We start from the raw sequence: 112926 nt of genomic DNA on the forward strand, positions 1-112926 counted from the left end.
AACAGGCAGCACAAGAGCAACGATCGCGGCTGCCCGGATTCCAAGCGTCACGAAAAGCACGAGCACCACGAGACCGACCCCGATCGCCATGTTCAGTCCGACATCGGACAAGCGGTCAAGCGTGTAGACACTCTGGTCGAACAGCAGGGTTTCCTCGATCCCGAGCGGAATCTCGTCTCGCCCTGCCGCGAGTTCGTCGCGGACGAACGACATCCAGCGGTCGATCTGAACGCCGTCCTGCGCAAGAACGCCCAGCAGGATCGCGGGTTTGCCATTGGCGATGGCCAGTTCGGCGGCCGGATCACGCGGCCCACGATCGATCCGGGCGATGTCGCCCAGCGTGACCGTACTGCCAAGCGTGTTTTCACGCAGCACGACCTGGCGCAAGCGATCCAGGCTCCGGATCTCGCCGGTCACGGTGATCGACAGATCGACACCGCCTTGCAGGCGACCCGATTGCACCTTTCCGTCCGCTTGCGTGATCCGGTCCGAAATCTCTGCCGCCGTCAGGCCAAGGGCGGCGGCACGCACCGGATCGACGCTGACCAACACTTCTTCCTCGGGCGTGCCGAAGAAATCGACCGCGCGGGTCGACGGGATCGAACGCAGCCGGTCGCCCAGGGCCTCGGCATGTCGCGACAGGATCGTCAGCGGCATCTCGGCCTGCGTGGACGTGATCGCGATCACCGCCGAATAGGCTGAAATGCCCTCGGCATCGAAATTCGGCGCCAGCACCCCGGCAGGAAAGCTGCGCCGGGCGTCTTCGACGGCGTCACGCGCTTCGGACCAGACCTGCTCGATGGTGGCTTCGTCCAGCGTTTCCTGCAACTCCACCGATACCACGGACACGCCCGTTCGAGACACCGAAGACACGGTGTCGATCTCGGCGATGCTGCGCAATTCCTCCTCGATCTCGGCGGTGACCAGCGCTTCGACGCGTTCGGGGTCGGCGCCCGGGAACTGGGTGGTGATGGTGGCGAAAAGATTGGTGATCGTGGGATCTTCTTGCCGTCCCAGCGACAACAGGGAAGACAACCCCGCCGAGACCATCACCAGGATGATCAGGGCGACAAGGCGCGGTTGGCGGAACGTCAGAGTTTCCATGTCCCCTCTCCCTTCAACGCGCGTCGCCGAGGGTGACCCGCTGGCCGACCGTGACCCGCTGAGGGCCGTCTTTCACCAGCACGGTTCCTTCCGGCAGGGCGGCACGGACGAAGACACGGTCGCTTTCGGCATGCAGCACCTCGACCGGGGCGGCGCGCACGATCTGACCGGCATCGACGGTAAGGATCGTCCATTGCCCGCGCACGCCTTCCTTGAGGCTGGTCGTCGGCAGCCACAACCCGCGCGCCTCGACGGTTTCCGTTACCAGCACCCGCGCCGTCCGACCGAATGTCGGCGCCGCGTCGGTATCGATCTCGAAGACCGCGGTGCGGGTGCGTGTGACTGGGTCTATATCGGGGCGCAGCGCGACCAGCGTTGCGGTGTATTCAGTGCCGTCGATGTCGATCTCAGACTTTGCAAGTGCGGCTTCGGTCAGATCCAGGGGCACGCCCACCCGGACCTGGGGGCGGGTCATTTCGACCAGGCCGAAGACGCGCTGCCCGGCGCTCAGGGTCTCTCCGCCATCGGCCAGCCGTTCGGTCACCCGGCCGTCAAAGGGCGCCAGGATCCGGGACTTGGATACCCGGATGTCCACGTCGCGCAACGCGGCGTCCAGTTCGGCGATGCGGGCGCGCAATTCGTCCTGGCGCGAGAGCGCTTCATCCAGACCGGCCTGGCTGGCAAAGCCGCGCTGGCTGAGCGCCGCGTTGCGTTCCACCGTCTGTTCGGCAAAGCGCAGCTGCGCGCGGGCGGCCTCGCGCGATGCTTCTAGGCGGGATCGCTCGGCATGCAGCAACGCAAGGTCCTGGCTGGCCAGAACCGTGCCCTTACGCACCCGGTCGCCTTCGCCGGCATGGATCGCCGCCAGACGCCCGGGCAATTCGAACGACAACGCGACCGTCTTCTGCGGCTCGACCTGGCCGACGAAGGCGCGTTGCACTGCGTATTCTTCCAGGAAAACCGCAGGTGCGGTCGAGACCGGGATCAGAGGCGCGGGATCCGGTGCCGGCGCCGCATCAGCGCGGCGGCCCAGTTCGGATGCACCGAATTGCACGGCGAAAACCGCACCCGCAACGACGGCGAGTGTGGCCACGCCGCGCGAAATCACACGAAAACCCCGTCTGGCGCGGGCTCGGAAACTCGGTTTCGGCATGGCCTGCTGATCGTCTTGCATCGGCGAATCCTCGCAAAGTTAGTCCGTCTAACATAAGTTAGAATGTCTTACTTTGACAAGGGGTACGTGATCTGAAAGAAACTGGATCAAGAAAAAGGCGAAGACCGATGGCGGATGAGTTCGAGGCTGCACGCGCAGAAAAACTGCAGAAAACCGGGTATCACCACGGTGATCTGCGGGCCGGACTGATAGAGGCGACGCGCAGGCTGGTCGAGGAAAAGGGCCCCGACGGTTTTTCGGTGACCGATGCCTGTCGGCTGGCCGGCGTGTCGACCGCGGCCCCCTACAAACACTTCAAGAACAAGACCGAGATGCTGGTGGCGATGGTCATGCAGGGCATGGAACGCCACCGCGACAACATGCTTGCCGCGCTCGAGGGCATTCCGGTCGGGTCGCCGCTGCGCATCAAGGCGCTTGGCAAGGAATATGTCGGATTCGCCCTGCGCGAACCGGGGGTGTTCCGGCTCAAGTTCGGCGGCTTCACCGACCGCCTCGACGACGATCGGCTGAAAGCCGCCGGCGAACAGACCTTTGAAATCGTGCTCAAGGAAGTCGCGCTTTGCATGGGCGAGGACGCCATCACCGACGAGGTGCGCAAGCGCGGCTTCATGCTGTGGAGCTTCGTGCACGGGCTGTCTTTCATCCTGTTCGACAAGGACTTGACCCAGATGGGCGGCGCCGTCGACCTGGACGACCTGCTCGCGGAAATCGCCGAACGCGTCCTGTCGGATTGACCGGCCGCAACCGACCGGGCGGCGATCCGGCGGTCGAACCGGGGCACAATCCCGTTCCGGAAAACCGCGATCTGTGCTACCTTAAGTTGTGATTTTAGATGCAGATGCGCACGAATTGGCGCAGGTGGTGGGCCTTGCTTGATTGGATTCGCAGACAGATCGTTCGCCACCGTGCCTTTGCCGGCGCCCTGCCGCTTGGCTTGATCGCCGGGCTGGTCATCGCCGTCTTTCCGGCCTCGCAAACCGCGGCCGATCCCCTTGAACGGATAAGCGTTTCGGCCTTCGGAGAAGAGGCCGACGGCCCAAGCGCACATGCGGTGGTATCCGACAATGGTCGCTACGTGGTGTTTGCCTCTGCCGCCACCAACCTGGTCGAGGGCGACGTCAACGGCTTTCCCGACGTGTTTCTCAAGGACCGCCTGACCGGCGAGGTCGAATTGATCAGCGTCGCCGATGACGGCACCCAGGGCAACGACTGGAGCGGCGCGTCGTTTTCTTTCGAGACCGAATTCAAACGCATGGATGTCAGCCCCGACGGGCGGTTCGTGGTATTCACCGCAGCAGCCGACAACCTCGTGGTCGGCGAAGTGCTGGTCGGATTGGACCACGTCTATTTGCGCGACCGCCAAGCCGGCACGACCGAAGTCGTCAATTTCGACGCCAACGGCGTACCATCGGGGTCTTTCGTCGGCGACTACATGGCGGTCAGCGATGACGGCAATCGCGTAGTCTACATGTCTCCGGATGAAACCCACGATACCGGAGACGACGTTATTTTCGTGGATGTCTTCGTCTATGACCGGACGACCCAGACGACGGAACTGGTCACCGTCAATTCGGACGGCGAACAGGCCGCCCCCGGTGGCGAGAACAATGACAACAACGCCTCGCATGCCGATATCAGCGGCGACGGGCGTTTCGTGGTGTTCCAGACCCGCGCGCCGAACCTGGTGCCGGACGACACCAATGACTTGAGAGACGTGTTCATCCGGGATCTCGACGCCGGGACGACCGAACGGGTCAGCGTCGCCCTGGGCGGCGGCGATGCCAACGGGATCAGCGAACTGGGCGCGCTGGAACCCGACGGGCGCTTTGTCGCCTTCACCTCGACGGCCGACAACATCGTCGCGGGCACACCGATGGAGACCATCGGCATCTACCTGCGTGATCTTCAGGCCGGCACGACGGAACGCGTCAACGACATGCTCAACTTCTGGGAAGAAGGTCAGCCGGGCCGCCAGATCCTGTTCCATGGCAAGGGCCTGTCCGATGACGCCCGGTTCCTGGTCTTCCGCTCCGGGCTGGAAGGACTGACCGGAAACGACACCAACGGATTGACCGACGTCTTCCGGCTGGAACGGAATACGGGCGAAATCACTTTGCTGAGCGAGAACACCGCCGGCGTCGCCCCCGATACCGAAACGCGCCGCGTGTCGATCAGCGAGGACAGCCGTGTCAGCGTGTTTTCCAGCGAAGCGGCCGACCTGGTCGAAGGCGACACCAACCGCGTTTCCGACGTCTTTGCGACGGGCGACATTCTGCCCCCGGCCCATCCCTACGAATACGCCACGAAAGTGGTTTGCGGCGTGCAGGACGACCCGGCCGACCTGCGGCTGGCGCCCGGCACCTATGCGACCGCCATCAACGTCCACAGCCCCAAGGATCCGGTCGCGACCTTCTCGAAAAAGCTTGCCCTGTCGGTGCCGCCGGGGGGCCAGTCGCCGGGCGAGATCCTTCCAATCGCGGTTCACGAAATCGGCTATGACGAGGTGATCGTCATCGACTGCATGGACCTGCGCAACCGGCTGTTTCCCGACGGCTTTCCCAGCCCAGACGACAGCACCGGCGCCTATATCGAAGGATACCTTGTAATCGAAAGCAGCGCCCCGCTGGATGTCACCGCGGTCTACACGACGGCCACGGTCGCCGGGGACAGCGGCGAACTGCACAGCAGCATAGACGTCGAACAGGTGCCCGAACGCAAACGCGAGTCGGACCTGAGCGTGACCAAAAGCGCGCTGGTGATCCCCTTCGGCCGGTTCAGCGACACGACCCAGCTTTGGGGCGCGATCTACAACATCAGCGTCAACAATGCCGGGCCCGACACCGCACCGGGGGTGCTGTTGCGCGACGATCTGACCGCCGACGTCACCGGCGGGATCGCCGCAATCCTCATCGACTTTCCGGGGATCGTCGTGCCCCCGGGCGCGGTCGTCACGGACGCCCAGTTCATCAACATCCTGCATTCGACCTTTTCGGTCGACCTGGGCGATCTCGGACCGGGCGAGACTGCCAACGTCATCTTCGGCGCCTTCGTCATCAGCGTGAGTTTCCCGGGCGTCGATCCGACACTGACCATCACCGACCGGGCGGCCGTGTCGAGCCTGGGGATCGATCCGTCACCCGCCGACAATGTCGATATCGTGGAAACGGTGCTGCTGCCATGACACGCCCAAGCGAACGCGGAGGACCGAAAATGCACAGCCTGATCCGGGCGCTTGCGACCGTCATCGTGGTTCTTGTCGCACAACCCGCCCTGCCCCAGGCCGCCGACGCCAACCGGCAAGTCACCCGGCCGCCCGACAAGGCGCCGAACTGCGAGACGACACGGCGCGACGTGATGGTCGCCCTGCGCCGGGCGACCGAGGGTCGCGAGCCAAGCCCGGACGATCCCAAACGGCTCGGGGAAATCTCGGAACAGGTCGCGAAAAGCGCGGCATTCCGGGCGTTCGTCGCCTGCTACGCTCAGCGATGATCGCGCGCAGTTCCGGGCCCGTCGCGCAACGGGCCCGGAAGACGAGGGTCAGGCGATGGGCCGGGGCTTCAGCGACATCTCCAGGAAATTGTTCTTGTAGGCGCTTTCGCCGATCTTGCGCAGCACGCCTCGGCCCAGCTTGTAGCGGTAGTTGCCGCTGACCGGGTCCGGGACCGCGTGGCAGACCGAATTGGCCATCGAGCCGGGATAGTTGAACGCCGCCTTGGCGACACCGGGCCGGATTTCGTCCGACACGATGGCGACCGCAACGAACTGGCCGGTGGTGGTCTTGATATGGCCGTTCTCCATAAGCTTGGCGAAGCTGAGATCGCCATCCTTGACGCCGATCGGTTCGCCCTGCTGGACATAGACCGTGTCGTTGAAGCCTTCGACCAGGTCGCCCGACTCGATGCCCTGCGGCGCGGCGTCGTCGGGATGGATCACGATATGCGGCCAGGGCCAGCGTTTGGCCAGGTAGGGTTTGCGCAAATCGTCGAAGCCCGATTGCCAGGTTTCGTTGACGCGGCCATTGGTGATCCAGATCTCGCCCTTGTCTGGGCGCGGCTTGATCGCCTCGTAGAAGTCCGACCAGCTGTCGTTGTTCCACGGCGTCTTGAGCATGTTGGCCTTGCCGGTGTGGGTGCCGAAGGCATAGAGCCATTTCTGGTCATAGGTGTCGCCCTCGACCTCGCCCCACTCGTTTTCCGGATCATGCAGGCGCTTGGTGCCGATCATCTCGCCGTTGACCAGGCGCACCGGCGTGGTGATCCCGGTGGTCCCCAGCTCACGCAGTTTTTCGTGGCCCTTCTTGCCTTCCTTCTGGGCCTGCTTGACCAGCACGTTGTAGCTGAGCACACCCCCGCGGGAGAACCGCGCGGCTTCCTCGAAGATCTCGTTGCTGTCCTTCCAGTCGAACCCTTCAAACCCCATCTTCTGGCCGAACAGACCGATGGCGTACCAGTCGGGCTTGGCTTCGGCCGGGGCATCGTTGAACTTGGCGTAAAGACGCAGACGGCGTTCGGCGTTGCAGCGGGTGAAATCCACCTCGCCCCAGCCCGCCGCGGGCAGCACGATGTCGGCATATTGGGTGTTGAGCGGTTCCACCGGGTAGATGTCGCTGTCCACCAGAACCATCCCGCCCGAGTCGACCCGCGCCTTGAACACCTCGACAAGATGGTCCTTGTCGACGCTGCGCGGCTGGTTGGGGTTGCGCATGGTCAGGTCGGCGACCCGGCTGGCCAGTTCCTGGCTGGCCAGCATCGCCGGGAACCAGGTGCAGCCGATGGTCCACATGAAGCGGACATGCCCGTCCATCACCCAGCGATCCACGTTCAGCGATTTCTTGCGCCGTCCGGGGTGCTTTTCGGGTGACAGCCAGCCCTTGCCGCCGGAAATGCCCATGCCGCCGCGCTGGTGTCCGCCGCCGCGGCTGATGACCTGGCCCGGGCGGTTGCCCGCACCACAGATCAGCCCCAGCGAGGCCAGCGACGCGGTGTTCATGTAGTTGTTGGACCAGTAATTGCCCTTTTCGATCATGAACGACGTCTTGGGGCGGCTGCCATCCTCGCGCGGTTTGGCCAGCATCTCGGCGCAGCGCTGGATATCCTCGGCCGGCAGGCCGGTGATCGCGGCCGCGGTTTCCAGCACCGCCGCCGGTTCGTCGGCGATGAACTTCTGGAAATCCTCCCAGTCGGATTGCCAGCGGCCCCAGGTGGTGCGCCATTGCCAGCGGGTGTTGCGGGTGCCGCGGCCATAGCCCGACTCGATCTCCCACTTGTTGTTCACCCAGGTGTCGATGAAGTCCTGGTCCTGCCAGCCGTTGTCGATGATGATCTTGGCCAGCGCCAGATGCAGCACCGTGTCGGTGCCCGGGATGATCGGCAGCCAAAGACCGCCGTTCTTGAGCCCCCATTCCACGCCCATCGTCTTGTGCGGTGTGACGAAGATCATCGTCTTGTTGGGGTTCTCGCCATACATCATCCATTCGGTGAACAGCACCGTCTTGGTCTCGTAGGGGTCGACACCCGACATGAAGGCCACATCGCACTTGCCCCAATCCTCGTAGGTGGCCGAGAACGAGTTGATGCCGGAATCGTCGAGACCCGCGGCATCCTCGGCCGCCTGCGGCTTGTCATGCGGCGCATAGACCGGCGTTCCGACGCCGCGGCGCACCAGTTTCGAGATCGCGTAGGTGTTCTCGAAATACTCGTAGGAATAGGTCTTCATGCCCCAGGCATGTTCGCCGTAATTCTTCAGCACATGCTTGGACACCTCGGCCATGACGTCGGTCGCCAGGTCCCAGCTGACCGGCGTCAGCACGCCGCCGATGCGGATCATCGGGTATTTCAGGCGGTCGCGGGTGGGTGTGTCGGGATTGAATATCTTTTGTGCCAGAGTGCCGCCGCGGACCGAATAGTTGCCGTTGCGGTTGACCACGTCGGCATCGACATCGGGCGTGACCACGAAGTGATGCGGTCTGCCTTCGTGCATGCCGATATTGTGCTGCGACCGCGCGATCCAGGGCGCGCCGCCGACCGGAAAATCGACGCCAAAGGCGTTCTGGTCGGCCTGGGCGCCGCCTTCGGTTCCCACCGGCCAGCGATAGACCTTGTAGGAACAGGCGACGATGCAATAGCTGCACGCGGTCGTCAGAACCTCGGCATCCGGCGGAGGCAGAGGCACGTGCTCGCGGTTCGGGGTGATGGATTCAGCCATCGGGAAACTCCTCTCTCAAGCGCCGCTGGGGTTCTGGCTGTAGCCGAAGAACAGCCCCATCACGCCGGTAGCGACGATGTCGTCGCCGTCGATTTCAAGAACGATCTGCGGCAGGCTTTCGACCGCATGACCCGACACGATCATCCCGTGCTTGGTCAGATCGAAGGTCGACAGATGCAGCGGGCACGGACCCAGCACCGAGTGTTCCGCACGGAACTCGGCTTCGCCCATGTAGCCGCCCATATGCGGGCAGATCGTGTTGAAGGCCACGATGTTGCGCCCGTCGCCCACGCCGCCGCCGGCCTCTTCGTTCAGCATCACCAGCAGGTTCTCGATGTCGTCGGTGGGATAATTGAACGACACCGCCGTGCCGGGCGTCAGCGCGGACAGCTTGCCGATGACCTTTCGGGTATAGGAAGACGAGACCAGTTCCTGCGCCTCGGACCCGGTGCCGAAACTGGCGAGGACCGAGACGGACGCGCCGCCCAGGATCAGGAAATTCCGCCGCGTGACGGAAGAACAGGCGTGATTTCGGCCCACGCCCTCGGCCTTGATTGCTTGGGTCATTTGGCAAACTCCGCCCAGGTTGCGGTTTCGGGAAGTTCCGGCTGTTCGAGGATCAGCGGCGCGTCCATCGACAGCGCTTCGAGAAAGGCCAAGAGATCGGTCTTTTCGTCTTCGGTCAGGCCCAGGGGTTGCAGACCCGCGGTCTGCCCCTCACCGCCGCCCGCGTCGTAGAAATCCACGACCTCGGCCAGCGTGTCGAAATAGCCGTTGTGCATGTAGGGCTCGGTCCAGCGCAGCTCGCGCAGCGAAGGCGTGCGGAACTTGTGCTTGTCGTCCGGGCGCTTGGTCTTGTGGTACAGGCCCAGATCGTCGGCCCCGGCGCGGTAGACCTCTTCGGGCACGCCTTTCTGGTAGAGCTCCCATCGCAAGGTGATCTGATACAGCGGGTCCTCGTTGAATTCGGGTGCCGCGGGCACGCCGATATTGTAGAACTTCTGGTCCGAGACCAGCGCGCCGTTGTGGCAGGAAATGCAACCCGCCTTGCCTTCGAACAACGCCTGGCCGCGCTGCGCCGCTTCAGACATCGCCGCGCCGTCACCGGCCAGGAACCGGTCGAACGGTACCCTGGCGGCATCGGTGACGATGGTCCGCTCGTAGGCGGCGATCGCATCCCAGGCCTGGCTGATATGCGGCCAGTCGGTGCCGAAGACCTGCTTGAACGCCGCCACGTATTCCGGGACGAAGCGCAGCCGCATCTCCATCATCGAACCGTCGCCATTGCCAGCGACAGCACCGCCCGCAGCGGCGGGGGCCTGGCTTTCCAGCGACGTGGCGCTGCCTTCCCAGAACCCCTTGTTGTAATAGGCGCTGTTCAGGATGGTCTGGCTGTTGCGCCAGTGCTGGGTGCCGGGATAGCCAAAGCTGATCGCGCCGCCCGTGCCCCAGCCGAGATCCGGCAGGTGACAGGCCGAACAGGGCATCGCCCCGTTGCCGGACAGCCGGCCATCCCAGTAGAGCTTTTCTCCCAGGGCGATCTTTTCCGGGGTCATCGGGTTGTCCGCCGGAACCGGCGGCGGCGGCAAGGTGGCCAGCGCCGGAACATGCCCTCCGGCCATGACCCCGGTCGCCAGGACGATGGAAGCCACGGAGGCGCCAAGGACGGTGTGTGCAAGTCGTTTCATCGTGCGTCCTCCTCAGTTCTGGCCGACTGCGCGCATGGCGTAGTCGGGCAATTCGGGTGCCGCGGCGGTCGGAGCGTCGCCGGTCAGGCTTTCCAGGAACAGCACGAGGTTCGCTTTCTCGTTGTCGTTCAGGCCCAGTGGCTGCAGCCCCGCAGTCTGACCTTCGCCGCCACCGGCATCGTAGAACTCGACCACCTCGGCCAGCGTGGCGAAGGCGCCGGAATGCATGTAGGGGCCGGTCTGGCCGACATCCCACAGCGACGGGGTGACGAACTTGCCCCAATCGGCCTTGTCCTTGGTGACGACATAATGGCCGACATCCTCGCGCAGGTTCATGTAGTTGGGCGTGCCCATCGTCGCGTAGTGGCGCAGCAGCGTGATCTGCCGGTCCGCACTGGTCTGAAGATCGGGATGGTCCGGCGCGCCCGTGGCGTGCAGACCGCCATCCGACAGCATCGCACCGGAATGGCAACCGATGCAGCCGGCCTTGCCCGCGAACAGGTCCTTGCCCTTTTCAGCGCCGGTCGACAGCGCGTCGGCATTGCCACGCAGATAGGCGTCGAAGGGCGCGTTGGTGGTGCGGATCGTCTTGATGTACTCCGCGATGGCGCCGTAGATGCGGCCGCCATAGGGCTCGGCGCCATAGGCGTCCTGGAACATCGCCATGTATTCGGGCACCTGCTTGAGCCGTTCCTGGGCCAGACGGCTGTCCATGTGCATCGTGTGCGACTCGGTCAGCATGTCGCGCACCAGCGTGCCCAGGTCGGCGCCATCCAGCCGGCCATCCCACATCAGGTAATTCCGGTTGGCCACGTTGAACAACGCGGGCGCGTTGCGGAAATAGGCCAGGTCGCCATAGGCATCCGACATCGCCTCGCCGCTGCTCCAGCCGTTGGCCGGGTCGTGGCAACTGGCGCAGGACAGGTCGGTGTCGCCCGACAGGCGGTTGTCGAAAAACAGCATGCCGCCCAGCGTGGCGCGGGCCTCATTGATTTCGCCGGGATCCGGCAGCGGCGCGAAACCCTGGGCATCTTGCGACGTGGCGGCGCCGGCGGCGCCTATCACAATCGCCACCGAGCAAAGCGCGGCGCGAACCGGTCGCGCGAATAAAGATCGCTTGTCCGTCATCGAAACTCCTTTCTGCGCATGGATTGCGGTTTGATTTCCTCGTGATCCGGATTTGAGGGAAGCTGCGCGCGACCGCGGTCCGCGGCGCGGGGCCGAATGAAGGCCGAAAGCCGGAAACGGGCCATCCTCTGTTTCACTGCGGATTCCCCCAAGGACGCGCCGGCGCGAAAGAACATCGCGCGACAGGCGGTCGTTGACGCAAGGTTAACAATCCGCTGACGGCAGCGTGTGACGGGCCGCCTTGCGAGTTGTGATGATTTGTGACGGTTCTTGACGACGCGCGCGTCAGCTCCGGTCCAGGTGCTGGCGCAGGATGCGGGCGAGCTCCAGCGGATCGACCGGCTTGGACACGACCATCGGTTCGGGACCGTCGATGCGATCCAGATGCGGCGCGAACCCGGTCAGGAACAGGATCGGCAGCGATGGCCGGACAACACGCAGCCGGGCGGCCAGTTCGGCGCCGTTCATGTCGGGCATCACGACATCGGTGATCGCCGCATCGAAGCGATCCGGCGCACTCTCGAAACTCTGCAGCGCGACCGGCGCCGACGAAAACGCCTCGACGCGATAGCCATAGCGCGTGAGGCTGCGGCGCAGCGTAGCGGCGATTTCGGGTTCGTCATCGACGACCAGCAGGCGTTCGGTGCCATAGGGCATCGCCTCGGCGGTGCCGTCGGCCTTCTGATCCGGCGGGTGGCACAGGGGCAGGCGGACGCGGAACTCGGCGCCCTGGCCCGGCTGGCTGTCGACCTCGATCGTGCCGCCGATATCCGAAACCAATCCGTGCACGACCGCCAGGCCCAGCCCGGTGCCCTTGCCCATCGGCTTGGTGGTGAAGAAGGCATCAAAGACGCGGCGGCGCACGTCCTCGGTCATGCCGGGCCCGTCATCCCGCACGGTCAGGCACATCCCTGCGCCTGCATCGTCCGGGTTGTGATCGGTGTCGATCCACACCCGCACCGTACCGCCCTTGCCGCCGATCGCTTCGGCGGCGTTTCCGCACAGGTTCATGACGATCTGGTGCAGATGGGTCGGGTCCGCCGCCACCCAGACCGGTTCCTCGGCGTCGGAGACGACAAACCGCGTTGTCGGCGCTGTCGAGGCGCGCGCGAGCCGCATCACCTGGCGCACCACCTCGCGCATGTCGGTCGGCACCGGGTTGCCGGCCTTGCGCCGGGCAAATCCCAGCAGCTGCTGCACCAGCAATTGCGCCCGCCGTGCCGCGATCTCGATCTGCTCGACCTCGCGCGCCAGGTCACTGCCTTGAGGCGCATCCAGGGCGGCCAGATGCGCCGATCCCAGGATCGACGTCAGCACGCTGTTGAAGTCATGCGCGATGCCTCCGGCCAGCAGGCCGACCGCCTCGATCTTCTGCGCACGGGCCATCTGTTCGCGGGCCCGCAGCCGTTCGGTGATGTCCTCGCCGATGCCCAGATAGCTGTGGGTGGTGCCATCGGCTTCGCGCAGCGGCAGGATCGTGCTTTCGATCCAATAGCTGCCGCCATCCTTCCTGAGATTGTGCAGGATGCCGCGCCAGGACTTTCCATCGCGCAGCAGTTCCTGCATCCGCGCATATTCCGCGGCTTCGGTATCGCCCGATTGCAGGAATTTCGGGGTCTCGCCGATGACCTCGTCGCGCGACCACCCCGACAGCTCCTCGAAATGGCGGTTGACGTATTTCAGCCGCCCGTCGGTGTCGGTGATCATCACCGAAGCCGGGCTTTGTTCGACCGCCTGTGCAAGCCGTTGTTCGCTGCGTTCCAGCCGGTGGCGCAGGTCCAGTTCATCGGACAACTGGTCGAGCGTGCCCTGCATGTCGGCGAGGATCGACCGGAAGGCCAGCGCCAGTGACAACGACGCCAGCACCAACAACGCCATCGAGACGAAGCCGATGCCGATCAACCCGCGCCCCCGTTCGACCGAAGCGAACAGGCGTTCGGTCTGCTGGGTGCGGGCGGCCTGCCACAGCCGTTCGAGCGTTGCCAGCGCCGCCAGCGCATCGGTGTCGTCGACCCGCACCAGCGCGTCGGTCCGTTCGGCCGACCATCTCTCGGCCGCGGCGGCTTCGGCGATCGACAACTTGTCGCGATAGATGGCGATTGTGCGTATCACGGTCTCGACCGCTTCGCGTTCCTCGACCGAGATGGGCAGCGCGAGGTATTCCGCCGTGACCGCATCGAATTCCCCCAGTTTTCCGACAAGCCGCTGGCGGTATTGATCGTCCTGGCGCAGCACGTAGTTCTTGAACGTGTGGATGATTCCGCCGTACCCCAATTGTCCGCGGATCGCGCTGATCAGTGCGCCCTTTCGGTCGGCTTCGCTGGAATAGCCGGTCCAGCTTTCGGAAATCTCGAGGAATTGCCTGCGCGTCTGAACGCCCAGATACAGTCCGGTCACGACCGTCGCCACCAACAGGACGGCCGCCGCGATTACCGTCTTGCGCGTCTTTATCCGTGGCCGCATCGGTCATCCGCCTTGCACCGCCCTTGCGGGCCATCGCCAATCCCCGCATTATCCGACGGTCTGGCGTTATCAGGAAGTGTCACATGGCGCATCGCGTGCTGGTCGTCGATGACGATCATCAAGTGACGGATTTTCTTCAACGGTTCCTGGTCAAACAGGGATTCCACGTGGTGTCGTCGGGGTCGGCCACCCAGATGGGCCTGGCGATGGAACACGACAGCTTCGATATTATCATCCTCGATGTCGGCCTTCCCGATGCCGACGGGTTCCAGATCTTGCGGGACTTGCGCCGGGATTCGAGCATACCGATCATCCTGCTGACCGTGCGCGACGATGTCTACGACAAGGTCGTGGGGCTGGAGATCGGCGCCGACGACTATGTCCCCAAACCGTTCGAACCGCGCGAATTGCTGGCCCGCATGCGGTCGGTTCTGCGCCGCACCGTATCACCCGAGCCCAAGAAGCACGGCACGCGGGCCGGAGACGCGGTGTTTTCCGGCTTTCGCCTGCAGTCGGAAAAACGCCGCGTGACCGCCCCGGACGGCGCCGAGATGTCGCTGACGTCTACGGAATACACGCTGTTGGTGCACCTGGTGCAGCATGCCGGCGAAACCGTTTCGCGCGACAGTCTGATGAACGCGCTCTACGGCTATTCGATCCAGGTCACAGACCGCGCCATCGACGCCCATGTCTCGCGCCTGCGTCGCAAGTTGGATGCAGCGGGCGGGCATGGCGGGCTGATCAAGACAGTGCATGGCCGCGGCTATTGCCTGGCCGACCGGATCGAGACGCCCGCCGGGCGGTGATCGGCATCCAACACCCGCCATGCGGTTTGCGTCGCCCTGCGCCCCGGTGCATATCTGGCGACAGGGAGGCCGATGCATGGTTCATGACACCAACGATTACCTGGACATCCGCGAGGGTGTCCGCGCGCTTTGTGCGCAGTTTCCCGACGCCTATCACCGCAAGATCGATGCCGAACGCGCCTATCCCGAAGCCTTCGTCGAGGCACTGACCCGCGAAGGCTGGATGAGCGCCCTGATCCCCGAAGAATACGGCGGCTCGGGCCTGGGGCTGACCGAGGCATCGGTCATCATGGAGGAAATCAACCGCGCGGGCGGCAATTCCGGCGCTTGCCACGGCCAGATGTACAACATGAACACGCTGGTGCATCACGGTTCGGACGAACAGAAGCGGCTATACCTGCCGCGCATCGCCAGCGGCGAATTGCGTCTGCAAAGCATGGGCGTGACCGAACCGACGACCGGCTCCGACACGACGAAGCTCAAGACGACGGCGGTGCGCCGGGGCGATCGCTATGTCATCAATGGCCAGAAGGTCTGGATCAGCCGCGTGCAGCATTCCGACCTGATGATCCTGCTGGCGCGCACCACGCCGCTGGCCGAGGTGCGCAAGAAATCCGAAGGGCTGTCGATCTTCCTCGTCGATGTGGCCGAGGCGATGCGCAGCGGCATGACCGTCCGGCCGATCGCCAACATGGTCAACCACGAAACCAACGAGCTGTTTTTCGACAATCTCGAGATCCCGGTGGAAAACCTGATCGGAGAGGAAGGTCAGGGCTTCAAGTATATCCTGACCGGCCTGAACGCCGAACGCGCACTGATCGCGGCGGAATGCATCGGCGACGGCTACTGGTTCACCGATCGGGCCACCGCCTATGCCAGGGATCGCCGCGTTTTCGATCGCCCCATCGGGCAGAACCAGGGCGTGCAATTCCCCATTGCCGAGGCGTTCATCGAGGTTCGGGCGGCCGACCTGATGCGCTACCGCGCCTGCGCGTTGTTCGATGCCGGCCAGCCCTGCGGAGCCGAGGCGAACATGGCCAAGTACCTGGCCGCCAAGGCAAGCTGGGAGGCCGCCAATGCCTGCCTGCAAACATATGGCGGGTTCGGTTTTGCCTGCGAATACGACATCGAACGCAAGTTCCGGGAAACCCGGCTGTATCAGGTGGCGCCGATCTCGACCAACCTGATCCTGTCCTACGTGGCCGAGCATGTCCTGGGCCTGCCGAGGTCGTTCTGATGACACGCCTGCCCCTGGACGGACTGCGCGTCGTGGCCGTGGAACAGGCGGTGGCGGCGCCCTTCTGCACCGCGCGGCTGGCCGATGCGGGCGCCGAGGTTGTCAAGATCGAGCGCCCGGGCGGCGATTTCGCCCGCGGCTACGACAAGGCGGCGGCCGGGCAATCCAGCTATTTCGTCTGGTTGAATCGCGGCAAGCAGAGCCGGGTGCTGGACCTGGGCGCGGACAAGGGCCGCGCCGCGCTGGAGACACTGATCGCCCAGGCGGACGTGCTGGTGCAGAACCTCAAACCCGGCGCGATGGACAAGCTGGGCTTCGACTCTGCCCGGCTGGCGACAGGTTATCCGCGCCTGATCAACTGCGTCATCAGCGGCTATGGCGACAGCGGGCCGATGGCGCAGCGCAAGGCCTATGATTTGCTGATTCAGGCCGATGCGGGGCTGTGTTCGATCACCGGCGGCCCCGCGGAACCCGCCCGTGTCGGCATCTCGGTTGTCGACATCGCCACCGGGGCCACTGCCCATGCCGCCATCCTGGAGGCGCTGATCGCCCGTGGCATCACGGGTCGCGGCGCCCATATCGCGGTTTCGATGTTCGATGTCATCGCCGAATGGCTGACCGTGCCGCTGCTGAACCACGAAGCGGGGCACAGCCCGCGGCGCCAGGGCATGGTGCATCCGTCCATCGCGCCTTACGGGGTGTTCGCCGCCTCGGACGGCACACCGATCCTGCTATCGGTGCAAAGCGACCGGGAATGGCGGGTATTGTGCGACCGGTTCCTTGGCGAACCCGGCTTGGGCACCGATCCGCTTTTCGCCACCAACGTGGCGCGAGTGGCGAACCGCGCACAGACCGATGCCGCCGTCGCCGCAGGAGTTGGCACGCGGACCGGCGCGCAGGCCATCGACGAACTTGTGGCTATCGGGCTGGCCGTGGCCTCGGTCAACGACATGGCCGGACTGGCCGCGCATCCGCATCTGCGCCGGGTCACCGTGGATACGCCGAACGGGCCGGTTTCGCTGCCTGCGCCGGCGCCGATCGTGGATGGTCGGACGCGCCAGACGGGCGCGGTTCCCGCCTTGCCCGACCCCGACGCCGGGTGACAATTCACGACCGGCATGTTTGAAACCCGCAACGCCACACAGGCAGAACCGGACCGACCGAATGACCGACATTGAGCGCATCCGTGCGACCTGGGCCAGGGCCGCCGCCGATCCCGGGGCCACCGCCGCGGGCTTTTACACCAATCTTTTCAAGATCGCGCCCCAGACCCGGGCGTTGTTCGGCACCGACCTGACGGTGCAGGGCGCCAAGCTGATGCAAACCATCGGGTTCATCGTCGATCATCTCGACGACGGTGACGCCTGGCAGGGCGCGGCGCGCGAGCTGGCGATCCGGCATGTGGCCTACGGTGTCAAACCGCAGGATTACGGCCCGGTCGGCGAGGCGCTGGTCATGACGCTGTCGGAAACCCTGGGCGAGGATTTCGACCAGGCCGACCGGGAGGTGTGGAGCAGGACCTACGCGGCGTTGTCGAACCTGATGACAAAGGCCGCGTTCTGATCGATCAGGTGTTGAACAGAAAGTGCATCACGTCGCCATCCTTGACGACATAGCTCTTGCCTTCGGCGCGCATCTTTCCGGCATCCTTGGCCGGCTGTTCACCCCCAAGCGCCACGTAATCGTCATAGGCGATGGTTTCGGCACGGATGAAGCCCCTTTCGAAATCGCCGTGGATCACGCCCGCGGCCTGCGGCGCCAGCGTGCCCTGCCTGATGGTCCAGGCGCGCGCCTCTTTCGGGCCGACGGTGAAATAGGTCTGCAGGTGCAAAAGCTCGTATCCGGCGGTGATCAACCGGTCCAGACCCGCCTCTTCCAACCCCATCTCCGCCAGGAACATCGCGGCCTCGTCGGCATCGAGCTGGCTGATTTCTTCCTCGATCCGCGCCGAGATCACCACGTGGCTGTTGCCTTGCGCAGCGGCCATTTCGGCCACCTTGGCCGAAAGCGCGTTGCCGGTCGCGGCATCGGCCTCGTCGACGTTGCAGACGTAGAGCACCGGCTTGGTGGTCAGAAGTTGCAGCATCCGCCAGGCCTTGGCGTCCTCGGCATCGACCTTGACGACGCGCGCGGGCTGGCCCTGTTCAAGCACCTCCAGCGCGGCCTTCATCAGACGTTCCTGCTGCACCGCTTCCTTGTCGCCGCCGCGCACCTTGCGGACGATGTTCTGAAGCCGCTTTTCCAGGCTTTCCATGTCGGCGATGATCAGTTCGGTCTCGATCGTCTCGGCATCGGCGACGGGATCGACACGGCCTTCGACATGGGTGACATCGTCATCCTCGAAACAGCGCAACACATGGGCGATGGCATCGACCTCGCGGATATTGGCCAGGAACTGGTTGCCCAATCCCTCGCCCTTGGACGCCCCCTTCACCAGCCCCGCGATGTCGACGAAGGTCATGCGCGTGGGAACGATCTGCGCCGACTTGGCAATGGCCGCAAGCTTGTCCAGACGGGCATCGGGCACGGCCACGTCACCGACATTGGGTTCGATCGTGCAGAACGGAAAATTCGCCGCCTGCGCCGCGGCTGTCCGCGTCAGCGCGTTGAACAGGGTCGACTTGCCCACGTTGGGCAGACCCACGATCCCCATGCGAAACCCCATCTGGCACTCCTGTCTCTGGCCGGCCCGTCGCGGCTGCCCGATCTGGCCAGCCGGTCGCGTCGCGCCGTCTCTAGTGGGCGATCCGGCCGGGTGCAAGCCCGCGCTGGCCGGTCAGTTCGGGCAGCTTGATGCGCCAGAACCGCCAGGCCAGCAGCACCGCAGCGACGCCAAGACCGGAAACCAGCCCGCTCCAGATGCCGCCGGCACCGAAATCCAGCACGAAGCCGAAGACGTAGGCGCATGGCAGACCGACACCCCAATAGGCGAGGCTGGCGATGACCATGGGCACGCTTGTGTCCTGCAGACCGCGCAGAAGTCCCAGATTGACCACCTGCATCGCGTCTACCAACTGGAACAGCGCGGCGAAGATCAGCAGCAGCGTGCCCAGCGCGATGATCGCATCGCGCGCCGGGTCGGTCGGGTCGACGAAGGCGCCCAGCAACAGGTCCGGCAGCGTCACGAACAACACCGTCGCCAGCGCGACCATGCCCAGCGACAGCATGACCGCCACCTGCGCTCCGCGCGCCAGGTGCTGAGCGTCCCTCCGGCCATATGCCGTGCTGGCCCGCACCGTGGCCGCGTTGGCCAGGCCCAGATGCACCATGAAGGTCGCGGTGGCGATCTGCAGCGCGATGCCATGGGCGGCCAGGGGTATCGTGCCCAGCCAGCCCATCATCACCGCCGACATCGCGAACAGCGCCACCTCGGCCAGCGTGGTCAGTCCGATCGGGATGCCCAGACGCGCGACGGACGCGAACATCTCCCAGTCCGGGCGCCACAGCCGCTGGAATAGCGCGTGTTCCGGCAAGCGGCGCAGGGCGTAGGCGATGACCAGCACCAGCGACACCGAATGCGACACGACAGAAGCCCAGGCAGCGCCGCGCAACCCCATTTCCGGGGCACCCCAATTGCCGAAGATCAGGGCGTAATTGGCCAACGCGTTGGCAATCGCGGCCGCAACGGTGATCCAGAACACGATGCGCGTGTGTTCCAGCCCCGCCAGGTAGTTGCGCAGCACCATCACGCCCAGCGCCGGCAGCATGCCCCATCCGGCTATGCGCAGGTAGGTCTGGGCGTCCAGCGCCACCTGCTCTTCCTGTCCGATGGCGCGCAGGATCGGTGCCGAGGCCCACATCAGCGGCATCACCGCGAAGAAGAAGATCGCCGACAGCCACAACCCCATGCGGGTAGCGCGGCGAATCTGCTGGTCGTCACCCGTCGTGGCAAAGCCCGCGACCATCGGCATGACAGCCCAACCGAACCCGGCACCGAACAGCAGAAAGACGTGGTAAAGTGACGTCGCCAGCGTCATCGCCGCCAGCTCGGGAACGCCGTACCAACCCATCATCACGGTGTCCGTCAGCCCGATGGCGAACTGCGCGAGGTGCCCGCCGATCAAGGGCAGGCCCAAGGCGAGGATGGCGCGCGCATGCGCGGCCCGGGTCATCGGAGCAGTGGACATGGGTGCAATTAGTCCGGTTGGCCGACACTGCGCAACCGCCGACAGCAACAGGCTGCCCCGAACTGGGGTCTGGCCGTGGCTGCATCGTCGTCGATTTTGCCGTAATCGTGTTCAATCCCTGCGCGACTGTGGTATTGTCAACGCATTGTTGACGCGCTTTGACACGAAAGATTGTATCCATGCCCGATCCCGTGGCCGTGCAGGACCTTGTCGCAAACGCCCGGCGATTTCTGACCGAATTGGCGGCCAACAACACCCGCGAATGGTTTCAGGGCGAAAAGCATCGCTACGATTCCGAGTTGAAGCGCCCGGCGGAACGGCTGCTTGGTGATCTCGCCCCGCATCTCGAAGCGCTGGCCGGGGCGCCCGTGCGCCAGAAACTGTTTCGACCGCATCGCGATATCCGCTTCAGCACCGACAAGACGCCGTATCATACGCACTTGCATCTGGCTTGGTCGATCCAGGACGGGCGGGGCTGGTATTTCGGACTGTCGCCCAGCTATGCAACCGCGGGGGCCGGCATCATGGCCTTCGACAAGGTCCAGATCGACCGTTGGCGCGATGCCGTCGCCGGGCCGCGCGGCACGGCACTGACCGGTATTCTGGACCAGATCGGGGGGCGCATCGATCCGCCCGAGCTCAAGCGGGTACCGCCGCCGTTTCCCGGCGACCATCCGCATCATGCACTGCTGCGCCGCAAGGGATTGACGGTGTGGGTTGACGATCTGGCGCCGGTCATCGCGGCAGACCCTTTCGGCGGCCTGTCCGGCGCCTTTGAACGGCTGTCGCCCGTCATGACCTGGTTGGGCGACACGCTCTGACGTTCGGCATCACTCCTTGACCCGGCGGTTGTCGGGATGGAGCGCCTTGCCGAGGATGTGATCGGACCGGTGGATGACATGCCCCGCGCCGCCGACGATCATCGGATCCGGCGCCTTCGCGATCTTGCGATCCTTGCCCGGGTATGCCAGCGAGTTCAGGAAATGGCGCATGCAGTTCAACCGCGCGCGTTTCTTGTCGTCCGACTTGACCACCGTCCAGGGCGCGTCGGCGGTATCGGTGTAAAAGAACATCGCCTCTTTCGCCTCGGTGTAGTCATCCCACTTGTTCAGGCTGGCCATGTCGATCGGGCTGAGTTTCCACTGTTTGAGCGGATCGGTCTCGCGGCTTTCGAAGCGGCGTTTCTGTTCCGGCCGGGTGACCGAGAACCAGTACTTGTAGAGCTGGATGCCCGAACGCACCAGCATCCGTTCGAGCTCCGGGGTCTGACGCATGAATTCAAGGTATTCGCTGGGTTCGCAAAAGCCCATGACGCGTTCCACGCCGGCGCGGTTGTACCATGACCGGTCGAACAGGACGATCTCGCCCTCGGTCGGCAGGTGCTGGATATAGCGTTGGAAATACCATTGCCCGCGTTCCAGTTCGGTGGGCTTGTTCAGCGCCACGACCCGCGCGGTGCGCGGGTTCAGATGTTCTGTGAACCGCTTGATCGTGCCGCCCTTGCCGGCGGCGTCGCGACCTTCGAACAACAGCACGAACTTCTGTCCGGTCTCCTGTGCCCACAACTGCACTTTCAGCAACTCGGCCTGTAGCTGTGCCTTTTCGCGCTCGTAACTGCGGCGGGACAGCTTGGTGGCATAGGGGTATTCGCCGGTTTCGAATGCACGCCGGATATCCGCAGCGCTTGGCATGTTGCGACGCACCGGTTTGGGTTGCACCGGCGTCTGTTCCTGGGTTTCGGGCGCAGTCGTCTCTTGGGCCGGGTTGCCGTCCATTGCAAATCCTCGCTGTGTTTTCTGGCCTCATTCTAGCGCTTGCCAAGGCAGTCCGCCTTGAGCCGTGTCAAAAAGAAGTGGCCGACGCTCAGCTTTCTTGGCAGGGCGGATTTCCGGGCAGGCCCGACGCGGAACCACCCCCATTGCTTTTCCTTGCCGCATCCGGCAACAGAACCCGAACGAAAGAGGGAGACCACCATGACCCGGATCGAGACATGTTTTGCCGCGTTGGCCCGCGACGGCAAGAAAGCCTTCGTTTCGTACATCATGGCGGGCGATCCCGATTATGACACCGCGCTCGAGGTGATGATGGGATTGCCGGCGGCTGGCGTCGATGTGATCGAACTGGGCCTGCCCTTCACCGATCCGATGGCCGATGGGCCGACGATCCAACTGGCCGGACAACGCGCGCTGGATGCCGGCATGACCCTGCCCCGGACACTCGATATGGTGCGGGCCTTCCGTGCGACCGACGATACAACCCCGATCGTGTTGATGGGCTACTACAACCCGATCTATTCCCGCGGTGTCGACCGCTTTCTGGTCGAGGCCAAGGAGGCCGGGATCGACGGGCTGATCGTGGTCGACCTGCCGCCCGAAGAGGACGAGGAGTTGTGCATTCCGGCGCAGGCGGCCGGGCTGAACTTCATCCGGCTGGCGACCCCCACGACCGATGACAAGCGCCTGCCCAAGGTGCTGCAGAACACCTCGGGTTTCGTCTATTACGTGTCGATCACCGGGATCACCGGCGCTGCCGCGGCGCAAGCCACCGATGTCGCGCCGGAAGTGGCGCGGATCAAGGCCAAGACCGACCTGCCGGTGATCGTTGGCTTTGGCATCCGCACGCCCGAAACATCCCGCGCGATCGCCTCGGTCGCTGATGGCTGTGTCGTCGGCAGCGCGATCGTCGGCGAATTGGCGACAGGCAAGAGCCCAAGCGAAGTGCTGGCCTTCGTCAAGTCGCTGGCCGACGGCGCCCACGCCGCCTGACACCGCGGCGTCAGCCGCGCGCTTCGTCCAGCCGGCGCCGCAACCTGCCCAGGGCGTCGATCAGGAACCCGATCTCGTCCTCGGACAAGACATCGGTGATCGGCGCCATGTCCGGGCCGATGGCCTTGATCGCCTCGTCGCGAAACCGGCGCCCGGTTTCCGTCAGCCAGACCTGCTTCGACCTCGCGTCGTCGGGGTTGCGGCGCAACTCGACGAATTTGTGCTTTTCCAGACCGGCCAGAGTATGCGTCATCGTCGTCTTCGGAACCTGGAAAGACCGGGCCAGTTCCAGCGGCGTGCGCCCGTCCTTGACCCGGATCAGGTGGTTGACGACGCTGAAATGCGGCAGCAGCATGCCATCCGGCAGCCGCGCCTCGAGAAAGGCGCGGCTGAGCTGGGCGATGATGCCCACTTCGTTGAACAGTTGAAAGGTGCGCCCCGGAGCATCCGGGGTCGTATCAGGCATCGCGCATCCGTGTCTCCAATGCCCATCGCGGTGTGCGGGGCGTCGTCGGAGCGTATCCCAACAGCCCGAGCATTTGAACCGTGCCGCCCGGCGGGGCATAGGCGGTGTGGATCGCTTGGTATAGCGGCGCCATTTCGGCATATTCCTGCAACACCTGGCTGACCGGCCGCACCGCCAACCCGGCCCCGGTCGCGGCAAGGTTCAGCCGCAACCAGCGCGCACCGACCTCGATCTGGTCGAAACGGCTGTTGCCCGGCGTGGTCTGCAAGACGAAGGCCGGCGTGCCCAGAATGGCATCCCGGGTGCCTTCGATGGCGGTCCGCGATCCCGGATTCTCGGGGTCGGATGCCGCTTCTCGGGTGAACAGACCAAGCCTTGCCAGCACTTCGAGCTGGACCCCCCCGGCATCGATCCCGTCCGGCCGGGCATTGATTTCGGCCTTGCCGATCCGCAGCAGGTCGATGCTTTCCTGCCAGGCCGGTTGGGTCGACGCTTCGACCAGCCAGGCCTCGACGGCCAGGCTTCGCAAGGTGTCGGCATCGTCACCGCCGGTAAAGACCTCGGCATAGGCAGCAAGCGGTGCAGCGGCCGCGGGGGTCACCGGTTGCGGATCGAAGGCATCCTTGTGACTGCGCCGCGCCATCGCGTGGGCGAAAAGCGGATCGGGCTGCGCCCTGTCCGGAACGAAGCGGCACAGCGCGACCGGTCCGCTCTCGCCTTCCGGGAACAGGGTTTGTTCGATGCCGATGCGATCCTGTGCAGCCGCCATCCGCATCAGGTCAAGGAAACAGCCCATCCCGATGGTCAACTGGCGTGCGAAAGGGTCAGTGACGGGCAGGTTCCGCGACGGATCGCGCCAGATAGCAACCATGTCATCGCCGCGCAACTCGGCTTGCCATGGCTGCCGATTGTGCGGGTTGGGCGCAAGCAGCGCATAGGACAGAGCGTTCATCCGCGGGTCGCCATATCCGCCCGCCATGTCCCAGGGTGCCAGCGCCCGGGCCGGGGTCCGGCTTGCGGCGAAAGCGCCGAGTCCGGCAGTGGCGGCAAGAACGGTTCCGCCGCCGATCAGGCCAAGTGTCTTTCTCCGAGAATAGGTCATCGGTTTCTCCATTGGTTCGATATCGTACTATATAGTGCGATATCGAACCAGGCAAACGCGTGTAGACTTTTTTGCCGCATTGCCCGAACCGGCCGCTATTGGTAAGCAAACATAACCAATACCCACCAAAGGTCGCCTGCCATGCCCGTCATCACCGAAATCGAGGACCTCAAGCGCATCTACCGTCGCCGCGTGCCAAAGATGTTCTACGATTATTGCGAATCCGGCAGCTGGTCCGAACAGACCTTTCGCGAGAACAGCTCGGATTTCGACAAGCTGTATCTGCGTCAACGCGTGGCCGTCGACATGGCGGGCCGCAATCTGAAGACCCAGATGATCGGACAGGACGTGTCGATGCCGGTGGCGCTGGCGCCGGTCGGTCTGACCGGGATGCAGCATTTCGACGGCGAGATCAAAGCCGCGCGGGCGGCCGAGAAATTCGGTGTTCCGTTCTGCCTGTCGACCATGTCGATCTGTTCGATCGAGGATGTCGCGTCGCATACCGAAAAACCGTTCTGGATGCAGGTCTACACGCTCAAGGACGACGATTTCATGCAACGGCTGTTCGACCGGGCGAAGGACGCCAAATGCTCGGCCGCGGTGATCACCGTCGACCTGCAATTGCTGGGCCAGCGTCACAAGGACCTCAAGAACGGCCTGTCGGCCCCGCCGAAACTGACCCCCGCCTCGGTCGCCAACATGATGACCAAGGTTCAGTGGGGCATCGGCATGCTGTCGACCAAGCGGCGGTTCTTCGGCAATATCGTCGGCCATGCCAAGGGCGTGACCGACCCTTCGTCACTCAGCACCTGGACCGCCGAGGCGTTCGACCAGTCGCTGAACTGGGACCGCATCCGCGAATTCCGCAAGATGTGGGACGGCCCGCTGATCATCAAGGGCATCATGGATCCGCGCGACGCGCTCGAGGCCTGCAACGTGGGCGCGGATGCGATCATCGTGTCGAACCACGGCGGGCGTCAGCTGGACGGCGCGCTCAGTTCCATCCGCGCCCTGCCGGCGATCGTCGATGCCGTGGGTGACAAGATCGAGGTGCATCTCGACAGCGGCATCCGGTCGGGTCAAGACGTGCTCAAGGCGGTCGCCATGGGCGCCAAGGCGGCGTGGATCGGGCGCGCCTGGGTCTACGGGCTGGGCGCGATGGGGCAACAGGGCGTGACCCGCGCACTGGAAGTCATCCACAAGGAACTGGACATGTCGATGGCACTGTGCGGCCGCACCGACATCGCCAAGGTCGATCGCGATATCCTGATGGTGCCCCAGGGTTTCGACGACGGCTGGCAGTAAAACCGCCGCCGCTGTCGCGGATCACTGCCGCGACAGCAACCGCGCCCAGACCGGCAGCAGACCGGCGGCGACGGCGAACATGATCGCGGCGATGACGTAGAAAGACATCCGAAGCCCGAAACCCTCGGACACGAACCCCATGATGACCGGGCCCAGGAAAAACGCCGCATAGCCAAGCGCTGCGGCCTGGCTGATCGCGGTCAGGCGAAACCGCGGGGGCACCGCCTGTCCGACCAGCCCCAGTGCCAGCGGACCCACAACCGACGATCCCAGCCCGCCCAACAGAAAGCCCAGATAGGCGACGGGTATGCTGGGCGCCATGCCCGCCAGCGCCAGCCCGCCACCGGCCAGGCAGGACGCGATCACCATGACCCGGAACGGCGGCCAGCCGGCGCCAATAAGATGCGCCCCCAGCCGTCCCACGGCCATGCCGGTCGCCAGCAGGGCCGGGCCGTTGGCCCCCTGCCCCGGCGACCCGTTCAAAGTGCGTTCGATATGCAGGGCCGACCACCCCTCGGACGCCGCTTCGCTCAGAAACGCCGCCAGAACGACCAGGCCGCCGACCCAGACGATGGCCCGGGAAACGCGTTCGGTCGCGCCGTCCGCCGGATCGCCGGATTGCAGGGCGCGATCCGGCAAGCGCATCCACGGCACCAGCATCGCCACGGCAACGGCCAATCCGGCAAAGATGACCGGCGGTTCAAGCCCGGCATCGCGCGCGACCCCGACGCCGACCGCCGCCAGCGCGTAGGCCAGCGAAAACAGGCCGTGGTTGAGGTTCATCAGGCTGCGCCTGCTTGCGCTCTCGGCTTCGCTGACCTCGTTGTTGGCCAGGACGTCGGCCACACCCGATCCGCCTGCCGCCAGGAACAGCGCGACACCCATCATCGCAGGGGTCGTGGCGAACCCGGCAAGCAAGAAGCCCGACACCATCGCGGCCGCGCCCGCCATCATCGCCCATGCGCCGACAAGGCGATAGACCAGCGGGGCAAGCCACATTGCCATCAGCGCGCCGGTCGACCCGATCAGGATCAGCGTTCCCCAGAACCCGTCGCCGGCACCGACCTGTGCCTTGAGCACCGGCATCTGAGCCGAAAACGCCGCCCAGCCGAAACCGACGACGATGAAACCGGTCAAGGCGCGCCGGGAGGCGACAAGATCGTTCAGCAACCGCATGAGCCCGGCTCTGGCATGGGGATTGCACCAAGACCAGACCCAAAACGACAGGCCTGGGTTTTCCAGCTTGCCAAACGGACCGATCCGGTCTATCGCGCGGGCTTCATGCGGGGTGACAGCCTTGGAGGCACCCCGCCCCTACCAGATGGAGAGAAACATGGCTGGCGAGATTCCCGATCTCAACGCCCAGGAACGGACGGGGACAGGCAAGGGCGCCGCTCGTCAGGCGCGCCGCGCCGGTATGGTCCCGGGTATCGTTTTTGGCGGCGAAAAAGATCCTCTGCCGATTCAGGTGCCCTTCAACGACCTGTTCAAGCGGTTGAAGGCCGGTCGCTTCAAGGCGACGCTGTTCAACCTGAAGGTCGACGGGCACGAGGATGTCCGCGTGATCTGCCGCGACGTGCAGCGCGACGTGGTCAAGGACCTGCCGACGCATGTCGATTTCATGCGCCTGCGCCGCACCTCGAAGGTGGCGCTGTATATCCCGGTCGAGTTCACCAACGAAGCCGCATCGCCCGGCATCAAGAAGGGCGGCGTCCTGACGGTCGTCCGCCCCGAGGTGGAACTGGTCGTCACTGCCAGCGACATCCCCGAAAAGATCGTGGTCGACCTGACCGGCCTCGAAGTGGGCGATGTCGTGACGATTTCCGACGTCACGCTGCCCGCCGGCACCAAGCCGACGATCGACCGCGACTTCACGATCTGCAACATCTCGGCCCCGTCGAGCCTGCGTTCGGCCGGTGATGAGGACGAGGACGAAGCGGCGGACGTCGAAGCCACCGAAGTTGAGACCGAAGAAGCCGAAGGCACCGAAGAATAACCAGGCGGACCGATCGGCCCGCTTGACGCCCCGGCCCGATGGCCGGGGCGTTTTCGTTTCCGCCCTGCCCCGCTTCCGTTGTGCGGCCTGACGCGGTATGTCCGAACCATCGCCAGAACGCGGAGGACGCTATGAAGCTGTTCGTCGGCCTGGGCAATCCCGGCAGCCAATACGCCAAGAACCGTCACAATATCGGCTTTATGGCCGTCGACCGGATTGCCGCCGATCACGGCTTTGCCCCCTGGCGCGCAAAGTTCCAGGGCCAGTTGACCGAAGGGCGATTGGGTCGTGAAAAGGTTCTGATGCTCAAACCCGAAACGTTCATGAACCGCTCGGGTCAGGCGGTGGGCGAAGCGGTACGCTTCTACAAGCTCGAACCCGCCGATGTCGTCGTTTTCCACGACGAGCTGGACCTGGCGCCGGGCAAATGCCGTGTCAAGCTGGGCGGCGGACATGCCGGGCACAACGGGTTGCGTTCCATCCACGGCCATATCGGCGAGGATTACGGCCGCGTCCGGCTCGGGATCGGCCATCCCGGACGCAAGGACCTTGTCTCGCACTACGTGCTGCACGATTTTCCCAAGGCCGATGCGGAGTGGCTGGACGACTTGCTGCGGGGGTTGTCCGAAGGCGCGCCGGCTCTTGCCGAGGACGACACAGCGCGATTTCTGAATGCCGTCGCCCTGCGTGTCGCGCCGCCACGGTCATCCAAAGCTGCCGAAAAGCCGGAAACCACCGATCGACAAACCCCGAATCCCGGACCCGAGCCCGAGCCCTTGGACAAGCGCAGCCCGTTGCAAAAGCTGGTGGACCGCTTTCGATGATCGATCTCGAAACCGCCTTTCGCCACCAGGCGACGTCCTGCGCGGCTCTCGGTTCGCCATTCATGGGGCGGCTTTGCACGATGTTGGCCGACAACCAGCCGCTGACCGGCGCGATAGCGGCGCGCTGCGCCGCTTTCGGCGGCGATATCGGACCCGCCGGGCACAGCTTGCCCTTGCGGATCGCCAGTGGCCTTCACGCCCTCGTCCTGTCGGGGGAGGCGCCGGCGCTGGCCGCCGTCTATCCGCCCAATGCGCCCGACGACGCGGCGTTGCGCGACGCCGTGCTTGCCGCGCTGGCCCAGTTCGACCCGTATCTCTCCGACTGGATCGCCTCGCCGCCGCAGACAAACGAAATCCGCCGATCCGCCGCCCTGATCGCCGGGGCGCAGGTGGCCGCCGAGCGGTTTGCCTTGCCCGTCGTGTTGTCCGAATTGGGCGCTTCTGCCGGTCTGAACCTGAACTGGGACCGCTATGCGCTGGACTTGCCGGGCGCACGGATCGGCCCGGACGATGCGCCGGTCGTGCTGCGCCCCAACTGGACCGGTCCCTTGCCGCCCGATGCTGCGCCACAGGTGATCGAACGGCGCGGTGTCGACCTGATGCCGATCGATGCCGCGACCGACCGGGGCCGTCTGCGTTTGTTGTCCTACCTCTGGCCGGACCAGCCGCACCGCCTGGAAATGACCAACGCCGCGCTGGACCTGCCCATTCCCGGGATCGACCGGGGCGACGCGGTGGACTGGCTTGCCGACCGGCTGGACAGCGCCCCAGACGGCGCGCTGCACCTGGTGCAGAACACCGTGGCCTGGCAGTATTTCCCCGCCGACCGGCAGGCGCGCGGCGAGGCGTTGATGCAGCAGGCGGGTCGCGACGCCACGCCGACCCGGCCGCTGGCCTGGCTGCAGATGGAAACCGATGGCGACACCACCGGCGGGCGCGGTGCCGCGTTGACGTTGCGGCTTTGGCCGGGCGACGTGACGCTGATGCTGGGTCGCGGCGATTTTCACGGCCGCTGGATCGACTGGCAGGGCGCCTGACCGAACGTCGTCATTGATCGGCGCTGCCGGCCCGCTAATCTGACATCCACGGAGGATCGTCATGCGACGCTGGATTGCCACGGGTCTCAAGGCCGGCTTGGTCGGCGCCGTTCTGCTGGGCGCGGCGGCGGTCTGGAAGGCCGAGGAACTGAGCCGCCTCGGCGCCGTCATGACGCTTTTCGACGAAGACCGGATCGTCGCCAATTTCAGCAATATGGACATGTTGTTCGAAACCCGGCCAATCCCCGCGACCCGCGAAGCCACGCCGTTTGTCAAGGGTGCGACGCTGACCATGCCGGCGGATTGGGCGGATTTCCTGGTCCGGCGCTCGGTCACCTCTGCGCTGGTTCTGCGGGACGGCGCCGTGGTGCACGAAAGCTATCATTTGGGCACCGGTGTGGATGATCTGCGCATCTCCTGGTCGGTGGCAAAATCCTACTTGTCGGCGCTGTTCGGCATCCTGCTGGCCGAGGGCGAAATCGACAGCCTCGACGACCCGGTGACGAAATACGCCCCCGACCTGGTCGGCGGCGCCTATGACGGCGCCACGATCCGCAACGTTCTGCAAATGTCCTCGGGCGTCGAGTTCGACGAAGACTACCTGGATTTCTGGAGCGACATCAACAAGATGGGCCGTGTCCTGGCGCTCGGCACCTCGATGGACGGCTTTGCCGCCGGGCTGGATGACCGCATCGGCCCGCCGGGGGAGCGCTGGCAATATGTCTCGATCGACACCCATGTGCTGTCGATGGTGCTGCGCGGCGCCACGGGGCGCAGCATTCCCGAATTGATGGCGGAAAAGCTGTTCGAGCCGCTGGGTGTCGCCCGCCAGCCCTACTACGTGACCGACGGCTACGGCACGGCCTTCGTGCTGGGCGGGTTGAACCTGACCACCCGCGACTATGCCCGGATGGGCCTGATGTTCCTGCAGGACGGCGCGCTTGAGGGCCGGCAGATCGTGCCGCGCGACTGGGTGCGCGAAAGCACGCAGGCCTCGGCCCCCACCCGGCGGGACCAGACCGGGTATGGCTACCAATGGTGGATCCCGCGCGATGCGACCGAAGGCGAATTCTTTGCCCGCGGGATCTATGGGCAATACGTCTATGTCAACCGGCCCGCGGGTGTGGTCATCGCGCTCACCGGTGCGGATCGGCAATTTCGCGAAACCGGCGCCTTCGACGACGCGCTGGAGATGTTCCGCCGCCTGACCGATATCGCCGGAAAGGAAGCCAGCTGATGGAAAAGGACCCCGAGATCAACGTTCTGGGTAGCGCATTGGAACCCTGTTCGACCGATCCGCTGACCGGGTTTTTCCGCGACGGACACTGCAACACCTGCGCCGCCGACCAGGGCAGTCACACCGTCTGCGCCGTGATGACGGCCGAGTTCCTGGCGTTCTCCAAGTATGTCGGCAATGACTTGTCCACACCGCGGCCCGAATTCCGCTTCCCCGGACTGAAACCCGGTGATCGCTGGTGCCTGTGTGCCGGCCGGTTCCTGCAAGCCCATGACGAAGGCTGCGCCCCCAGGGTCCACCTGGAAGCCACCCACGAACGCGCGCTGGAAATCGTACCGCTGGACATCCTGCGCCGGAACGCCGAACCCGCGAGCTAGGCGCTGCGGCGGGCAGGGACGTGCGCGGCATCCATCAGATCGTCGATGAACAGGCTGAGCAATTGCGGCCGGCCCGACACGCCGGCCTTGCGGTAGATCGCGTTGGTCTGGGCCTTGACTGTACCTTCCGATGTGCTCCGCAGCGCGGCGATCTCGGCGATCGACAGCCCCTTGACGGCAAACAGCGCGACATCGCGTTCGGCCGGGGTCAGCCCCCAATCGTCGAACCGTTCTTCCAGCACATCGAGAAAGGCGCCCGACGCCGCACGCAAGCTCTGTTCGGCGCGGTCACGCGCACGCAATGACCGGCGCAACATCATCGACGTGGTGACAACTCCAAGGACCAACCCGGCGGCGGCACCAAGTTCCACCAGTTCGTACAGCGCCCAGGACAGCGGCTGCGTCCGCAATCCAAGGACAGAGAACGCGATGTCGTAGACGAAGAAGAACGCGCAAGCCAGTTGCACGGCCAAAAGGGCAGAGAACAGGATCTTGTCGCGCACGCGCCAGCGCCTCCTCAGGCGGGTCGGTTCGATACCGGATCAATCGTCGTCGTCGTCGTCATCATCATCGTCATCGTCGCCGCCACCAGAGCCGCTGTTGTCGTCATCGTCGTCATCATCATCGTCATCATCATCGTCTTCGTCGTCGTCCTCATCGTCGCCGCCGCCCGGACCACTGTTGTCCTCATCGTCGTCATCGTCGTCGTCGTCATCATCATCGTCGTCATCATCATCATCGTCTTCGTCGTCGCTGCGGCCCTTGCCGCTGTTGGCGCGGCGCGGATCGTCATCATCCCTGTGACGCTTGAGGTAGTCGCGCAGGATGACACCGCTGGACGGGTTGAGCACGATTTCCCGTTCGCCGCCCGCGCCGGTCGCCAGAATGCGGACGCGGCCCAGCAAGGTGCGGGCGACACGGATATTCGAATAGCCTTGCTGTCGCAGTTGGCGGATCACCTGTTCCTCGGCGGTCTGCGCCGCGGCGGGGGCCCCGGCCAGACCGACGCTTCCCAAGGCGATCAGAAAGTCACGGCGTTTCATCACGGTTTCCTCTGCCGGCCGCGCCTGCCACGTCGGGGCACGCCCGTCTGTGCTGCAGCATAGACCGGCGCAACATTCGCCGCCACACCGGTCCGGTCGCCGTCCGGGATGGTTGTTCGCCAGGCCGCAGGCGCTCCGGCGCATGGCGGAATGCGGTCGGCATCATGCGGACTTGCCCCGCTTGATTGCGCGGAAGGTCGCGTTGAAGGCAATCGTGACGCGCTCTTCCTCGGCTTCGTTGGGATAGACCCAATGCACCAGGTAGGACGGAAACAGGATCATGTCGCCGGGCGCGGGGCGTATCTTGGTCTTCATCCGGAATGCCGGCGCCTTGAGCAACCGCCAATTCGGAAGATCCGATCTCGGGTCGACGAATTCGATCATCCCGGAATTGCCTTCGTCGATTTCCGGCTGGGCGACGTAGTAGACCCCCGACCAATGCGCGCCGGGATGTGTATGCGGTGCGTTGAAGCCCTGTTTCGGATTCGCGTTCATCCAGGCGAACAGTTTCAGCTTCAGCGCTTCGCGCGGTGTCTTGGCGCCAATCCGGTCGTTTGCAAGGAACACCGCCTCGGTGGCCAGTCGGGCAAGCTGCCGGATACAGCCGGCCTGTTCGTCGAACAGGTTGCCCGACGAATGCCAGCCGCCGCGGTTGGATTTCTGCGCTCCCTCCGAGGCGGCGCGCAGGCGTGCGCCCTCTTCCAGAAGTGCGGCGTTGAACGCGTCGGCATCGGGCACGCGGTAGTGCAGAAGCGGCGTCGAAAACAGTTTTTGGTATCTGGTTTGTTCCAGAATCGGTTCAGCCGTCATCATGTGACCCTTTTCACAAGAACCGCCCCCGGACACGGCAACGCTGTCCGGAGGCGGCGAGGCGCGGCAGTTCAGTCTGCCTCGGGGCGCCTGGCGTCAGTCGTCTTCGTCGTCTTCGCCATCGTCATCGTCATCTTCGTCGGAGTCGTCCTCGTCGTCGTCGCCTTCGTCGTCATCATCGTCTTCGTCATCGTCGTCGTCTTCGTCATCGCGCTCGTCGCTCTCATCGTCGTCGCGCTCGTCGTTTTCGTCGTTTTCGTCGTCGTCGCTCTCGTCGTCGTCGCGCTCGTCATCATCCTCGTCGTCGTCGTCGTCGGCATCGATGAAATTCTTGTCGCGGGTCGCGATCTCGATGCCCGGCGCGGTATCGTCATCGGCATCGACCCGCTCGACTTCCTGCTTGATGATACTGCCCGTCGAACGATCCCAGATCACTTCGAGCTTCTGTGTGCCGCGGATCGCTTCGGCCTTGACCTGGCCGGGTGCGTTCTTGATCTCGATGCGTTCGAAACCCTGCGACTGGAGGTCGGCGATGATCTGGTCGGTCAACTGATCGGCCATCGCCGTCGTGCCAAGCAGCAGCGCGGCTGCGGTAAGCGTCGTTGTCTTTTTCATTTCTGGTCCCTTTCGGTCTGGCGCGGCATCCCGCGGTCTGTGTCAACGCTCCGACCTTGCGATGCTTTGGGCGTCCCGGATATTGGCACGGGGTTTAGGGGCAACGCGATAAACGACCGGCCGACGGGCATAAACCTGAGTTTAGTCAAGGTTCGAGGGCCGCAAAAAAGAACCCCCCGGCTGCAAGGCCGGAGGGCACCAGGAACAGCGACCGCCGCAGGGCGATCAAGCCATGTCAAAGCCCAGATGCTTGGCGACCGTGAAGATGTCCTTGTCACCGCGGCCGCACATATTCATGCAGATGATGTGATCGGCCGGAAGATCGGGCGCGATCTTGGCGACATGGGCCAGCGCGTGACTCGGTTCCAGCGCGGGGATGATGCCTTCGGTCTCGCAGCACAGCTGGAAGGCGGTCAATGCCTCGGCATCGGTGATCGAGACGTATTCGGCCCGGCCCACATCCTTGAGCCACGCGTGTTCGGGCCCGATGCCGGGATAATCCAGACCCGCCGAGATCGAGAAGCCTTCCAGGATCTGGCCGTCCTCGTCCTGCAAAAGGTAGGTGCGATTGCCGTGCAGCACGCCCGGCCGCCCGCCCGTCAGGCTGGCGCAATGCTCCATCTTCTCGTCGACGCCCTTGCCGCCCGCTTCGACACCGATGATGTTCACCCCCTTGTCGTCGAGGAAGGGAAAGAACAACCCCATCGCGTTCGAGCCGCCGCCGATGGCGGCGATGATCGTGTCGGGCAGACGGCCTTCGGCCTCCATCATCTGTTCGCGGGTTTCCTTGCCGATGATCGACTGGAAGTCGCGCACCATGGCCGGATAGGGATGCGGCCCCGCCACCGTGCCGATGCAGTAGAAGGTGTCGCGCACATTGGTCACCCAGTCGCGCAGCGCGTCGTTCATCGCGTCCTTGAGCGTGCCGCGCCCGGATGTCACCGGAACCACCTCGGCGCCCAGCAATTTCATGCGAAAGACATTGGGCGCCTGGCGTTCGACGTCATGCGCGCCCATGTAGACCACGCATTTCAGCCCGAACTTGGCGCAGACCGTGGCGGTGGCCACGCCGTGCTGACCGGCGCCGGTTTCGGCGATGATCCGGGTCTTGCCCATGCGACGCGCCAGGATGATCTGGCCCAGCACGTTGTTGATCTTGTGCGCGCCGGTATGGTTCAACTCGTCGCGCTTCATGTAGACCTTGGCGCCGCCCAGCCGTTCGGTCAGCCGTTCGGCGAAATAGAGCGGCGACGGGCGGCCCACATAATGCTTCCAGAGAAAGTCCATCTCGTCCCAGAAGGACGTGTCGGTCTTGGCGCGCTCGTACTGCTCTTCCAGTTCCAGGATCAGCGGCATCAGCGTCTCGGACACGAAACGCCCGCCATAGATGCCGAAGCGGCCCTTTTCGTCGGGTCCGGTCATGAAGCTGTTGGCCAGATCGTTCATCGCGCGGCACTCTCCCTGCAAAGCCTTCGCCGCCTAATTAGGCCGCGCAGGCGGGATTTGCCACGCAAAACTTGCCGTCCCGGCCGGTATCAGGCCGCCATCATGTATTGCGCGCCCGACCACATCTCGGCCAGTTGTTCCTGCGTCGGTTTGGTCTGACACACGAAGGCGTGGGTCGCCGGTGCGCAGCCGCGCGTCTGCAGGGCCTGCTGAATGGCTTTGTATTCCGCGGAATGCTGATGGAACTTGGCGTCGAACTTGGAATTCCAGACCGCGTAGACGAAAACCCGGCCATTCTTGCCGAAAGCGCCCGAGCGGTGGCAGCCGTGCGACGACCGCGCCAGTCGGGCCAGCTTCAGACCCTGGAACAAGACGGTGAGGTGAGAGGCCCAGCCGCGGGGTTCGGCCGCCAGAATCGTGACATGGAACATTGCGCCATCCTTTCAACGCAAAGCCCCAACCCGGTCAGGAAGCTACCGCATTTCGGACAAATTCTCAAAATGCTTACACCATTTCGCCCTGTTTCGGCCCTGTTTGGTACGGATTGCCGAAACGATCCCGGCAGGTCGCCGGCATCGTCTTGCCAGCCCGAACAATGGCGGGACGGTCGGGTGATTCCCCCGCCGCCTATTGCGGCTGCGCCGCCGCGCGCTCCAGCGCCGGGTAACGCAGGGCCAGTGTCAGGCCGCGTGCGGCAAACGAGATGTGCATCGCCAGCCACAGCCCGTGGTTCTGCAACGGGTCCAGCAGCAGCCACATCGCGGCGAAATAGATCGCCGTCGAGACCGCCATCATGTTGCGCATGTCGGCCGAACGGGTCGCCCCGATGAAGATACCGTCGAACATCACCAGCGCCAGCAGCATCACCGGCGCGGCGATCATCCAGGGCAGATAGGTCCGCGCGGCCTGCTGCACCTCGGGGTCCTTGGCCATGACATCGATCAGCGCCGGCCCGGCCAGCCAGAACGCCACGGTCATGCCAAGCGCAAACACCAGGCCCCAGAAACTGGTCAGCACCGCGCCCCGCCGCAATTGCGCCATGCGCCCGGCGCCGAAGGCGCGCCCCACCAGAGCCTCGGCGGCAAAGGCGAACCCGTCCAGCGCATAGCCGGTGATATGCACGAATTGCAGCAGCACCTGGTTGGCCGCCAGCGTGACATCGCCGAAGCGCCCGCCGGTCAGCAGGAAGGACACGAAGATCGTCTGCAAAAGCAGCGACCGGATCAGGATGTCGGTATTGACCACCGCCATGCGTCGCAACCGCGCCTTGTCGAAAACCCGGGGCCAGTCGCGCCAGCCCGATGCGCGCAACGCATCACGGCACTGCCACAGCCCGATGGCCAGCCCGGTCACCTCGGCGATCAGCGTGGCCAGCGCCACGCCTTGCACGCCCCAGCCGAAGCCCAGCACGAACACCAGGTCCAACGCCACGTTCACGCCGTTCATCCAGAGCTGGAGACCGAGCACCCCGCGCGTGCGTTCCTGCCCGATCAGCCAGCCGGTGATGCCGTAGATCGCCACAGCCGCCGGCGCCGACCAGATGCGGATCGCCATGTAATCGCGGGCCAGTGCCTCGACCTCGGCGCTGGCGGGCGAGACGGCGAAAGCACCCCAGAACAGCAACGGGCGCAACAGGATCAGCAGCAGGCCGCCGCTCAATCCGATCATCAACGCGCGGGTCAGCAAAGCCGCCACTTCGGCGGCGTTGTCCGCACCCGCCGCCTGCGCGGTCAAGCCGGTCGTGCCCATGCGCAGAAAGCCGAAGATCCAGTAGATCGCCGACAGGATGACCGCGCCCACACCGACCGCGGCGATGGGTTCGGGACGCGGGATCTGGCCCACCACGGCGGTGTCGACCGCGCCGAGGATCGGCACGGTGACATTGGCCAGCAGGATCGGGATGGCGATTTTCAGGACCCGTGCATGGGTGATCGGCTGTCCCGCCGACGCGTCAGCCATCGCGGCGCGGCATCAGGAAATGCGCGGTGGCCTGGGCAAAGGGACGCTCGCGGTTGTCCTGCCACGCCTCGACCTGAACACTGGAATAACGCCGCCCCGACCGGGTGACGCGGGCGCGGGCATAGGCATCGCGCGGCAGACCGGACCGCAGGTAATCGACCGTGAAATCGATGGTCTTGGGCAGGCGCGGCAAGCGGCCCTGCTCCAGCGTCGCCACTTCCAGCGCACCGCTTTCCAGGTCGTCCCACAGATAGGTCCAGCTCAGCGTGATGATCGCGGTGACCTCGAGAAACGCCGCCGTGACCCCTCCATGGATCGCCGGCAGAAACGGATTGCCGATCAGCTTGTCGGCAAAGGGCAGCACGCCGGTCAATTCGTCGCCGCGGCGGTCGAAATGAATGCCCAGGAACTGGATATAGGGCACCCCGCCCGCCAGCGCCCGCAACGCGGCGTCGCGGCGTTGCTTGACCACCTGCACGGGTTCGGGCGGCTTGCGCGCGGTCATGATCCCTCCACCGTGAAGGCGCCGCTGGCGGTGGCGACCGGGCGGTCGCGGTCATCGTCGAAGGCCTGGGCGCGCACAAAGGCGACAGATCGCGTTATATGATAACATTCTGCGCGCGCGGTGATCGCCTGCCCCGGTGTCGCTCCACGCATGTAGTCGATTCGCAAATCGATGGTGGCCGTGCCCGCGGGACTTTGCGGATGGCTCATCACCGCAGCCCCGCCGCAGGTATCCATCAAGGCCGAAACCGCCCCGCCGTGGATCACCCGCGTTTCCGGATCGCCGATGAATCGTTCGTCATAGGGCATCGTGATCTCGGCCACCCCGTCGCCGATCTCGGTGATCTGCATGCCAAGGGCGCGGGAATGCGGGATGGTTTCGATGAATTGCCGCGCGATGCGGGCCTTGTCGGCATTCATGGGCGGACTCCTTTGGCGGTTTTATGCGGCGCCGCCGGGATGCGTGCAAGCCTCAGGCGGCGGCATCCCGCATCGCGGCGACGACCTCTTGCAACGACCGGACCGCACCGGATTGCAGGTATTCCATCGCGCGCAAGCTCGCCTCGTGGGCATCGATGTCGGACCCGGCGACGCAGTCTTCGATCACGCGGACGAAGTAATCGTGCTGGTGGGCATCCACGAATGTGTAATGCACGCAGACATCGGTCAGCCCGCCGACCAGGATCAGGGTCTGGACGCGCAGCCCTTTCAGCAAGATTTCCAGATCGGTTCCGAAAAACGCCGAATAGCGGCGCTTGCGGATCAGGTAATCGTCGGATCGGAACCCCATCTGTTCGACGGCGATGTCGGTGCGCGGATTGTCCTCGAGGCAATGAACATCCTCGGCCCCATCGAGTTCACGCCCGAAATCCACCAGATCGGGTCGGTGTACCTCCTGGATGAAGATCACCGGTATCCCGGCCTCGCGCGCGGCATCGATTGCCTTGCGCGCCTCAAGCATCCGGTCGCGGTAACCCGGCATGTTGTCGATGGCGCGCACGGCGCTGTCGTCGATGAACGTGCTGGCCTGGATGTCGATCACGATGAGCGCGGCGCGGCCTTCGATCAGATCGCGCGCGCGCAAATTCGCATTGGCCATGATACTTGCCCCTTCCTTGCCGGTCTGCACAATAGCCGCATCCTCGCGTCCGAATTCGACCGGCACAACCGCAAAGGAAACGCGCATGGCATGGACGATTCTTATGGCGGCAGGAGTGCTGGAAGTCGTCTGGGCGTTCGCGATGAAGCAATCCGACGGCTTCACCCGGTTCTGGCCGTCGGTGCTGTGCGCCTTGTCGATGCTGGCTTCGGTCGGCTTGCTTGCACTTGCCATGCGCTCACTGCCCCTGGGCACCGCCTACGCGGTCTGGACCGGGATCGGAGCGGCGGGCGCCTTTGTCGTCGGGCTGGTCTTTCTGGGCGAGGCCGCGACGCCGCTGCGCCTGTTGGCCGCGGCGTTGATCGTCAGCGGGATCGCCTTGATGAAAGCGGCACAATAAGTGCATGTTGCCCTGATGCGTGGCTCCTCCTATTTTGCCGCGAGGGGAGAGACGAATGACCGAAGCCAGGCTCAGCTTCAAGGAGATGTGCGAGCGGTTCGACGTGACGCCGCGCACCTTGCGCTATTACGAATACATCGAGTTGCTGGCGCCCGACCGCGAAGGCCGCGCCCGCTATTACGGTCCGCGCGAAGTGGCGCGGATGACGCTGATCCTGCGCGGTCGGAAATGGGGCTTTCCGCTCGAGGAAATCCGCCAGTGGCTGCTGATCTACGAACACGAAGGGTCGAAGGCGCAGATGCAGGCCTGGCTCAAGCTGGCCGATCGCCAGCTGGGTGAACTAGCCGAACAGCGCGAACAACTCGACACCGCCATGCGCGAACTTCAGGCCATGCGTGACGACACCACGGCCGAGCTCAAGAAACTGTGATCGCGGCGAATCCAAGGCTTCGGATGGCAGCGCCACGCGGGTGAAAATGGGCAGGGTCAGGTTTTCCTGACCCAACCTAAGCCCCTCAAACCGCTTTGAGACTCAGAATGTTGCGCGGGCCTTGCGTTGACGCGAATTGATCTTACGTCAAGCGCGAAGTGACGTGGCGTTTGAGTTACGTCAACGAAAATTCCCATTGTATGAAGGGTCGCAAATCCGCACTTCGGGGGTGCTTCCCCGAGGTAAGGAGAGAAAGATGAGTGACGACCGCATGATGACGATCCGCGAAATGTGCGATGCCTACGAGGTGACCCCTCGCACGCTGCGCTTCTACGAGCAGAAGGAATTGCTGTTCCCGGTTCGCGAAGGACAAAAGCGCCTGTTCACCAAGCGTGACCGGGCCCGGCTGAAACTGATCCTGCGCGGCAAGCGTTTCGGTTTCAGTCTCGAGGAGATCCGCCAGCTTCTCGATCTCTATCACATGGGCGACCAGCAGCAGACGCAGCTGAGCCGCACCTACGAGATCGCGCAAGACCGGCTGTCGGACATGATCAAGCAGCGCGACGAGCTGAACATCGCCATCGCCGAGCTGCAGGAACAGATGAAATGGGGCGAAAAGATGATCGCCTCGATGAACCAGAAGCGCGCGGCCGAATAAGCCCGGACGCGACACCCAAGGGAGAGAGACATGCCCAGCTACAAGGCGCCTGTGACCGACCAGATGTTCGTTCTGCACGATGTGCTGAAGATCGCCGAAACCGATATCCCCGGCTACGAGGATCTCGACCGCGACACCACGGCGGCGATTCTCGACGAAGCCGCGAAACTGGCCGAAAACGTTCTGGCGCCGCTGAACCCGGTGGGCGACACCGAGGGCTGCAAGCTGGAAAACGGCGTCGTGCGCACGCCCAAGGGCTTTCTCGAAGCGTTCGACCAGATGCGCGAAGGCGGCTGGACCGCGCTGGATTGCGATCCCGAATATGGCGGCCAGGGCCTGCCCTATGTCGTCGCGACCGCGGTGGGCGAACAGTTCTCGGCCGCCAACATGGCCTTCAACATGTATCCCGGCCTGACCCACGGTGCCTATTCGGCGATCCACGCGCATGGTTCGGACGAACAGAAGGCCACCTTCCTGCCCAAGATGGTCACCTGCGAATGGACCGGCACCATGAACCTGACCGAGCCGCATTGCGGCACCGATCTGGGGCTGATGCGCACCAAGGCCGTGCCGCAGGATGACGGCAGCTACAAGATCACCGGTCAGAAGATCTTCATTTCGGCCGGCGATCACGACATGTCGGAAAACGTGATCCACCTGGTTCTGGCCAAGATCCCCGGCGGACCCGAGGGCATCAAGGGCGTGTCGCTTTTCATCGTGCCGAAATTCCTGGTCAATGCCGACGGTTCGCTGGGCGCGCGCAACGCCGTCTCGGTCGGCAAGATCGAGGAAAAGATGGGCATCCACGGCAACTCGACCTGCGTCATGAACTATGACGAAGCGACGGGCTATCTGATCGGCGAGGCCCACAAGGGCATGCGCGCGATGTTCACGATGATGAACGAAGCCCGTCTGGGCGTGGGTCTCCAGGGTTATGCCCAGGCCGATGTCGCCTTCCAGAACGCGCTGGAATACGCCAAGGACCGCTTGCAGGGTCGCGACGTGACCGGCACCAAGAACCCCGACGGCCCCGCCGATCCGCTGATCGTGCATCCCGACATCCGCCGCAACCTGATGGATCAGAAATCCTTTGTCGAAGGCGCGCGGGCCTTCGTCTACTGGGGCGCCCAGATGATCGACCGCGCCCACAAGAAGAACGATGCCGACGCCGACGGCCTGATCTCGCTGCTGACCCCGGTCATCAAGGGCTTCCTGACCGACCGCGGCTTCGAATGCGCCACCAATGCCCAGCAGGTCTATGGCGGGCACGGATATATCGAGGAATGGGGCATGTCGCAATTCGCCCGCGACGCCCGTATCGCGATGATCTACGAAGGTGCCAACGGCGTTCAGGCGCTCGACCTCGTCGGCCGCAAGCTGGCCCAGGACGGCGGCAAGCACGTGATGGCCTTCTTCGACATGGTGAAAACCTTCATCGCCGAGAACAAGGGCCAGGATGACGAGTTCGACGCGGCCTTCCTGGAACCGCTCAAGGCGGCGTCCAAGGATCTGCAGACCGCGGGCATGTATTTCATGGCCGAGGGCATGAAGAACCCCAACAACGCGCTGTCGGGGTCCTACGATTTCATGCACCTGTTCGGCCATGTCTGCCTGGGTCTGATGTGGTCCAGGATGGCTCTGGCGGCCAAGGCCAAGCTGGCCGAGGGCGGCGGCGACACCGCCTTCTACGAGACCAAGATCGCCACGGGGCGCTACTACATGGCCCGTTCGCTGCCGATGACCGCGACCCACCTGTCGCGCATCCAGTCGGGGGCCGATACGGTCATGGCACTGGACGCCGCGAACTTCTGACGGCACGGTGCGCCGGCAAGGCGCACCGCACGCCCGGAGTAGAGCATGCCGAAAAGATTCCGCCTGACCCGCCGTTTCAACGTCGCCATGACCGAGGACGGATACCGGTCGCTCAGGCGGTTCGCGGCAGAGGCCGGGCTGGATGAGGGAGAGGCGCTGTCCTTTCTCTTCGAACATTTCGACAGCGTCACCGACACCGAGACGCTGTCGATCAAGCTCCGGCAGTTCAACGCCGAACTGGAGGAGCGCAAGCGCTAGGGAGGGGTCATGCCACGCGACTGGATGACCGACGAGCACCAGATGCTCGCCGAAATGACCGCGAAATTCATCGAGACCGAATGGGTTCCGCTGTATGACAAGTGGCGCAAGCAGGGTCAGATGGACCGGGAAACCTGGGCGCAGGCCGGGGAACTGGGCCTGCTCTGCCCCTCGGTGCCCGAGGAATACGGCGGCGCCGGCGGCGATTTCGGCCACGAGGCCGTGATCCTGATGGAAGCCTCGCGCGCCAACCTCGCCAGTTGGGGGCACGGGATCCATTCCGGGATCGTGGCGCATTACATCCTGGCCTACGGCACCGAGGAACAAAAGGCGCGCTGGCTGCCCAAGATGGTCACGGGCGAGCTGGTCGGCGCGCTGGCGATGACCGAACCGTCGGGCGGATCGGACGTGCAGGCGCTGAAGACCCGCGCGATCCGCGATGGCAATGTCTATCGCCTTTCGGGCCAGAAAACCTTCATCACCAACGGACAGCACGCCAACCTGATCGTGGTGGCGGCCAAGACCGACCCGTCGGAAGGATCGAAAGGCATGTCGCTCATGGTGGTGGAAACCGACGGCGCCGAAGGCTTCCAGCGCGGCCGCAACCTCGAAAAGATCGGCTGCCACGCCGCCGACACGTCGGAACTGTTCTTCGACAACGTCCCCGTCCCGCCGGAAAACCTGCTGGGCGGCGAAGAGGGCCGGGGCTTTTACCAGATGATGCAACAGCTGCCGCAGGAACGTCTGATCATCGGCTGCGGCGCGGTGGGCGCAATGGAGGGCGCGGTCGCCCGCACCATCGCCTATTGCAAGGAACGCGAGGCCTTTGGCGGCAATCTCCTGCAGTTCCAGAACACCCGGTTCAAGCTGGCCGAATGCCAGACCAAGACGGTGATCGCGCGCAGCTTTCTTGATGACTGCATCGGCGAGCTGATCGCCGGCACGCTCAGCGTCGAAAAGGCGGCGATGGCGAAATACTGGCTGTCGGACACCCAGGGAGAGGTGCTGGACGAGTGCGTGCAGCTGCATGGCGGCTACGGCTACATGCAGGAATACGCGGTGGCCGAGATGTGGACCGATGCCCGCGTCCAGCGCATCTACGGCGGCACCAACGAGATCATGAAAGAACTGATCGCGAGGGCGCTCTGATGGCCCGGACGGCACGCTTTCTGGCTGCCTGCGGGAGCCTCCGGCGGGAGTTTATCCGGCAAGATGAAGATGGATCGCGTATCGAGCCCCAGACGGCAGCATGGGCGGCAATCGATCCACTCCGGCACCCGGCCCGACCGCTTGGCGGAACGCAGGCGGGGCACCGGAGCTTCACCTTGCACGCGGCTCAACTCTCCAGTCTGCCGCGCACCACAAAGATGCACCGATCGGCGTTAACCAACTGTGAAGATCGCCCCGCTCTTCATCTTGCCAAGTAAACTCCGGGGGTGTGGGGGCTGGCCCCCACTCCTCAAAGCGACGCAAGCACGGACGGAAGGACCGCGTGATGACCATTCAACTCTACTGCTTCGGCGAGTCCGGCAATGCCTACAAGGCGGCGCTGGCGCTGGAACTCGGCGGGCTCGACTGGGAGCCGGTCAAGGTCGATTTCTTCGCCGGTGCCACGCGCTCCCCGGAATACCGCCGCGACATCAACGAGATGGGCGAGGTTCCCGTGCTGGTGGACGGCGACGTCCGCCTGTCCCAGTCGGGCGTCATCCAGATGTATGTCAGCGAGAAATCCGGCCGCTTCGGCGGCGCGACGCCGGACGAGGCGCGCGAGGTCATGCGGTGGGTGTTCTGGGACAACCACAAACTCAGCTCGCAGGCCGGCATGACCCGGTTCCTGATGAATTTCCTGCCCGAAGACAAGCGCCCGGCCGAGGTGATCGGCTTCATGCAGGGCCGGCTCAAGGCCGCCTACCAGGTACTGGACGCCCATCTGGCGGGGCGCGACTGGATCGTCAGCGACGGCATCACCAATGCCGACATCTCGTGCTGCGGCTACCTGTTCTACCCCGAACCCTTCGGTTTCGACCGGCGGGACTGGCCCGAAATCGACCGCTGGCTTTCGAACATCGAAGCGCTGGACGGCTGGAAACACCCCTATGACCTGATGCCCGGCTCCCCCGCGGACCGGGCCTGAAACGGAGAAGACCATGACCGATGCCTTCATCTACGACGCCGTGCGCACGCCGCGCGGCAAGGGCCGCAAGGACGGCGCGCTGCACGAAGTGACCTCGCTGCGCCTCAGCGCGCAGGTGCTGAACGCGCTCAAGGACCGCAACGGCCTCGACGGCCACGCCGTCGAGGACGTGATCTGGGGCAACGTCACCCAGGTCGGCGAACAGGGCGGCTGCCTGGCGCGTTCGGCGGTGCTGGCCTCGGATCTCGACCAATCGATCCCGGGTCTTGCCATCAACCGCTTCTGCGCCTCGGGTCTCGAAGCGGTGAACCTGGCCGCGAACCAGGTCAAGGGCGGTGCGGGCGACGGCTATATCGCCGGCGGGGTCGAGATGATGGGCCGCGTGGCGATGGGCAGCGACGGCGCCGCGATCGCCGTCGATCCCAGCCTGGCGATGGACAGCTATTTCGTGCCGCAGGGTATTTCGGCCGACATCATCGCCACGGAATACGGTTTCTCGCGCGATGACGCCGACGGCCTGGCAGTCGAAAGCCAGCGCCGTGCCAAGGCCGCCTGGGACGACCGGCGCTTCGACAAGTCGATCATCACCGTGCGCGACGTGAACGGCCTGCCGATCCTGGACCATGACGAATACATGCGCCCCGGCACCGACATGCAGAGCCTCGGATCGCTCAAGCCGTCCTTCAAGGACATGGGCGAGGTGATGCCAGGCTTCGATGCCATCGCGCTGATGAAATACCCGCATCTCGAGCGGATCAACCACATCCACCATGCCGGCAACAGCTCGGGCATCGTCGACGGCTCGGCCGGTATCCTGATCGGCAACGCGGAATTCGGCAAGAAATACGGCCTGAAGCCCCGCGCCCGCATCAAGGCCACCGCCAAGATCGGCACCGACCCAACGATCATGCTGACCGGCCCGGTTCCGGTGACGGAAAAGATCCTGGCCGAAACCGGGATGAGCATTTCCGATATCGACCTGTTCGAGGTCAACGAGGCCTTCGCAAGCGTGGTGCTGCGGTTCCTGCAGGCCTTCGACGTCGACGACGCCAAGGTGAACGTCAACGGCGGCTCGATCGCCATGGGCCACCCGCTGGGCGCCACCGGCGCGATCATCATCGGCACGTTGCTGGACGAGCTCGAGCGCACCGGCAAGGGCACCGGCCTGGCCACGCTGTGCATCGCGTCGGGCATGGGGGCCGCAACGATCATCGAGCGGGTCTGAGCCGGACATGCACCAGTCGACCACCTCGGAAGCACGGCGGATCGCCGAGCACCTGCTTGTCGAGACGGGCGCCGCCCTGCAGGCCGGTGATCTCGCGGCTTTTGCCCGCTGTTTCCGTCTGCCGCAGACCGTGGCCAGTTTCGCCGGGCAACGGCGGCTGGAAACCCTGGAAGACGTGGGCGAGGTGTTCGACAAGGTGCGGTCCAGTTTCATAAATGACGGCGTCGCGCGGGTGGTGCGTTACGTGGAAGAGGCGGATTTCGACGGCGACGACCGGATCGTCTCGAACCATGTGACCACGATCCATCTGCGCGACGGCTCGATGCGCGAACCCTATCCGACGCTGTCGGTGCTGCACCGCACCGCAGAAGGCTGGAAGGTCGGGGATTCGCAATACGCGTTGACCGAGGATACCGAACATGCGCTGGCCTTCGCGACCGAACATCGCTCGCGCGGCGAGGCGGGCGACATCGCCATCTTCCAGGCGGTTCTCGACGAAATCACCGCGGCCTTCCTGACCAACGATGTCGACCGCCTGCACAAAAGCGTGCGGCTTCCGGTGCTGTTTCACACCCAGCGCGGCGCCCAGGTCATGAAGACCGAGGACGAACTTCGCCGCGACCTGGCGCTCTACCAGGCCGAATTCGAACTGCATCGCGTCACCGACATCGTGCGCCGGACGATCGCGGTGCATCCGCTGGGCCAAAGCCGCTTGGTCGGGCAGTACAACACGCACATCCTCAGCGGCACTACGCAGGTCGTGCCATCCTTCGAAAGCACGATGCACCTGGAACTTGGCGACGACGGCGCCTGGCGCGCATCCAGCGTGCTCAACGCGATGGGCCACCTGAACTGGTCCGATCAGGCCCCGGGGCGCGACGCCGCAGCACAACCCTTCATTTTCGTAACCGAACGCCGCCCGCAAGCGGGCCACACCACCACAACAGGAGACAACCATGTCTGACTTCACGATGGAAAAGGGCGCCGATGGCGTCGCCGTCATCACCTGGGACGTGCCGGGAAAATCCATGAACGTCATGACCCGCGAGTCCATGGTCGTTCTGAACGGCCTGGTCGACGACGCACTGGCCGACGAGGCGGTCAAGGGCATCATCATCACCAGCGGCAAGGACAGCTTTGCCGGGGGGATGGACCTGAACACGCTGGGATCGATCCGCGCCGAGGCAGGCGATGAACCCGCGCAGGCGCTGTTCGACTTCACGATGAACGGCCATCACATGCTGCGCAAGATCGAACGCGCGGGCATGGACCCCAAGACGCTGAAGGGCGGCAAGCCGATCGCCGCCGTGCTGCCCGGCACCGCGCTCGGCATCGGGCTGGAAGTGCCGCTGGCCTGCCACCGCATCTTTGCCGCCGACAACCCCAAGGCCAAGATCGGCCTGCCGGAAATCCTCGTGGGCATCTTTCCGGGTGCTGGCGGCACCACGCGGCTGGTGCGCAAGATGGGCGCGATGGCGGCCTCGCCCTTCCTGCTGGAAGGCAAGCTGAGCGACCCGCACAAGGCCAAGGCCGCCGGTCTCATCGACGAGGTGTCCGATGATCCGATGGCCGCCGCGCGCGACTGGGTGCTGAACGCCAAGGATGCCGACCTGGTGAAACCCTGGGATCAGAAGGGTTACAAGATGCCGGGCGGCGCGCCCTATCATCCGGCGGGCTTCATGACCTTCGTCGGCGCCAGCGCGATGGTCAACGGCAAGACCAAGGGCGTCTATCCGGCCGCCAAGGCGCTGCTGAGCGCGGTCTACGAAGGCGCGATGGTGCCCTTCGACACCGCCCTGCAGATCGAGGCACGCTGGTTCACCAACGTGCTGATGAACCCGTCCTCGTCGGCGATGATCCGGTCGCTCTTCATCAACAAGGAGGCGCTGGAAAAAGGCGCGGTGCGCCCCGACGGCGTGGCCGACCAAAAGGTGCAGAAGGTCGGCGTCCTGGGCGCGGGCATGATGGGCGCGGGCATCGCGCTGGTCTCGGCGCAGGCCGGCATCGACGTGGTGCTGCTGGACCGCGACCAGGCCGCCGCCGACAAGGGCAAGGCCTATTCCGAGGCGCATTTCGCCAAGGGCGTCAGCCGCAAGAAGATCACCGAGGAGCAGGCCGCCCAGATGCTGGGCCGGATCGAGGCCACCACCGATTACGCCGCGCTCAAGGGCTGCGACCTGATCATCGAGGCGGTTTTCGAGGACCCCAAGATCAAGGCCGAAGTGACCAAGGCCGTCGATGCGGTGACCGATGATACCTGCATCTTCGCCACCAACACATCGACCCTGCCCATCACCGAGCTGGCCAAGGCATCCAAGGATGCCGACCGCTTCATCGGCATCCACTTCTTTTCCCCGGTGGAAAAGATGCTGCTGGTCGAGATCATCAAGGGCAAGGAAACCGGCGACCGCGCCGTGGCCAAGGCGCTGGACTATGTCCGCCAGATCAGGAAGACCCCGATCGTGGTGAACGATGCGCGCTTCTTCTACGCCAACCGCTGCATCATCCCCTATATCAACGAAGGCATCCGCATGGTCGCCGAGGGCGTGTCGCCGGCGTTGATCGAGAACGCCGCCAAGATGGTCGGCATGCCGCTGGGCCCGCTGCAACTGGTCGACGAAACCTCGGTCGACCTGGGTGCCAAGATCGCCCGCGCCACCAAGGCCGCGATGGGCGACGCCTATCCCGACGGCGCGGTGGACGAGGTGATCTTCTGGATGGAGGCGCAAGGCCGGCTGGGCCGCAAGACCAAGGCGGGCTTTTACGACTACGATGACAAGGGCAAGCGCCAGGGCCTGTCGGACGCGGTCAAGGCGCAGTACCCGGCGGCCGAGGATCAGCCCGACCTGCACGAGGTGCAAAACCGGCTGCTGTTCGCGCAGGTTCTGGAAGCGGTGCGCGCGCTGGAAGAAGGCGTGCTGATGGACATCCGCGAAGGCGATGTCGGCGCGATCCTGGGCTGGGGGTTCGCGCCCTGGTCGGGCGGCCCGCTGAGCTGGCTCGACATGGTCGGCGCGGCCTGGGCGGCGGAACAATGCGACGCGCTGGAAGCCAAGTTCGGCGCCCGCTTCGCCTGCCCCAAGCTGCTGCGCGAAATGGCCCAGAAGGATCAGACCTTCTACGGTCGCTTTGCACCCCAGGCCACCGCGGCCTGAGCGTGACAGGGATTGCGCCGCGCTGATGCGCGTCGCCCGGGGGCGGGCCGGTCCTGACGGACCGGCCCGCCTTGTCGTTTTGGGACGCGGAAACGCTCGTCCCGGCGGACCCTCTTGTCGACGGGCAAGCAGCGCGCCATGCGCGGAATCAAGCCCCGGACTTGCTCCGGGGCGCCGCGCATCGGTCATGCTGAAAGCATGCCTCCGGCATGACCCGCCCCCACGGCACGGCGATTTGTCACCACCAGCACTTTGCTCTGAACCAAGATGAACATGGCTGGGATTAATCGCCGCCGTTCCAGCCGCGTTCGCCGCACCGCGGCCCGTCAATGCGCTTCGTCTGCGCTCGGGCAATCATGTCAGCCGTGATCGGGCTTCGGCTTGCTGAGCTGCAAGTCACTGCCACCCTCGCCGCTCACCCCAACCGCCGCGCCGCTTGCGCGTCAAGCGCCGCGCCGAGGGCCGCGTCGTCCCAGCCTTCGTCCAGCGCCTGCACCATCAGCGCGGCCTGGCTTTGCGGCGCCATGCCGCCCAGAGGCGGGTCGTTGTCCAGATTGGTGGGAAAGGCGTAACCTTCGGCACAGGCGGCGATCGCCGCGGCCCGCTCGGCCCCAGACAAACCGCCCGCCGCCAGCACCGGGAACAGCGCCTTGCACATGGCCACGCGGTCCACGCTTTCCATCGCCCGGCCAAAGGCCGAAGACACCTGCAACAGGTTGGCCATGCGCTGGATATCCGCACTGCGGTTTTCGCCCGCGGCGTGGAACAGCGCCGGGTTGAAGAACAGCGCATCGCCCTTGGCCAGCGGCACCTGAACGCAATGCGCGTCGAAAAACGCCGCGAAATCGGCGCGGCGATAGGCCAGGTAGCCCGGCGGATAGGCTTGCGAGAACGGCAACAGCCTGGTCGGCCCGCTGTCCAGCGGCATGTCGCAATGGGCAACCGCCCCCTGCAGGGTCAGCGCCGCCGACAGCAGGTGCGCATGGGCGGGAAAGGTCCGTGCAACGGCGTCGGACTGGAAGCCCAGGTGATAATCCCGATGCGCCGATTGGGCCGCGCCGCCGGGCCGCACCAGGTTGACCTGCGCTGTCATCTGATAGCCCGGGCCCAGCCAGGCCTCGCAGACCGCCGCGATGGCGTCATTGCCGAAATAGCGCGCAAAGACGGCCGGGTCGGCCTGACACAGCTTTTGCAGCGCATTCCAGATGCGGTCATTGGCGCCGGCCTTGGCGAAATGATCGCCCTTGCCGCCGCTTTCGGCCCGCTCGCGCGCGATGATCGCCTCGTAGATCGCGCTGGCCGCATCGATCGGCGCAGTGTCGGCATAGGCCCGGCGCAGCAGCAGAACGCCCGGCCCCTGCCCCAGCACCCAGGCCCATTCCGATTTCAGCGCGTGGCGCGCCCCGGGATCGGCCAAAGCCGCGCCCAGCCCCGCCACATCGTAGGCCGGGATGTCGCTGACGATCTCGGCCGCATGCGACACATCCTTCGGGTCCAGCCGCTGCGCGACCAGCGCCTTGAATTCCCCAAGGTCGCAATCGGCGTCACCGAAGAACGCGGGCAAGCCGGTTTGTTGTCGATCCTTCATGCGCACCCCCAGGCCGGTGGCATCAGGCTAAGGCGCAAATGCCCCGCAACGCCAATGCTTTCTCAGCCCGCCACGACGATCTCGGTGCCCCAATCCGCGCAGGCGGCTGCCAGCCCGGCTGGCAGGGCGCGGTCGGTGAACACCGTGTCGATCTGCGACAGCGACGCGATGCGCGCAGGCGCCGTGCGGCTCAGCTTGGAATGATCCGCCACCAGGAATCGCTGCCGCGCCTGCCGCAGGATCGCCTGCGACACACCGACCTCGGCGATGTCGAAATCCAGCATGTCGCCATCGCGATCCAGCGCCGAGCAACCGATGATCGCGACATCGGTCTTGAACTGCCGGATGGTTTCCGCCGCCAGCGCCCCCACCAGCCCGCCATCGCTGCGCCGCAGGCTGCCACCGGTGACCACGACTTCGCAGGTCGGGTTGGCGATCAGGATGTTGGCGACGTTGATGTTGTTGGTCACCACCAGCAGGTTGCGGTGATGCAGCAGGGCGCGTGCCACCGCCTCGGTGCTGGTGCCGATGTTCAGGAACACCGCCGCGTCTTCGGGCACCCGGTCGGCACAGGCGCGGGCCATCGCCGCCTTGGCCTCGGCGTTCAGCGCGCGGCGTTCCTCGTAACCGATATTCACCGTGCCCGACGGCAAGACCGCGCCGCCATGCACCCGCTCGAGCCGCCCGGCCTCGGCCAGTTCGGCCAGGTCGCGGCGGATGGTCTGCAACGTCACGCCGAAATGCGCCGCCAGCGCGTCGACCGTGACCTTGCCGTCGCGGCGCGCGATATCGAGGATCTCGGGGTGTCGCAGGGTCTGGTTCATCTGCGTCTCGTTTTCGCGAATGTTCGTATGGCAATCCTGTCTCGGCAATAGCACCGAAAGTATCGGAAAGCGAACATAAACGAAGATCAAACGTTTTCTTTTTTCCGCGAATCTGGCATATCCGCTTCATCCGCCCTGCAGGAGCAGCAAGCCATGTCCGACACCCCTTTCGATCTGTTCATCATCGGCGGCGGCATCAATGGCTGCGGCATCGCCCGCGATGCGTCGGGGCGCGGGCTGCGCGTGGCACTGGCCGAGATGAACGATTTCGCCTCGGCCACCTCCTCGGCCTCGACCAAGCTGTTCCATGGCGGGCTGCGCTACCTTGAGTATTTCGAGGTGCGGCTGGTGCGCGAGGCGCTGATCGAACGCGAGGTGCTGCTGAGCGCGATGCCGCATATCTCGTGGCCGATGCGGTTCGTACTGCCCTATCACAAGGACATGCGGTTCGACGGCACCACGCCGACATCGAAACTGCTGACGCTGTTCATGCCGTGGATGAAGGGCCGCCGCCCGGCCTGGCTGATCCGGCTGGGCCTGTTCCTCTACGACCACCTGGGCGGGCGCAAGATCCTGCCCGGCACGACCACGCTGGACCTGCGCGGCACGCGCGAAGGCGCGCCGCTGGACGACCGGTTCAAACGGGCCTTCGAATATTCCGATTGCTGGGTCGAGGATTCGCGTCTGGTGGTGCTGAACGCCCGCGACGCCGAGGCACGCGGCGCGCAGCTGATGCCGCGCACCAAGGTGCTGTCGGCCCGCCGCGACGGCGATCTTTGGCGGATCGAGACGGAAAACACCGCCACTGGCGCCCGCGAAACTCACACCGCCAGGATGCTGGTGAACGCCGCCGGTCCCTGGGTCGGCGACGTGCTGCGCGGCACGATCGGGCTCAACACCCAGCAGGGCGTGCGGCTGGTGCGCGGCAGCCATATCGTGACCAAACGCCTGTTCGACCACGACAAGTGCTATTTCTTCCAAGGCACCGACGGGCGGATCATCTTCGCCATCCCCTACGAGACGGATTTCACCCTGATCGGCACCACCGACCAGGACCACGACGATGCCGATGCCGAACCGGTCTGCACCGATGCCGAACGCGACTACCTGCTGAATTTCGCGTCGCAGTATTTCAAGCGTCCGGTCACTGCCGATGACGTGGTCTGGCGCTATTCCGGGGTGCGGCCGCTGTATGATGACGGCGCGAGCAGCGCCACGGCGGCGACCCGCGACTATGTGCTGACGGTGGACAAGACCGGCGGTGCGCCGGTGCTCAACGTCTTCGGCGGCAAGATCACCACCTATCGCCGCCTGGCCGAAAGCGCGCTGGACAAGATCGCGCCGTTTTTCCCCGGCCTGCCCGCCAAATGGACCGCCCGCGTGCCGCTGCCCGGTGGCGATTTCCCGGTCGACGGGGTCGCTTCGCAGATCGCCGGGCTGCGCGCCGACTATCCGTTCCTGTCCGACCGCTGGGCGCAGCGGCTGGTGCGCGCCTATGGCACCGAGGCGCGGCAGCTGCTGGGCGATGCTCGATCGGCCGACGACCTGGGCCGCGATTTCGGCGCCACCCTGACCGAGGCCGAAGTCACCTGGCTGATGCGTCACGAATACGCGCTGCGGGCCGACGACGTGGTCTGGCGCCGCTCGAAACTGGGGCTGCGGCTGGATGCCGGCCAGATCGCCGCGCTGGATGCCTGGATGCAGGACCACGCCGCGCCGCAGGGCCAGGCGGCGCAATAGCCGCTTGCGCAGGCGCCGCGTTCGGCCCTGAATACAGCGACAAGACCAAAACGGGGAAGACAGGGACATGGGTTACATCCTGGCCATCGACCAAGGCACCACATCCAGCCGCGCGATCCTGTTCGACGGCGATCTGAAAATCGCCGCCGTCGCGCAAGAGGAATTCACCCAGCATTACCCGGCCAGCGGCTGGGTCGAACACGACGCGGGCGATCTGTGGTCGACCACCGCCGCCACCTGTCGCGCCGCGATGGAAAAGGCCGGCATCCGTGCCGCCGACATCGCCGGGATCGGCATCACCAACCAGCGCGAAACCACCGTGATCTGGGACCGCAAGACCGGCAAGCCCATCCACAACGCCATCGTCTGGCAGGATCGCCGCACGTCGGCCTTTTGCCAGAAACTCAAGGCCGACGGGTTCGAGGCCACCGCGAAGGACCGCACCGGGCTGTTGCTCGACCCGTATTTCTCGGGCACCAAGGTTGCCTGGATCCTCGACAATGTCGACGGCGCGCGCGCCCGGGCCGAGGCCGGAGAGCTGGCCTTCGGAACCGTCGACAGCTGGCTGATCTGGAACCTGACCGGCGGCAAACAGCACGTCACCGACGCGACCAACGCGGCGCGCACGCTGATGTACGACATCCGCAAGGGCCGCTGGTCGCAGACCATGTGCGACATGCTGGGCGTGCCGATGTCCATGCTGCCGCAGGTCCGCGACTGCGCCGCCGATTTCGGCATGACGCGCGCGAATCTGTTCGGGGCTGAACTGCCGATCCTGGGCGTCGCGGGCGACCAGCAGGCCGCCACGATCGGCCAGGCCTGTTTCCGTCCGGGGATGCTGAAATCGACCTACGGCACCGGCTGTTTCGCGCTGCTCAATACCGGCGACAAGGCGGTGACCTCGGAAAATCGCCTGCTGACCACTATCGCCTATCAGCTGGACGGCACGCCCACCTACGCGCTGGAAGGGTCGATCTTCATCGCCGGGGCCGTGGTGCAATGGCTGCGCGACGGGCTCAGGATCATCCGCGAGGCCGCCGAAACCCAGCCGCTGGCGGAAAAGGCCGATGATGGCCAGACCGTGGTTCTGGTGCCGGCCTTCACCGGTCTTGGCGCGCCCTACTGGAACGCAGACTGCCGCGGCGCGATCTTTGGCATCACGCGCAATACCGGCCCGGCCGAATTCGCCCGCGCGGCGCTGGAATCCGTGGGTTACCAGACCCGCGACCTGCTCGAGGCGATGCAGGCAGACTGGGGTGCCAGCGGCGACACCGCGCTGCGCGACACCGGCATTGCGACCCTGCGGGTCGACGGCGGCATGAGCGCCTCGGACTGGGCGATGCAGTTCCTGTCCGACATCCTGGGCGCGCAGGTGGATCGCCCGCAGGTGCTGGAAACCACCGCGATGGGCGCGGCCTGGCTGGCCGGCCAGCGCGCCGGGCTTTACCCCGACATGGACGGGTTTTCCAGGACCTGGGCGCTGGAACGCAGCTTTGCCCCGGCCATGGCCGCCGACACGCGCGAGGGCAAATACGCCGCCTGGAAACGCGCCGTCGCCGCCGCGCAGGCGTTCTGAGCCGTCAGGTCACCGCCTTGCGGGCGTGGAAGGCGGGCCGGTCCCAACGGCCCGTCGCCAGGATATCGGCCAGGATATCGACCGCCCGGTCGATATCGCCCGCATCCAGGTAAAGCGGTGTGAACCCGAAGCGCATGATGTCGGGCTGGCGGAAATCGCCGATCACGCCCTCGGCGATCAGCGCCTGCATCACCGCATAGCCCTGCGGATGGCGGAACGACACTTGCGAGCCGCGCAGCGTCGCATCGCGCGGGCTGGCCAGCGTCACGCCCGCGCAGCGCGCCTCGACCCCCGCGATGAACCGCTCGGACAGGGCGACCGAGGCCGCGCGCAACGCGCCCATGTCGACCTCGTCCCAGATGTCCAAAGCCACTTCCAGCGCCGCCAGCGCCAGAACCGGCGGGGTGCCCACGCGCATCCGGCCCACGCCCGGTGCCGGCGCGTAATCGGGCGCGAAGGCAAAGGGTTCGGCATGACCCAGCCAGCCCGACAACGTCGCCTCGACCGCGTCGACAAGGCGCGGCGCGACATAGATGAAGGCCGGCGCGCCCGGCCCGCCATTGAGATACTTGTAGGTGCAGCCCACCGCGAAATCCGCATCCACCGCCGCCAGGTCCACCGGCACCGCGCCGGCCGAATGCGCCAGGTCCCAGATCGTCAGCGCGCCATGGGCATGGGCCTTGGCGGTCAACCGCGCCATCTCGTGCCGCCGCCCGGTGCGGTAATCGACCTCGGTCAGCATCAGCACCGCCACCTCGTCGGTGATCGCCGCCTCGACATCCTGCGGATCCGGCGTGCGGATCTCGTGACCCTGCCCCAGCAGTCCGGCCAGCCCCTGCGCCATGTAGAGGTCGGACGGAAAATTGCCGCTGTCCGACAGGATCACCCGCCGGTCGGGCCGCATCGGCAGCGCCGCGGCCAGCGCCTGGTGCACCTTGACCGACAGCGTGTCGCCCATCACCACGCTGCCCGGCGCGGCGCCGATCAGCCGCCCCACCCGGTCGCCCAGGCGGGCGGGCATGTCCATCCAGCCGCAGGCATTCCAGCCGCGGATCAGCTGCGCCGCCCATTCCTCGCGCAACAGCGCCTCGACCCGCTCCGGCACGCCGCGCGGCATCGCGCCCAGCGAATTGCCATCCAGATAGATCACCCCCTCGGGCAGATCGAACAGCGCCTTGGTCCGGCTGAAATCCATGTGCAGGCCTCCCTGCACCGTCCTATCCAACCGCGCGACGGAAACACAAGCGGGGGCTGGACCTTGGCCCGGTTTTCGCCTTTCCTGCACGCCGAGCACAACACCGGAGCCATCCATGACCTGCGTCTTCGTGCAAATCCGCTGCCGCCCGGCCACCGCCTACAAGGTCGCCGACGCCATCGCGCTGCGGGAAATCCATTCCGAGCTGTATTCGACCAGCGGCGACTACGACCTGCTGATGAAGCTCTACGTGCCCGAGGGCCAGGATGTCGGCCACTACATCAACGAAAACGTCGCCGATATCGACGGCATCGAACGCACCTTGACGACCCTGACCTTCAAAGCATTCTGACCACCGACAAACGCCGCGGACCAACCGCCGGCATCCAATGGGAGAGGACATGATGAATTTCACCAAACGCGCGCTGGCCGCGCTGGCGCTGGCCGGCACGGTCGCAAGCCCCGCCATCGCCGAAGGCGTCAAGGTCGGCATGATCACCACGCTGTCGGGCGGCGGCGCGGGCCTGGGCATCGACGTGCGCGACGGCTTCATGCTGGCCGTGGAACAATCGGGCCGCAGCGATATCGAGGTGGTGATCGAGGACGATCAGCGCAAGCCGGATATCGCCGTGCAACTGGCCGACAAGATGATCCAGTCCGAAAAGGTCGACGTGCTGACCGGCATCATCTGGTCGAACCTCGCGATGGCGGTGGTGCCCTCGGCGACCGCGCAGGGCAAGTTCTACCTGTCGCCCAATGCCGGGCCCTCGGCGCTGGCCGGCGCGGGCTGCCACCAGAATTATTTCAACGTCGCCTGGCAGAACGACAACCTGCACGAGGCCGCGGGCGCCTATGCCAACAGCGCGGGCTACGCCAACAGCTTCATCCTGGCGCCCAACTACCCGGCGGGGCAGGACGCGCTGACCGGCTACAAGCGGTTCTATACCGGCGCGCTGGCGGGCGAGCTTTACACCACGCTCGGCCAGACCGATTACGCCGCCGAGATCGCGCAAATCCGCGCCAGCGGGGCGGACTCGGTGTTCTTCTTCCTGCCCGGCGGTATGGGGATTTCGTTCCTCAAGCAATATGCCGACAGCGGCGTCGGCCTGCCGGTGGTCGGCCCGGCCTTCAGCTTTGACCAGGGCATCCTGCAGGCGGTGGGCGATGCGGCGCTTGGCGTGCGCAACACCTCGCAATGGTCCAAGGATATCGACAACCCGACCAATGCCGCCTTCGTCGCTTCGTTCCAGGAAAAATACGGCCGCCTGCCCTCGCTTTATGCCAGCCAGGGCTTCGACACCGCCAACCTGCTGATCTCGGCGCTGGACAAGGCCGCCGTCACGGATGCCGACGCCTTCCGCGCCGCGCTCAAGGCCGCCGATTTCGCCAGCACGCGCGGCGATTTCGCCTTTGGCCCGAACCACCACCCGATCCAGGACATCTATGTCCGCGAAGTGGTGCGCGAGGGCGACGTGCTGACCAACAAGATCGTCGGCATCGCGCTGGAAAACCATGCCGACGCCTACGCGGCCGAGTGCAAGATGTAAGCCAGACCGGGCCGTCCGGTCACCGGGCGGCCCCACCCCATTTCCCATGTCCACGATCCTCATCATCGAACAGGTCCTCAACGGCCTGCAATTCGGCGTCATGCTGTTTCTCATGGCGGCGGGCCTGACGCTGATCTTCGGCGTGATGGGGCTGATCAACCTCGCCCACGGTTCGCTCTATATGACCGGCGCCTTCGCCGCGGCTGTCACCGCGGCAGCGACGGGGTCGTTCCTGATGGGCCTCGCCGCGGCACTGGCGGCGGCGGCGCTGGCGGGGGCGCTGGTGGAATTGCTGGTGATCCGCAGGCTTCACGACAAGGACCATCTCGACCAGGTGCTGGCCACCTTCGCGCTGATCCTGATCTTTTCCGAAGGCACGCGCTGGCTCTACGGCTCGTTCCCGCTCTATCTCGACATCCCCGCGGCGTTGTCCGGCCCCGTCACCCTGCCCGGCGGCATCCAGTATCCGCTCTATCGTCTGACCCTGATCGGCATCGGCATCGGCGTGGCGCTGGCGCTGTGGGGTCTGATCGCCCGCACCAGGCTCGGCATCCGGATCCGAGCCGGCGAAAACGACCGCGAGATGATCGCGGCGCTTGGCGTCGACATCTCGCGGCTCTACACGCTGGTCTTCGCCCTCGGCGCGGCGCTGGCGGGGCTGGCGGGCGCGCTGGTGGGCGCGATCCAGTCGGTGCAGGTCGGCATGGGCGAACCGGTTCTGATCCTGGCCTTCGTCGTCATCGTCATCGGCGGCATCGGATCGATCAAGGGCGCCTTTGTCGGCGCGCTGCTGGTGGGGCTGACCGACACGCTGGGCGGCATCTTTCTGCCCGAGCTGTTCAAGCTGGTGATGGAGCCCGCCCGCGCCACGTCGCTGGGTGCCTCGCTGGCGTCGATGGCGATCTACGTGCTGATGGCGGCGGTGCTGATCTGGCGGCCCACCGGCCTTTACGGGGCCCGCGTATGACCCGCGAGACCGCCGTCAACGCCCTGCTGCTGGCCGGGCTGGTCGCGGTGCCGGGCTGGGCGCTCTGGGCCGACGAGCCGTTCACCATCACGCTGGCCACCCGCGCGGTGATCTTCGCGCTGGCGGCCGTGGGGCTGAACCTGGCGCTCGGCCTCGGCGGGCTGGTCAGCCTGGGCCACGCGGTGTTCTTCGGCATCGGCGGCTATGCGATGGGGATCCTGGCGCATCACGCCCAGACCTACACGCCGCTGATGGACGGCTGGATGACCATCGGCGGCACGAAATCCATGCCGGTGATCTGGCTGGTCGCGGTCCTGACCTCGGCCCTGGCCGCGCTGGTGATCGGCGTGCTGTCGCTGCGCACCTCGGGCGTCTATTTCATCATGATCACCCTGGCCTTCGGGCAGATGTTCTTTTTCTTCGCCATCAGCTGGAGCGCCTATGGCGGCGAGGACGGGCTGTCGATCTACGTCCGCAACGGCTTTCCCGGCCTGAACACGCTGGTGCCGATCCAGTTCTACGGCCTGTGCCTGGCCATCCTGCTGGCGGTGCTGTGGGCCAGCGCGCGGCTGGCGCGGTCGCCCTTCGGCCTTGCGCTGAACGCCGCCCGGCAGGCGCCGGGCCGCGTGCAGGCGGTGGGGCTCGACCCCACGCGGCTGCGGCTGGCGGCCTTCGTGCTGTCGGGCGCGATCACCGGGCTGGCAGGCGCGCTTTTCGCCGATCTCAACCGCTTTGTCAGCCCCGCGATGTTCAGCTGGCAAACCAGCGGCGAGATCATGATCTTCGTCATCCTGGGCGGCGTCGCGCGGCTCTGGGGGCCGGTGATGGGGGCGGTCGTCTTCGTGGCGCTGGAGCACCTGCTGGGCGGGATCAGCGAATACTGGCACGTCGCGCTCGGCCTGCTGCTGCTGGTCATCGTGCTGTTCAGCCGCGGCGGGTTGCTGGGCCTCATGGCGGGCGAGGCGCGCGGCCATGACTGAACCGGTCCTGCAAACAAGCGGCCTGACCAAATCCTTCGGCGCCCTGCCGGTCACCCAAGATGTCACGCTCGACCTGCGCCCGGGCGAGATCCACGCGGTGATCGGCCCCAATGGCGCCGGCAAATCGACCCTGATCGCCCAGATCTCGGGCACGCTGGCCCCCGATGCGGGATCGGTGTCGCTGATGGGTCGCGACGTGACCGTCCTGCCGCCGCATGCGCGCGCCCATGCCGGTCTGGGCCGCACCTTCCAGATCTCGGCGCTGGCGATGGAGGATACCGTCCTGCAGAACGCCCTGCTGGGCGCGCTTGGCGCCAGCGGCCGGCCCTGGCGGTTCTGGCGCCCGGCGCTGCGCGATGCCGAGCTGCGCGGCCGGGCCGAGGCGGCGCTGGAACGCGTGGGCCTCGCCGATCTGGCGGCGAAACGCACCGCCGATCTCAGCCACGGCCAGCGCCGCCAGCTCGAGGTCGCCGTGGCGCTGACCCTGCAACCGCGCGCCTTCGTCATGGACGAACCGATGGCCGGGCTTGGCCCCGACGGGTCGAAACGCATGACAGGGTTCCTGGATGGGCTGCGCGCCGAGGCGCCGATCCTGCTGGTGGAACACGACATGGACGCGGTCTTTGCCCTGGCCGACCGGATCAGCGTGCTGGTCTACGGCCGGATCATCGCCAGCGGCAGCGTCGATGCCATCCGCGCCGATCCGGCGGTGCGCGAAGCCTATCTGGGGGACGCCGCATGACCCTGCTGCGTCTGGACAACGTCACCGCCGCCTACGGTTCCAGCCAGGCGCTGTTCGGCGTCGACCTCGGCGTTGCCCCGGGCGAGGTTGTCGCGCTGATGGGCCGCAACGGCATGGGCAAGACCACCACCGTGCGCGCCATCTGCCGGATGCTGCCGGCGCGCGGGTCGCTGCGTTTCGACGGCCAGGACCTGAGCCGCCTGCCCAGTTTCCGCGCCGCGCGGCTGGGCATCGGGCTGGTGCCCGAGGGGCGGCGCTGCTTCGCCGGTCTGACCGTGGCCGAGAACCTGACCGCCGCCGCGCGCCCCGGTCCCTGGGACATGGCCGCCGTCACGGCGCTGTTTCCGCGGCTCGGCGAACGCCGCGACCAGCGCGCCGCGTCGCTGTCGGGCGGCGAACAGCAGATGCTGGCGATCGGGCGGGCGCTGATGACCAATCCGCGCCTGCTGATCCTCGACGAGGCGACCGAAGGGCTGGCCCCCGTCGTGCGGCAGGAAATCTGGGCCGCCATCGCGCGGCTCAAGGCGCAGACGGGCATGGCGATCCTGGTGATCGACAAATCCCTGCGCGAATTGCGCGGCATCGCCGACAGCGCGGTCATCCTCGACCGCGGGCGCAGCGTCTGGGCCGGGCCGATGCCCGACCTGTCCCACGACCTGACCGAACGCTACCTGGGCGTCTGACCGGCGGTGTCCCGCACCACCTCGGCCACCCCCATCAGCTGTGGCGCCAGCGGGCTGCTCTGCCGCCAGACCATGCCGATGGTGCGGCGCGGCTGCGGCTCGCGAAACCGTGCGACCGCCACCGGGGCGGATCGCGTCTCGACCCCCAGCGCCATTTCGGGGATCAGCGTCACACCCATCCCCGCCCCCACCATCTGCACCAGCGTCGACAGCGACGAGCCGTCCAGCCCCTCGCGCGGGACGGCGGTGGGCATGTTGCAGAACGACAGCGCCTGGTCGCGGAAACAATGCCCCTCCTCCAGCAGCAGCAGCCGCATCCGCGCCAGCGCCTCGCCATCCGGCACCGGTTTGTCCGCATCGGCCCGGGCGCGCACCAGCACGAAGGCCTCGTCGAACAGTGCCACCTCGGCCAGGCCCGGTTCGGAGACGGGCAGCGCCACGATGGCGGTGTCCAGCCGGCCGTCCGACAATTCGTCGATCAGCCGCGGCGTGATCGTCTCGCGCACATGCACGTCGAGGCCCGCATGGCTTCGCGCCAGCGCGCCGATGATCGACGGCAGAAGATAGGGCGCCACGGTGGGAATCACCCCGATCCGCAGCCGCCCGACCAGCCTTTCGGCGGCGGCGCGCGCAAGATCTTCCAGGTCGTCGACCCGCGCCAGGATATCGCGCACCCGGGTGGCGAACCCCTGCCCGAACCCGGTCAGCCGCACGTCGCGCGCGCCACGATCGAACAGCGTCGCGCCGATCGTGTCTTCCAACTCCTTGATCTGCATCGACAAGGCCGGCTGCGAGATCGCGCAGGCCGCCGCCGCATGGCCGAAATGCCGGTGGCGGGCCAGCGCCTCGAAATAGCGCAGCTGTTTCAGGGTGATGTTTTTCATAATCTCACCTTATCACCACTATCAGAATATCCGACTTAAACTAATCGCCAGCAAGGGCTAGACTGCGGCCAAGCGTGGGGGAGTCGGACCGGACGGGCCGGCCATCCGCCTTGCGCAGATCAAACTGAAATCCAGCACAGGAGGTCCAGACATGATGGACGGCAACGACATTCCCGAGGGCAAATGCCCGGTCCTGCACGGTGCGGCCAAGTTTTCCACCCGCTCGAACCGCGACTGGTGGCCGAACCAGCTCAATCTCAAGATCCTGCACCAGAACGCTCCGCAATCGAACCCGATGGGTGCGGATTTCAGCTATGCCGAGGCCTTCAAGAAACTCGATCTCGACGCGCTCAAGGCCGACCTGCGCGCGCTGATGACCGACAGCCAGGATTGGTGGCCCGCCGATTACGGCCATTACGGCGGCCTGTTCATCCGCATGGCCTGGCACAGTGCCGGCACCTACCGCACGGCCGATGGCCGCGGCGGCGCGGGCTCCGGTCAGCAGCGTTTCGCGCCGCTGAATTCCTGGCCCGACAACGGCAATCTCGACAAGGCCCGCCGCCTGCTCTGGCCGATCAAGCAGAAATACGGCAACGCCATTTCCTGGGCCGACCTGATGATCCTTGCCGGTAACGTCGCCATCGAATCGATGGGCGGCCCGGTCTTCGGTTTCGGCGGCGGTCGCGCCGATGTCTGGGAACCCGAGGAAGACGTCTATTGGGGCGCCGAAACCGAATGGCTGGCGACGTCCGACAAGGAAAACAGCCGCTATTCCGGCGAACGCGAGCTGGAAAACCCGCTGGCCGCCGTGCAGATGGGCCTGATCTACGTCAATCCCGAAGGCCCCGACGGCAATCCCGATCCGCTGGCCTCGGCCCGCGACATCCGCGAGACATTCGCGCGCATGGCGATGAACGACGAGGAAACCGTGGCGCTGACCGCGGGCGGCCACACGTTCGGCAAGGCGCATGGCGCCGGGGATGCCGCGCTGGTCGGCGTCGAACCCGAAGGCGGCCCGATCGAGGCACAGGGCTTTGGCTGGCTCAGCACCCACGGCACGGGCCGCGGCGCCGATGCCATCACATCCGGCATCGAAGGCGCCTGGACCCCGAACCCGACCGCCTGGGACAACGGCTATTTCGACGTGCTGTTCGGTTATGAATGGGAGCTGACCAAAAGCCCCGCGGGCGCCTGGCAGTGGGAACCCAAGGACCTGCGCCCCGAGGATCACGCCCCCGACCCGGTCACCGGCGAAAAGACCCGCAAGATCATGATGACCACCGCCGACATGGCGATGCGGATGGACCCGGATTACGCCAAGATTTCCAAGCGCTTCCACGAGAACCCGGCCGAGTTCGCCGATGCCTTCGCCCGCGCCTGGTTCAAGCTGTGCCACCGCGACATGGGCCCCAAGATCCGCTACCTCGGCAAGGATGTCCCGTCCGAAGACCTGATCTGGCAGGACCCGATCCCGCCGGTCGACCATCCGCTGGTGGACGCCGCGGACATCGCGGCGCTCAAGGCCAAGCTGCTGGACAGCGGCCTGTCGGTGTCCGAACTGGTCTCGACCGCCTGGGCCTCGGCCGCGACCTTCCGCGGCTCTGACAAGCGCGGCGGCGCCAATGGCGCGCGTATCCGCCTGGCGCCGCAGAAGGATTGGGAAGTCAACCAGCCCGACCAGCTGGCCCGCGTGCTGGGCGTGCTCGAAGGCATCAAGGCCGATTTCGACGCGCAGGCCGGCGGCGGCAAGAAGATCTCGCTGGCCGACCTGATCGTGCTGGGCGGCTGTGCGGCGATCGAAAAGGCCGCCAAGGCGGCGGGCATGGATGTCACCGTGCCCTTCACCCCGGGCCGCACCGATGCCAGCGCGGAACAGACCGATGCCGAAAGCTTCGACGTGCTGGAACCGGTGGCGGACGGTTTCCGCAACTACCTCAAGGCCGAATTCACGCTGTCGGCCGAGGAATTGCTGGTCGACCGCGCGCAGCTTCTGACGCTGAGCGCGCCCGAGATGACCGTTCTGGTTGGCGGGTTGCGGGTGCTGGGCGCCAACACGGCCCAGTCGCAGAACGGCGTCTTCACCCGGCGTCCGGGCCAGTTGACCAACGATTTCTTCGTCAACCTGCTGGACATGGGCGTCGAGTGGAAGCCGGTCGGCCCGTCCGACCAGCTGTTCGAGGCACATGACCGCAAGACCGGCGACGTGCGCTGGACCGGCACCCGCGCCGACCTGGTCTTCGGCTCGAACTCGCAGTTGCGGGCGCTGGCCGAGGTCTATGCCCAGGCCGACAACGGCGGCAAGTTCGTCGCCGATTTCATCGCCGCCTGGACCAAGGTGATGGAGCTCGACCGCTTCGATCTGCACGCCTGATCGGGTCGCCACGGCACTTGCAAACGCCCCGCCCCAGCGCGGGGCGTTTCGCGTCAAAAAGGGGGCTCTTTCGCGTTGCACCGGAAGTGTCGGCGCAAAGCTGTCCGCGTCCCTCTGACCGGCAACCGAAAGCGCGCCAGAGAACGCCGGTTTCGAGGTCATGCTGTTGCCCGGGTTCGGAGAATATTCCAGACTTCGAAAGTGAATCGGGGTCCATTCAGTGGGCTTCTGAAACTAAACGACAAGCGCGCGCGGATTGCCGAAATGCGAACACTGCTGGCTGTTCTGGTGTCCCTATCATTTGCCCTGGGCTTTCCAAGCCCAGTGGTCGCTCAGGACTATGCGTCCCTGTTGCGGGATTTTCGCGCCGATGCACTCACGACACAGGACAAACGCTTCCTTCAAGCCGCGCTCGCCTTCGAAGGGCATTACAACGGCCTGCTGGATGGGGATTGGGGGGCCATGAGCCAGCGGGCTCTCACCGCCTATTCCCGAAGCGAATTCGGCAGCGCGGCGCAGGACTGGCACATGGCGATACTGGCCTTCACCCTCTTTCAACGGGTCGAGTCCGATGGTTGGCAGATCGAGTATTTCGAACCGCTCGGCATGTCCTTCTTGTTCCCGACCAAGACCGCTGTTTCCGACCCCGCTACGGAGCAGTTCGTGAACTGGCGGCACAGCGGCAGTTCGCTGTCCTACTCCGTTGCTGTCGCAGACGTGGCGCGAACGAACAGGTTTCACGACTACACGCTTTCCAAACACGACCGTACCGCCGCCCCGTATACGGTCAGGAAGCCCGGTTTCGCGGTTACGAGCGCGCAAGGACGCGATGGAACCATCCTTTATACAAGGTCGAACTTCGTGAACGGCAGTTGGTCGACTGTCATGATCTCGGCGAAATCCTGGGACAAAGCGACGTTGAACGCCGTGGCGGCAAGCATATCCGTCGGGATGGGCGCGCCGATCCACTTCACGGAAAGCGGCCGCCTTTGGGATGCCGTCGTGAATGTTCTTGCGGTAATCGAAAAGCAAGACGGCCCGAACGACCCAGAACGAACCTCCGCCGTTGCGCCCGGAAACACGCGTTCGCCGAGCACGGGTTCCGGTTTCTTCGTTTCAAACGATGGACATGTGCTTACGAATGCGCATGTCGTTTGGGGTTGCGAGCAGGTCTCCGTAAACGGAAACCCGGCAACCATTCTCGGGATATCACAAGACTTCGATCTGGCGGTTCTCAAGACGGCCCGCGATGCCGAAAAGGCGGTCGCCGCTTTCTCGCCGGCTCCCGCACGGCTCAACGCCGATGTCACGGTTGCCGGTTATCCGTATGCCGGTCTGCTTGGCGGGCTGAACATCACACGAGGGGCGATATCCTCGGTCACCGGACTGCAGGGCGAAGGAACGACCATGCAGATCACGGCCCCGGTTCAGTCAGGAAATTCCGGTGGGCCTGTTATTGCCGGTAATGGCGCGGTCATTGGCGTCGTCGTGTCAAAGCTCGATGCAATCGAGATCGCCGAGATTGTTGGCGACGTGCCGCAAAACGTGAACTTTTCGGTTCGCGGAGAAATCGCAAAGCTTTTCCTCTTCCAGAACGGGGTCGAGCCTTTGTTGAGCAGCAGCGATGATGTCCTGACGCCCGAGGATCTGGCCGAAAAAGCCGATGAATTCACCGTGTTCATAGAGTGCCGGTGAAACCATCAAGCGCCGCCCGCGCCAGACGTCACAGCCGGGCTTGGCCAACCTGAACAGGTGATGCGTTCAAGGAATAACTGGCTGGGGTGGTAGGATTCGAACCTACGGTACGCGGTACCAAAAACCGTTGCCTTACCACTTGGCTACACCCCAACCGTGCCGCGCTACTTACGACGCGGATTTCAGGGGATCAAGCCCCCAGACAGCAAATTTCCACCGCTTTTCCAACCGTGCTTCCATCCCGGTCACGAGGCATCGGCCAGCGGCGTCATACCCGGCTCGTAGAAGCAGAAGCGCCCGCGCCCGGCGCGTTTGGCGGCATAGAGCGCGGCGTCCGCCTCGGCCAGGATACCGGCCGGTTCGCGGCCAGGATCGGTGACGACGACGATGCCGATACTGGCCGACACGGTGCAGGACCGGCCGCCGAACGGAACGGGTTTCTCGATCCCGTCGATCAGGCGCCGGGCGATCGACGACACCGCGCCCCGGTCGCTCAGCCCGGACAGCAGGATCACGAATTCGTCGCCGCCGACGCGCGCCGCCATGTCGCCCTTGCGGATCAGGTCTGTCATCACCTGCGCGGCCTGGCGCAGCATACGGTCGCCCGCGGCGTGGCCCAGCGTGTCGTTGACGTCCTTGAAGAAATCCAGATCGACATGCAGCACCGCGAAGGCGCCGTCCGACGCCGCCGCCTGGGCCAGCACGTGATCGGCCGCGCGGCGGTTGCGCAATCCGGTCAGCGTATCGGTATAGGCGCGTTCCTCGGCGGCGATCTTGGCACCCTGCAGGCGCAGGTTCAGCGTGCGCGATGCCTCCATCGCCGCGGACTTGGCCTCGACTAGGTACAGCATTTCGACCGTCAGGTCGGTGGCTTCGAAATCGCGGCTGGTCAGCGCAAAGTCGCGCACCGCGTCCACCACGCCCATGCCGAAGGACATCTTGACCACCGCGCCGCCGCGGCCGTCGGGCACCAGCACGCCCTTCATCGCGGTGCGCCGGGCGTCGCGCAGCCGCAGGTGCAGCTTGCGCCCCGCCGCCGCCAGCAATTCGGCCATGCCCGACACCGACCGCGGGCGATAGACCTCGAAACGTTCGAGAAACCGCGTGCCCTCCAGCGGGTCGTCGCCCACCAGCTTGGCCAGGGTCGGACCGGTCTGGCGGACATGGCCGGACGCATCGATGACCACATGCATCGGACACAGGTCGTTCAGGATCGCCATCGGCAGCGTCATGACACCATCCTGGGCGTCGCCGGTCCGGCCAGGTCGAAGTCGCGCCCCGAGGCGAAATCGGTCTCGATCACCTGGATTTCCACCCGTTCCGCACCGCCCGAGGCGCCTTGGTGGTCCAGCAGCACCAGCGCGCCGTAATCGTCGGCCATGGCGCGCAACAACCCGACCAGCACATGGCCAAAGCCCGGCAGGCTTTCGTGGACATGCAGGCTGAATTGCGACGCGGTGAAATCCCGCAACTCGATCTCGGGCAGGTGCAGATCGGGCACCGCAAGGCGCACCCGGTCCGGCAGATCGTCCAGCGAATGCAGGAAATCGATGAAGTCGATCCCGCCAAAGCGCAACAGCCGGCGCAGGCGTTCGTTTCCGGGATGCGAGACCAGGTACGTGCCGGCATCTTCCAGCAACACCTCGCGCGGCTTCGACAATTGCACCGCCGCGGCGTCCAGCACCGCATCCAGCAAGGACGGATCGTAGCTGAGCATCGCCTCGAAACCGGCATCCTCCAGATGCGCGGCCTCGGCCATCGCCATCCAGGCCTCGCGGCCATAGGTATCCTGCAGGAACCGCTGCAGGGTGCGGAGGATCAAACCGTGCATCTTCCACCGAACTCAAATATCCGCCGCAACCTGCGGTACAGGGTTTAAGATTCTGGAAACAGGTTCAATTGCGCGGAAATATCGCCATGTCGCCCAGCCGCAGCACCTGCGCATCGCTCGGCGCCAGCCGCGCCTCGCCGCGATGCAGGGCTGCCAGCGCCGCATCCGGCAATCCGCCGTCGACCGCCACGCCGAAGCCGCCGGCAAAGCCCCGCAACGCCAGGCGCCCGTCTTCCAGAGACAGCGACTGCACCTGCACATAGTCGGGGCCAAAGCGCTGGAACAGCAGCGCTTCGTCGGCGCCCGCCCCCGGTGTGAAGCGACCGACATACACCGCGCAGCCGGGCCCCTCCGGGATGACATTGGCGCAGGCGCGGCGCAGGTCCGCGGCCAGGAACGGCGTCAGTCCGTCCCAGGCGGTATCCGGCAAGACGGCACCCGCGGGATAGACCGGCACGGCGTCGCGCAGCGCGGCGCGGTCATCCGGCGCCGCGTCGGCGATCCGGCCGGGATCGGCCTCGCGCGCCAGGGCGATCCGCGCGGCCAGGTCGGGGCGCAGCGCCTCGAGCTCGGCCAGCGCCGCCCGGCCGGGATGCCCCCAATCCCAGGCCAGTTCGCGCAGCGGCAGGATCTCGGCCGGCACGCCGCGCTGCGCGCGGGCCAGCTGATCCTGCGCGGCGATGCGTTCGGGCACGAAAAGCGGGCTCAGCCAGACCAGGCAGACCGCGACCGAGACCAGCGCGATCCAGGTATTGGCGGCCCGGATGCGCGCCATCCAGCCGCGCCGCAGCACGACCGCCAGCGCATAGGCCGCGCCATAGGCCAGCAGAACCGCGCCGATCGTACCCGCCATCAACCGTTCGGGGCTCAGGCCATAGCCCGCCACGCGGATCCACAACGCCCACAGCGCCAGCCCCGCCAGAACCGGCGCCAGCAGGGCCAGGATCTGGGCCGAAACCACAAGCAGCCGGCCCTGCACCGCCTCGCGCCGGTCGCGGTTGACCGCCACGGTGATCAGCACCACGGCGGCCAGCGCAAAACCCATCAGCGTCGCGGCCGGCGAGAACCCGGCCAGTTCCAGCCCGGAAAAGCCGCGCATCGGCAGCAGCGCCAGGAAAACCGCCGCCACCGCCAGCACCGGCGGCAGCAGCATCTGCAACAGCCGCAGCACCAGCCGCGGCGACACGAAATCGCGCAGCTCGTGCGCGATGGCCAGCGCGAACCCGAACACCGCGCCGGTCAGCGCCGCGGCCAGAGCCGGGCGGTCGGTGACCCAGGCCATCAGCGGCACCCCGACGATGTGCAGCAGCGCGTCCGACAGCGACAACAGGCCCCAGAACAGCGCGGTGAACAGCACTGCCGCGGCATAGCGCACCACGATCCGCCAACTCAGCGCGAACAGGCTGGGATAGTCCCGCCACCCCGTCCGGTCGCGCAGCCAGGCGGCCAGGAACGGCGTGGCGATCAGCAGCGCCATGCCGAAGGCCAACGCCGGATAGACCTGGTCGAGAAAGCCCGCCACCGTGACATGGCGCGCCGATGCGCCGTAAAGCAGCCCCGCCAGCACCAGCGCCACCGGAGCCGAGACCAGCGCGGCCGGTCCCACCCGCGCCGGGCCGGTCAACGCCAGCAGGATGGTGAAGAAGGCCGTGGCGAAACCGGACGCGAACAGCAGCAGCCGCGGCTCGCCGATGCGGTCGGGCAACCAGTCGACGAACGCCCAGCCCGCAAGCCCCGCCAGCGACCCCAGCAGGACCAGCACCAGCCGCATCCCGGCTTGCCGCGTCTCGTCGCGTGTCATGGCCCTACCTCGCCCCTCGTATCGGCATCCGTGCCAGTCTGCGGGTCCGGCATGACAACCGCAAGGTGGGGATTCCCGGCGGTTCGCGGCTCAGAAATCGGTGGGCGCCCCGCCCTCGCGCTTGCGCCGCTCGACGAAGGCGGCCAGTTCGTCGCGGATCGCCTCGTCCATCGGCGGCGCTTCGAAATCCGCCAGGATCTGCTTGTAGAGGTGGTGCGCCCGCTCGGGTGTCCAGACCGCGCCGCCCGCCTCCCACGCCTCGAAATTCTTCCAGTCCGACAGGAACGGCTGGTAGAAGGCGGTGGTATAGCGATCCTGGGTGTGCTGACAGCCGAAGAAATGCCCGTGCGGGCCGACCTCGGCGATGGCGTCCAGCGCCAGCGCCTCGTCCGAAGTATCCCAGATCGCGGGGTCCATGTAGCGGATCATCTGGCTCAGCACTTCGCAATCCATCACGAACTTTTCCGGGCTGGCGATCAGCCCGCCCTCGAGCCAGCCCGCCGCGTGATAAACCATGTGGCTGCCCGACTGGATCGCCGCCCACAGGCTGTGCTCGGTCTCCCACATTGCCTGGCCGTCCGGCACGTTGGCCGCGCAAGACCCCGACGACCGCAGCGGCAGGCCGTAGAACCGCGCCATCTGCCCGGTCATCTGGGTCGCGCGCATGTATTCCGGCGTGCCGAAGGCCGGTGCGCCCGATTTCATGTCGACATTGCTGGTGAAGGTGCCGATCACGCAGGGCGCGCCCGGCTTGACGATCTGCGCCAGCACCACCGCGATCAGCGCCTCGGCCAGCGATTGCGCCACCGCGCCGGCCATCGTCACCGGCGCCATCGCGCCCGCCAGCGTGAACGGCGTCACCACCAGCGCCTGGCCGGCGCGCGCGCAGCGCATCCAGCCATCCATCATCGGCCAGTCATGCTTCAGCGGCGAGGTCGAGTTGATGTTGGTATACATCCGCGGGCTGGCCTCGAATTCCTCGCGGCTCAGGCCGCCGGCGATGCGCACCATCTCCAGCACGTCCTCGACCCGCTCGGGGCCCAGCGAATAGGCATGCACCACCTTGTCCGACAGCAGCAGCTTGTCGTGCAGCACGTCCAGGTGCCGGATGCTGGGATGGATGTCGACCGGTTCCACCGGATAGCCGCCGGCGAAATGGATACAGTTGAAATACTGCGTCAGCTTGAGCAGGTTGCGGCACTGCTCGCGCGTGCCGGTCACCTTGCGACCGATCTCCATGTCCCAGTAATTGGGCGGCGAGCTGACATTGCCGAACAGGATGTGGTTGCCGCCCAGCACGATCCGGCGCTCGGGGTTGCGCGGGGTGATGGTGAATTGCGACGGCGCGAGGGCGACATACTCCATCACCATGTCGCGGCCCATGCGGACGTTCTGGCCGTCCACCGTGGCGCCCGCCTTGCGCAGGATGCCGACAGCCTCGTCGTTCAGGAACTCGATGCCGATCTCCTCGAGGATGCGCATCGCGGCGTCATGCATCCGCGCCACGCCCTCTTGCGACATCGGCTCGGTCGGCGCGTCACGGTTGACCGGCAGGCACCAGGGCGCCTGTTCGATCGCCGCGTCGCCGCGCCGCGCGCTGTTGCCGGCGCGGCCGCCGCTGCGGCGGCGTTTCACGGGGGCGTCGGTATCGGCCATGGCGGTCTCCTGTCGGCTGCGCCCCTAGCAGACACGCCGCCCCCGCGCTTCGCCTGCCGGAAAACGACGCCGGCCGTCGCTTTTCGCGAATGCACCCGGCGCTACAACCCCAGCCAGCCCGGCAGATGGCCGATATCGGGCAACACGGCATCGGCCAGCGGTGCCAGCACCTCCGGCCCCGCCATGCCGGTCAGCACGCCCACCGTGCGCATCCCCGCGGCGCGACCCGCGACCAGGTCATGCGCGCTGTCGCCCACCATCACCACCCGGTCCGGCGCCAGCCCGACCGCCCGGGCAAAGGCCAGCAACGGGCCGGGGCCGGGCTTGGCGCCGTGGCCGCTGTCGAACCCCGCGACGAAATCGAACCGGTCGCGCACGCCGGCATGGTCCAGATGCGCCAGCGCCGGCGCCTCGGCATCGTTGGTCGCCACGCCCAGCCGCAACCCCGCCGCGCGCAGCCGGTCCAGGAACGGCGCCAGCGGCACCGCCTCGCGCTGCGGCGCGCGGGCGGCTTCCTCGTTCAGCAACGCCACGATCCCGTCCTGCGACAGCCCCGGCAGATGCGGGCCCAGCGCCGCGGCGATCTCGCCCGGCGTGCCGGCGATGACGATGCTGCCGGGATGGAAGCGCCGCGCGCCCAGGTCGAACCCGATCTCGGCCCCGATCGCCTGCGCCCGCGCCCGGTCGCCGGTGCAGACCCGCAGCAGGAACGCCTCGGCCCAGGCTTCCCAGGTGGCGGCGAAATCGAACAGCGTGCCGTCCTTGTCGAACAGCACGCCAGCGACGGCCGCGCTCATGTCCAATGCACCTGTGCCCCGCCGGGCAGCGCCGCGCGCGCCTGCATCGGCGCGTCATAGCCCAGCCCCTGCGCATCGCAGAAGGCGGCGATCCAGGCGTCGTCCATCAGGATGAAATCCAGCACCGCGCCCTGAAACTCGGGATCCTGAAGATTGACCCGGAACTCGGCCTCGCCGGCACCGGTGGCGCCGGAAAACACCGGCAGCAAGTCGTCGTTCGAGGCCAGCCAGGCAACCGCCTGCAGCCCGACCGTCTCGGCGGATTCCCGCGACATGACCATTTTGCCTCAAATCCGAAACAGTTTCTTAACCTTCGTTCATAAAGACTGAGGATACAGTGCGGATCAAGCGGCTGCCGATATGGAAGCGGCCGAAAGGAACCTATGTCAGGACGGATTCTCATCGCTGACGGCGTTGCGACCAACCGGATCGTTCTGCGTGTCAGGCTGGCTTCGGCCTTCTACACCGTCGAACAGGCGGTGGACGGCCGCAGCGCGTTCGATGCCATGCGCAGGAACCGCCCCGATCTCGTGCTGTGTTCGTCGGACCTGCCCGACATGACCGGCCGGCAATTCTGCAACCGGCTGCGGGCCACGGCGGCGGGTGCCGACCTGCCCGTGGTCCTTCTGCTGGAAGCCGACGATGCGGCGGCACGGCGCGACGCGCTGTCCGCCGGCGCCGATGACGTGATCTGCCGCCCGGTCGACGAACTGGTCCTGCTGGCCCGCATCCGCGCCCTGTTGCGCGCCCGCGATGCCGAGGCCGAGCTGCGGTTGCGCGACGACACCCGCCGGGCGCTCGGCCTTGCAGAAGACCCGGCGCCCTTCGCCGCCCCCGCCAGCGTCACCCTGGTGCCCGTCGGTCCGGGGCTGGATATCGATGCCCTGCTCGACCGGCTGGGCCGGGTCACGCCGCACCGCATCGCCCACCGCGATCCCGAACAGGTGTTGCGCGATGGCGGGCCGGTGCCGGATGTCTTCGTTCTGGCCGAAGCGCCGGGACCGGGCGGCGCGGCGCTGCCGCTGCTGTCGCAGCTGCGCTCCGACACCCGGACGCGGCACGCCGCCATCGTCTATGTCGCCCAGCCCGGCCAGCGCGAACATGCCGCCGCGGCGCTGGATATCGGCGCCAGCGACCTGATGTCGAACGGCCTGGACGCGCAGGAACTGGCGCTGCGCCTGGCCAAGCAGGTGGCGCGAAAGCGCACCGCCGACCGCCTGCGCGCCGACATGCAGGACGGTCTGCGGGCCGCGGTGATCGACCCGCTCACCGGGATCTACAACCGCCGTTACGCGCTGCCGCATCTGGGGCGGCTGGCCGAACAGGCGAAACAGAAGGGCCGCAGCTATGCGTTGCTGTCGGCCGACCTGGACCATTTCAAGCAGATCAACGACGGCTTCGGCCATCCCGCGGGCGACGCCGTTCTCGGCGATGTCGCGCGGCGGCTGCGCGACAACCTGCGTGCCGCCGACATGGTCGCCCGCATCGGCGGCGAGGAATTCCTGGTCGCGATGCCCGATACCAGCCAGGCGGCGGCGATGCGCACCGCGCAGCGGCTGCGCCGGCTGGTGGCGGACAACCCGGTCGAACTGGCCGATGGCCGGGTCATCCCGGTGACGATCAGCATCGGCGTCGCGATCGGTGCGCCGGATGCCGCGACCTCGCCCACGGCCCTGCTCGACGCGTCGGACCGCGCGCTTTATGCGGCCAAGCGGCAGGGGCGCGACACGGTGGTGCTGGCCGACAACCTCGCCGCCCTGCCCCGGCGACGCAAGGACCGCGCCGAATCCGACGGCGCAAGGACCAAACCCGCCCGCGCCCTGCGCGGCACCGGCTGAACCGCCCGGCGGGCTCAGTCGCGCGGCGGCGAACGGCGCTTGCCGATGTTCTCCAGTTCCGCCTCCAGCCGGTCGGCAAAGGCCGCCCGCGCGGCCGGGTCCAGCCCGCTGAGGTGCTGCACCAGAACCCGGCGGCCCAGAGCCTGCCGCGATGCCGCCGCATCGCCCTGGCGCTCGAGGGCCGTCGCGACCGCCTCGGGATCGAAGGGTTCGGCCCGCAGCAGCGCCAGCACGTCGCGATAGCCCGCCAGAAAGGCACCGGGCCGCGCGCCGTCGCGTGCCGCGCTGCGAAAGGCGCGCCGCAACGCGCGGCTCTGGTCGGCATCCAGCGCCCGGATATAGGGCGCGATCACGTCCCGCGCGTCGCGTGGGGGCGGGCCGCCGCGCAGCAGCGCCCCGGCGACGACCCCGGCCACCACCAGGTTCAGCGCCAGCGAGGCATAAAGCAGCAGCCGCAACCACAACGCCATCCCGGACTTGCCCGCCGGGTCCCGTTCCGTCGCCATCTCAGCCCTCCGCCATCAGCGACAGCTCCAGGCTGCCGATCGGATCGACGGCATAGCCCGACAGGTCCGTCCCGCCGATCATCGCCGCCAGCCCCGCCGGCGGGCTGACCCCGATCCACAGGCCCGCCAGCCCCGCCGCCGCCAGGCCGGCCGCGCCGGGCCAACCGCCCAGCGCCTGCCGCAACTGCGTCAGGACGCCCGGCCGCCGCGACACCGCCCGCGGCGCCGGCATCTCGGCCAGCGCCTGCGCCTGAAGGCTTGCCATGAACGCGCGCGACGGTTCCGGCGCCTGCGCCCGGCCCGCGTCAAAGAAGCTGTCCAGCCCGTCTTTCCGCTCATCCGTCATCGCCATCGATCCCCAGTTCCGCGCGGCGCCCCAGCAGCCGCTCTTCCAATGCCCGTTTGCCGCGCGCGATCAGACTTTCCACCGCCCGCACGCTCATGTCCATGATCCCGGCGATCTCGGGATTGCCGAGCCCCTCGATATGGCGCAGCACCACCGCCTGGCGCTGGCGGTCCGGCAGCTCATCCAGCGCCGCCTGCAACGCCGCGGCCCGTTCGGCCCGCTGCAATCCCGCCACCGCGGACGGCGCGCCGTCCGCCGGTTCCGGCACCGCATCGATATCGGCCATGCCGCCGCGGCGGCGGCGCAAGCGGTCGATGCACAGGTTCGCCGTCACCGTGTAAAGCCAGGTCCGCGGCTTGGCGCCGCCGGCATCCCAACCCGGCGCGGCGCGCCACAGCCGCAGCATCGCCTCCTGCGTGACATCCTCGGCCTCGGCCCGGTCGCCGCCCAGCATCCGCATCGCATGGGCGAAGACCGGCGGCCCCAGCCGGGCGGTCAGCACCCGCGCGGCCTCGGCATCCCCGGCCGCGTAGCGCGCCAGCAACTCGTCGTCGTCGCGGCCGGTCATGGCGTCAAGAGGCATCCGCTTCGCTGTCCCGCCGGGTCGCGGGCGACGCCGGTCAAACTGGCGCCGCCCGGCCCGAGGCGCAAGCCCGGAAGGTGATGGGGATGATTCCGGGCCGCTCCGTTCCGTTCTACCGGTCGCGCCGGCCGTCACCGCGATGGTCGCGCCCCATCTTGCGCATCGCATCGGCCTCGGCCTGGGTGATCACGCCGTCGTCGTTGGCATCCAGCCGGTCGAACATCCGGGTCTCGCCGCGCGCCGCCAGTTCCTCGGCCGACAGCTTGCCGTCCTCGTTGGCATCCATGCGGTCGATCATCCGCTCGAACTGCTCCGCACGGCGGGCTTCGCGCCGCGCGTCGGCCATCGCCTGCAACTCCTCGGCGTTCAGCAGCCCGTCGCCATCGGCATCCGCCGCGGCAAAGCGCGCGGCATGGGCGGCGTCGATCTCGGCCCGGGTGATGCGGCCGTCGCCATCGGTGTCGAACCGCTCGAACAGCGTAGCGCGATCCATGTCGCCGCGGCCCCCCGGCCCGGGCTTGGCGGCGACGGCGCCCGCGCCCAACGCGACGATCACGGCACTGGCCATTGCGATGGCAAAAGGTGTTTTCCTGGTCATGTCGATCTCCTGTATCCGACCTGTCTCGGGTTGTCGGTCCGCCGGGCTTGTCCGTCCGGCATCTCCACAGGCTCTCACGCCGGCCCGGTGCGATTCCGTCGCGAATGACACAAACCTCACGCCTCCGTGATCCGCGACAGGACGACGCAAGGACATCCTGTCCCCTGTTTTCGCGCCGCCGGAAACCGCATCCTGTCCATGCAGATAAGAAAGAAACGACCGACAGGACATGATCAAGAACCTTCCCCGAGAAACCTGGCCATCCGTGTGGCGCGGATGGCGCCGACGGTGCCCGAATTGCGGGTCCGGCCCGATGATGGCGGGCTATCTCAAGGTGCAGAAATCCTGTCCGGTCTGCCGCGAGGAACTGCACCACCACCGCGCCGATGACGGGCCCGCCTACCTGACCATCCTGCTGGTCGGCCACGTGATGGCGCCGCTTCTGCTGTTCGTGTTCACCACCTGGCGGCCGGATCCGCTGATCCTGTTCACCATCTTCGCGGTTGGCTGCGTCGCCCTGTCGCTTTATCTGTTACCCCGACTGAAGGGGGCGATCGTCGGTTTCCAGTGGGCACGCGGAATGCACGGTTTCGCGCACTAGGCCGGCGCCCCCTGCCTCAAGCGAAACGGACCCAGCGTGACCGACAGCCCCGATCAGCCAGGCCCCGACAAGACCGCCATCCGCGACGCCGCGACCGTCATCGTCCTGCGCGACCGCGACACCCGCCCGCGCATCCTGATGGGCCAGCGCGGGTCGCGGGCGGCCTTCATGCCCAACAAGTTCGTCTTCCCCGGCGGCGCGGTCGACAGCGCCGACGCCGAAGTGCCCTTCGCAGCACCACTGCCGCCGCTCTGCGCCGCGCGGCTGCGTGACGATGCCGCGCCCGGCCTCGTGCCGGCGCTGGCCGCCGCGGCGATCCGCGAGCTGTGGGAGGAAACCGGCCAGATCCTCGGCGCGCCCGGTGCCTGGCCCGACGCGCCCGCCGACTGGCAGGGCTTTTCCGAACGCGGCCTGCTGCCCGACGCGTCGGGGCTGCAATTCGTGTTCCGCGCCATCACGCCGCCGGGGCGGCCGCGCCGTTTCGATGCGCGCTTCTTCCTGCTCGATGCCGAGGCGCTGGCCAGCGATCCCGACGATTTCGACGCCGCCACGGACGAGCTCAGCCACCTGCAATGGATCGCGCTCGACGAGGTCCGGCATTTCGACCTGCCCTTCATCACCGAAGTCGTGCTGGCCGAAATCGCCGCCCGCGCCACCGACGCCACGCCGCCCGCCTCCGTGCCGTTCTTCAACAACACCGACGAGGAAAGCCTGTTCCTGCGGCTCTACGGCCGGCCGCTGCCCGACTGACCCCTTTTCGCCGCGTCCCGCAGCGGCTAATCACGCGCCATGCTGAACACCCTGACCCACGGCACCGCCACCCAAGCGCCGCCCCTTCTGATCGTGCACGGCCTCTACGGCTCGGCCCGCAACTGGGGCGTGATCGCCAAGCGGCTGTCCGACGAACGCCAGGTCATCGCCGTCGACCTGCGCAACCACGGCGACAGCCCCTGGACCGACAGCCACAGCTATCCCGACATGGCCGCCGATCTGGCCGAGGTGATCGCCGCGCAGGGCGGCCGCGCCGACGTGGTGGGCCATTCGATGGGCGGCAAGGCGGCGATGGTGCTGGCGCTGGCCCACCCCGAGACCGTCAATCGTCTGGTGGTCGCCGATATCGCCCCGGTCGCCTACACCCATTCGCAGATCCAGTTCATCGAGGCGATGCGCGCCGTCGACCTGTCGCGCGTGGAAAAACGCTCCGACGCCTCGGCGCAGCTGGCGGCACTGGTCGACGACCCGACCCTGCAGGCCTTCTTCACCCAGTCGCTCGACCTCAAGGCGCGGCGCTGGAAGCTCAACCTCGACACGCTGGCCGCCGAGATGCCGGCGATCCTGGGCTTTCCCGACATCTCGGGCCAGTTCGACGGCCCCGCCCTGTTCCTCTCCGGGGCCCGGTCCGACTACGTCCAGCCCGAACACCGCCCGGCGATCCGCGCGCTGTTCCCGCGCGCGCGCTTTGCCCGGATCACCGGCGCCGGGCATTGGCTGCACGCCGAAAAGCCGCGCGAATTCGAAGCCTCGGTCCGCGCCTTCCTCAACGCGCCCGACCGCGCCAGCCGCGCTTCGGAGTGAATCCCATCGGTTATTCGCGGCCTCGCCCTTCGGGCGAACGCGAAAACCGATGCGACAGGCCCTTGGTCGGATCCGAAACGCTTCAATCCAGCAGCCGCAATTCGCCGTCCAGCCAGGGCAGCAACGCCAGGGCCGGCGCGATCACCATCTCCTGCATCAGCAACTGCACCGTCCGCGCCACGTCGCGCGGCAACTCGCCGGCCCAATCCGCCCCGGCATACAGCGAAATCGTCCGCGCGAAGGGCGGCCAGGGCAGCGGATGCGCCTCCATGCGGTCATGGAACCGCCCGGCACGCATGTAGCCCATCGGCGTGGTGATCGCCCAGCCCATGCCGCGCGCCACCAGCGTCATCAGCGACAGATGCGCGCCGATCTCGAAGCGTTCGTCGAAATCCAGCCCGTGGCGGCGCAGCTCGGCCTCGATCCGCGCGCCGATCATCTGCGCCCGGTCATAGCGCAGGATCGGCAGCGCGCGCATCACCGCCGCCACGTCGCCCTCGCGCTCGGCCGCCCCGCGCGGGCAGACGAAGACGAAGGGATCGCGCGCCAGCGGGTATTCCGTCACCCCCTCCAGCGCCTCGCCCCGTGACGCCGCCACCGCCAGGTGCAGCCGGCCGGCCGCCATTTCCGCGGCGATCTCGTGGCTGGGCGCGGTCACCAGCCGGAACCGGCAGCGCGTCATGGTCTCGGCCAGCATCGTCACCAGCCGCGGCGTCAGGTCGTTGTCGAAATCGTCGATCACGCCCAGGTTCAGCACCCGCAGATGGCTCAGATCCATGCTGGTCAGCTCGCTCTGGCCCAGCCGCAGCTGTCCCAGCACCACCTGCACCCGCGCCAGATAGGACCGCCCCGCCGGCGTCAGGCTCATCGGGCGGCGCCCGTGATCGACCAGCGGCTGGCCCAGCGCGGTTTCGAGATTCCGTATCTGTTGGCTCACGGCGGGCAGGCTCAGCCCGGTGCGGTCCGCCGCACCGGCCACCGATCCCGTTGCTGCCAAGGCCTCGAACACTTCGAGCCCGCGCAGCGTCACGCCCTTCATCAGCATCCCGCACCCCGCCGGTTTTCACATTTGTGAAACTGCGCCGGGCGCGCGTCAAGCGCCCCGATGCGCGCTCAGAGGCCGCTGCAGATCTGTTCGGATTGCGCCGCGAAGGCCTTGTAGCGCTGCCAGAACGCCTCGTGGCTGCGGTTGTCGGACTGGCGGATTTCCTGGGCGCGGTGCGGATCGGAAAAGAATTTCGCCGCCATGCGCTGATCGCCGCCCGACAGCGACCGGTTCGCCACGCCCTGGATGCAGCCGCACAGCCGCCCGTTCGCCGCCTTGCGCCCGCTGCCCAGGCAGGCCTTGGAAATCGGCCCGCTGGAAAACTGCACCGCCGCGCCGCCGGCATACCGGTCGACCCGGTTGCCCCCGCACGCCGCCAGAAACACCAATGCCGTCAGAAGAAGTCCCGCTGTGCGCATGTCACCCGTTCCGCCTGTTCTCCGCCGCCGCCGAGGTTGTCCCCGATCGCCCGACGCTCTGCCCATTTGGCCTGATCATGCGTCAAAACAAGGTAAATGGCAATTGTTCGCTGGGGATACGTCACCCTCTCCCCGGCTGGATGTCCACCCCACCGCGATCCCAGCCCCCGTAAGACGGGGTTCACCCCGCCATTCCGTCCCACCGCAGGACAGATGTCCAAACCAACTCGCGCCCGTGCGCCGCCCTCTACCCAAGCCGCGCATCGCCAGTCCGCGGGATGGCGATCCAGCTTCCGAATTGCCGCGCTTTATCCCACCAAGTCCGTAGGCCCTTCGAGCCCCGCAGCCAGCCCAGCCAAATCGCCAGCCCGTCCGGGCGGGTCATGCGGAACGCATGCCTCCGGCATGACCGATGCGCGTTCATCGGGCTTGCGTCGCGCCACTGGCGCGACGGTCCCTCTTCACCCTGCGGCCGTGATTCCGCGCAGGAAGACCCTCTCAACCCACCTTGACCAAACCCGCATTCCGCCGCATATCGCGATCCATGACCATACCCCTGTCCCGCATCCGCAACTTCTCCATCGTCGCCCATATCGACCACGGGAAATCCACCCTGGCCGACCGGCTGATCCAGCTCACCGGAACGGTCGCCGAACGCGACATGAAGGAACAGATGCTCGACGCCATGGATATCGAGCGCGAGCGCGGCATCACCATCAAGGCCAACACCGTCCGCATCGAATACCCCGCCAAGGACGGGCAGACCTATATCCTCAACCTCATCGACACGCCCGGCCATGTCGATTTCGCCTACGAGGTCAGCCGTTCGATGCGCGCGGTCGAAGGCTCGCTGCTGGTGGTCGACGCCACCCAGGGGGTCGAGGCGCAGACGCTGGCCAATGTCTACACCGCCATCGACGCCGATCACGAGATCGTCCCGGTGCTCAACAAGATCGACCTGCCCGCCTCGGAACCCGAGCGCGTCAAGGAACAGATCGAGGACGTCATCGGCATCGACGCCTCCGAGGCCTGCCTGATTTCCGCCAAGACCGGCGTCGGCATTCCCGACGTGCTCGAGGCCATCGTCACCCGCCTGCCCGCGCCGAAATCCGGCGACCCCGACGCACCGCTCAAGGCGATGCTGGTGGACAGCTGGTATGACAGCTATCTCGGCGTCGTCGTGCTGGTCCGCATCATGGACGGCACCCTGCGCCGCGGCGACAACATCCGCATGATGCGCACCGGCGGCAAATACGGCGTCGACCGGCTCGCCGTGCTGAAACCCGCCATGACCGACGTCCAGGAACTGGGCCCGGGCGAGATCGGCGTGCTCACCGCCTCGATCAAGCAGGTCCGCGACACCCGCGTCGGCGACACCATCACGCACGAGAAAAAGGGCGCGACCGAACCGCTGCCGGGCTTCAAGCCCTCGGTCCCGGTGGTGTTCTGCGGCCTCTTCCCCGTCGACAGTTCCGAATTCGAGGACCTGCGCGACGCGATCGAGAAGCTCGCCCTCAACGACGCCTCCTTCACCTTCGAGATGGAGACCTCGGCCGCGCTCGGCTTCGGCTTCCGCTGCGGGTTCCTGGGCCTGCTGCATCTCGAGGTCGTCCGCGACCGGATCGAGCGCGAATACGATATCGAGCTCATCACCACCGCGCCCAGCGTGATCTACCACGTCTTCATGAAGGACGGCGAAAAGATCGACCTGCACAACCCCGCCGACATGCCCGACCCGTCGAAAATCGACCATATCGAGGAGCCGCGCATCAAGGCCACGATCCTGGTGCCCGACGAATACCTGGGCGACGTGCTGAAACTCTGCCAGGACCGCCGCGGCATCCAGCTCGACCTCACCTATGCCGGCGCCCGCGCCATGGTGGTCTACGACCTGCCGCTGAACGAGGTGGTCTTCGACTTCTACGACCGGCTGAAATCGGTGACCAAGGGCTATGCCAGCTTCGACTACCAGCTACAGGGCTACCGCGAGGACAACCTCGTCAAGATGCAGATCCTGGTGAACGACGAACCGGTCGACGCGCTGTCGATGATGGTCCACCGCGACCGCGCCGAGATGCGCGGCCGGGCGATGTGCGAGAAACTCAAGGATCTCATCCCCCGCCACATGTTCAAGATCCCGATCCAGGCCGCCATCGGCGGCAAGGTCATCGCCCGCGAGACACTGTCGGCGCTCCGCAAGGACGTCACCGCCAAATGCTATGGCGGCGACGCGACGCGCAAGAAGAAGCTGCTGGAAAAGCAGAAGGCCGGGAAGAAGAAGATGCGGCAGTTCGGCAAGGTGGATATCCCGCAAGAGGCGTTTATTTCCGCGCTGAAAATGGACAGCTGAAAGCTGCCATTTTCAGCGCGAGTGGGCGAAAGCGGGTTCTGGCGCAGCCAGGTTCCGCGTGCCCACCCGGTGGGCTATAGCTGGTTCGGCATCGAAGGTGGACACGTAAAAAACTGCATTCAAAGCACTGATTGAGCGGATCATTTTCCAAGCAAAACCTGAACAACTTCGCTGTTGTAAAATGCCAAAAAGCGCTTGCGTTTGCTCCCCCGATTCAACCTATGCTCAGCCAATAAACTGTTCGCCACGCGTTAGCAACTTCGAGTTGAATTTGATCTGGTTTAATGACAATAATGGCCCAGTGGTAGCTTTGAACCGGGTAAAGACGTGGATTGGAAACAGATAGACTTCAGCCTGTCCTATGAGGAAATTTTTGCACAAATTCGCGCTCGCGAAAGGCAACTCATATTGAAGGATATTGAGCGACTAGACGCGATTACGGAGCAACTGGAAGCCGAAGATCTGTTTAACCATGCTGAATTTAAAAAACTACGCCGACGAATTGGAAGTCAACAAGATTGGGCAGATGTTGTGGGGGTTTCCGCTGCTACAATCGGAAACTATGAACGCAGTCAAACATATCCGAATAAGTCAACCAGAAAGTCAATTATTGTTGCATTAAAGAATTTTAGAAAGCAACTTGAAGAGAATCTTGACACCGGGAACGTACCATTCGCCAAGAAAGACGAGAAGCTTGACGTTGACATAAAGGAAGCAAAGACCACTTTAGACAAATCGATACTTGACGCTTCACTGACGGACTTCAAGTTTGACAGCGAGAATCAAAAAGTAATCCCTGTTGCATTTGAATTTGACGAGATAAAAACGGAAATAGCGCAGATTGAGCAGGCGAGAAGCGATCTTATTGAAGCGCTGGGACATCAAGCAGATCGAATTGCGAAAAATTTGTCAGATGGCGTCAACGCAAATGTGAACAGAATAGTCCAGGCCCTTCACGATTACCAAGGAGAAACTCGCAGAACTCGACCGAATCCAAGAATCCTATTACGTGCAGGAAACCTCATATCAAGAAGCGCTTCAAATGATGATATATCATTTGCTATATCGGATTTCGATCAAGCAGCTCTTGATGAGTTTAGCGATGATCATCGAGAATTGATGCGCCTTTACTACCGGGAAGCCTTGGCGAAAGCTCAAAGAGTTTCCGATATCGAGATCGATCCCGATGACGCCGTTGATATTGACAAGGACTTCGACGCTGTCGCCGATGAATTAGACAAAGTTCGAACACAAGATGGCGAACCAGTGTTTTCAGAGGCAATAACGACACTTCTCCGCGATATATCAGCCGAAATACGAGAGTACAAAGAGACCGAGATTTTGACAAGCGACGCAGAGCGCAAGTCAGTCATAAAAAAGCGACGCGGCGAAGCAATCAAAAACGGATCAATACTTGTCGGGCGTATATTGATCTTTGTAAGTTTCGTTACTATCGTGGACCCAATGGTAGCATTGACAACTGCGGGTAGCATCGCTTCGATTGTAAGCGTAATACAGAATGAGAGCCCAGGAACAGTCCGGCGTTACTATGAGAAGCTAAGAGAAAAGCTGCCTTTTCTACCAAGGTATCCGTCGAAGAAATGAAAACTACACTAGTTTGCGGTCTTTCACCGCCACCCCACCACACCCACCCCGCCAGTCCGCGGGATGGCGATCCACCGCCTGAACGATACACTTTATTCCTTCGAATCCGTCCACCCTGCGACCACAGCCCCCAGCACAACCAAATCGCCAGCCCGTCGCACCGCAGGTGCGCCGGTTGAAAACGGCACGCCTTCGGCGTGACGGGCGGGTCATGCTGGAAGCATGCCTTTGGCGTGACCGATGCGCGGCGGCCCTCGCGGGCCTTGATTCCGCGCAAGGGCACCCAGCCCAAAGGCCACACCCCGATCTCCGCGTAGGGCGGGGTTCACCCCGCCACACCCCATCGCCAAAACCACCCGCGCCGGTGGGTCACAAACCCACCCGACACGGGCCGCCCGTCCGGCCGACGGCGGGGTGAACCCCGCCCTACGGCGCCCCAACCCGCCGCCGCATCGCCAGGGCCGTCCGCGCCTCGCCGCCCACGCCCTGCCCCGCATCCAACCGCGCTGCCTCGGCACGGGCCTGGACCGACTTGGCCGCGCGGAACCGGGTATACTCCTCTTCCAGCCGCCGCCGCGCCTCGGTCTCGTCGCGGCCCTCCAGTGCGGCCAGCAGCTCCAGCTGGTAGAACGGCACCACGCCGGCCACGAAGCGGCCGTGCCGCGACAGCCACAGATGGCCACCCCAGCGGTCGACCCAATCGACATGTTTCGCCGTCTGCTCACGAAAGCGTGTCAGCGGCACGGCGCGAAATTCGCTCTGCATCCCGGTCTCCTTTGGGTCCAATCACCAATCCGTCCCGAACCCGGCCCGAATCGGACGGATCGGTCGCGGCGCGGCCCCGATGACCCGTTTTCCGCCCCCACCGATCCGTCCCGAAATCGGCCTGTTCGGGACGGATTGCACCCTGCCAGAGCCGCCCGTTCCCTGCGTTAACGCCCCGTGCGCGGCGTTAGACCTTGCCCTGGATCAAGGTCGTACGCATTCCGAAACCGTAATCCTTGGGCGAATCCCCAAGGCCGGAGACACCCATGTTGCCGCTGACGCTCGTCATTCACATCTTCCTCGGATCCACCCTTGCCGGTTGCGCCGTGATCGCCGCGCTGGTCATGGGCTACGACACCGCGACAGCCATTCTCGTCGCTGCAAGTGTCGGATTTTTCAGCGCTTTTCCGGTATCCTGGTTGATCGCCAAGCGCCTGGTCTGACCCGCGCCGACCCGCCCACCCCCATATGGGGGTATTCGCATCGCATCGGTCCGCTACGCTTCCTAGCGCATTTTTGATGACGTTCGGAGTTTCCAATGGTCCGTATAGCGATGACCGCCGCGGCGCTGGCCGCGGCGACAGGCGGTTCCTTGCCCGCGCAAGAGACGCTCGACCCTTTCGACAAGGCCGAAGAATTACCGTTGCCCGACAATGGCTTACCTGATCCGGAGGCGGATGCGCTGACGGTCGCGCTGCTGTTCTTCGCAACCGTAGTGACCAGCACGTCCAGCTCTGCCGCCACCGGCACGCGCTGATCGTCCGACACGCCGGTCCGGGGCCACCGGGACGCGGGTTCACCCTGGAGCCGGCGTCGGCGCGTTCCTTGCGCCCGGCCCGTCGCGCAGGGCGCAACCAGGCAGGCGGATCACGCCGTCGCAACGGGCAACGCGCTTGCAAATCCAAAGCTCTTTGGGTCCAATTCCCCGGCAGGATGCCGCATGCCGACCAGGCCGCGGCCTGACCGTGCAGGCGCCCCCGCGCGGGGCAGAACAAAGGGTTCGCGATGCGACGGGGGTACTCGCTGACACAAATTCGCCTTCACTGGGCGGTGATGGTGCTGGTCGCACTTCAATACCTTCTGCACGAACCGATGTCGGATGCGTTCGACCGGCTGGTCGAGACCGGGCAGGCACAGCCGACGGCGCTGGTCGCGCTGCACGTCTTCGGAGGGTTCGTGATCTTCGTGCTGACGCTGGTCCGGCTGGCGATCCGGCGCGCCCGTGGCGCACCGCCGCCGCCCGAAGGCGAACCCGAGTTGTTCCGCCTGGCCGGGATCGTGGCGCATCAGGCCTTCTACGTGTTCCTGATCGCCCTGCCCGTCACCGGCGCGTTCGCCTGGTTCCGCGGCGATGAAACGGCGGGCGACATCCACGAGATCCTGCGCGCCCTGCTGCTTGCGCTGATCGCCCTGCATGTCGCAGCCGTTGTGGTGCATCAATTCGTCTGGAAAACCGGTGTTCTGGACCGGATGCGCCACCCTGCGGAATGATCAGCGACGGCGTTCGAGATGATCGAGGAACCCCGCCGCACACGCTTCGATCAAGTTCAGCGCCGCTTCGAAATCGCGAGTGAAATACGGGTCGGGCACGTGATCGGCGCCCGTATCCGGCGCGAAATCGGTGAACAACCGCGGCTTGTCCCGCAATCCGTCGGGTGCGATGCGGGCCAGACCGGCGATGTTGTCGGCGTCCATCGCCAGGATCGTGTCGAAGCGATGAAAGTCGTCGGTCCCGACCTGGCGCGCGCGCAGGGCCGATAGATCGTATCCGCGTGCCCGGGCGGCGTCCTGCATCGGGCCATATGGCGGCTTGCCGATATGCCAATCGCCGGTGCCGGCGCTGTCGATGTCCAGCGCCATGTCCCGCGCCCGGGCCATTCTTCGCAAGACCGCCTCGGCGGTCGGCGACCGGCAGATATTGCCCAGGCAGACGAACAGGATACGATGCGCCATGGTTCCTGATACCCCGTGAACAAGGCGCCGAAAAGCATGGAAAAGATCGTCATCCTGACAGGCGCGGGCATCTCGGCCGAAAGCGGGCTGGGCACCTTTCGCGACAAGGACGGCCTGTGGACGCGTTACCCGCTGGAAGACGTGGCCACGCCGCAGGGCTTCGCCCGCGATCCCGCGCTGGTTCACGACTTCTACAATGCCCGCCGCTCGCAAGCCGCCAAGGCCGAACCCAACGCCGCCCATCATGCCCTGGCCCGGCTGCAAACGGACCACAGCGGGTCCGTCGTGATCGTGACGCAGAATGTCGACGGGCTGCATGAACGCGCCGGGGCGCGGGTGATCCACATGCACGGGCAACTGGATCAGGCTTTGTGCCATGCATGCGGGCATCGCTGGCCCGCGCCCCAAACCATGGCACCGGCCGATCCCTGTCCGTCCTGCCGCGCAGCCGCGACCCGGCCCGACGTGGTCTGGTTCGGCGAATTTCCCTATTGGATGGACGAAATCGCCGGACATCTCGAGGCGTGCACCCTGTTCGCCGCGATCGGCACATCGGGTCAGGTCTATCCAGCGGCCGGTTTCGTACAGGAAGCCGCGCTGAGCGGCGCGCGAACGGTCGAGATCAATCTCGAAGCCTCGGGCATGCCCGGCCTGTTCGACGAGGTGGTGCTGGGCCCGGCGACACAGGCCGTGCCACGCTGGGTGGACAGCCTGCTTGCCGGGCCCCGCTGATCAGTTCGACGCCTTGGGTGCCATGCCCTGGCCATGTTTCATGCCGTGGCCCATGCCGCCCGGCGCGGGCTGGCGTTCAAGATCGACCGGGATTTCGACAACCATGTCGCCGGCTTTCTCGAAGGTCAGCGTGACGGTCACCGCCTCGCCCTGGACGAGGGGCCCGGTCAGGCCCATGAACATGACGTGGTCGCCGCCGCGTTGCAGTGCGTGACTGCCGCCAGCGGGGATGACAAAGCCCTCTTCGACCTCGACCATCTGCATCATGCCCTGGCCGTTGTCGATATGGGTGTGCAGTTCGACCCGTTGCGCGACATCCGACGCAACCGAGAGCAACCGGTCGTCGGCGTCGCCGCTGTTGCTGATGATCATGAAGGCCGCGCCGGTCTTGGCATTGGGCATCGCCGACCGGGCATAGGCGTCTTCGATGGTGATGTCGGCGAATGCGGGCACTGCAAGGGTCAGCGCCGCGGCGCCGGCCAAAAGGATACGTTGGAACATGTTTGGATTCCCTGGATGATAGGTTGATCTGAAAGAAGGGTATCAGACCGTATCCGGGGGGCCGCGTGCGGTGGCGCGCAGGCGCAACGTCTTTTCGGCGGCGATCCGTGCGAAACTGGGCGCGACGCGCCGCCAGACACGCATCGGCGCGGTGTCCGTGTCTGCGCCTTCAACCCAGGCAAGCAGCGACAGCGCGCAATCGGGGCAGACATGCGGAGCCCCGGTCGGCTTGCCTTCGCTGTCGACATAGACGGTGACGACACCACCCCCGAGGCACAGCACCATCTGCCCTTCCGCCATGGCCTGCCCGCGCGCAGCCGCCATGGTGACGCTGGTGAAAAGCAGGCTCAGCGCAAGAAGGCTGACCGCGATATGGCGGGCGAGATCACGCATGCCGGAAAGCTAGGCGGTGCGGTGGCGAATTGCCAAGCGACAAAAGGAAACAGCCCCGGCCGGATGGCGCGAGGCTGTTTCGAATACCGGCAATCGACGGATCAGGCAGTTGCCGCCTGTGCCTTTTCGATCTCTTTCTTGACCTTCAGAGCACGGTTGCTCAGCTCGGTGTCCTTGGCCTTGGCCAGGAACTTGTCCAGCCCGCCGCGGTGATCGACCGACCGAAGCGCCGCCGCCGAGATACGCAGCTTGACACCACGGCCCAGCGTTTCGGACTGCAGCGTCACATCGTTCAGGTTCGGCAGGAAACGCCGCTTGGTCTTGTTGTTGGCGTGGCTGACGTTGTTGCCAACCATCGGGCCCTTACCGGTCAGTTCGCAAACACGCGACATGGGTCTCATCCTCGGTTTCTGGGCGCGGACCCGCTGGATTGCGGAGCGGCGCCAATATCAAAGGGCGCCGCGGGGGCGCCCGGAATCTCGTTTGCCGGTCTCTAAGGCTCTGCCGCGCCGCCGTCAAGTCCCGCCCCAGCCGATTTCGCGGCAATTCTGCGGGCCTGCTTGCGGGCGGTTTCGGCAAGGGTGGAACGACCGCGATGCTTGGCCAGGGCTTGCAGGTGACGCCAATAGCTTTCGCTGTCGCGGCGCACCGCGCGATGGCTGCGGCCGATGGCGCGCGGGTCCGGCACGCCTTGTGCCAGTTGATCCTGCAACCAGCCCAGCTTGCCGCCCTGGCGCAGGGCCCGCGTCGCCGGATGGCCGCCGCAGGGCAGGCGCACCACGGTCAGGTTCGGGAAAGCCGCGGCGATCAGTTCGGCATTGGCCAGGTCCAGCGGGCGGAACGGGTCGATCAGCACCGCACCCCGCACATCCGTCCCCCGGCAGGCGAGATCGCCCGCTTCCGCATCCCAGCCCCGCGCCTCGGCGCGGTAGCGCCGGTCGAAGGGCACATGCACCTTGGCGATGGAGTATTGCGGCGAGATCGCCAGCAGATGACACAAGCGCAACGGCCCGGCAAGGCGCAAGGCCGCGTAACCGCCCATGGAAAACCCCATTGCGCAAACGCTTTCGAACTGCGCCGAGAACGCCTCGAGCGCGCGTTCGAGCGCCGGGGTTTCCGCGTTGACGTACCAGTCGTTCCAGCGGCTTTGAAGGTGCAGGTGGGTAAAGCCGTTGGCCGCATAGCGGTGCACCGCACGCGCCTTTTCGAAATTGCCAGGGTCGCCGATGCGCTGGCGGAAGCTGACGAACAGGCGTGACTGGCCGGGATTGAACAGCGTGCCGTTCAGCAGCGCGCCGTCAAAGAAAACGTGCCGCTTCATCGCGACGGCAGATGCGCGAGCAGGTCCTGCGCGGCCTTGGCCGGAGACATCTCGCCCGCTGCCACGGCCTCGCCCAGCCGTGCCAGGGCGGCACGGGCTTCGCTACCGTCCAGGCGCGCCAGCAGGCCGTGCCGCACCTCGGCCTCGAACCAGTGGCGGGCCTGAGCGGCGCGGCGGGCGGTGAAATGACCGTGGTCGCGGCGCCAGTCCGCCAGTTCCGTCATCGCCTCCCACGCCGTGGCCAGACCGGCCTCTTCCATTGCCGATACGGTCAGCGCCTTGGGAAAGCCCGGTGGGTCTTCGGGGCGCTTGCGCATCAGCCGCAGGGCGCCGGCATAGTCGGCGCAGGTCCGCGTTGCCGCGGCCTTGAGTTCGCCATCGGCCTTGTTGACCAGGATCAGGTCGGCGATTTCCATGATCCCGCGCTTGACCCCCTGCAATTCGTCGCCGCCGGCGGGCGCCAACAGCAGCAGGAACAGGTCGGACATCTCGGCCACCATGGTTTCGGACTGGCCGACGCCGACGGTCTCGATCAGGATGACGTCAAAGCCCGCTGCCTCGCACAGATCGATCGCTTCGCGCGTGCGGCGGGCGACACCGCCCAGATGGGTCTGGCTGGGCGACGGGCGGATGAACGCTCGGGGATCGCGGCTCAGACGTTCCATGCGGGTCTTGTCGCCCAGGATCGACCCGCCGGTGCGGGCCGAGGACGGATCGACCGCCAGCACCGCCACGCGCAATCCCTGCCCGGTCAGCATGCAGCCGAAGGCCTCGATGAAGGTCGACTTGCCGACGCCCGGGGTTCCCGACAAACCGATCCGCAGCGCCTCGTGCCCGTGACCGCGCAGCGCATCGAGCAGCGCCAGCGCCTGCGTCCGGTGGTCCGGTCGGCTGCTTTCCACCAACGTGATCGCCCGCGCAAGCGCCCGGCGGTCCCCGGCACAAAGCCGCTTGGCAAGAGTTTGCGTATCGTCCATTCCCGCCTCCTGCAGGCTTGCCGGGCTTTTCAGCCGCAATTCCAGTTCCTTGCGCCTTGTGCCCCGCGGGCAACCCGCTTGTCCAGCAGCCCATAACCGCGCCGTCCAGCGGTTCTCTGCCGCCGCGTGGACGCCTTTCCGCCGAAACCGGCTGGCCCGTCTGCCGCGGGTGAGCTTCGTTTGCTAGCGTGCGGGCAAGGACATCTTCAGTTTCCGCAATCAATTCAGGACGATCGCCATGCCCGTTTCAACGATCCTCGCAAATCTAAAGGACATCGCCGACTTCGTGCGCAGCGACCCGGGGCTTCCGGCCAATATCGTGCAAGCCGATATCGACGGTGGTGCAGCGGCCGCCGAACTCATGAACGGCGTGATCGCCCAGGCCATCGTCGCGACAGGGGCGAACGCGGACGGCATCATCACGCCCGACGACGCCCGCGCGATCAGCGACCATATCCGCGGCAATCCGGGCCTCTATGCCGATTTCGTCGAAGGCCACGGCGATGACGAGGGCAACGAGGAAACCGGTTTTCACCTTGTTCAGGGCGATGGCGGGGCGTTCCGGTTCCAGGGGCGCCAGTTCATCGATACCGTGGCAGACGCGATCTATCACATCGGCTTCACCTATTCGCCCGGACCCGAGGGGCGGTTCGTGAACGAAGACGGCAACCAGAACGAAACCGTCGCCGATATCGCCGGCTGGCTGAACTATTTCGTCAACGGGGTGAACGTCGTCTTCGGCCATGACGGCGCCGAGACGCTTCACAGCGGGCATTACAGCTTTGCGCTGGACGATGCCGCGAACGAACTGTTCCTTGCCGCCGGCGGTGACGACCAGGTCTGGGCCGGAGATGGGAACGACACGGTCAATGGCGGCGACGGCAAGGACAAGATCGGCGGTGGCGACGGCGACGACCGACTGTACGGACAGGCCGGTAACGACTCGGTCTGGGGCGATGGTGGCGACGACACGATCGGTGGCGGCACCGGCAACGACGTGATCGGCGGCAGTGACGGCAACGACAACGTCCAGGGCGGCCAGGGTTCGGACACGCTCAACGGCGGGGACGGCGACGACCTGCTGCGCGGCGGCGCGGGCGACGACGATCTCTGGGGGGCGGACGGCAACGACACCGTCCTTGGTGGTGCCGGCCGCGACACCGTCGGCGGCGGCGCAGGCGACGACCGGCTTGGCGGCGGCGCGGGCGACGACACGCTGTGGGGCGCCGAGGGCGACGACACGCTGCAAGCGGGCGGCGGCAACGACGAGGTCGGCGGCGGCGACGGCAACGACGACATGGCCGGCCATGCCGGCAATGACGGCATGAGCGGCGGCAACGGCGACGACACCATCCGCGGCCAGGCCGGCAACGACGATATCGACGGCGGCAATGACAACGACAAGATCGACGCCGGCGACGGCGCGGATTCGGTCTGGGGCGGGCATGGCGATGATTCCGTGTTCGGTGGCGCGGGCGACGATTCCATCGGGGGCGGTGACGGCAATGACCGGCTCAGCGGCGGCACGGGCGCGGATTCGCTTGGCGGCCATGACGGCGACGACTGGCTCAGGGGCGGGGCGGATGACGACGAACTGTGGGGCGGCAAGGGCGCCGACACCGTCGAAGGCGGCGCCGGCGCCGACCTGATCTTTGGCTGGGACGGCGACGCGACGGATGTCGACACCTTCGTTTTCGCACCGGGCGACAGCGGGATCACGCAAACCACCCGCGACGTCGTGGAAGGCTTCGACACGGCAGAGGACCTGATCGACCTCACCGCCTTCGGTCCGCTGGATTTCATCGGCGGCGACGCGTTCGATGGCTCGGGACCCGCAGTGCGGTTCGCGTCGGAATTCCTCGAGATCGACAGCGACGCGAACGGTGTTGCGGATTTCTCGGTCCAGTTCCGCTGGGTGGCCGAGATCGCCGAGACGGATTTGCTGCTTGTGTGACGCGGCGGGCATGGACGTGCATTGAAAGCTTGGCGATAAGGGGCGCGTGCCCCACCTGACGCTGCCCATTGACGCCATCTTGCCGGCCCTGGTCGAGAACCTCCACGACCAGGGCCGTGCCGTGTTGCAGGCTCCGCCCGGCGCGGGCAAGACGACGCGGGTGCCGCTGGCACTGCTGCAGGCGGGGCTGACCCCCGGCCGGATCGTGATGCTGGAACCGCGGCGGCTGGCCGCGCGGGCCGCGGCCGCGCGCATGGCCGAAACGCTGGACGAAGACCCGGGCCAGACGGTCGGCTACCGCATCCGCGGCGAAAGCAGGGTGTCCCGAGCCACCCGGATCGAGGTGGTGACCGAAGGCATCCTGACGCGGATGATCCAGTCCGACCCCGAACTGCGGGGCATCGGCGCGGTGATCTTCGACGAATTCCACGAACGCTCGCTCAATGCCGACCTGGGGCTTGCGCTTTGCCTCGAAATCGCCGGCGCGCTGCGCGATGACCTGATCCTGCTGGCGATGTCGGCCACCCTGGATGCCGAACCGGTGGCCGCCCTGATGCGGGCGCCGCTGCTGACATCCGAAGGTCGCGCCTTTCCGGTCGAAACCCGCTGGCTGGACCGGCCCTTGCCCAAGACCACCCGGTTCGAAACCGCGATGGCCGACCTGATCGCCCAGGCTGCGCGAGACGCCGAAGGCGGGATCCTGGCCTTCCTGCCCGGCGAGGCCGAGATCCGCCGGACCCAAGCGCTGCTGACCGGTCGCTTGCCCGCCGATCACCACATTCGCCCATTGTTCGGCGCGATGGACTTCGCCGCGCAGCGCGCCGCGATCCGGCCCGAGATGCAGGGCCGCAAGATCGTCCTGGCCACGGCCATCGCCGAAACCTCGCTGACGATCGAGGATATCCGCGTGGTGGTGGATGGCGGGCTGGCTCGACGGGCACGGTTCGACCCCGGTTCCGGCATGACGCGGCTGGTCACCGAGCGGGTCACGCGCGCCGAGGCGACGCAACGCGCCGGCCGCGCGGGCCGTGTGGCGCCGGGCCTGGCCTACCGCCTCTGGACGCGGGGAGAAGAAGGCGCGCTGGCGGGCTTTCCGCCGCCCGAAATCGAAACCGCCGATCTGGCGGGGCTGGCGCTGGAACTGGCGCTTTGGGGTGCAGGCCCCGGGGACCTGCCGCTGCTGACCCCGCCCAATGCCGGCGCTTTCGCCGAAGCTCAGGCGCTGTTGCGGATGCTCGGCGCGCTGGATCGCGATGCCCGCATCACCGAACACGGCCGCGCCCTGGCGGCGTTGCCACTGCATCCGCGCCTGGCGCATATGCTGGCCTTGTCCGGGTCCGGTGCTGCGCCGCTGGCCGCGTTGCTGGCCGATCGCGACCCGCTGCAAGGCGCGCCCTGCGACCTGTCTTTTCGGCTCGAGGCGTTGGCAGATCCGCGCGGCTTTGCCCAGAGACGCCCCTACCCGGTCAATCGCGGCACCCTCGAGCGCATCCGCACCGAAGCGCGGCGGCTGGCCAGGTCCGCCGGGCCGGACAAGGGCCGCAGCCCTGCCGAAGCCGCCGCGCTGGCCTATCCCGACCGCGTCGGCCTGCGCCGCAAGGGCGATGCGCCACGCTTCCAGTTGTCGGGGGGCAAGGGGGCGGTGATGGCCGATGCCGACCCGCTGGCGCCAACCCGGCTGGTGGTGGTCACCGACACCGACGGCCATCCGCGCGAGGCACGCATCCGGCAGGCCATCGCCATTTCCGAGGCCGAACTGCGCGGTCTGTTCGCGGACCAGATCGGCTGGCGGGAGGTCTGCGAATGGTCCCGGCGCGACCGACGCGTGGCGGCGCGCCAGCAGGAACAATTCGGCGCCATCGTGCTGGATGACCGGGTCTGGAAGGATGCACCCGACGACGCGGTGGCGCGGGCTATGCTGGACGGCGTGCGCGATCTGGGTCTGCGGCTGGGCGACGCGGAACAGCGCTTTTGCGCCCGGGTCGAGATCGGACGCAAGGGCGGTCTCGATCTGCCCGAGATGACAGAAACCGCGCTGATGGACGCCCTCGAGGACTGGCTGTTGCCCTATCTGGCGGGCGTGCGGTCGGCGGAGGACTGGAAGCGCTTCGATCCGCTGCCCGCGCTTCGGGCCCGGCTGGATTGGGCGCAGATGCAGGCGTTGGACCAGGCGGTGCCCGCGCGCTTCACCACGCCGCTGGGCCGCGAGGTGCCGATCGACTATTCCGGCGACGCTCCCGAGATTTCGCTGCGTCTGCAGGAGATGTTCGGCCAGACCTCTCACCCCACGGTCGCAGGCCAGCCGCTGAAGGTCACGCTGCTGTCGCCGGCGCATCGCCCGGTGCAGACCACGATGGACCTGCCGGGTTTCTGGGCGGGGTCATACGCCGATGTGCGCAAGGACATGAAGGCGCGGTACCCGAAACATCCCTGGCCCGAGGACCCGACCCAGGCCGACCCGACCTTGCGTGCCAAGCCACGCGGCTAGGCGCGCGCAAAAGTCTTTCGAAGACTTTTGCAAATTCCTTGAAAGGAATTTGCGGCTGGCTCAGCTGCGGCGCTGGCGGCGCGATTTCAGCTGCGCATGGGCTTCTGCCGTGCCGTCATGGAACGATCCGAACCACTTGTCCCAGGGCATTTCCAGGTTGCCGTAATTCACTTCGAAATAGCGGTGATGCATCTGATGGTGAAACGTGCCGAGCGCCAGCGCCTTGCGGTCACGCGACAAGAGCGCCTCGAACCCCGTATGCGAGGTCGCCGCGGTCAGGGCCTGGTGCTGCATGTGGAACAGGATGTGCACGGGATGTGCGGCCACAACCAGATGCACCAGCACCGAGCTGAAAAACAGCAGATGTTCGATCGGATGCATGGATAACCCCGACCAAGGGCCGACATTGACATTGCGGTGGTGCAGCGCATGCGCCGACCGGTACAGCGGCCCCCAATGCAACGCCCGATGGATCCAGTAAAAGTGGAACGAAATCCAGACAGGCGTCAGCAGGAACAGCGCCACGAACCGGACCGGATTGTCGCGGAAGGTCAGGACCGGGGCGTATCCGTTGGCCATGGCCCAGAACAAGCCGGCCTCGAACCCGGTCCAGACGGTCACCCCGCTGGCCAGCGTCCAGAAGACATTGTCGCGCACCTGGCCGCCGAAACTGAATTGACGGCCTTTGGCGACCAGGTCGCGGCCATCGTATTTCAACCGGTCACCCTGGCCGCGCCGCATGTAGAAGAACCAGTGCAACCCGCCCGCGACGGCGATCATCAGCACGAGGTTGCGCAACCAGATCGCCGCGATCCAGTCCGCCCCAAGGGTGCGGGTTGTTTCCAGCGAGGGCTGGAACCACGCCACGCAGATCAGCGCCACGGCCGTCAGAACCGCGTTCTCGGCCAGGCGGAACCAGCGGTCGGCGATCCAGCGGATCATCCGGCGCGGATCGGGCGGCCACGAGAAAAACGGCGACACGGCGATGGGCACGTCGGGCACATGATGCCATCCGGGCAGGCCGGGTCTTTCGGGTTCGCCGCTCATGACCGCAAGTGTCCGCTCCGCACGGACAGGATGCAAGACCGTCGGCGGCTCAGGTGCCCAGACACCAGCGCATGATCGCCTTTTGCGCGTGCAGGCGGTTCTCGGCCTCGTCCCAGATCACGGAATTCGGGCCATCCATGACCTCGGAAGTGACTTCCTCCTCGCGGTGCGCCGGCAGGCAATGCATGAACAGCGTGTCCGGCTTGGCCGCATCCATCAGCGCCTGGTTGACCTGGTAGGGACGCAGCATGTTGTGGCGCCGTTCGCGGGCCGATTGCGCATCATGCATGCTAACCCAGGTGTCGGCGATGATCAGGTCCGCGCCGGCCACCGCTTTGACCGGGTCGCGTTCGATGGTGATCCGGGCGCCCTCGTTCCGGGCCAGGCCGACGAACTCCATCTCGGGATCCAGTTGCACCGGGCCGGTGAAGGTGAAGTCGAAGCCGAACCGCCCGGCCGCGTGCAGCCAGGAGGCGCAGACATTGTTGCCGTCGCCGGACCAGACCACCTTTTTTCCCGCGATCGGCCCGCGATGTTCCTCGAAGGTCATCACGTCGGCCATGATCTGGCAGGGATGGCTGCGGTCGGTCAGGCCGTTGATGACCGGGACCGTTGCGAATTCGGCCATTTCCTCGAGCACCGATTCATCGAAGGTGCGGATCATGATCATGTCGACATAGCGCGACAGCACCCGGGCGGTGTCGGCGATGGTCTCGCCGTGGCCCAGTTGCATGTCGGACCCCGACAGCACCATCGTCTGCCCGCCCATCTGGCGCACGCCCACGTCGAAGCTGACGCGGGTCCGGGTCGAGGGTTTCTCGAAGATCAGCGCGACCATGCGGTCCTTGAGCGGTAGTTCGTCGTCCAGCGCCGCACGCGGCCGGCCGTCGCGCCTGCCCTTCATGGCGATGGCGCTGTCGATGATCGACCGCAGCGCGGTCTTGTCGGTCTTGTGGATGTCGAGGAAATGGTTCATCGGATCGTGCTTTGTATCGGGCGGCGGAGTGGGGGCCAGCCCCCACACCCCCGGAGTTTGACTGGCAAGATGAAGATCAGGCCGGTTGTTTTTCGAGGGCGGCGGCGGCCTGTTCCAGTCGGGTCAGCGCCTCGGCGATCTCGTCGTCGCTCAGGGTCAGCGGCGGTAGCAGGCGCACGACGTTGTCGGCGGCGGGGACCACGATCAGTTGCGCGTCGTAGCCCGCCTTGACCACGTCCGTGTTGGCCGCCCGGCATTTCAGGCCCAGCATCAGACCCGAGCCACGCACCGCTTCAAACACGTCCGGGTGGCTTGCCACCAGCCCTTCCAGCTTTTGCCGCAAAACGCCGGCCTTGCGATTGACCTCGGCCAGGAAATCCTTGTCGGCCACATGGTCCATCACGGCGCAGCCCACCGCGCAGGCCAGCGGGTTGCCGCCATAGGTCGAACCGTGGGTGCCGGCGGTCATGCCCGATGCCGCGTCTTCGGTGGCCAGCACCGCACCCAGCGGGAAGCCGCCGCCGATGCCCTTGGCGACCATGACGATGTCCGGAGTGATGCCTGCCCATTCATGCGCGAAAAGCCGCCCGGTGCGGCCCATGCCGCACTGCACCTCGTCGAGGATCAGCAATGCGCCGGTCTGGTCGCACAGGTCGCGCAACCCCTTGAGGCATTGGTCGGGCAAGGGCCGAATGCCGCCTTCGCCCTGAACGGGTTCGATCAGCACCGCGGCGGTCTTGTCTGTCACGGCGGCACGCAACGCGTCGTGATCGCCCCATTGCAGATGCGTGAAACCGGGCAGCAACGGGCCGAACCCCTTGGTCATCTTCTCGGAGCCGGCCGCCGCGATCCCGGCCGAGGACCGGCCGTGGAAACTGCCTTCGAATGCGACGATCTCGGTCCGGTCCGGCCGGCCCTTTTCGTACCAGTACTTGCGCGCCATCTTGACGGCCAGTTCGCAGGCCTCGGTGCCGGAATTGGTGAAAAAGACGGTGTCGGCAAAGCTGTGCTCGACCAGCTTGTCCGCCAGCGCCTGCTGTTGCGGGATCTGGTAGAGGTTCGAGACGTGCCACAGCGCGTTCGCCTGGTCGGTCAGCGCCTTGACCAGCGCCGGATGGGCATGGCCCAACGCGTTCACCGCGATGCCCGAACCGAGATCGAGAAACCGTCGCCCGTCCGCCTCTACCAGCCAACTGCCTTCGCCTTTGACGAAGTTCAGGGACGCGCGGTTGTAGGTCGGCAGGATGGACGGGATCATGGCGATCTCCTGGATGAAGGAAGCCCGATTGGTGCCAAGGGCACGGGGGCTAGTCAAGTTGTCAGATGGAAATGACGGCAGCGGCGCGCGTGACGCGGATCAAAGGACCCGGCGGTCTCGTCGAAATGCGGGTCGATATGCGGCGGCGATGCTCATGGCGGTGTGATGCCACCAAACCCGGCCCGGCGCAAGACACCGTGCTGCGGCGTCGCACCCCAGGCGCGCGATCACCAGCCGTGGCAAGCTGTGCGCGATAGGAGCCTGACACCATGAATATCTGGTTTGCAGCCGCCTCGGCGCTGTCGGTCCTTTGGCTGGGGGTTCACCTGTTCATCGGCGGACGCGAGGTTGCGGCCCCGTTGCGCAACAGCGACCTGCCGCCCTTGGTGCGCGACACGCAATGGCTGTGCTGGCACTACACGACGATGGCGATCGGGGTCATGGCCGCGATCTTTGGGCTAGCGGCCTGGTCCGGAGAGACCGCCTATGCGCTGTCAGGCCTGATGCTGGCGGTCGGGTTCGCGGTCTTCGGCATCGTGCTCGCGCCGCTTGTCGGGGCGCCGTACAGGCGCGTACCTCAAGGCTGGCTGTTCGTGCCGGTGGTCGCGCTCGGAGTGCTCGGGCTGTTATCATAGACCGCCGAACGGGTCCGATGGGTAGCCCACACCCACCAGGTACAGCCCGTCCGGCGGGCAGACCGGGCCGCAGGCGGCGCGGTCGCGGGCCTGCAGGGCGGTGCGCACATCCATTGGCGACCAGGCCCCTGCCCCGACCCGTTCCAGCGTGCCGACGATGCTGCGCACCTGGTTGTGCAGGAAGGACCGCGCGCGCAGTTGGAACCGGATCTCGCGCCCGGCTTGGTTGTCCAGCGCCTCGATGCGGACTTCGTCCAGCGTCTTGACCGGCGATTGCGCCTGGCATTGCACCGACCGGAAGGTGGTGAAGTCGTGCTTGCCGATCAGGTGGTTGGCGCCTTCCTGCATGGCCGAGACGTCCAGATCATGCCCGACCCGCCAGACCTGCCCGACCTCCAGCGTCAGCGGCGCGCGGCGGATCAGCAGCCGGAACAGGTAGCGCCGTTCGATGGCCGAAAAGCGCGCGTGCCAATCATCGGCAACACGGGCGCAGGCGCGGATCGCAACCGGGTTCGGTTTGAGATGGTGGTTCAGCGCTTCGGAAAGGCGGAACGGCTCCCATGCCTTGTCCAAGTCGCAATGCGCGACCTGCCCGCGCGCGTGCACGCCGGAATCGGTGCGCCCGGCGGCGGCGATCGTGTGTCCGCGCGGCTCGAGCCGGGCCAGCGCATCCTCGATCACGCCCTGCACGGATGGCTGATCGGCCTGCCGCTGCCAGCCCGCGAAAGGCCGGCCATCATATTCCACCATGAGCGCGTATCTGGGCATGGCGCGCGGCTTAGCGTGACGCGACGCGCCAAACAATCCCCCTGCCGCGCCTCTGGCCCTTCGGACCCGCGCTGCCTATCTTGCATCCAAGTCAGACGGAGCCGCCCCTTGGTCATCTCTACCATCGCCGACACGCTCACCCGCGGGGTGGAGACCGTCACCGACACCATAAACGAGGCGCTGTTCGAACCGGTGATACGACTGGGCGTCACCGGGTTGGCGCGCTCGGGCAAGACGGTGTTCATCACCGCGCTGGTGGCCAACCTGATGGACCGGGGCCGGATGCCGCAGTTGGTGGCGCAATCCGAGGGCCGCATCCTGTCGGCCTTCCTGCAACCCCAGCCCGACGACACGGTGCCGCGTTTTGACTACGAATCGCATCTGGGCGATCTGACCGCGCGCAGCCCGCGCTGGCCCGACAGCACCCGCGCGGTCAGCGAATTGCGCCTGTCGCTCAAGGTGCGCCCCTCGGGCCTGCTGGCGGGTCTGCAGGGGCCGCGGGTGATCCACCTGGATATCGTCGACTATCCCGGGGAATGGCTGCTGGATCTCGGCCTGATGGAGAAATCCTATGCCGATTGGTCGCGCGAGACGCTGGAACGGCTGGACGCACGGCCGCAGGGCGCGGATTTCGCCGCGTTGGTGCGCGACACCGACGCCGCCGCCAGTTTCGACGAGGTGCAGGCCAAGGCGCTGGCAAACAGCTATACCGGCTATCTTCAGGCCGCTCGCGCCGCGGGCTATTCCGACTGCACGCCGGGCCGGTTCCTGTTGCCCGGCGAGTTGGCGGGCAGCCCGGCGCTGACCTTTGCCCCCCTGCCACCGCGGGACGGGCCGCGCCGGTCGCTGATCCGCGAGATGGAGCGCCGGTTCGAGGCCTACAAGGCCCGCGTGGCCAAACCGTTCTTTCGCGATCACTTTGCCCGGATCGACCGGCAGGTCGTGCTGGTGGATGCGTTGGGCGCGATCCATTCCGGCCCGGCGGCGGTCGAGGATCTGCGCCGCGCGATGGCCGACACCCTGTCGGCCTTCCGCCCCGGCACCAACGCCTTTCTCAGCCAACTGCTGCGCGGCAAGCGGGTGGAAAAGATCCTGTTCGCCGCGACCAAGGCCGACCACCTGCACCACACACAACACCCGCGCCTGACCGCGATCATGCAGGCGCTGGTGCGCGAAGCCCGCGACCGGGCGCAATTCGCCGGCGCCGAAACGCAGGCCATGGCCATCGCCGCGTTGCGCGCCACCACCGAAGACACGCTGACCCACGAGGGCCGAAGCCTCGATTGCGTGCGCGGCACGCTGCTGGACAGCGGCAAGCGCGCGGCCTTCTATCCGGGCGACTTGCCGTCCGATCCCGCGCATCTGCTGGGTCCGGCACGCGACGGCGCGACACGCTGGCTGGACCAGGACTACCAGGTGATGCGCTTTGCGCCCGCCCCGCTCGACCTGAAACCGGGCGAAGGGCCGCCGCATATCCGCCTGGATCGCGCGGCACAGTTCCTGATCGGGGACCGGCTGTGATCCTGCGTGCCGCTCACCCCACCGATGCCGGCGCCGTTGGCGCGATCCTGTCGGAATTCATTGACGACACCGACTGGATGCCGCGCATCCACACCCGGGCCGAGGATCTCGCCCATGCCGGAACGCTGATCGATCGCGGCTGGGTCACGGTGGCCGAAGTGGATGGTGCCGTCGCCGCCTTTCTCGCCCGCGACCGCGCGACGATCCATGCGCTTTACGTGACCGCCGTCCGGCAGAACCGCGGCCTGGGCAAGGCGCTGCTGGATGCCGCCAAGTCCGAAGCGCCGGCCTTGCAGCTTTGGACCTTTCAGTCGAACAACGGCGCCATCCGTTTCTATCGGCGCGAGGGCTTTGCAGAAGTCGAACGCACCGATGGGCGCGGCAACGACGAAGGGCTGCCGGATATCCGCTTTCACTGGCGAAAGGAGATCGCGGCATGAGCGACGCCAAAGGCCCGGTCCTGATCGAATTGGACGACAGCGCAGAGGCGTCCAGCCCATCGAACGCGCCGCCGGTCCCGGAACCCGACCGGCCCGCGCCGCGTGGTCAGGCGATGGCGACGATCGCCAGCTTGGCGGCACGGCCACCTTCGCGTCTGGCGCGCTGGTTCTGGGCGTTGCTGGGGCTGGTGCTGACCACCGTCCTGTCGGTGGCGGCGTGGAACTTTGCCGCCGGGCTGGTGGCGCAATACCCGCTGCTGGGATGGGCGGTGACCGGGTTGTTCACGCTGTTCGTGCTGGTCTGCCTGATGATCGCGACCCGCGAACTGGCGGCGATCTCGCGGCTGGCAAGGCTGGACGCGCTGCACCACGCCGCCGAAACCGCGCTGGCCGAGGACGATCTGGCCGCCGCCCGCGGTGTTGCGGACAAGCTGGTGGCGCTCTACCGCGGGCGCGACGATACACGCTGGGGCCGGCAGGCGCTGGCCGAGCGCCGCGACGAGGTGTTCGATGCGGCCGGCCTGCTGGGGCTGGCGGAAACCGACCTGCTGGGACCGCTCGACAAGGCCGCCCAGGCCGAAGTCGAGGCCGCCGCGCGGCAGGTCGCGACGGTTACCGCGCTGGTTCCGCTGGCTCTGGCCGACGTCGCCGCGGCGCTGACCGCGAACCTGCGGATGATCCGGCGCATCGGCGAAATCTATGGCGGGCGGTCGGGGCTGGTCGGCGGCTGGCGGCTGGCGCGCGCGGTGATGGCGCATCTGGTGGCCACAGGCGCCATCGCGGTCGGCGACGACATGCTCGAGCCGATCCTGGGCGGCGGGTTGCTGGGCAAGCTGTCGCGGCGGTTCGGCGAAGGGCTGGTCAACGGCGCGCTCACGGCACGGGTCGGCGTGGCGGCCATCGAGGTCTGTCGGCCGATCCCGTTCACCCGCGCCAAGCGGCCTTCGGTGCGCGGCATCATCCGCCAGGCCCTGAGCGGGCTGGTGAGCGGTCAGAAGGGGTGACCCCCTCGCCCGCCCACGCGTCCGCGCTATCGTGCTGAGTTCGTGACCGGAGGTCTGTTGATGGAAAGTTTCGCTGCCGATCTGGCCACGCTGGTGCGCACACCGCTGCAACCGGCCCATGTCAAGGCGCTGGAACGGGTCGGCATGCGCGAGGCATACGAACCCGGCGCCACGCTGCAAGCGGCCGGCCGACCGGCCGAGACGTTCTTCTACGTCTTGTCCGGCGAGGTCGAGGCCATCGATCCGCTGACCGGCGAACGGTATGGCACCGCGTCGCTCGGCCCCTCGCAATTCTTCGGCGATCTCAGCTTCCTGTCCGGCGGCAACGCCATCCTGGGCGCCCGCGCGGTGCAGCGAACCGAGGTGCTGGCCGTTCCTCGTCAGGCCGTGCTGCGCCTGATGTCCGAGATGCCCGAAATGTCGGATATCCTGGTTACGGTCATGGCCGCGCGCCGCCGCCGCATCGTCGAGACCCGCGAGGGCGGGCTGACGCTGATCGGCATGGAGACCAGCCGCACCCTGCAACGCATCGCCGCCTTCGCCAGCCGCAACCGCATTCCCTGGCGCGAGATCGCACCGGGGGACGAGGCCGACGCGCTGGCCGATGCCTGCGGCGTCGATCGCGGACAGGCGATGGTCGTGCTGGGCCGCGACACGGCGCTGGTCGAACCGAGCCCGGCCGACCTGGCCCGCGTCCTGGGCCTCGACCTGCCGCTGGACGCCACCGATCCGGTCGACGTGCTGATCGTCGGCGCCGGTCCGGCGGGCGTCGCCGCAGCGGTCTATGCCGGGGCCGAGGGGCTGACGGCGCTGGTGCTCGAGGATACCGCGATCGGCGGTCAGGCCGGCACTTCCAGCCGGATCGAGAACTACATGGGTTTTCCCACCGGCATCACCGGCGCCGACCTGGTGGGCCGGGGCGAAATCCAGGCGATGAAATTCGGCGCGCGCTTCGCCATGCCGCGCCGGGTGACCGCCCTGGCCCGCGACGGCGCCGGTTTCGCCGCGACGCTGGATGACGGCCGGACGGTGCGCGCGCGGTCGGTCGTCGTGGCCACCGGCGTGCAATACCGAAAGATGCCGCTGGACCGGCTGGAGGAATTCGAGGGCGCGGGCATCTACTATGCCGCCACCGATCTCGAAGCGCGGTTCTGCCGCGACCGCGAGGTCGCGGTGATCGGCGGCGGCAATTCGGCGGGTCAGGCGGCGATGTTCCTGGCGCGCAGCGCCCGCCACGTGCACGTCCTGGTGCGCGGCGCCGGGCTGGCGTCATCGATGTCGGATTACCTGTTGTCGCGGTTGCAGGCGCATCCCTGCATCACCATCCACACCCGCACCGAAGTGACCGCGCTGCATGGCGATACCGCGCTCGAAGCGATCACGATCTGCGACAAGGCCTCGGGTCAGGACTGGCGATTGAACACCGGCGGGCTGTTCGTCATGGTCGGAGCCGCGCCCAATACCGGCTGGCTTTCGGGCCTGGTCGATCTCGACCCCGGCGGGTTTGTCCCGACCGGGCCGGCAGTGGGCGCCGGCAGCCCCTATGCCACCTCCTGCCCCGGCATCTTCGCGGTGGGCGACGTGCGGGCGGGATCGGTGAAACGGGTGGCCAGCGCGGTCGGCGAAGGTTCGGTGGCGATCTCGGCTGTCTGGAGCCATGTCCACGACCGGCCGAGTTGATCTGACGCAGAGACGCCGGGCGGGCTGTGGGTGACAAAGGTCGCTCAAGTCCGGAGCCTGCTCATGCCGATCCTGAACACCGACCACGACCACGACGCCGATTCCATCGCCATCCGCATCGGCACCCCGCCCGGCCGTGGCTATCTGCGCGACATGATCTACGGCGCCATCGACGGCGGCGTAACCACCTTTGCCATCGTTGCCGGTGTCGCCGGGGCGGGCCTGTCGCCCTTTGTCATCGTGGCGCTTGGCATCGCCAACGTGCTGGCCGACGGCTTTTCCATGGCCGCCGGCAACTATTCCGGCACCAAGGCCGAACGCGACGACATCGAACGCCTGCGACGGGTCGAGGCACGTCACATCGCGCGCTTTCCCGAGGGCGAAAAACGCGAACTGCGCGAGATCCTGTCGCAGAAGGGGCTGTTTGGAGACACGCTGGATGCCGCCGTCGAACAGATCGCGGAAAACCACGACGCCTGGATCGACGCCATGCTCGAAGGCGAATACGGCCTGTCCACGTCGACCCCGCATCCGATGCGCGCCGCCTGGGCGACCTTCAGCGCTTTCCTGGTGGCCGGGATGATCCCGCTTCTGCCATTCCTTCTGGGCGTGCCAAACGCCTTTGCCGTCTCGACCATCCTGACCCTGGCATCGTTCTTCGCCATCGGTGCCTACAAATCGCGCTGGTCGCTTCAACCCTGGTGGCGTTCGGGACTCGAGACGTTGGCCATCGGCGGTGCGGCGGCGTTGATCGCCTATGGCGCGGGCACGCTGTTCCAGGTCTGACCGTCCAGGGGGTCAGGAATTCCCCCAGTGCCTGCGACGGATGCTTCCGTTACGTTAGGTGCATGGCGGACGCAACTTTCCGCTGCCCAAGATTTCAATGACTTCTACCCTCACACACGCATTTCCGGCGAGGATTTCGCATGACCGCTCCGCTTTACAACTACGACCTCGCCGATCTCTGCAACAGCCTCGGCATTCTGGGCTTCATGGCCTATGTCGCCAACTACCTGATGCTGTCGTTCCGGGTGCTCAGTAGCGAAAGCGTGCTCTATTTCGTCATCAACACCTCGGCCGCGACGCTGGTGCTGATCTCGCTGACGCAGGAATTCAACATGGCCTCGGCGCTGATCCAGGGGTTCTGGATCACCATCGGCATCTGCGCCATCGCGATCCGGGTGCGGCTGCGCCTGCGCGAACGCCGCCGCCTGGCCGGCGACGCACCGTTCCACCATCACCAGATGCGGCGCGAACGGTCGGATCATGCGCTGTACCGGCGCGCCGAAACCGCCTGCTACAGCACCGCCTGATCGCACTGGACGCTGCGGGGCGGCGGGTCTATACCGCGGCCCATGATGACCCGGTTCGCCATCGTCATTCGAATTACATGCCCGGCGCTCTGAGCAGAGCCGCCGGGACAAGGCGCATGGATACCCGCGCCGCGACACCCTGACATTTCGACGACTTGCCGAGGACACACGCGATGTGCGCCGACACGACCGATCAGACCACGCCCGATTACAAAGACACGCTGAACCTGCCGAAAACCGATTTCCCGATGCGCGCCGGCCTGCCCAAGCGCGAACCCGACTGGCTGGCCCGCTGGGAGCGCATCGGAATCTACGACCGGCTGCGCGACAAGGCCGCCGGGGCCGCGGGCAGCGACCAGGCCCGCCCGCCCTTCACCCTGCATGACGGCCCGCCCTACGCCAACGGCCACCTGCATATCGGCCACGCGCTGAACAAGATCCTCAAGGACATGGTGGTGCGGTCCCAGCAGATGATGGGCCATGACGCGCGCTACATCCCCGGCTGGGATTGCCATGGCCTGCCGATCGAATGGAAGATCGAAGAGCAGTACCGCGCCAAGGGCAAGAACAAGGACGATATCGACGTCGTCGACTTCCGTCAGGAATGCCGCCGCTTTGCCGAGGGCTGGATCGACATCCAGCGCGACGAATTCCAGCGCCTGGGCGTGACCGGCAAATGGGAAAAGCCCTATCTGACGATGGATTACCGCGCTGAGCGGATCATCGCCGAGGAATTCCAGAAATTCCTGATGACCGGGACGCTGTATCAGGGTTCCAAGCCGGTGATGTGGTCGCCGGTGGAAAAGACCGCTCTGGCCGAGGCCGAGATCGAGTATCACGACCACAAGAGCCACACGATCTGGGTGCCGTTCAATGCAACGAACGGCAACGACGACCTGCAAGACGCCAAGGTCGTGATCTGGACCACCACGCCCTGGACCATCCCGTCCAACAAGGCCGTCGCCTACAACCCGAGCCTCGCCTATGGCCTCTACGAGGTTACAGGCACGCCCGAGGAATGCTGGGCCAAGATCGGCGACCGCTACTTGCTGGCTGACGCCTTGGCCGAAGACGTGCTGACCAAGGCGCGGCTCGAGCCGGGCATGTGGACCCGCCTGCGCGACGTCGCGGCCGAAGAACTGGGCGCGCTGACCCTAGCCCACCCGTTCCGCGGGGCCGAGGGCGCTGACGGGTTCTGGGATTACGACGTGCCGATGATCGACGGCGATTACGTCACCGACGATGCCGGCACCGGTTTCGTGCACACCGCGCCCAGCCACGGCGCCGACGATTACGACAACTTCGTCCGCCGCGGCTGGATGGACCGGATGACCCACAACGTGGGCGAGGAAAGCGAATTCCTGCCGCATGTGCCGTTCTTCGCGGGGCTGCGGGTGCTCGACCACAAGGGCAAGGAAGGCAAGGCCAACACCGCGGTGATCGACAAGCTGGTGGAATGCGGCGGTCTGATCGCACGCGGGCGCATGACCCATTCCTACCCGCATAGCTGGCGTTCCAAGGCGCCGGTGATCTACCGCAACACCCCGCAATGGTTCGCCGCCATCGACCGGCCCGTGGGCGACGGGCAGGACGAACACGGCCAGACGATCCGCCAGCGCGCCCTGACCTCTATCGACAAGCTGGTGAAATGGACCCCGCAGACCGGGCGCAACCGGCTGTATTCGATGATCGATGCGCGGCCCGACTGGGTGCTGTCGCGCCAGCGCGCCTGGGGCGTGCCGCTGACCTGTTTCACGAAAAAGGGCGCGCTGCCCACCGATCCCGATTTCCTGCTGCGCGATGAGGCCGTCAACGCCCGCATCCTGCAGGCCTTCGAGGAGGAAGGCGCCGACGCCTGGTACAAGCCCGGCGCCAAGGCGCGGTTCCTGGGCAACGAATACGACCCCGAGGAATGGGAACAGGTCTTTGACATCCTCGACGTGTGGTTCGACAGCGGCTCGACCCATGCCTTCGTCCTGCGCGACCGCGAAGACGGATCAAAGGACGGCATCGCCGATCTCTACCTGGAAGGTACCGACCAGCATCGCGGCTGGTTCCATTCCTCGATGCTGCAGGCCTGCGGCACCATCGGCCGCGCACCCTATCGCGGCGTGCTGACCCACGGTTTCACGCTGGACGAGAAGGGCAACAAGATGTCCAAATCGCTCGGCAATACCGTGGCGCCGGAAGAGGTGGTCAAGCAATACGGGGCCGATATCCTGCGGCTGTGGGTGGCGCAGTCGGATTACACCGCCGACCTGCGCATCGGGCCGGAAATCCTCAAGAACACCGCCGACAGCTACCGGCGGTTGCGCAACACCATGCGCTATCTGCTGGGTGCTGTCAGCCATTTCACCGAAGCAGACCGCGTCGATCCCGCCGACATGCCGGAACTGGAACGCTACATCCTGCACCGGCTGGCCGAACTGGATCACGTCGTTCGCAGCGGCTACAAGGCCTACAACTTTCAGGGCGTGTTCCAGCAGCTGTTCAACTTCTGCACCGTGGAATTGTCGGCCTTCTATTTCGACATCCGCAAGGACGCGCTTTATTGCGACGGCGACACGGCCCGGCGACGGGCGGCGCGCACCGTGATGGACATCCTGTTCCACCGCCTGACCACCTGGCTTGCGCCGGTGCTGGTCTTCACGATGGAAGAGGTCTGGCTGGAACGCTTCCCCGGCGATGACAGCTCGGTCCACTTGCAGGACATCCCCGACACCCCCGCCGACTGGCTGGACGAACCGCTGGCGGCGAAATGGGCGAAGGTGCGCCGCGCCCGCCGTGTGGTGACGGCGGCCCTGGAGGTGCAGCGCACCGACAAGGTGATCGGCGCCTCGCTCGAGGCCGCGCCGATCGTGCATGTGCGCGACCCCGAGATGCTCAAGGCGCTGAAATCGGTGGCTTTCGAGGATATCTGCATCACCTCGGCCATCGGTCTGACCGGTGATCCGATGCCCGCCGAAGCCTTCCGTCTGCCGGAAGTGGACGGCGTCGGCGTGGTGTTCGAGATGGCCGAGGGCGAAAAGTGCCAGCGCTGCTGGAAGATCCTGCCCGATGTCGGCCAGCACGCCCACCCCGTCACCTGCGGGCGCTGCAACAGCGCGCTTGGCTGACAGCAACCGGGGCTGGACATGATGTCCGGCCCCGTTACCCTGCCTTCGGCATTGACGACGGAGGCATTGATGGACCGACGGTTGTTTCTTCTGGGTGCCTTGGCCTTGGCGGGATGCGCCAGCAGCGGCCCCGCCACGCTGCGCCCGAACACCACGCTTTACATTCTGCGCCACGGTGACCGTGACGGCGAGAACCTGTCCGACCGGGGCCGCGCACGGGCGCGGGCGCTCGTCGGCGCGCTTGCGGATGATCCCGTCGATGCGATCCATTCGCCGGGTATCCAGCGCAATCTCGACACCGCTGCACCACTGGCCGCCGCGCGCGGACTGACCGTTCAGCGGCGCCCGCAGGAAAACCCCGGCACGCGGCTCGCAGCCGAGGCGGCGGGCCGGTCCGTTGTCTGGGTCGGCAACAAGGGCAACCTGCAAGCGATCTGGGACACGCTGTCGCTGCCCGGCGATCCGCCGCTGGATTACGGCCAGTTGTTCGTCGTGCGGTCGGGGTCGGATGGCGCGGTCACTGTCGAGCGGCGGTTCTTTGGACCCCAGTGACGACGCAATCGCCGCCGAACTGATGCGGCTGGCTCAGGCGCGCGGGACGGGCAAGTCGTTCTGCCCCTCCGAGGTGGCCCGCGCGCTGGCCAATGACTGGCGACCGCTCATGCCGCGCATCCGCGAGATCGCCGCACAAGTGCCGCTGCAGGCCACGCAACGGGGAAAACCGGTCGATCCTGTAAAGGCGCGCGGCCCGATCCGCCTGCGGCTTGTCGAAAACGTTACCGAATAGCAAAACATACCTCTGCCTGTAACGTTTTTGTTGCCGCGACTCGCCCCTCCCGGTAAACATCGGGTCGGAGGAGAGGAGCTTCGGCATGGCAGAGGCCTTTGTCTGTGACGGGGTGCGCACACCCATCGGCCGCTATGGCGGCGCCCTGTCGTCCGTGCGCGCCGACGATCTGGCCGCCCTGCCCATCGCCGCCCTGCGGGATCGCAATGCGGCGTTGGATGCGGCGGCCATCGACGAGGTCATTCTGGGCTGTGCCAACCAGGCGGGCGAAGACAACCGCAACGTCGCGCGCATGGCCGCGTTGCTGGCGGGCCTGCCGGACAGCGTGCCCGGCACCACGGTCAACCGGCTCTGCGCCAGCGGGCTTGACGCGGTGGGTCTTGCGGCGCGGGCGATCCGCGCGGGCGATCTGGACCTGGTCATCGCGGGCGGCGTCGAAAGCATGAGCCGCGCGCCATTTGTCATGCCCAAGGCCGAAACCGCCTTTGACCGGTCCAGCGCCGTCTACGACACCACCATCGGCTGGCGCTTCGTCAATCCCCGGATCGAGGCCGCGCACGGCACCCATTCCATGCCGCAGACCGCCGACAACGTGGCCTCTGAATACGGTATCGCCCGCGCCGACCAGGATGCCTTTGCCGCGCGGTCGCAATCCCGCTGGGACGCCGCGCAGGCGGCCGGCGTCTTTGCCGATGAAATCGTGCCCGTCTCGGTCCCGCAGCGGCGCGGCGCGCCGTTGATCGTGGACACCGACGAACATCCGCGCCCCGGCACCACGCCCGAAAAGCTGGCCAGCCTGCATGGCATCAACGGGCGTGACATGACGGTGACGGCGGGCAATGCATCGGGCGTGAACGACGGCGCGGCAGCGCTGCTGATCGCCAGCGAAGCCGCCGCGCAGGCCCAGGGCCTGACGCCGATGGCGCGGGTCGTCGGCATGGCCGCCGCTGGGGTGGCGCCACGGGTCATGGGCATCGGGCCGGTGCCGGCGGTGCGCAAGCTCTTGCACCGCACCGGGCTGAGCATCGACCAGATGGATGTGGTAGAATTGAACGAAGCCTTTGCCGCCCAAGCGCTGGCGGTGCTGCGCGAACTGGGGCTGCCCGACGACGCGCCCCATGTGAACCCGCATGGCGGTGCCATCGCGTTGGGTCATCCGCTGGGCATGTCGGGGGCGCGGCTGGCGCTGACCGCGGCGTGGCATCTGAAACGAACGGGCGGGCGCTATGCGCTCTGCACCATGTGCGTCGGCGTCGGCCAGGGCGTCGCGCTGATCTTGGAAAGGGTCTGAGGCCCGGTCCTCAAGTAGCGAAGCGATAGGACAAGCAAGATGTATGCACAGATGATCAAATCCGAGGCCAGCAACGACGATCCCGAAAAGCTGGCGGAGTTCCAGGCGCGGATCGACGCCGGAGAAAAGATCGAACCCAAGGACTGGATGCCGGTCGGCTACCGCAAGACGCTGATCCGTCAGATCGGCCAGCACGCCCATTCCGAGATCGTCGGCCAATTGCCCGAGGGCAACTGGATCACCCGCGCGCCAACGCTGGAACGCAAGGCGATCCTGCTGGCCAAGGTCCAGGACGAGGCCGGTCATGGCCTCTACCTCTATTGCGCCGCCGAGACGCTGGGCGTCAGCCGCGACGAGCTGACCGAGATGCTGCTGGACGGTCGGATGAAGTATTCCTCGATCTTCGCCTACCCGACCCTGACCTGGGCGGATATGGGTGCGGTCGGATGGCTGGTCGATGGCGCCGCGATCATGAACCAGGTGCCGCTGCAACGGACCTCCTTCGGCCCCTATGCGCGCGCGATGGTCCGCATCTGCAAAGAGGAATCCTTTCACCAGCGCCAGGGCTTCGACATCATGCGCAAGATGGCGGGCGGGACCGAGGCGCAAAAGCGCATGGCGCAGGATGCGCTGAACCGGTTCTGGTATCCGTCGCTGATGATGTTCGGCCCGCCCGATGCCGACAGCGTCCATTCCAGCCAGTCGATGGCGTGGAAGATCAAGATGAACACCAATGACGAGTTGCGCCAGAAATTCGTCGACCAGACCGTGCCGCAGGCGGAATTCCTGGGGCTCAGCATCCCCGACCCGGACCTGCGCTGGAACGAGGAAACGGGGCATTACGATTTCACCCCGCCCGACTGGGACGAATTCTTTGCCGTGCTCAAGGGCAACGGCCCCTGCTCGGTCGACCGCATCGCCACCCGCCGCAAGGCCTGGGATGACGGCGCCTGGGTGCGCGACGGGCTGATGGCCCATGCCGCGAAGAAACGTGCGGCCAGGACGGCGGCGGAGTGAGCGACATGTCCAACGAATGGCCCCTGTGGGAAATCTTCATCCGCGGCCAGCACGGCCTCAGCCACCGCCATGTGGGATCGCTGCACGCGCCCGATGCCGAGATGGCGATCAAGCATGCCCGCGACGTCTATACCCGCCGCAACGAGGGCGTCAGCATCTGGGCGGTGCCGGCCGATGCCATCGCGGCCTCGTCGCCGTCCAAGAAAGGCCCGCTCTACGAGCCTTCCGAGGACAAGGTCTATCGCCACCCGACCTTCTACGACATCCCCGACGACGTGGGGCCGATGTGATGGATGCACTGTTCGAGTTCCTTTGCCGGATGGGCGACAACACGCTGGTGCTGGGCCACCGGGTCAGCGAATGGTGCGGCACCGGGCCGGTTCTGGAAGAGGATATCGCGCTGGCCAACACCGCGCTCGACCTGATCGGCCAGACGCAGATGTGGCTGGGCCTGGCAGGCGACGTCGAAGGCAAGGGCCGCAGCGCCGACGACCTGGCGATGCTGCGCGACGCCTGGGATTTCCGCAATGTCCTGCTGGTCGAACAGCCCAACGGCGATTTCGGCCAGACGATGATGCGGCAATGCCTGTTCGACCTTTGGCACGAGGCGCAGCTGGCCGCGCTGAGCACCAGCACCGACCCACGGATCGCCGCCATCGCGCAGAAGGCCGCCAAGGAGGTCGCCTATCACGCGGAACGCTCGGCCGACCTGGTGATCCGCCTGGGCGACGGCACCGAGGAAAGCCACGGCCGGATGCAGGCGGCGCTGGACCTGCTATACCCCTATGTGGGCGAGATGTTCGAAAGCGACGCAGTGGATGCCGCGATGGCCGAGGCCGGCATCGCCCCCGACCCGGCCAGCCTGCGCCCCGCCTACGACAGCCGGCTTGCCGCGCTGATGGCCGAGGCCACTTTGACCCTGCCCGACAGCCGCTTTGCCCATTCCGGCGGGCGCACCGGGTTTCGCCATTCCGAACATCTGGGCCACCTGCTGACCCAGATGCAGTGGCTGCAACGCGCCTATCCGGGGGCCACCTGGTGAAACCCGAAACCGCGCAGGTCTGGGACTGGCTGGATGCGGTGCCCGATCCGGAAATCCCGGTGATCTCGGTCGTCGACCTGGGCATCGTGCGCGACGTGGCCTGGGATGGCGACACGCTCGAGGTGGCGATCACGCCCACCTATTCCGGCTGTCCGGCGACCTCGGTGATCGCGATGGAGATCGAGACCGCGCTGCGCGACCGCGGCATCGCCGATCTGCGCCTGACCACGCGCATCGCGCCGCCCTGGACCACCGACTGGTTGTCCGACAAGGGCCGCGCCAAGCTGGAAGCCTACGGCATCGCCCCGCCGCAGGCCGCAGGCGGGCCGGAGCGCTGCCCGCATTGTCACAGTCGCACGGTCGAACGCATCAGCCAGTTCGGCTCGACCCCCTGCAAGGCGCAATGGCGCTGCCGCGACTGCCTGGAACCCTTCGACTACTTCAAATGCCTCTGAAAGACCGCCCATGGCCCAGTTCCACCCGCTGACCGTCACCGATGTGCGCAAGACGATCCGCGACGCGGTGATCGTGACACTGCAACCCGCCGACGGCGCCGACTTCACCTTTGTCCCCGGCCAGTATCTGACCTTCCGCAAGTCGTTCGACGGGGTCGAGCTGCGCCGCTCCTATTCGATCTGCGCGGGGCTGGATGACGGGGTTCTGCAAGTCGGGATCAAGCGCGTCGATGGCGGCGCCTTTTCGACCTGGGTCAACGAAGAGATGCAACCGGGCGACGTGCTGGAAGCGATGCCGCCCATGGGCCGGTTCCACACCCCGATCGACCCCGATGCGACCCGGCATTATCTGGGTTTCGCCGGTGGATCGGGGGTCACGCCGATCCTGTCGATCCTCAAGACCGTGCTGGCGCGCGAACCCAAAAGCCGCTTCACACTCGTTTACGCCAATCGCGGCGTGCATTCGATCATGTTCCGCGACGAACTGGACGACCTCAAGAACCTGCATATGGGCCGGCTGAACGTGATCCATGTGCTGGAAACCGACGCGCAGGAAATCGA

General features: G+C 66.1%; 113 protein-coding genes and 1 tRNA gene (2 of these 114 cut by a window edge). 63 read left to right on the forward strand and 51 right to left on the reverse strand.

Annotated elements, in window-relative coordinates; all coding sequences use genetic code 11:
- Together KUH32_RS01395 and KUH32_RS01400 are read right to left on the reverse strand one after the other, a co-directional pair.
- On the reverse strand, window positions 1-1104 hold the beginning of the coding sequence (locus KUH32_RS01395; protein ID WP_217776280.1) for an efflux RND transporter permease subunit. It extends 2040 nt beyond the left edge of the window; only the first 1104 of its 3144 coding nucleotides appear in the window; its start codon is at window positions 1102-1104; the stop codon falls past the left edge of the window.
- Window positions 1105-1117: 13 nt separating this feature from the next.
- Complete coding sequence (locus tag KUH32_RS01400) at window positions 1118-2278, reverse strand: efflux RND transporter periplasmic adaptor subunit (RefSeq protein ID WP_217776281.1); 1161 nt, start codon at window positions 2276-2278, stop codon at window positions 1118-1120.
- A gap of 107 nt (window positions 2279-2385) precedes the next feature.
- Here KUH32_RS01400 and KUH32_RS01405 point away from each other — a divergent pair, with 107 nt between their 5' ends.
- The 3 genes from KUH32_RS01405 to KUH32_RS01415 all read left to right on the forward strand — a co-directional run bounded on the left by KUH32_RS01405 (window position 2386) and on the right by KUH32_RS01415 (window position 5767).
- Window positions 2386-3012 (forward strand): TetR/AcrR family transcriptional regulator, encoded by a 627-nt coding sequence (locus KUH32_RS01405; RefSeq protein ID WP_217776282.1) that lies wholly within the window; start codon window positions 2386-2388, stop codon window positions 3010-3012.
- A gap of 134 nt (window positions 3013-3146) precedes the next feature.
- The gene (locus KUH32_RS01410; RefSeq protein WP_217776283.1) at window positions 3147-5459 is read left to right on the forward strand and encodes a DUF11 domain-containing protein; all 2313 of its coding nucleotides are present in this window, start codon (window positions 3147-3149) and stop codon (window positions 5457-5459) included.
- Window positions 5460-5488: 29 nt separating this feature from the next.
- On the forward strand, window positions 5489-5767 hold the full coding sequence (locus KUH32_RS01415; RefSeq protein ID WP_217776284.1) for a hypothetical protein: 279 nt from the start codon (window positions 5489-5491) through the stop codon (window positions 5765-5767).
- A gap of 48 nt (window positions 5768-5815) precedes the next feature.
- Here KUH32_RS01415 and KUH32_RS01420 read toward each other — a convergent pair whose 3' ends face one another.
- The 5 genes from KUH32_RS01420 to KUH32_RS01440 form a co-directional block, all read right to left on the reverse strand.
- Complete coding sequence (locus KUH32_RS01420; RefSeq protein WP_217776285.1) at window positions 5816-8482, reverse strand: arsenate reductase (azurin) large subunit; 2667 nt, start codon at window positions 8480-8482, stop codon at window positions 5816-5818.
- Window positions 8483-8497: 15 nt separating this feature from the next.
- Window positions 8498-9049 (reverse strand): Rieske 2Fe-2S domain-containing protein, encoded by a 552-nt coding sequence (locus KUH32_RS01425; RefSeq protein ID WP_217776286.1) that lies wholly within the window; start codon window positions 9047-9049, stop codon window positions 8498-8500.
- A complete protein-coding gene (locus KUH32_RS01430; RefSeq protein WP_254898958.1) occupies window positions 9046-10170 on the reverse strand; it encodes a cytochrome-c peroxidase in 1125 nt (374 codons plus the stop codon). The genes KUH32_RS01425 and KUH32_RS01430 overlap by 4 nt, the downstream gene beginning before the upstream one ends.
- A gap of 12 nt (window positions 10171-10182) precedes the next feature.
- A complete protein-coding gene (locus KUH32_RS01435) occupies window positions 10183-11244 on the reverse strand; it encodes a cytochrome-c peroxidase (protein ID WP_217776287.1) in 1062 nt (353 codons plus the stop codon).
- A gap of 339 nt (window positions 11245-11583) precedes the next feature.
- A complete protein-coding gene (locus tag KUH32_RS01440) occupies window positions 11584-13761 on the reverse strand; it encodes a hybrid sensor histidine kinase/response regulator (protein ID WP_217776288.1) in 2178 nt (725 codons plus the stop codon).
- Window positions 13762-13844: 83 nt separating this feature from the next.
- Between KUH32_RS01440 and KUH32_RS01445 the strand changes: the two genes are divergently transcribed.
- From KUH32_RS01445 to KUH32_RS01460, 4 genes are all read left to right on the forward strand, one after another.
- On the forward strand, window positions 13845-14567 hold the full coding sequence (locus KUH32_RS01445; protein WP_217776289.1) for a response regulator: 723 nt from the start codon (window positions 13845-13847) through the stop codon (window positions 14565-14567).
- A gap of 76 nt (window positions 14568-14643) precedes the next feature.
- A complete protein-coding gene (locus tag KUH32_RS01450) occupies window positions 14644-15804 on the forward strand; it encodes an acyl-CoA dehydrogenase family protein (RefSeq protein ID WP_217776290.1) in 1161 nt (386 codons plus the stop codon).
- Window positions 15804-16907, forward strand: a complete 1104-nt coding sequence (locus KUH32_RS01455) for a CaiB/BaiF CoA transferase family protein (protein ID WP_217776291.1) — start codon at window positions 15804-15806, stop codon at window positions 16905-16907. Before KUH32_RS01450 ends, KUH32_RS01455 begins: the two co-directional genes overlap by 1 nt.
- Before the next feature lie 61 nt (window positions 16908-16968).
- The gene (locus KUH32_RS01460; protein WP_217776292.1) at window positions 16969-17367 is read left to right on the forward strand and encodes a globin domain-containing protein; all 399 of its coding nucleotides are present in this window, start codon (window positions 16969-16971) and stop codon (window positions 17365-17367) included.
- A gap of 4 nt (window positions 17368-17371) precedes the next feature.
- Here the strand turns inward: KUH32_RS01460 and ychF are convergent, their stop codons facing one another.
- Both ychF and KUH32_RS01470 read right to left on the reverse strand, forming a co-directional pair.
- The gene (ychF, locus tag KUH32_RS01465) at window positions 17372-18469 is read right to left on the reverse strand and encodes a redox-regulated ATPase YchF (protein ID WP_217776293.1); all 1098 of its coding nucleotides are present in this window, start codon (window positions 18467-18469) and stop codon (window positions 17372-17374) included.
- Between the two features lie 70 nt (window positions 18470-18539).
- Entirely contained in the window at window positions 18540-19931 is a 1392-nt protein-coding gene (locus tag KUH32_RS01470; protein ID WP_254898959.1) for an MATE family efflux transporter, read from the reverse strand.
- Between the two features lie 179 nt (window positions 19932-20110).
- On the opposite strand from KUH32_RS01470, the gene KUH32_RS01475 reads away from it, so the two are divergent.
- Window positions 20111-20752, forward strand: a complete 642-nt coding sequence (locus KUH32_RS01475) for a TIGR02453 family protein (protein WP_217776294.1) — start codon at window positions 20111-20113, stop codon at window positions 20750-20752.
- A 9-nt stretch (window positions 20753-20761) separates the two neighbouring features.
- Here KUH32_RS01475 and ppk2 read toward each other — a convergent pair whose 3' ends face one another.
- Window positions 20762-21706 carry a polyphosphate kinase 2 gene (gene ppk2, locus KUH32_RS01480; RefSeq protein ID WP_217776295.1) on the reverse strand — a complete coding sequence of 315 codons (945 nt, stop codon included), beginning with the start codon at window positions 21704-21706 and terminating at the stop codon, window positions 20762-20764.
- Between the two features lie 198 nt (window positions 21707-21904).
- Here ppk2 and trpA point away from each other — a divergent pair, with 198 nt between their 5' ends.
- Window positions 21905-22696, forward strand: coding sequence for a tryptophan synthase subunit alpha (trpA, locus tag KUH32_RS01485; protein ID WP_217776296.1), 792 nt, complete (start codon window positions 21905-21907; stop codon window positions 22694-22696).
- 10 nt (window positions 22697-22706) lie between these two features.
- On the opposite strand, the gene KUH32_RS01490 is transcribed toward trpA, so the two are convergent.
- Complete coding sequence (locus KUH32_RS01490; RefSeq protein ID WP_217776297.1) at window positions 22707-23162, reverse strand: MarR family winged helix-turn-helix transcriptional regulator; 456 nt, start codon at window positions 23160-23162, stop codon at window positions 22707-22709.
- Window positions 23155-24264 carry an Acg family FMN-binding oxidoreductase gene (locus tag KUH32_RS01495; RefSeq protein WP_217776298.1) on the reverse strand — a complete coding sequence of 370 codons (1110 nt, stop codon included), beginning with the start codon at window positions 24262-24264 and terminating at the stop codon, window positions 23155-23157. Before KUH32_RS01495 ends, KUH32_RS01490 begins: the two co-directional genes overlap by 8 nt.
- Window positions 24265-24405: 141 nt before the next feature.
- On the opposite strand from KUH32_RS01495, the gene KUH32_RS01500 reads away from it, so the two are divergent.
- Window positions 24406-25569 (forward strand): alpha-hydroxy acid oxidase, encoded by a 1164-nt coding sequence (locus KUH32_RS01500; protein WP_217776299.1) that lies wholly within the window; start codon window positions 24406-24408, stop codon window positions 25567-25569.
- Between the two features lie 21 nt (window positions 25570-25590).
- On the opposite strand, the gene KUH32_RS01505 is transcribed toward KUH32_RS01500, so the two are convergent.
- Window positions 25591-26745 (reverse strand): MFS transporter, encoded by a 1155-nt coding sequence (locus KUH32_RS01505; RefSeq protein ID WP_217776300.1) that lies wholly within the window; start codon window positions 26743-26745, stop codon window positions 25591-25593.
- A 157-nt stretch (window positions 26746-26902) separates the two neighbouring features.
- Here KUH32_RS01505 and KUH32_RS01510 point away from each other — a divergent pair, with 157 nt between their 5' ends.
- The 5 genes from KUH32_RS01510 (at window position 26903) to KUH32_RS01530 (ending at window position 31040) form a co-directional block, all read left to right on the forward strand.
- Complete coding sequence (locus KUH32_RS01510) at window positions 26903-27565, forward strand: 50S ribosomal protein L25/general stress protein Ctc (protein ID WP_217776301.1); 663 nt, start codon at window positions 26903-26905, stop codon at window positions 27563-27565.
- A gap of 131 nt (window positions 27566-27696) precedes the next feature.
- On the forward strand, window positions 27697-28389 hold the full coding sequence (pth, locus tag KUH32_RS01515) for an aminoacyl-tRNA hydrolase (protein WP_217776302.1): 693 nt from the start codon (window positions 27697-27699) through the stop codon (window positions 28387-28389).
- Entirely contained in the window at window positions 28386-29426 is a 1041-nt protein-coding gene (locus KUH32_RS01520; protein WP_217776303.1) for a DUF2332 domain-containing protein, read from the forward strand. Before pth ends, KUH32_RS01520 begins: the two co-directional genes overlap by 4 nt.
- A gap of 61 nt (window positions 29427-29487) precedes the next feature.
- The gene (locus KUH32_RS01525) at window positions 29488-30663 is read left to right on the forward strand and encodes a serine hydrolase domain-containing protein (RefSeq protein ID WP_217776304.1); all 1176 of its coding nucleotides are present in this window, start codon (window positions 29488-29490) and stop codon (window positions 30661-30663) included.
- Entirely contained in the window at window positions 30663-31040 is a 378-nt protein-coding gene (locus KUH32_RS01530; protein ID WP_217776305.1) for a DUF2237 family protein, read from the forward strand. The genes KUH32_RS01525 and KUH32_RS01530 overlap by 1 nt, the downstream gene beginning before the upstream one ends.
- On the opposite strand, the gene KUH32_RS01535 is transcribed toward KUH32_RS01530, so the two are convergent.
- The 10 genes from KUH32_RS01535 to KUH32_RS01580 all read right to left on the reverse strand — a co-directional run bounded on the left by KUH32_RS01535 (window position 31037) and on the right by KUH32_RS01580 (window position 38516).
- Window positions 31037-31543, reverse strand: coding sequence for a helix-turn-helix transcriptional regulator (locus tag KUH32_RS01535; protein WP_217776306.1), 507 nt, complete (start codon window positions 31541-31543; stop codon window positions 31037-31039). The two genes, KUH32_RS01530 and KUH32_RS01535, sit on opposite strands and share 4 nt — an antisense overlap.
- A gap of 39 nt (window positions 31544-31582) precedes the next feature.
- Window positions 31583-32083, reverse strand: coding sequence for a hypothetical protein (locus tag KUH32_RS01540; protein ID WP_217776307.1), 501 nt, complete (start codon window positions 32081-32083; stop codon window positions 31583-31585).
- Window positions 32084-32245: 162 nt separating this feature from the next.
- The gene (locus KUH32_RS01545; protein WP_217776308.1) at window positions 32246-32893 is read right to left on the reverse strand and encodes a TIGR02466 family protein; all 648 of its coding nucleotides are present in this window, start codon (window positions 32891-32893) and stop codon (window positions 32246-32248) included.
- 96 nt (window positions 32894-32989) lie between these two features.
- Window positions 32990-33508 carry a PepSY domain-containing protein gene (locus tag KUH32_RS01550; protein WP_217776309.1) on the reverse strand — a complete coding sequence of 173 codons (519 nt, stop codon included), beginning with the start codon at window positions 33506-33508 and terminating at the stop codon, window positions 32990-32992.
- A 225-nt stretch (window positions 33509-33733) separates the two neighbouring features.
- Complete coding sequence (gene trpB, locus KUH32_RS01555) at window positions 33734-34954, reverse strand: tryptophan synthase subunit beta (protein WP_217776310.1); 1221 nt, start codon at window positions 34952-34954, stop codon at window positions 33734-33736.
- 89 nt (window positions 34955-35043) lie between these two features.
- Complete coding sequence (locus tag KUH32_RS01560; RefSeq protein WP_217776311.1) at window positions 35044-35385, reverse strand: hypothetical protein; 342 nt, start codon at window positions 35383-35385, stop codon at window positions 35044-35046.
- A 196-nt stretch (window positions 35386-35581) separates the two neighbouring features.
- Window positions 35582-36913, reverse strand: coding sequence for an MATE family efflux transporter (locus KUH32_RS01565; protein WP_217776312.1), 1332 nt, complete (start codon window positions 36911-36913; stop codon window positions 35582-35584).
- Entirely contained in the window at window positions 36906-37418 is a 513-nt protein-coding gene (locus KUH32_RS01570) for a PaaI family thioesterase (RefSeq protein WP_217776313.1), read from the reverse strand. The genes KUH32_RS01565 and KUH32_RS01570 overlap by 8 nt, the downstream gene beginning before the upstream one ends.
- Complete coding sequence (locus tag KUH32_RS01575; protein ID WP_217776314.1) at window positions 37415-37837, reverse strand: PaaI family thioesterase; 423 nt, start codon at window positions 37835-37837, stop codon at window positions 37415-37417. Before KUH32_RS01575 ends, KUH32_RS01570 begins: the two co-directional genes overlap by 4 nt.
- A gap of 52 nt (window positions 37838-37889) precedes the next feature.
- Window positions 37890-38516, reverse strand: a complete 627-nt coding sequence (locus KUH32_RS01580) for a cysteine hydrolase family protein (protein WP_217776315.1) — start codon at window positions 38514-38516, stop codon at window positions 37890-37892.
- Between the two features lie 85 nt (window positions 38517-38601).
- Here KUH32_RS01580 and KUH32_RS01585 point away from each other — a divergent pair, with 85 nt between their 5' ends.
- The 10 genes from KUH32_RS01585 (at window position 38602) to KUH32_RS01630 (ending at window position 48588) form a co-directional block, all read left to right on the forward strand.
- Window positions 38602-38916: a DMT family transporter gene (locus KUH32_RS01585; protein ID WP_217776316.1), complete on the forward strand. Its 315-nt coding sequence runs from the start codon at window positions 38602-38604 to the stop codon at window positions 38914-38916.
- Window positions 38917-38971: 55 nt separating this feature from the next.
- Window positions 38972-39346 carry a MerR family transcriptional regulator gene (locus tag KUH32_RS01590; protein WP_217776317.1) on the forward strand — a complete coding sequence of 125 codons (375 nt, stop codon included), beginning with the start codon at window positions 38972-38974 and terminating at the stop codon, window positions 39344-39346.
- Between the two features lie 256 nt (window positions 39347-39602).
- Window positions 39603-40004 (forward strand): MerR family transcriptional regulator, encoded by a 402-nt coding sequence (locus tag KUH32_RS01595; RefSeq protein WP_217776318.1) that lies wholly within the window; start codon window positions 39603-39605, stop codon window positions 40002-40004.
- Window positions 40005-40034: 30 nt separating this feature from the next.
- Window positions 40035-41816, forward strand: a complete 1782-nt coding sequence (locus KUH32_RS01600; protein ID WP_217776319.1) for an acyl-CoA dehydrogenase C-terminal domain-containing protein — start codon at window positions 40035-40037, stop codon at window positions 41814-41816.
- Between the two features lie 45 nt (window positions 41817-41861).
- Window positions 41862-42074, forward strand: coding sequence for a hypothetical protein (locus KUH32_RS01605; RefSeq protein ID WP_217776320.1), 213 nt, complete (start codon window positions 41862-41864; stop codon window positions 42072-42074).
- Between the two features lie 9 nt (window positions 42075-42083).
- Window positions 42084-43223: an acyl-CoA dehydrogenase family protein gene (locus tag KUH32_RS01610; protein WP_254898960.1), complete on the forward strand. Its 1140-nt coding sequence runs from the start codon at window positions 42084-42086 to the stop codon at window positions 43221-43223.
- A 346-nt stretch (window positions 43224-43569) separates the two neighbouring features.
- Complete coding sequence (locus tag KUH32_RS01615; protein ID WP_217776321.1) at window positions 43570-44208, forward strand: glutathione S-transferase family protein; 639 nt, start codon at window positions 43570-43572, stop codon at window positions 44206-44208.
- A gap of 13 nt (window positions 44209-44221) precedes the next feature.
- The gene (locus KUH32_RS01620) at window positions 44222-45433 is read left to right on the forward strand and encodes an acetyl-CoA C-acetyltransferase (protein WP_217776322.1); all 1212 of its coding nucleotides are present in this window, start codon (window positions 44222-44224) and stop codon (window positions 45431-45433) included.
- 7 nt (window positions 45434-45440) lie between these two features.
- Window positions 45441-46397, forward strand: coding sequence for a hypothetical protein (locus KUH32_RS01625; RefSeq protein ID WP_217776323.1), 957 nt, complete (start codon window positions 45441-45443; stop codon window positions 46395-46397).
- A complete protein-coding gene (locus KUH32_RS01630) occupies window positions 46390-48588 on the forward strand; it encodes a 3-hydroxyacyl-CoA dehydrogenase NAD-binding domain-containing protein (protein WP_217776324.1) in 2199 nt (732 codons plus the stop codon). The genes KUH32_RS01625 and KUH32_RS01630 overlap by 8 nt, the downstream gene beginning before the upstream one ends.
- A 415-nt stretch (window positions 48589-49003) precedes the next feature.
- On the opposite strand, the gene KUH32_RS01635 is transcribed toward KUH32_RS01630, so the two are convergent.
- Complete coding sequence (locus KUH32_RS01635) at window positions 49004-50176, reverse strand: phytanoyl-CoA dioxygenase family protein (RefSeq protein ID WP_217776325.1); 1173 nt, start codon at window positions 50174-50176, stop codon at window positions 49004-49006.
- Window positions 50177-50238: 62 nt separating this feature from the next.
- A complete protein-coding gene (locus KUH32_RS01640) occupies window positions 50239-51000 on the reverse strand; it encodes a DeoR/GlpR family DNA-binding transcription regulator (protein ID WP_217776326.1) in 762 nt (253 codons plus the stop codon).
- A 153-nt stretch (window positions 51001-51153) separates the two neighbouring features.
- On the opposite strand from KUH32_RS01640, the gene glpD reads away from it, so the two are divergent.
- Both glpD and glpK read left to right on the forward strand, forming a co-directional pair.
- Window positions 51154-52740, forward strand: coding sequence for a glycerol-3-phosphate dehydrogenase (glpD, locus tag KUH32_RS01645; RefSeq protein WP_217776327.1), 1587 nt, complete (start codon window positions 51154-51156; stop codon window positions 52738-52740).
- 67 nt (window positions 52741-52807) lie between these two features.
- Window positions 52808-54316, forward strand: coding sequence for a glycerol kinase GlpK (gene glpK / locus KUH32_RS01650; RefSeq protein WP_217776328.1), 1509 nt, complete (start codon window positions 52808-52810; stop codon window positions 54314-54316).
- A gap of 4 nt (window positions 54317-54320) precedes the next feature.
- Here glpK and kynU read toward each other — a convergent pair whose 3' ends face one another.
- Complete coding sequence (gene kynU, locus KUH32_RS01655) at window positions 54321-55511, reverse strand: kynureninase (protein WP_217776329.1); 1191 nt, start codon at window positions 55509-55511, stop codon at window positions 54321-54323.
- 115 nt (window positions 55512-55626) lie between these two features.
- Here kynU and KUH32_RS01660 point away from each other — a divergent pair, with 115 nt between their 5' ends.
- The 6 genes from KUH32_RS01660 to KUH32_RS01685 are packed head-to-tail and all read left to right on the forward strand — an operon-like array spanning window position 55627 to window position 60430.
- Complete coding sequence (locus tag KUH32_RS01660) at window positions 55627-55863, forward strand: Lrp/AsnC family transcriptional regulator (protein ID WP_217776330.1); 237 nt, start codon at window positions 55627-55629, stop codon at window positions 55861-55863.
- 49 nt (window positions 55864-55912) lie between these two features.
- Window positions 55913-57058, forward strand: a complete 1146-nt coding sequence (locus tag KUH32_RS01665) for an ABC transporter substrate-binding protein (RefSeq protein WP_431358171.1) — start codon at window positions 55913-55915, stop codon at window positions 57056-57058.
- 46 nt (window positions 57059-57104) lie between these two features.
- Entirely contained in the window at window positions 57105-58025 is a 921-nt protein-coding gene (locus KUH32_RS01670) for a branched-chain amino acid ABC transporter permease (protein WP_217776331.1), read from the forward strand.
- Window positions 58022-59005 carry a branched-chain amino acid ABC transporter permease gene (locus KUH32_RS01675; RefSeq protein WP_217776332.1) on the forward strand — a complete coding sequence of 328 codons (984 nt, stop codon included), beginning with the start codon at window positions 58022-58024 and terminating at the stop codon, window positions 59003-59005. Before KUH32_RS01670 ends, KUH32_RS01675 begins: the two co-directional genes overlap by 4 nt.
- Window positions 58998-59747: an ABC transporter ATP-binding protein gene (locus KUH32_RS01680; RefSeq protein ID WP_217776333.1), complete on the forward strand. Its 750-nt coding sequence runs from the start codon at window positions 58998-59000 to the stop codon at window positions 59745-59747. Before KUH32_RS01675 ends, KUH32_RS01680 begins: the two co-directional genes overlap by 8 nt.
- Complete coding sequence (locus KUH32_RS01685; protein ID WP_217776334.1) at window positions 59744-60430, forward strand: ABC transporter ATP-binding protein; 687 nt, start codon at window positions 59744-59746, stop codon at window positions 60428-60430. The genes KUH32_RS01680 and KUH32_RS01685 overlap by 4 nt, the downstream gene beginning before the upstream one ends.
- Here KUH32_RS01685 and KUH32_RS01690 read toward each other — a convergent pair.
- Window positions 60415-61314 (reverse strand): hydrogen peroxide-inducible genes activator, encoded by a 900-nt coding sequence (locus tag KUH32_RS01690; RefSeq protein WP_217776335.1) that lies wholly within the window; start codon window positions 61312-61314, stop codon window positions 60415-60417. The genes KUH32_RS01685 and KUH32_RS01690 overlap by 16 nt on opposite strands.
- Before the next feature lie 154 nt (window positions 61315-61468).
- Between KUH32_RS01690 and katG the strand changes: the two genes are divergently transcribed.
- Together katG and KUH32_RS01700 are read left to right on the forward strand one after the other, a co-directional pair.
- On the forward strand, window positions 61469-63685 hold the full coding sequence (gene katG, locus KUH32_RS01695) for a catalase/peroxidase HPI (protein ID WP_217778228.1): 2217 nt from the start codon (window positions 61469-61471) through the stop codon (window positions 63683-63685).
- A 264-nt stretch (window positions 63686-63949) separates the two neighbouring features.
- Window positions 63950-65380, forward strand: coding sequence for a S1 family peptidase (locus tag KUH32_RS01700; RefSeq protein ID WP_217776336.1), 1431 nt, complete (start codon window positions 63950-63952; stop codon window positions 65378-65380).
- Window positions 65381-65458: 78 nt separating this feature from the next.
- Here KUH32_RS01700 and KUH32_RS01705 read toward each other — a convergent pair.
- The 7 genes from KUH32_RS01705 to KUH32_RS01735 all read right to left on the reverse strand — a co-directional run bounded on the left by KUH32_RS01705 (window position 65459) and on the right by KUH32_RS01735 (window position 71746).
- A tRNA-Gln gene (locus KUH32_RS01705) sits at window positions 65459-65533 on the reverse strand.
- Between the two features lie 92 nt (window positions 65534-65625).
- Window positions 65626-66612, reverse strand: coding sequence for a diguanylate cyclase domain-containing protein (locus tag KUH32_RS01710; RefSeq protein ID WP_217776337.1), 987 nt, complete (start codon window positions 66610-66612; stop codon window positions 65626-65628).
- Window positions 66609-67211, reverse strand: coding sequence for a heme NO-binding domain-containing protein (locus tag KUH32_RS01715; protein ID WP_217776338.1), 603 nt, complete (start codon window positions 67209-67211; stop codon window positions 66609-66611). The genes KUH32_RS01710 and KUH32_RS01715 overlap by 4 nt, the downstream gene beginning before the upstream one ends.
- Window positions 67212-67275: 64 nt before the next feature.
- Entirely contained in the window at window positions 67276-69012 is a 1737-nt protein-coding gene (locus tag KUH32_RS01720; protein ID WP_217776339.1) for a DUF4153 domain-containing protein, read from the reverse strand.
- Window positions 69013-69102: 90 nt separating this feature from the next.
- Window positions 69103-70668, reverse strand: a complete 1566-nt coding sequence (locus KUH32_RS01725; RefSeq protein ID WP_217776340.1) for a trimethylamine methyltransferase family protein — start codon at window positions 70666-70668, stop codon at window positions 69103-69105.
- A 101-nt stretch (window positions 70669-70769) separates the two neighbouring features.
- Window positions 70770-71465 carry an HAD family hydrolase gene (locus KUH32_RS01730; RefSeq protein WP_217776341.1) on the reverse strand — a complete coding sequence of 232 codons (696 nt, stop codon included), beginning with the start codon at window positions 71463-71465 and terminating at the stop codon, window positions 70770-70772.
- Window positions 71462-71746, reverse strand: a complete 285-nt coding sequence (locus KUH32_RS01735) for a DUF3572 domain-containing protein (protein ID WP_217776342.1) — start codon at window positions 71744-71746, stop codon at window positions 71462-71464. The genes KUH32_RS01730 and KUH32_RS01735 overlap by 4 nt, the downstream gene beginning before the upstream one ends.
- A gap of 102 nt (window positions 71747-71848) precedes the next feature.
- Between KUH32_RS01735 and KUH32_RS01740 the strand changes: the two genes are divergently transcribed.
- A complete protein-coding gene (locus KUH32_RS01740) occupies window positions 71849-73303 on the forward strand; it encodes a diguanylate cyclase (RefSeq protein ID WP_217776343.1) in 1455 nt (484 codons plus the stop codon).
- A 14-nt stretch (window positions 73304-73317) separates the two neighbouring features.
- Here the strand turns inward: KUH32_RS01740 and KUH32_RS01745 are convergent, their stop codons facing one another.
- The 4 genes from KUH32_RS01745 to KUH32_RS01760 all read right to left on the reverse strand — a co-directional run bounded on the left by KUH32_RS01745 (window position 73318) and on the right by KUH32_RS01760 (window position 75336).
- Window positions 73318-73809, reverse strand: a complete 492-nt coding sequence (locus KUH32_RS01745) for a periplasmic heavy metal sensor (RefSeq protein ID WP_254898961.1) — start codon at window positions 73807-73809, stop codon at window positions 73318-73320.
- Between the two features lies 1 nt (window position 73810).
- Complete coding sequence (locus tag KUH32_RS01750) at window positions 73811-74155, reverse strand: hypothetical protein (RefSeq protein WP_217776344.1); 345 nt, start codon at window positions 74153-74155, stop codon at window positions 73811-73813.
- Window positions 74145-74738, reverse strand: a complete 594-nt coding sequence (locus tag KUH32_RS01755; protein ID WP_217776345.1) for an RNA polymerase sigma factor — start codon at window positions 74736-74738, stop codon at window positions 74145-74147. Before KUH32_RS01755 ends, KUH32_RS01750 begins: the two co-directional genes overlap by 11 nt.
- Window positions 74739-74850: 112 nt before the next feature.
- On the reverse strand, window positions 74851-75336 hold the full coding sequence (locus KUH32_RS01760; RefSeq protein WP_254898962.1) for an EF-hand domain-containing protein: 486 nt from the start codon (window positions 75334-75336) through the stop codon (window positions 74851-74853).
- A gap of 229 nt (window positions 75337-75565) precedes the next feature.
- Here KUH32_RS01760 and KUH32_RS01765 point away from each other — a divergent pair, with 229 nt between their 5' ends.
- Genes KUH32_RS01765 through KUH32_RS01775 form a run of 3 tightly spaced genes read left to right on the forward strand, consistent with a single transcriptional unit; the run spans window position 75566 to window position 77512 of the window.
- Window positions 75566-75937 (forward strand): DUF983 domain-containing protein, encoded by a 372-nt coding sequence (locus KUH32_RS01765; protein WP_217776346.1) that lies wholly within the window; start codon window positions 75566-75568, stop codon window positions 75935-75937.
- A gap of 36 nt (window positions 75938-75973) precedes the next feature.
- Window positions 75974-76687: an NUDIX hydrolase gene (locus KUH32_RS01770; protein ID WP_217776347.1), complete on the forward strand. Its 714-nt coding sequence runs from the start codon at window positions 75974-75976 to the stop codon at window positions 76685-76687.
- Between the two features lie 39 nt (window positions 76688-76726).
- Window positions 76727-77512: an alpha/beta fold hydrolase gene (locus tag KUH32_RS01775; protein WP_217776348.1), complete on the forward strand. Its 786-nt coding sequence runs from the start codon at window positions 76727-76729 to the stop codon at window positions 77510-77512.
- Between the two features lie 82 nt (window positions 77513-77594).
- On the opposite strand, the gene KUH32_RS01780 is transcribed toward KUH32_RS01775, so the two are convergent.
- Together KUH32_RS01780 and KUH32_RS01785 are read right to left on the reverse strand one after the other, a co-directional pair.
- Window positions 77595-78557, reverse strand: coding sequence for a LysR family transcriptional regulator (locus tag KUH32_RS01780; protein WP_217776349.1), 963 nt, complete (start codon window positions 78555-78557; stop codon window positions 77595-77597).
- A 68-nt stretch (window positions 78558-78625) separates the two neighbouring features.
- Window positions 78626-78976, reverse strand: coding sequence for an arginine transporter (locus tag KUH32_RS01785; protein WP_217776350.1), 351 nt, complete (start codon window positions 78974-78976; stop codon window positions 78626-78628).
- A 544-nt stretch (window positions 78977-79520) separates the two neighbouring features.
- Between KUH32_RS01785 and lepA the strand changes: the two genes are divergently transcribed.
- Together lepA and KUH32_RS01795 are read left to right on the forward strand one after the other, a co-directional pair.
- Window positions 79521-81326, forward strand: coding sequence for a translation elongation factor 4 (lepA, locus tag KUH32_RS01790; protein WP_217776351.1), 1806 nt, complete (start codon window positions 79521-79523; stop codon window positions 81324-81326).
- Between the two features lie 327 nt (window positions 81327-81653).
- Window positions 81654-82931, forward strand: coding sequence for a helix-turn-helix domain-containing protein (locus KUH32_RS01795; RefSeq protein WP_217776352.1), 1278 nt, complete (start codon window positions 81654-81656; stop codon window positions 82929-82931).
- A 426-nt stretch (window positions 82932-83357) separates the two neighbouring features.
- Here the strand turns inward: KUH32_RS01795 and KUH32_RS01800 are convergent, their stop codons facing one another.
- Window positions 83358-83696, reverse strand: a complete 339-nt coding sequence (locus tag KUH32_RS01800; protein WP_217776353.1) for a hypothetical protein — start codon at window positions 83694-83696, stop codon at window positions 83358-83360.
- A gap of 266 nt (window positions 83697-83962) precedes the next feature.
- Here KUH32_RS01800 and KUH32_RS01805 point away from each other — a divergent pair, with 266 nt between their 5' ends.
- The 3 genes from KUH32_RS01805 (at window position 83963) to KUH32_RS01815 (ending at window position 85187) form a co-directional block, all read left to right on the forward strand.
- Window positions 83963-84139: a CTP synthetase gene (locus tag KUH32_RS01805; RefSeq protein WP_217776354.1), complete on the forward strand. Its 177-nt coding sequence runs from the start codon at window positions 83963-83965 to the stop codon at window positions 84137-84139.
- A gap of 95 nt (window positions 84140-84234) precedes the next feature.
- The gene (locus tag KUH32_RS01810) at window positions 84235-84453 is read left to right on the forward strand and encodes a hypothetical protein (protein ID WP_217776355.1); all 219 of its coding nucleotides are present in this window, start codon (window positions 84235-84237) and stop codon (window positions 84451-84453) included.
- Window positions 84454-84701: 248 nt separating this feature from the next.
- Window positions 84702-85187, forward strand: coding sequence for a cytochrome b (locus KUH32_RS01815; protein ID WP_217776356.1), 486 nt, complete (start codon window positions 84702-84704; stop codon window positions 85185-85187).
- Here KUH32_RS01815 and KUH32_RS01820 read toward each other — a convergent pair whose 3' ends face one another.
- Complete coding sequence (locus KUH32_RS01820; protein WP_217776357.1) at window positions 85188-85649, reverse strand: low molecular weight protein-tyrosine-phosphatase; 462 nt, start codon at window positions 85647-85649, stop codon at window positions 85188-85190.
- Window positions 85650-85685: 36 nt separating this feature from the next.
- Here KUH32_RS01820 and KUH32_RS01825 point away from each other — a divergent pair, with 36 nt between their 5' ends.
- Window positions 85686-86381: an NAD-dependent deacylase gene (locus KUH32_RS01825; RefSeq protein ID WP_217776358.1), complete on the forward strand. Its 696-nt coding sequence runs from the start codon at window positions 85686-85688 to the stop codon at window positions 86379-86381.
- Here KUH32_RS01825 and KUH32_RS01830 read toward each other — a convergent pair whose 3' ends face one another.
- From KUH32_RS01830 to meaB, 5 genes are all read right to left on the reverse strand, one after another.
- The gene (locus KUH32_RS01830; RefSeq protein WP_217776359.1) at window positions 86382-86882 is read right to left on the reverse strand and encodes a copper chaperone PCu(A)C; all 501 of its coding nucleotides are present in this window, start codon (window positions 86880-86882) and stop codon (window positions 86382-86384) included.
- A gap of 42 nt (window positions 86883-86924) precedes the next feature.
- A complete protein-coding gene (locus KUH32_RS01835) occupies window positions 86925-87275 on the reverse strand; it encodes a hypothetical protein (RefSeq protein ID WP_217776360.1) in 351 nt (116 codons plus the stop codon).
- Window positions 87276-87376: 101 nt separating this feature from the next.
- Entirely contained in the window at window positions 87377-87667 is a 291-nt protein-coding gene (rpmB, locus tag KUH32_RS01840) for a 50S ribosomal protein L28 (protein ID WP_217776361.1), read from the reverse strand.
- A gap of 101 nt (window positions 87668-87768) precedes the next feature.
- Complete coding sequence (locus KUH32_RS01845) at window positions 87769-88596, reverse strand: alpha/beta hydrolase (protein ID WP_217776362.1); 828 nt, start codon at window positions 88594-88596, stop codon at window positions 87769-87771.
- Entirely contained in the window at window positions 88593-89573 is a 981-nt protein-coding gene (meaB, locus tag KUH32_RS01850) for a methylmalonyl Co-A mutase-associated GTPase MeaB (protein WP_217776363.1), read from the reverse strand. The genes KUH32_RS01845 and meaB overlap by 4 nt, the downstream gene beginning before the upstream one ends.
- Window positions 89574-89811: 238 nt before the next feature.
- Between meaB and KUH32_RS01855 the strand changes: the two genes are divergently transcribed.
- Complete coding sequence (locus tag KUH32_RS01855; protein ID WP_217776364.1) at window positions 89812-91527, forward strand: calcium-binding protein; 1716 nt, start codon at window positions 89812-89814, stop codon at window positions 91525-91527.
- Between the two features lie 46 nt (window positions 91528-91573).
- Window positions 91574-94015 carry an ATP-dependent helicase HrpB gene (gene hrpB, locus KUH32_RS01860; protein WP_431358172.1) on the forward strand — a complete coding sequence of 814 codons (2442 nt, stop codon included), beginning with the start codon at window positions 91574-91576 and terminating at the stop codon, window positions 94013-94015.
- Between the two features lie 60 nt (window positions 94016-94075).
- Here hrpB and KUH32_RS01865 read toward each other — a convergent pair whose 3' ends face one another.
- The 3 genes from KUH32_RS01865 to KUH32_RS01875 form a co-directional block, all read right to left on the reverse strand.
- On the reverse strand, window positions 94076-95062 hold the full coding sequence (locus KUH32_RS01865) for a sterol desaturase family protein (protein WP_217776365.1): 987 nt from the start codon (window positions 95060-95062) through the stop codon (window positions 94076-94078).
- Window positions 95063-95111: 49 nt separating this feature from the next.
- A complete protein-coding gene (argF, locus tag KUH32_RS01870) occupies window positions 95112-96038 on the reverse strand; it encodes an ornithine carbamoyltransferase (protein WP_217776366.1) in 927 nt (308 codons plus the stop codon).
- A gap of 76 nt (window positions 96039-96114) precedes the next feature.
- The gene (locus KUH32_RS01875; protein ID WP_217776367.1) at window positions 96115-97296 is read right to left on the reverse strand and encodes an aspartate aminotransferase family protein; all 1182 of its coding nucleotides are present in this window, start codon (window positions 97294-97296) and stop codon (window positions 96115-96117) included.
- Between the two features lie 269 nt (window positions 97297-97565).
- Between KUH32_RS01875 and KUH32_RS01880 the strand changes: the two genes are divergently transcribed.
- Window positions 97566-97931, forward strand: a complete 366-nt coding sequence (locus tag KUH32_RS01880; protein ID WP_217776368.1) for a hypothetical protein — start codon at window positions 97566-97568, stop codon at window positions 97929-97931.
- On the opposite strand, the gene truA is transcribed toward KUH32_RS01880, so the two are convergent.
- Entirely contained in the window at window positions 97926-98699 is a 774-nt protein-coding gene (gene truA / locus KUH32_RS01885; RefSeq protein ID WP_217776369.1) for a tRNA pseudouridine(38-40) synthase TruA, read from the reverse strand. The two genes, KUH32_RS01880 and truA, sit on opposite strands and share 6 nt — an antisense overlap.
- Before the next feature lie 108 nt (window positions 98700-98807).
- On the opposite strand from truA, the gene KUH32_RS01890 reads away from it, so the two are divergent.
- The 15 genes from KUH32_RS01890 to KUH32_RS01960 form a co-directional block, all read left to right on the forward strand.
- Complete coding sequence (locus KUH32_RS01890; protein WP_217776370.1) at window positions 98808-100220, forward strand: YcjX family GTP-binding protein; 1413 nt, start codon at window positions 98808-98810, stop codon at window positions 100218-100220.
- Complete coding sequence (locus KUH32_RS01895; protein ID WP_348541068.1) at window positions 100217-100660, forward strand: GNAT family N-acetyltransferase; 444 nt, start codon at window positions 100217-100219, stop codon at window positions 100658-100660. The genes KUH32_RS01890 and KUH32_RS01895 overlap by 4 nt, the downstream gene beginning before the upstream one ends.
- Window positions 100657-101664, forward strand: a complete 1008-nt coding sequence (locus KUH32_RS01900; protein WP_217776371.1) for a YcjF family protein — start codon at window positions 100657-100659, stop codon at window positions 101662-101664. Before KUH32_RS01895 ends, KUH32_RS01900 begins: the two co-directional genes overlap by 4 nt.
- A gap of 60 nt (window positions 101665-101724) precedes the next feature.
- Window positions 101725-103344, forward strand: a complete 1620-nt coding sequence (locus KUH32_RS01905) for an FAD-dependent oxidoreductase (protein ID WP_217776372.1) — start codon at window positions 101725-101727, stop codon at window positions 103342-103344.
- A 63-nt stretch (window positions 103345-103407) separates the two neighbouring features.
- Window positions 103408-104130 carry a VIT1/CCC1 transporter family protein gene (locus tag KUH32_RS01910; RefSeq protein ID WP_217776373.1) on the forward strand — a complete coding sequence of 241 codons (723 nt, stop codon included), beginning with the start codon at window positions 103408-103410 and terminating at the stop codon, window positions 104128-104130.
- A 140-nt stretch (window positions 104131-104270) separates the two neighbouring features.
- Window positions 104271-104657, forward strand: coding sequence for a CBU_0592 family membrane protein (locus KUH32_RS01915; protein WP_217776374.1), 387 nt, complete (start codon window positions 104271-104273; stop codon window positions 104655-104657).
- A gap of 173 nt (window positions 104658-104830) precedes the next feature.
- Window positions 104831-107773 (forward strand): isoleucine--tRNA ligase, encoded by a 2943-nt coding sequence (gene ileS, locus KUH32_RS01920; protein ID WP_217776375.1) that lies wholly within the window; start codon window positions 104831-104833, stop codon window positions 107771-107773.
- A 69-nt stretch (window positions 107774-107842) separates the two neighbouring features.
- Entirely contained in the window at window positions 107843-108325 is a 483-nt protein-coding gene (locus KUH32_RS01925; protein WP_217776376.1) for a histidine phosphatase family protein, read from the forward strand.
- Window positions 108312-108560: a DUF3253 domain-containing protein gene (locus tag KUH32_RS01930; RefSeq protein WP_254898963.1), complete on the forward strand. Its 249-nt coding sequence runs from the start codon at window positions 108312-108314 to the stop codon at window positions 108558-108560. Before KUH32_RS01925 ends, KUH32_RS01930 begins: the two co-directional genes overlap by 14 nt.
- An 85-nt stretch (window positions 108561-108645) precedes the next feature.
- Window positions 108646-109851 (forward strand): 3-oxoadipyl-CoA thiolase, encoded by a 1206-nt coding sequence (gene pcaF, locus KUH32_RS01935; protein WP_217776378.1) that lies wholly within the window; start codon window positions 108646-108648, stop codon window positions 109849-109851.
- Window positions 109852-109890: 39 nt separating this feature from the next.
- Window positions 109891-110868, forward strand: coding sequence for a 1,2-phenylacetyl-CoA epoxidase subunit PaaA (gene paaA / locus KUH32_RS01940; protein ID WP_217776379.1), 978 nt, complete (start codon window positions 109891-109893; stop codon window positions 110866-110868).
- A gap of 5 nt (window positions 110869-110873) precedes the next feature.
- Window positions 110874-111158, forward strand: coding sequence for a 1,2-phenylacetyl-CoA epoxidase subunit PaaB (gene paaB / locus KUH32_RS01945; protein ID WP_217776380.1), 285 nt, complete (start codon window positions 110874-110876; stop codon window positions 111156-111158).
- Window positions 111158-111910, forward strand: coding sequence for a 1,2-phenylacetyl-CoA epoxidase subunit PaaC (gene paaC, locus KUH32_RS01950; protein WP_217776381.1), 753 nt, complete (start codon window positions 111158-111160; stop codon window positions 111908-111910). Before paaB ends, paaC begins: the two co-directional genes overlap by 1 nt.
- Window positions 111907-112365: a 1,2-phenylacetyl-CoA epoxidase subunit PaaD gene (paaD, locus tag KUH32_RS01955; protein WP_217776382.1), complete on the forward strand. Its 459-nt coding sequence runs from the start codon at window positions 111907-111909 to the stop codon at window positions 112363-112365. The genes paaC and paaD overlap by 4 nt, the downstream gene beginning before the upstream one ends.
- 10 nt (window positions 112366-112375) lie before the next feature.
- Window positions 112376-112926: the 5' portion of a 2Fe-2S iron-sulfur cluster-binding protein gene (locus KUH32_RS01960; RefSeq protein ID WP_217776383.1), read on the forward strand. The gene runs 514 nt beyond the window's last position; only the first 551 of its 1065 coding nucleotides appear in the window; the start codon lies at window positions 112376-112378; its stop codon lies beyond the right edge, outside the window.

This window comes from Thalassococcus arenae (genome assembly GCF_019104745.1).
Lineage (GTDB): Bacteria > Pseudomonadota > Alphaproteobacteria > Rhodobacterales > Rhodobacteraceae > Thalassococcus_B > Thalassococcus_B arenae.

Coding starts and splice junctions, on each gene's coding strand:
- KUH32_RS01400 (WP_217776281.1), bottom strand. CDS start 2,278: ATGCAAGACGATCAGCAGGCCATGCCGAAACCGAGTTTCCGAGCCCGC.
- KUH32_RS01405 (WP_217776282.1), top strand. CDS start 2,386: ATGGCGGATGAGTTCGAGGCTGCACGCGCAGAAAAACTGCAGAAAACC.
- KUH32_RS01415 (WP_217776284.1), top strand. CDS start 5,489: ATGCACAGCCTGATCCGGGCGCTTGCGACCGTCATCGTGGTTCTTGTC.
- KUH32_RS01420 (WP_217776285.1), bottom strand. CDS start 8,482: ATGGCTGAATCCATCACCCCGAACCGCGAGCACGTGCCTCTGCCTCCG.
- KUH32_RS01425 (WP_217776286.1), bottom strand. CDS start 9,049: ATGACCCAAGCAATCAAGGCCGAGGGCGTGGGCCGAAATCACGCCTGT.
- KUH32_RS01430 (WP_254898958.1), bottom strand. CDS start 10,170: ATGAAACGACTTGCACACACCGTCCTTGGCGCCTCCGTGGCTTCCATC.
- KUH32_RS01440 (WP_217776288.1), bottom strand. CDS start 13,761: ATGCGGCCACGGATAAAGACGCGCAAGACGGTAATCGCGGCGGCCGTC.
- KUH32_RS01445 (WP_217776289.1), top strand. CDS start 13,845: ATGGCGCATCGCGTGCTGGTCGTCGATGACGATCATCAAGTGACGGAT.
- KUH32_RS01450 (WP_217776290.1), top strand. CDS start 14,644: ATGGTTCATGACACCAACGATTACCTGGACATCCGCGAGGGTGTCCGC.
- KUH32_RS01455 (WP_217776291.1), top strand. CDS start 15,804: ATGACACGCCTGCCCCTGGACGGACTGCGCGTCGTGGCCGTGGAACAG.
- KUH32_RS01460 (WP_217776292.1), top strand. CDS start 16,969: ATGACCGACATTGAGCGCATCCGTGCGACCTGGGCCAGGGCCGCCGCC.
- ychF (WP_217776293.1), bottom strand. CDS start 18,469: ATGGGGTTTCGCATGGGGATCGTGGGTCTGCCCAACGTGGGCAAGTCG.
- KUH32_RS01470 (WP_254898959.1), bottom strand. CDS start 19,931: ATGTCCACTGCTCCGATGACCCGGGCCGCGCATGCGCGCGCCATCCTC.
- KUH32_RS01475 (WP_217776294.1), top strand. CDS start 20,111: ATGCCCGATCCCGTGGCCGTGCAGGACCTTGTCGCAAACGCCCGGCGA.
- ppk2 (WP_217776295.1), bottom strand. CDS start 21,706: ATGGACGGCAACCCGGCCCAAGAGACGACTGCGCCCGAAACCCAGGAA.
- trpA (WP_217776296.1), top strand. CDS start 21,905: ATGACCCGGATCGAGACATGTTTTGCCGCGTTGGCCCGCGACGGCAAG.
- KUH32_RS01490 (WP_217776297.1), bottom strand. CDS start 23,162: ATGCCTGATACGACCCCGGATGCTCCGGGGCGCACCTTTCAACTGTTC.
- KUH32_RS01495 (WP_217776298.1), bottom strand. CDS start 24,264: ATGACCTATTCTCGGAGAAAGACACTTGGCCTGATCGGCGGCGGAACC.
- KUH32_RS01500 (WP_217776299.1), top strand. CDS start 24,406: ATGCCCGTCATCACCGAAATCGAGGACCTCAAGCGCATCTACCGTCGC.
- KUH32_RS01505 (WP_217776300.1), bottom strand. CDS start 26,745: ATGCGGTTGCTGAACGATCTTGTCGCCTCCCGGCGCGCCTTGACCGGT.
- KUH32_RS01510 (WP_217776301.1), top strand. CDS start 26,903: ATGGCTGGCGAGATTCCCGATCTCAACGCCCAGGAACGGACGGGGACA.
- pth (WP_217776302.1), top strand. CDS start 27,697: ATGAAGCTGTTCGTCGGCCTGGGCAATCCCGGCAGCCAATACGCCAAG.
- KUH32_RS01520 (WP_217776303.1), top strand. CDS start 28,386: ATGATCGATCTCGAAACCGCCTTTCGCCACCAGGCGACGTCCTGCGCG.
- KUH32_RS01525 (WP_217776304.1), top strand. CDS start 29,488: ATGCGACGCTGGATTGCCACGGGTCTCAAGGCCGGCTTGGTCGGCGCC.
- KUH32_RS01530 (WP_217776305.1), top strand. CDS start 30,663: ATGGAAAAGGACCCCGAGATCAACGTTCTGGGTAGCGCATTGGAACCC.
- KUH32_RS01540 (WP_217776307.1), bottom strand. CDS start 32,083: ATGAAACGCCGTGACTTTCTGATCGCCTTGGGAAGCGTCGGTCTGGCC.
- KUH32_RS01545 (WP_217776308.1), bottom strand. CDS start 32,893: ATGACGGCTGAACCGATTCTGGAACAAACCAGATACCAAAAACTGTTT.
- KUH32_RS01550 (WP_217776309.1), bottom strand. CDS start 33,508: ATGAAAAAGACAACGACGCTTACCGCAGCCGCGCTGCTGCTTGGCACG.
- trpB (WP_217776310.1), bottom strand. CDS start 34,954: ATGAACGATCTGGCCAACAGCTTCATGACCGGACCCGACGAAAAGGGC.
- KUH32_RS01560 (WP_217776311.1), bottom strand. CDS start 35,385: ATGTTCCATGTCACGATTCTGGCGGCCGAACCCCGCGGCTGGGCCTCT.
- KUH32_RS01565 (WP_217776312.1), bottom strand. CDS start 36,913: ATGGCTGACGCGTCGGCGGGACAGCCGATCACCCATGCACGGGTCCTG.
- KUH32_RS01570 (WP_217776313.1), bottom strand. CDS start 37,418: ATGACCGCGCGCAAGCCGCCCGAACCCGTGCAGGTGGTCAAGCAACGC.
- KUH32_RS01575 (WP_217776314.1), bottom strand. CDS start 37,837: ATGAATGCCGACAAGGCCCGCATCGCGCGGCAATTCATCGAAACCATC.
- KUH32_RS01580 (WP_217776315.1), bottom strand. CDS start 38,516: ATGGCCAATGCGAATTTGCGCGCGCGCGATCTGATCGAAGGCCGCGCC.
- KUH32_RS01585 (WP_217776316.1), top strand. CDS start 38,602: ATGGCATGGACGATTCTTATGGCGGCAGGAGTGCTGGAAGTCGTCTGG.
- KUH32_RS01590 (WP_217776317.1), top strand. CDS start 38,972: ATGACCGAAGCCAGGCTCAGCTTCAAGGAGATGTGCGAGCGGTTCGAC.
- KUH32_RS01595 (WP_217776318.1), top strand. CDS start 39,603: ATGAGTGACGACCGCATGATGACGATCCGCGAAATGTGCGATGCCTAC.
- KUH32_RS01600 (WP_217776319.1), top strand. CDS start 40,035: ATGCCCAGCTACAAGGCGCCTGTGACCGACCAGATGTTCGTTCTGCAC.
- KUH32_RS01605 (WP_217776320.1), top strand. CDS start 41,862: ATGCCGAAAAGATTCCGCCTGACCCGCCGTTTCAACGTCGCCATGACC.
- KUH32_RS01610 (WP_254898960.1), top strand. CDS start 42,084: ATGCCACGCGACTGGATGACCGACGAGCACCAGATGCTCGCCGAAATG.
- KUH32_RS01615 (WP_217776321.1), top strand. CDS start 43,570: ATGACCATTCAACTCTACTGCTTCGGCGAGTCCGGCAATGCCTACAAG.
- KUH32_RS01620 (WP_217776322.1), top strand. CDS start 44,222: ATGACCGATGCCTTCATCTACGACGCCGTGCGCACGCCGCGCGGCAAG.
- KUH32_RS01625 (WP_217776323.1), top strand. CDS start 45,441: ATGCACCAGTCGACCACCTCGGAAGCACGGCGGATCGCCGAGCACCTG.
- KUH32_RS01630 (WP_217776324.1), top strand. CDS start 46,390: ATGTCTGACTTCACGATGGAAAAGGGCGCCGATGGCGTCGCCGTCATC.
- KUH32_RS01635 (WP_217776325.1), bottom strand. CDS start 50,176: ATGAAGGATCGACAACAAACCGGCTTGCCCGCGTTCTTCGGTGACGCC.
- KUH32_RS01640 (WP_217776326.1), bottom strand. CDS start 51,000: ATGAACCAGACCCTGCGACACCCCGAGATCCTCGATATCGCGCGCCGC.
- glpD (WP_217776327.1), top strand. CDS start 51,154: ATGTCCGACACCCCTTTCGATCTGTTCATCATCGGCGGCGGCATCAAT.
- glpK (WP_217776328.1), top strand. CDS start 52,808: ATGGGTTACATCCTGGCCATCGACCAAGGCACCACATCCAGCCGCGCG.
- kynU (WP_217776329.1), bottom strand. CDS start 55,511: ATGGATTTCAGCCGGACCAAGGCGCTGTTCGATCTGCCCGAGGGGGTG.
- KUH32_RS01660 (WP_217776330.1), top strand. CDS start 55,627: ATGACCTGCGTCTTCGTGCAAATCCGCTGCCGCCCGGCCACCGCCTAC.
- KUH32_RS01665 (WP_431358171.1), top strand. CDS start 55,913: ATGATGAATTTCACCAAACGCGCGCTGGCCGCGCTGGCGCTGGCCGGC.
- KUH32_RS01670 (WP_217776331.1), top strand. CDS start 57,105: ATGTCCACGATCCTCATCATCGAACAGGTCCTCAACGGCCTGCAATTC.
- KUH32_RS01675 (WP_217776332.1), top strand. CDS start 58,022: ATGACCCGCGAGACCGCCGTCAACGCCCTGCTGCTGGCCGGGCTGGTC.
- KUH32_RS01680 (WP_217776333.1), top strand. CDS start 58,998: ATGACTGAACCGGTCCTGCAAACAAGCGGCCTGACCAAATCCTTCGGC.
- KUH32_RS01685 (WP_217776334.1), top strand. CDS start 59,744: ATGACCCTGCTGCGTCTGGACAACGTCACCGCCGCCTACGGTTCCAGC.
- KUH32_RS01690 (WP_217776335.1), bottom strand. CDS start 61,314: ATGAAAAACATCACCCTGAAACAGCTGCGCTATTTCGAGGCGCTGGCC.
- katG (WP_217778228.1), top strand. CDS start 61,469: ATGGACGGCAACGACATTCCCGAGGGCAAATGCCCGGTCCTGCACGGT.
- KUH32_RS01700 (WP_217776336.1), top strand. CDS start 63,950: ATGCGAACACTGCTGGCTGTTCTGGTGTCCCTATCATTTGCCCTGGGC.
- KUH32_RS01710 (WP_217776337.1), bottom strand. CDS start 66,612: ATGACGCTGCCGATGGCGATCCTGAACGACCTGTGTCCGATGCATGTG.
- KUH32_RS01715 (WP_217776338.1), bottom strand. CDS start 67,211: ATGCACGGTTTGATCCTCCGCACCCTGCAGCGGTTCCTGCAGGATACC.
- KUH32_RS01720 (WP_217776339.1), bottom strand. CDS start 69,012: ATGACACGCGACGAGACGCGGCAAGCCGGGATGCGGCTGGTGCTGGTC.
- KUH32_RS01725 (WP_217776340.1), bottom strand. CDS start 70,668: ATGGCCGATACCGACGCCCCCGTGAAACGCCGCCGCAGCGGCGGCCGC.
- KUH32_RS01730 (WP_217776341.1), bottom strand. CDS start 71,465: ATGAGCGCGGCCGTCGCTGGCGTGCTGTTCGACAAGGACGGCACGCTG.
- KUH32_RS01735 (WP_217776342.1), bottom strand. CDS start 71,746: ATGGTCATGTCGCGGGAATCCGCCGAGACGGTCGGGCTGCAGGCGGTT.
- KUH32_RS01740 (WP_217776343.1), top strand. CDS start 71,849: ATGTCAGGACGGATTCTCATCGCTGACGGCGTTGCGACCAACCGGATC.
- KUH32_RS01745 (WP_254898961.1), bottom strand. CDS start 73,809: ATGGCGACGGAACGGGACCCGGCGGGCAAGTCCGGGATGGCGTTGTGG.
- KUH32_RS01750 (WP_217776344.1), bottom strand. CDS start 74,155: ATGACGGATGAGCGGAAAGACGGGCTGGACAGCTTCTTTGACGCGGGC.
- KUH32_RS01755 (WP_217776345.1), bottom strand. CDS start 74,738: ATGCCTCTTGACGCCATGACCGGCCGCGACGACGACGAGTTGCTGGCG.
- KUH32_RS01760 (WP_254898962.1), bottom strand. CDS start 75,336: ATGACCAGGAAAACACCTTTTGCCATCGCAATGGCCAGTGCCGTGATC.
- KUH32_RS01765 (WP_217776346.1), top strand. CDS start 75,566: ATGATCAAGAACCTTCCCCGAGAAACCTGGCCATCCGTGTGGCGCGGA.
- KUH32_RS01775 (WP_217776348.1), top strand. CDS start 76,727: ATGCTGAACACCCTGACCCACGGCACCGCCACCCAAGCGCCGCCCCTT.
- KUH32_RS01780 (WP_217776349.1), bottom strand. CDS start 78,557: ATGCTGATGAAGGGCGTGACGCTGCGCGGGCTCGAAGTGTTCGAGGCC.
- KUH32_RS01785 (WP_217776350.1), bottom strand. CDS start 78,976: ATGCGCACAGCGGGACTTCTTCTGACGGCATTGGTGTTTCTGGCGGCG.
- lepA (WP_217776351.1), top strand. CDS start 79,521: ATGACCATACCCCTGTCCCGCATCCGCAACTTCTCCATCGTCGCCCAT.
- KUH32_RS01800 (WP_217776353.1), bottom strand. CDS start 83,696: ATGCAGAGCGAATTTCGCGCCGTGCCGCTGACACGCTTTCGTGAGCAG.
- KUH32_RS01805 (WP_217776354.1), top strand. CDS start 83,963: ATGTTGCCGCTGACGCTCGTCATTCACATCTTCCTCGGATCCACCCTT.
- KUH32_RS01810 (WP_217776355.1), top strand. CDS start 84,235: ATGGTCCGTATAGCGATGACCGCCGCGGCGCTGGCCGCGGCGACAGGC.
- KUH32_RS01815 (WP_217776356.1), top strand. CDS start 84,702: ATGCGACGGGGGTACTCGCTGACACAAATTCGCCTTCACTGGGCGGTG.
- KUH32_RS01820 (WP_217776357.1), bottom strand. CDS start 85,649: ATGGCGCATCGTATCCTGTTCGTCTGCCTGGGCAATATCTGCCGGTCG.
- KUH32_RS01825 (WP_217776358.1), top strand. CDS start 85,686: ATGGAAAAGATCGTCATCCTGACAGGCGCGGGCATCTCGGCCGAAAGC.
- KUH32_RS01830 (WP_217776359.1), bottom strand. CDS start 86,882: ATGTTCCAACGTATCCTTTTGGCCGGCGCCGCGGCGCTGACCCTTGCA.
- KUH32_RS01835 (WP_217776360.1), bottom strand. CDS start 87,275: ATGCGTGATCTCGCCCGCCATATCGCGGTCAGCCTTCTTGCGCTGAGC.
- rpmB (WP_217776361.1), bottom strand. CDS start 87,667: ATGTCGCGTGTTTGCGAACTGACCGGTAAGGGCCCGATGGTTGGCAAC.
- KUH32_RS01845 (WP_217776362.1), bottom strand. CDS start 88,596: ATGAAGCGGCACGTTTTCTTTGACGGCGCGCTGCTGAACGGCACGCTG.
- meaB (WP_217776363.1), bottom strand. CDS start 89,573: ATGGACGATACGCAAACTCTTGCCAAGCGGCTTTGTGCCGGGGACCGC.
- KUH32_RS01855 (WP_217776364.1), top strand. CDS start 89,812: ATGCCCGTTTCAACGATCCTCGCAAATCTAAAGGACATCGCCGACTTC.
- KUH32_RS01865 (WP_217776365.1), bottom strand. CDS start 95,062: ATGAGCGGCGAACCCGAAAGACCCGGCCTGCCCGGATGGCATCATGTG.
- argF (WP_217776366.1), bottom strand. CDS start 96,038: ATGAACCATTTCCTCGACATCCACAAGACCGACAAGACCGCGCTGCGG.
- KUH32_RS01875 (WP_217776367.1), bottom strand. CDS start 97,296: ATGATCCCGTCCATCCTGCCGACCTACAACCGCGCGTCCCTGAACTTC.
- KUH32_RS01880 (WP_217776368.1), top strand. CDS start 97,566: ATGAATATCTGGTTTGCAGCCGCCTCGGCGCTGTCGGTCCTTTGGCTG.
- truA (WP_217776369.1), bottom strand. CDS start 98,699: ATGCCCAGATACGCGCTCATGGTGGAATATGATGGCCGGCCTTTCGCG.
- KUH32_RS01900 (WP_217776371.1), top strand. CDS start 100,657: ATGAGCGACGCCAAAGGCCCGGTCCTGATCGAATTGGACGACAGCGCA.
- KUH32_RS01905 (WP_217776372.1), top strand. CDS start 101,725: ATGGAAAGTTTCGCTGCCGATCTGGCCACGCTGGTGCGCACACCGCTG.
- KUH32_RS01910 (WP_217776373.1), top strand. CDS start 103,408: ATGCCGATCCTGAACACCGACCACGACCACGACGCCGATTCCATCGCC.
- KUH32_RS01915 (WP_217776374.1), top strand. CDS start 104,271: ATGACCGCTCCGCTTTACAACTACGACCTCGCCGATCTCTGCAACAGC.
- ileS (WP_217776375.1), top strand. CDS start 104,831: ATGTGCGCCGACACGACCGATCAGACCACGCCCGATTACAAAGACACG.
- KUH32_RS01925 (WP_217776376.1), top strand. CDS start 107,843: ATGGACCGACGGTTGTTTCTTCTGGGTGCCTTGGCCTTGGCGGGATGC.
- pcaF (WP_217776378.1), top strand. CDS start 108,646: ATGGCAGAGGCCTTTGTCTGTGACGGGGTGCGCACACCCATCGGCCGC.
- paaA (WP_217776379.1), top strand. CDS start 109,891: ATGTATGCACAGATGATCAAATCCGAGGCCAGCAACGACGATCCCGAA.
- paaB (WP_217776380.1), top strand. CDS start 110,874: ATGTCCAACGAATGGCCCCTGTGGGAAATCTTCATCCGCGGCCAGCAC.
- paaC (WP_217776381.1), top strand. CDS start 111,158: ATGGATGCACTGTTCGAGTTCCTTTGCCGGATGGGCGACAACACGCTG.